106 protein-coding genes and 4 tRNA genes (2 of these 110 only partly in view) are annotated in these 115343 nt (G+C 32.2%); 44 read left to right on the top strand and 66 right to left on the bottom strand.

Annotated elements, in window-relative coordinates:
- From RSE15_RS03565 to RSE15_RS03550, 4 genes are all read right to left on the bottom strand, one after another.
- A protein-coding gene (locus RSE15_RS03565) for a cation:proton antiporter domain-containing protein (protein WP_324069616.1) crosses the window boundary here: on the bottom strand, positions 1–1144 show its 5' portion. Its footprint begins 1091 nt before the window's first position; only the first 1144 of its 2235 coding nucleotides appear in the window; it begins with the start codon at positions 1142–1144; the stop codon falls past the left edge of the window.
- 71 nt (positions 1145–1215) lie between these two features.
- Entirely contained in the window at positions 1216–1995 is a 780-nt protein-coding gene (locus tag RSE15_RS03560; protein ID WP_324069615.1) for a polysaccharide deacetylase family protein, read from the bottom strand.
- 13 nt (positions 1996–2008) lie between these two features.
- Entirely contained in the window at positions 2009–3352 is a 1344-nt protein-coding gene (gene purB, locus RSE15_RS03555) for an adenylosuccinate lyase (RefSeq protein WP_324069614.1), read from the bottom strand.
- Between the two features lie 56 nt (positions 3353–3408).
- Complete coding sequence (locus RSE15_RS03550; protein ID WP_324069613.1) at positions 3409–4116, bottom strand: SIR2 family NAD-dependent protein deacylase; 708 nt, start codon at positions 4114–4116, stop codon at positions 3409–3411.
- A gap of 44 nt (positions 4117–4160) precedes the next feature.
- Here RSE15_RS03550 and RSE15_RS03545 point away from each other — a divergent pair, with 44 nt between their 5' ends.
- Complete coding sequence (locus RSE15_RS03545; RefSeq protein WP_324069612.1) at positions 4161–4838, top strand: TrmH family RNA methyltransferase; 678 nt, start codon at positions 4161–4163, stop codon at positions 4836–4838.
- Here the strand turns inward: RSE15_RS03545 and RSE15_RS03540 are convergent, their stop codons facing one another.
- The 3 genes from RSE15_RS03540 to RSE15_RS03530 all read right to left on the bottom strand — a co-directional run bounded on the left by RSE15_RS03540 (position 4839) and on the right by RSE15_RS03530 (position 8312).
- Complete coding sequence (locus RSE15_RS03540; protein WP_324069611.1) at positions 4839–5612, bottom strand: carboxypeptidase-like regulatory domain-containing protein; 774 nt, start codon at positions 5610–5612, stop codon at positions 4839–4841. It lies immediately after the preceding gene.
- Between the two features lie 86 nt (positions 5613–5698).
- Complete coding sequence (locus RSE15_RS03535) at positions 5699–7600, bottom strand: DEAD/DEAH box helicase (RefSeq protein WP_324069610.1); 1902 nt, start codon at positions 7598–7600, stop codon at positions 5699–5701.
- A 130-nt stretch (positions 7601–7730) separates the two neighbouring features.
- Positions 7731–8312 (bottom strand): non-canonical purine NTP diphosphatase, encoded by a 582-nt coding sequence (locus tag RSE15_RS03530; protein WP_324069609.1) that lies wholly within the window; start codon positions 8310–8312, stop codon positions 7731–7733.
- 247 nt (positions 8313–8559) lie between these two features.
- Here RSE15_RS03530 and RSE15_RS03525 point away from each other — a divergent pair, with 247 nt between their 5' ends.
- Positions 8560–9819: a cysteate-C-fatty acyltransferase gene (locus tag RSE15_RS03525; RefSeq protein ID WP_324069608.1), complete on the top strand. Its 1260-nt coding sequence runs from the start codon at positions 8560–8562 to the stop codon at positions 9817–9819.
- A 48-nt stretch (positions 9820–9867) separates the two neighbouring features.
- Here RSE15_RS03525 and RSE15_RS03520 read toward each other — a convergent pair whose 3' ends face one another.
- Both RSE15_RS03520 and RSE15_RS03515 read right to left on the bottom strand, forming a co-directional pair.
- Positions 9868–10986, bottom strand: a complete 1119-nt coding sequence (locus tag RSE15_RS03520) for a GTP cyclohydrolase (protein ID WP_324069606.1) — start codon at positions 10984–10986, stop codon at positions 9868–9870.
- Position 10987: 1 nt separating this feature from the next.
- Positions 10988–11956, bottom strand: a complete 969-nt coding sequence (locus tag RSE15_RS03515; RefSeq protein ID WP_324069605.1) for a transporter — start codon at positions 11954–11956, stop codon at positions 10988–10990.
- Between the two features lie 107 nt (positions 11957–12063).
- Here RSE15_RS03515 and RSE15_RS03510 point away from each other — a divergent pair, with 107 nt between their 5' ends.
- From RSE15_RS03510 to RSE15_RS03495, 4 genes are all read left to right on the top strand, one after another.
- Complete coding sequence (locus RSE15_RS03510; protein WP_324069604.1) at positions 12064–12318, top strand: DUF4834 domain-containing protein; 255 nt, start codon at positions 12064–12066, stop codon at positions 12316–12318.
- An 83-nt stretch (positions 12319–12401) separates the two neighbouring features.
- Complete coding sequence (locus tag RSE15_RS03505) at positions 12402–14834, top strand: YfhO family protein (protein WP_324069603.1); 2433 nt, start codon at positions 12402–12404, stop codon at positions 14832–14834.
- 113 nt (positions 14835–14947) lie between these two features.
- On the top strand, positions 14948–16243 hold the full coding sequence (locus RSE15_RS03500) for a glycosyltransferase family 4 protein (RefSeq protein ID WP_324069602.1): 1296 nt from the start codon (positions 14948–14950) through the stop codon (positions 16241–16243).
- 18 nt (positions 16244–16261) lie between these two features.
- The gene (locus RSE15_RS03495) at positions 16262–17725 is read left to right on the top strand and encodes an oligosaccharide flippase family protein (protein ID WP_324069601.1); all 1464 of its coding nucleotides are present in this window, start codon (positions 16262–16264) and stop codon (positions 17723–17725) included.
- A 259-nt stretch (positions 17726–17984) separates the two neighbouring features.
- Here the strand turns inward: RSE15_RS03495 and RSE15_RS03490 are convergent, their stop codons facing one another.
- From RSE15_RS03490 to RSE15_RS03480, 3 genes are all read right to left on the bottom strand, one after another.
- Positions 17985–18668: a hypothetical protein gene (locus RSE15_RS03490; protein WP_324069600.1), complete on the bottom strand. Its 684-nt coding sequence runs from the start codon at positions 18666–18668 to the stop codon at positions 17985–17987.
- A gap of 197 nt (positions 18669–18865) precedes the next feature.
- Entirely contained in the window at positions 18866–19189 is a 324-nt protein-coding gene (locus RSE15_RS03485; RefSeq protein ID WP_324069599.1) for a CCC motif membrane protein, read from the bottom strand.
- Positions 19190–19200: 11 nt separating this feature from the next.
- Positions 19201–19491, bottom strand: coding sequence for a DUF2752 domain-containing protein (locus tag RSE15_RS03480; protein ID WP_324069598.1), 291 nt, complete (start codon positions 19489–19491; stop codon positions 19201–19203).
- Positions 19492–19599: 108 nt separating this feature from the next.
- Between RSE15_RS03480 and RSE15_RS03475 the strand changes: the two genes are divergently transcribed.
- Together RSE15_RS03475 and RSE15_RS03470 are read left to right on the top strand one after the other, a co-directional pair.
- Positions 19600–19797 (top strand): hypothetical protein, encoded by a 198-nt coding sequence (locus tag RSE15_RS03475; protein WP_324069597.1) that lies wholly within the window; start codon positions 19600–19602, stop codon positions 19795–19797.
- Entirely contained in the window at positions 19781–20341 is a 561-nt protein-coding gene (locus RSE15_RS03470; RefSeq protein WP_324069596.1) for a DUF8465 domain-containing protein, read from the top strand. The genes RSE15_RS03475 and RSE15_RS03470 overlap by 17 nt, the downstream gene beginning before the upstream one ends.
- A gap of 95 nt (positions 20342–20436) precedes the next feature.
- On the opposite strand, the gene RSE15_RS03465 is transcribed toward RSE15_RS03470, so the two are convergent.
- A complete protein-coding gene (locus RSE15_RS03465; protein WP_324069595.1) occupies positions 20437–20943 on the bottom strand; it encodes a hypothetical protein in 507 nt (168 codons plus the stop codon).
- Between the two features lie 122 nt (positions 20944–21065).
- Between RSE15_RS03465 and RSE15_RS03460 the strand changes: the two genes are divergently transcribed.
- Positions 21066–22187 carry a cysteine desulfurase family protein gene (locus RSE15_RS03460; protein WP_324069594.1) on the top strand — a complete coding sequence of 374 codons (1122 nt, stop codon included), beginning with the start codon at positions 21066–21068 and terminating at the stop codon, positions 22185–22187.
- 150 nt (positions 22188–22337) lie between these two features.
- On the opposite strand, the gene RSE15_RS03455 is transcribed toward RSE15_RS03460, so the two are convergent.
- Entirely contained in the window at positions 22338–22727 is a 390-nt protein-coding gene (locus RSE15_RS03455; protein ID WP_324069593.1) for an SRPBCC family protein, read from the bottom strand.
- 40 nt (positions 22728–22767) lie between these two features.
- The gene (gene pyrE / locus RSE15_RS03450) at positions 22768–23415 is read right to left on the bottom strand and encodes an orotate phosphoribosyltransferase (RefSeq protein WP_324069592.1); all 648 of its coding nucleotides are present in this window, start codon (positions 23413–23415) and stop codon (positions 22768–22770) included.
- A gap of 7 nt (positions 23416–23422) precedes the next feature.
- Here pyrE and RSE15_RS03445 point away from each other — a divergent pair, with 7 nt between their 5' ends.
- A complete protein-coding gene (locus RSE15_RS03445; protein ID WP_324069591.1) occupies positions 23423–24031 on the top strand; it encodes an NUDIX hydrolase in 609 nt (202 codons plus the stop codon).
- A 41-nt stretch (positions 24032–24072) separates the two neighbouring features.
- Here the strand turns inward: RSE15_RS03445 and RSE15_RS03440 are convergent, their stop codons facing one another.
- Positions 24073–25797 (bottom strand): M14 family zinc carboxypeptidase, encoded by a 1725-nt coding sequence (locus tag RSE15_RS03440; RefSeq protein WP_324070396.1) that lies wholly within the window; start codon positions 25795–25797, stop codon positions 24073–24075.
- A 266-nt stretch (positions 25798–26063) separates the two neighbouring features.
- Here RSE15_RS03440 and RSE15_RS03435 point away from each other — a divergent pair, with 266 nt between their 5' ends.
- Both RSE15_RS03435 and RSE15_RS03430 read left to right on the top strand, forming a co-directional pair.
- On the top strand, positions 26064–27461 hold the full coding sequence (locus tag RSE15_RS03435) for a DEAD/DEAH box helicase (protein WP_324069590.1): 1398 nt from the start codon (positions 26064–26066) through the stop codon (positions 27459–27461).
- Positions 27462–27661: 200 nt separating this feature from the next.
- Positions 27662–28231 (top strand): class I SAM-dependent methyltransferase, encoded by a 570-nt coding sequence (locus RSE15_RS03430; protein ID WP_324069589.1) that lies wholly within the window; start codon positions 27662–27664, stop codon positions 28229–28231.
- Between the two features lie 154 nt (positions 28232–28385).
- Here the strand turns inward: RSE15_RS03430 and coaD are convergent, their stop codons facing one another.
- On the bottom strand, positions 28386–28844 hold the full coding sequence (gene coaD, locus RSE15_RS03425) for a pantetheine-phosphate adenylyltransferase (protein WP_324069588.1): 459 nt from the start codon (positions 28842–28844) through the stop codon (positions 28386–28388).
- A 3-nt stretch (positions 28845–28847) separates the two neighbouring features.
- Entirely contained in the window at positions 28848–29822 is a 975-nt protein-coding gene (locus RSE15_RS03420) for a D-alanine--D-alanine ligase (protein WP_324069587.1), read from the bottom strand.
- Positions 29823–30001: 179 nt separating this feature from the next.
- Here RSE15_RS03420 and RSE15_RS03415 point away from each other — a divergent pair, with 179 nt between their 5' ends.
- Positions 30002–30661 carry a PASTA domain-containing protein gene (locus RSE15_RS03415; protein ID WP_324069586.1) on the top strand — a complete coding sequence of 220 codons (660 nt, stop codon included), beginning with the start codon at positions 30002–30004 and terminating at the stop codon, positions 30659–30661.
- The gene (locus RSE15_RS03410) at positions 30648–31685 is read left to right on the top strand and encodes an RluA family pseudouridine synthase (RefSeq protein WP_324069585.1); all 1038 of its coding nucleotides are present in this window, start codon (positions 30648–30650) and stop codon (positions 31683–31685) included. Before RSE15_RS03415 ends, RSE15_RS03410 begins: the two co-directional genes overlap by 14 nt.
- A 30-nt stretch (positions 31686–31715) precedes the next feature.
- Here RSE15_RS03410 and RSE15_RS03405 read toward each other — a convergent pair whose 3' ends face one another.
- Positions 31716–32195 carry a hypothetical protein gene (locus RSE15_RS03405; protein ID WP_324069584.1) on the bottom strand — a complete coding sequence of 160 codons (480 nt, stop codon included), beginning with the start codon at positions 32193–32195 and terminating at the stop codon, positions 31716–31718.
- 52 nt (positions 32196–32247) lie between these two features.
- Positions 32248–33432, bottom strand: coding sequence for a cytochrome-c peroxidase (locus RSE15_RS03400; RefSeq protein ID WP_324069583.1), 1185 nt, complete (start codon positions 33430–33432; stop codon positions 32248–32250).
- Positions 33433–33569: 137 nt separating this feature from the next.
- Between RSE15_RS03400 and fabG the strand changes: the two genes are divergently transcribed.
- Together fabG and RSE15_RS03390 are read left to right on the top strand one after the other, a co-directional pair.
- Positions 33570–34316 (top strand): 3-oxoacyl-[acyl-carrier-protein] reductase, encoded by a 747-nt coding sequence (fabG, locus tag RSE15_RS03395; protein ID WP_324069582.1) that lies wholly within the window; start codon positions 33570–33572, stop codon positions 34314–34316.
- Between the two features lie 32 nt (positions 34317–34348).
- The gene (locus RSE15_RS03390; protein WP_324069581.1) at positions 34349–36376 is read left to right on the top strand and encodes a hypothetical protein; all 2028 of its coding nucleotides are present in this window, start codon (positions 34349–34351) and stop codon (positions 36374–36376) included.
- On the opposite strand, the gene RSE15_RS03385 is transcribed toward RSE15_RS03390, so the two are convergent.
- From RSE15_RS03385 to fahA, 9 genes are all read right to left on the bottom strand, one after another.
- On the bottom strand, positions 36371–37219 hold the full coding sequence (locus RSE15_RS03385; RefSeq protein ID WP_324069580.1) for an aldose 1-epimerase family protein: 849 nt from the start codon (positions 37217–37219) through the stop codon (positions 36371–36373). The genes RSE15_RS03390 and RSE15_RS03385 overlap by 6 nt on opposite strands.
- A 2-nt stretch (positions 37220–37221) precedes the next feature.
- On the bottom strand, positions 37222–38766 hold the full coding sequence (locus RSE15_RS03380; RefSeq protein ID WP_324069579.1) for a hypothetical protein: 1545 nt from the start codon (positions 38764–38766) through the stop codon (positions 37222–37224).
- 12 nt (positions 38767–38778) lie between these two features.
- Positions 38779–39921 (bottom strand): ABC transporter ATP-binding protein, encoded by a 1143-nt coding sequence (locus RSE15_RS03375; protein ID WP_324069578.1) that lies wholly within the window; start codon positions 39919–39921, stop codon positions 38779–38781.
- Between the two features lie 5 nt (positions 39922–39926).
- The gene (locus tag RSE15_RS03370) at positions 39927–40487 is read right to left on the bottom strand and encodes a GNAT family N-acetyltransferase (RefSeq protein ID WP_324069577.1); all 561 of its coding nucleotides are present in this window, start codon (positions 40485–40487) and stop codon (positions 39927–39929) included.
- A gap of 24 nt (positions 40488–40511) precedes the next feature.
- A complete protein-coding gene (locus RSE15_RS03365; protein WP_324069576.1) occupies positions 40512–41120 on the bottom strand; it encodes a DUF2238 domain-containing protein in 609 nt (202 codons plus the stop codon).
- Positions 41121–41125: 5 nt separating this feature from the next.
- A complete protein-coding gene (locus RSE15_RS03360; RefSeq protein ID WP_324069575.1) occupies positions 41126–42370 on the bottom strand; it encodes an MFS transporter in 1245 nt (414 codons plus the stop codon).
- A 143-nt stretch (positions 42371–42513) separates the two neighbouring features.
- Positions 42514–45117, bottom strand: a complete 2604-nt coding sequence (gene clpB / locus RSE15_RS03355; protein ID WP_324069574.1) for an ATP-dependent chaperone ClpB — start codon at positions 45115–45117, stop codon at positions 42514–42516.
- A 315-nt stretch (positions 45118–45432) separates the two neighbouring features.
- The gene (locus tag RSE15_RS03350) at positions 45433–45933 is read right to left on the bottom strand and encodes a hypothetical protein (RefSeq protein ID WP_324069573.1); all 501 of its coding nucleotides are present in this window, start codon (positions 45931–45933) and stop codon (positions 45433–45435) included.
- Positions 45934–46174: 241 nt separating this feature from the next.
- A complete protein-coding gene (fahA, locus tag RSE15_RS03345; protein WP_324069572.1) occupies positions 46175–47461 on the bottom strand; it encodes a fumarylacetoacetase in 1287 nt (428 codons plus the stop codon).
- 112 nt (positions 47462–47573) lie between these two features.
- Between fahA and glyA the strand changes: the two genes are divergently transcribed.
- On the top strand, positions 47574–48848 hold the full coding sequence (gene glyA, locus RSE15_RS03340) for a serine hydroxymethyltransferase (protein ID WP_324069571.1): 1275 nt from the start codon (positions 47574–47576) through the stop codon (positions 48846–48848).
- 197 nt (positions 48849–49045) lie between these two features.
- Here glyA and RSE15_RS03335 read toward each other — a convergent pair whose 3' ends face one another.
- The 4 genes from RSE15_RS03335 to RSE15_RS03320 form a co-directional block, all read right to left on the bottom strand.
- Positions 49046–49771, bottom strand: a complete 726-nt coding sequence (locus tag RSE15_RS03335) for an LOG family protein (RefSeq protein WP_324069570.1) — start codon at positions 49769–49771, stop codon at positions 49046–49048.
- A 90-nt stretch (positions 49772–49861) separates the two neighbouring features.
- Positions 49862–52696: an excinuclease ABC subunit UvrA gene (uvrA, locus tag RSE15_RS03330; protein WP_324069568.1), complete on the bottom strand. Its 2835-nt coding sequence runs from the start codon at positions 52694–52696 to the stop codon at positions 49862–49864.
- An 85-nt stretch (positions 52697–52781) separates the two neighbouring features.
- Positions 52782–54599 carry a chloride channel protein gene (locus RSE15_RS03325; protein ID WP_324069567.1) on the bottom strand — a complete coding sequence of 606 codons (1818 nt, stop codon included), beginning with the start codon at positions 54597–54599 and terminating at the stop codon, positions 52782–52784.
- Between the two features lie 49 nt (positions 54600–54648).
- Positions 54649–55242 carry an acyl carrier protein phosphodiesterase gene (locus RSE15_RS03320; protein ID WP_324069566.1) on the bottom strand — a complete coding sequence of 198 codons (594 nt, stop codon included), beginning with the start codon at positions 55240–55242 and terminating at the stop codon, positions 54649–54651.
- Positions 55243–55344: 102 nt separating this feature from the next.
- On the opposite strand from RSE15_RS03320, the gene glmM reads away from it, so the two are divergent.
- Complete coding sequence (gene glmM / locus RSE15_RS03315; protein WP_324069565.1) at positions 55345–56742, top strand: phosphoglucosamine mutase; 1398 nt, start codon at positions 55345–55347, stop codon at positions 56740–56742.
- Between the two features lie 38 nt (positions 56743–56780).
- Here the strand turns inward: glmM and RSE15_RS03310 are convergent, their stop codons facing one another.
- A complete protein-coding gene (locus RSE15_RS03310) occupies positions 56781–58766 on the bottom strand; it encodes an endonuclease (RefSeq protein ID WP_324069564.1) in 1986 nt (661 codons plus the stop codon).
- A 231-nt stretch (positions 58767–58997) separates the two neighbouring features.
- Here RSE15_RS03310 and RSE15_RS03305 point away from each other — a divergent pair, with 231 nt between their 5' ends.
- The 3 genes from RSE15_RS03305 (at position 58998) to RSE15_RS03295 (ending at position 64894) form a co-directional block, all read left to right on the top strand.
- Entirely contained in the window at positions 58998–61745 is a 2748-nt protein-coding gene (locus RSE15_RS03305) for a gluzincin family metallopeptidase (RefSeq protein ID WP_324069563.1), read from the top strand.
- 183 nt (positions 61746–61928) lie between these two features.
- Positions 61929–64331 (top strand): alpha-ketoacid dehydrogenase subunit alpha/beta, encoded by a 2403-nt coding sequence (locus tag RSE15_RS03300; protein ID WP_324069562.1) that lies wholly within the window; start codon positions 61929–61931, stop codon positions 64329–64331.
- Positions 64331–64894 (top strand): anthranilate synthase component II, encoded by a 564-nt coding sequence (locus RSE15_RS03295; protein ID WP_324069561.1) that lies wholly within the window; start codon positions 64331–64333, stop codon positions 64892–64894. The genes RSE15_RS03300 and RSE15_RS03295 overlap by 1 nt, the downstream gene beginning before the upstream one ends.
- Before the next feature lie 295 nt (positions 64895–65189).
- On the opposite strand, the gene RSE15_RS03290 is transcribed toward RSE15_RS03295, so the two are convergent.
- Together RSE15_RS03290 and RSE15_RS03285 are read right to left on the bottom strand one after the other, a co-directional pair.
- Positions 65190–65750 carry a hypothetical protein gene (locus tag RSE15_RS03290; protein ID WP_324069560.1) on the bottom strand — a complete coding sequence of 187 codons (561 nt, stop codon included), beginning with the start codon at positions 65748–65750 and terminating at the stop codon, positions 65190–65192.
- Positions 65751–65803: 53 nt separating this feature from the next.
- On the bottom strand, positions 65804–66922 hold the full coding sequence (locus RSE15_RS03285; RefSeq protein ID WP_324069558.1) for a ligand-binding sensor domain-containing protein: 1119 nt from the start codon (positions 66920–66922) through the stop codon (positions 65804–65806).
- A gap of 150 nt (positions 66923–67072) precedes the next feature.
- Here RSE15_RS03285 and RSE15_RS03280 point away from each other — a divergent pair, with 150 nt between their 5' ends.
- Positions 67073–67966, top strand: coding sequence for a winged helix-turn-helix domain-containing protein (locus tag RSE15_RS03280; protein ID WP_324069557.1), 894 nt, complete (start codon positions 67073–67075; stop codon positions 67964–67966).
- A gap of 161 nt (positions 67967–68127) precedes the next feature.
- Positions 68128–69150 carry a M28 family metallopeptidase gene (locus RSE15_RS03275; RefSeq protein ID WP_324069556.1) on the top strand — a complete coding sequence of 341 codons (1023 nt, stop codon included), beginning with the start codon at positions 68128–68130 and terminating at the stop codon, positions 69148–69150.
- A 47-nt stretch (positions 69151–69197) separates the two neighbouring features.
- On the opposite strand, the gene RSE15_RS03270 is transcribed toward RSE15_RS03275, so the two are convergent.
- The 7 genes from RSE15_RS03270 to RSE15_RS03240 form a co-directional block, all read right to left on the bottom strand.
- Positions 69198–69641: a sterol desaturase family protein gene (locus RSE15_RS03270; protein ID WP_324069555.1), complete on the bottom strand. Its 444-nt coding sequence runs from the start codon at positions 69639–69641 to the stop codon at positions 69198–69200.
- 78 nt (positions 69642–69719) lie between these two features.
- A complete protein-coding gene (locus tag RSE15_RS03265) occupies positions 69720–70559 on the bottom strand; it encodes a phytoene/squalene synthase family protein (protein WP_324069554.1) in 840 nt (279 codons plus the stop codon).
- A gap of 2 nt (positions 70560–70561) precedes the next feature.
- The gene (locus RSE15_RS03260; RefSeq protein WP_324069553.1) at positions 70562–72022 is read right to left on the bottom strand and encodes a bifunctional phytoene desaturase/3,4-desaturase; all 1461 of its coding nucleotides are present in this window, start codon (positions 72020–72022) and stop codon (positions 70562–70564) included.
- A gap of 56 nt (positions 72023–72078) precedes the next feature.
- Positions 72079–72978 (bottom strand): MerR family transcriptional regulator, encoded by a 900-nt coding sequence (locus RSE15_RS03255; RefSeq protein WP_324069552.1) that lies wholly within the window; start codon positions 72976–72978, stop codon positions 72079–72081.
- 146 nt (positions 72979–73124) lie between these two features.
- Positions 73125–73207, bottom strand: a tRNA-Leu gene (locus RSE15_RS03250).
- A 42-nt stretch (positions 73208–73249) separates the two neighbouring features.
- Positions 73250–73322: transfer RNA gene (locus RSE15_RS03245), tRNA-Lys, on the bottom strand.
- Positions 73323–73351: 29 nt separating this feature from the next.
- Positions 73352–73424 (bottom strand) — tRNA-Lys (locus RSE15_RS03240).
- Between the two features lie 129 nt (positions 73425–73553).
- Here RSE15_RS03240 and RSE15_RS03235 point away from each other — a divergent pair.
- Positions 73554–74069, top strand: a complete 516-nt coding sequence (locus RSE15_RS03235) for a shikimate kinase (RefSeq protein WP_324069551.1) — start codon at positions 73554–73556, stop codon at positions 74067–74069.
- On the opposite strand, the gene RSE15_RS03230 is transcribed toward RSE15_RS03235, so the two are convergent.
- Genes RSE15_RS03230 through RSE15_RS03220 form a run of 3 tightly spaced genes read right to left on the bottom strand, consistent with a single transcriptional unit; the run spans position 74061 to position 75530 of the window.
- Positions 74061–74555, bottom strand: a complete 495-nt coding sequence (locus tag RSE15_RS03230) for a phosphoribosyltransferase family protein (RefSeq protein ID WP_324069550.1) — start codon at positions 74553–74555, stop codon at positions 74061–74063. The genes RSE15_RS03235 and RSE15_RS03230 overlap by 9 nt on opposite strands.
- A 9-nt stretch (positions 74556–74564) precedes the next feature.
- Positions 74565–75131 carry a methyltransferase domain-containing protein gene (locus RSE15_RS03225; RefSeq protein WP_324069549.1) on the bottom strand — a complete coding sequence of 189 codons (567 nt, stop codon included), beginning with the start codon at positions 75129–75131 and terminating at the stop codon, positions 74565–74567.
- Complete coding sequence (locus tag RSE15_RS03220; RefSeq protein ID WP_324069548.1) at positions 75132–75530, bottom strand: RNA-binding S4 domain-containing protein; 399 nt, start codon at positions 75528–75530, stop codon at positions 75132–75134.
- Positions 75531–75611: 81 nt separating this feature from the next.
- On the opposite strand from RSE15_RS03220, the gene RSE15_RS03215 reads away from it, so the two are divergent.
- Positions 75612–76598, top strand: coding sequence for an FKBP-type peptidyl-prolyl cis-trans isomerase (locus tag RSE15_RS03215; protein ID WP_324069547.1), 987 nt, complete (start codon positions 75612–75614; stop codon positions 76596–76598).
- 241 nt (positions 76599–76839) lie between these two features.
- Here RSE15_RS03215 and RSE15_RS03210 read toward each other — a convergent pair whose 3' ends face one another.
- Entirely contained in the window at positions 76840–77550 is a 711-nt protein-coding gene (locus RSE15_RS03210) for a DUF4197 domain-containing protein (protein ID WP_324069546.1), read from the bottom strand.
- A 128-nt stretch (positions 77551–77678) separates the two neighbouring features.
- On the opposite strand from RSE15_RS03210, the gene RSE15_RS03205 reads away from it, so the two are divergent.
- The 3 genes from RSE15_RS03205 to RSE15_RS03195 all read left to right on the top strand — a co-directional run bounded on the left by RSE15_RS03205 (position 77679) and on the right by RSE15_RS03195 (position 82280).
- Positions 77679–81104, top strand: a complete 3426-nt coding sequence (locus RSE15_RS03205) for a methylmalonyl-CoA mutase family protein (RefSeq protein WP_324069545.1) — start codon at positions 77679–77681, stop codon at positions 81102–81104.
- Positions 81105–81240: 136 nt separating this feature from the next.
- Positions 81241–81807 (top strand): transposase, encoded by a 567-nt coding sequence (locus RSE15_RS03200; protein ID WP_324069544.1) that lies wholly within the window; start codon positions 81241–81243, stop codon positions 81805–81807.
- Entirely contained in the window at positions 81804–82280 is a 477-nt protein-coding gene (locus RSE15_RS03195) for a GyrI-like domain-containing protein (RefSeq protein ID WP_324069543.1), read from the top strand. The genes RSE15_RS03200 and RSE15_RS03195 overlap by 4 nt, the downstream gene beginning before the upstream one ends.
- Here the strand turns inward: RSE15_RS03195 and RSE15_RS03190 are convergent.
- Both RSE15_RS03190 and RSE15_RS03185 read right to left on the bottom strand, forming a co-directional pair.
- Complete coding sequence (locus tag RSE15_RS03190; RefSeq protein ID WP_324069542.1) at positions 82277–82648, bottom strand: YchJ family protein; 372 nt, start codon at positions 82646–82648, stop codon at positions 82277–82279. The genes RSE15_RS03195 and RSE15_RS03190 overlap by 4 nt on opposite strands.
- A gap of 3 nt (positions 82649–82651) precedes the next feature.
- On the bottom strand, positions 82652–82792 hold the full coding sequence (locus RSE15_RS03185; protein ID WP_262317556.1) for a hypothetical protein: 141 nt from the start codon (positions 82790–82792) through the stop codon (positions 82652–82654).
- A 107-nt stretch (positions 82793–82899) separates the two neighbouring features.
- Here RSE15_RS03185 and RSE15_RS03180 point away from each other — a divergent pair, with 107 nt between their 5' ends.
- Positions 82900–83418, top strand: coding sequence for a hypothetical protein (locus RSE15_RS03180; protein WP_324069541.1), 519 nt, complete (start codon positions 82900–82902; stop codon positions 83416–83418).
- Positions 83419–83451: 33 nt separating this feature from the next.
- On the opposite strand, the gene RSE15_RS03175 is transcribed toward RSE15_RS03180, so the two are convergent.
- Positions 83452–84015 carry a DUF1543 domain-containing protein gene (locus RSE15_RS03175; RefSeq protein WP_324069540.1) on the bottom strand — a complete coding sequence of 188 codons (564 nt, stop codon included), beginning with the start codon at positions 84013–84015 and terminating at the stop codon, positions 83452–83454.
- A gap of 124 nt (positions 84016–84139) precedes the next feature.
- Here RSE15_RS03175 and RSE15_RS03170 point away from each other — a divergent pair, with 124 nt between their 5' ends.
- Positions 84140–86326, top strand: a complete 2187-nt coding sequence (locus RSE15_RS03170) for a glutamine synthetase III family protein (protein WP_324069539.1) — start codon at positions 84140–84142, stop codon at positions 86324–86326.
- Between the two features lie 91 nt (positions 86327–86417).
- Here the strand turns inward: RSE15_RS03170 and RSE15_RS03165 are convergent.
- Together RSE15_RS03165 and RSE15_RS03160 are read right to left on the bottom strand one after the other, a co-directional pair.
- Positions 86418–86499: transfer RNA gene (locus RSE15_RS03165), tRNA-Tyr, on the bottom strand.
- Between the two features lie 166 nt (positions 86500–86665).
- Positions 86666–87790, bottom strand: coding sequence for a redoxin domain-containing protein (locus RSE15_RS03160; RefSeq protein WP_324069538.1), 1125 nt, complete (start codon positions 87788–87790; stop codon positions 86666–86668).
- Positions 87791–88030: 240 nt separating this feature from the next.
- Between RSE15_RS03160 and rpsA the strand changes: the two genes are divergently transcribed.
- The 5 genes from rpsA to arsB all read left to right on the top strand — a co-directional run bounded on the left by rpsA (position 88031) and on the right by arsB (position 92643).
- On the top strand, positions 88031–89800 hold the full coding sequence (gene rpsA, locus RSE15_RS03155) for a 30S ribosomal protein S1 (RefSeq protein ID WP_324069537.1): 1770 nt from the start codon (positions 88031–88033) through the stop codon (positions 89798–89800).
- Positions 89801–90018: 218 nt separating this feature from the next.
- Positions 90019–90342: an ArsR/SmtB family transcription factor gene (locus RSE15_RS03150; RefSeq protein WP_324069536.1), complete on the top strand. Its 324-nt coding sequence runs from the start codon at positions 90019–90021 to the stop codon at positions 90340–90342.
- Positions 90343–90398: 56 nt separating this feature from the next.
- Positions 90399–90875 carry a DUF6428 family protein gene (locus RSE15_RS03145; RefSeq protein WP_324069535.1) on the top strand — a complete coding sequence of 159 codons (477 nt, stop codon included), beginning with the start codon at positions 90399–90401 and terminating at the stop codon, positions 90873–90875.
- A 120-nt stretch (positions 90876–90995) separates the two neighbouring features.
- On the top strand, positions 90996–91607 hold the full coding sequence (locus RSE15_RS03140; RefSeq protein ID WP_324069534.1) for an arsenate-mycothiol transferase ArsC: 612 nt from the start codon (positions 90996–90998) through the stop codon (positions 91605–91607).
- Positions 91608–91611: 4 nt separating this feature from the next.
- The gene (gene arsB / locus RSE15_RS03135) at positions 91612–92643 is read left to right on the top strand and encodes an ACR3 family arsenite efflux transporter (protein WP_324069533.1); all 1032 of its coding nucleotides are present in this window, start codon (positions 91612–91614) and stop codon (positions 92641–92643) included.
- Positions 92644–92674: 31 nt separating this feature from the next.
- Here arsB and RSE15_RS03130 read toward each other — a convergent pair whose 3' ends face one another.
- From RSE15_RS03130 to RSE15_RS03105, 6 genes are all read right to left on the bottom strand, one after another.
- Positions 92675–94420 carry a T9SS type A sorting domain-containing protein gene (locus tag RSE15_RS03130; RefSeq protein ID WP_324069532.1) on the bottom strand — a complete coding sequence of 582 codons (1746 nt, stop codon included), beginning with the start codon at positions 94418–94420 and terminating at the stop codon, positions 92675–92677.
- A 119-nt stretch (positions 94421–94539) separates the two neighbouring features.
- Entirely contained in the window at positions 94540–94797 is a 258-nt protein-coding gene (locus RSE15_RS03125; protein ID WP_324069531.1) for a DUF6952 family protein, read from the bottom strand.
- Positions 94798–94856: 59 nt separating this feature from the next.
- The gene (locus RSE15_RS03120; protein ID WP_324069530.1) at positions 94857–95165 is read right to left on the bottom strand and encodes a thioredoxin family protein; all 309 of its coding nucleotides are present in this window, start codon (positions 95163–95165) and stop codon (positions 94857–94859) included.
- Positions 95166–95246: 81 nt separating this feature from the next.
- On the bottom strand, positions 95247–95882 hold the full coding sequence (locus tag RSE15_RS03115; protein WP_324069529.1) for a peroxiredoxin: 636 nt from the start codon (positions 95880–95882) through the stop codon (positions 95247–95249).
- 119 nt (positions 95883–96001) lie between these two features.
- Entirely contained in the window at positions 96002–97471 is a 1470-nt protein-coding gene (gene nhaC / locus RSE15_RS03110) for a Na+/H+ antiporter NhaC (RefSeq protein WP_324069528.1), read from the bottom strand.
- Between the two features lie 113 nt (positions 97472–97584).
- Positions 97585–98787 (bottom strand): aminotransferase class I/II-fold pyridoxal phosphate-dependent enzyme, encoded by a 1203-nt coding sequence (locus tag RSE15_RS03105; RefSeq protein WP_324069527.1) that lies wholly within the window; start codon positions 98785–98787, stop codon positions 97585–97587.
- Between the two features lie 180 nt (positions 98788–98967).
- Here RSE15_RS03105 and RSE15_RS03100 point away from each other — a divergent pair, with 180 nt between their 5' ends.
- The 4 genes from RSE15_RS03100 (at position 98968) to RSE15_RS03085 (ending at position 102381) form a co-directional block, all read left to right on the top strand.
- Positions 98968–99420 (top strand): Lrp/AsnC family transcriptional regulator, encoded by a 453-nt coding sequence (locus RSE15_RS03100; RefSeq protein WP_324069526.1) that lies wholly within the window; start codon positions 98968–98970, stop codon positions 99418–99420.
- A 103-nt stretch (positions 99421–99523) separates the two neighbouring features.
- The gene (gene lpdA, locus RSE15_RS03095; RefSeq protein ID WP_324069525.1) at positions 99524–100927 is read left to right on the top strand and encodes a dihydrolipoyl dehydrogenase; all 1404 of its coding nucleotides are present in this window, start codon (positions 99524–99526) and stop codon (positions 100925–100927) included.
- Positions 100928–101080: 153 nt separating this feature from the next.
- Entirely contained in the window at positions 101081–101461 is a 381-nt protein-coding gene (locus RSE15_RS03090; protein ID WP_324069524.1) for a hypothetical protein, read from the top strand.
- An 8-nt stretch (positions 101462–101469) separates the two neighbouring features.
- Positions 101470–102381, top strand: a complete 912-nt coding sequence (locus tag RSE15_RS03085; protein WP_324069523.1) for an IS3 family transposase — start codon at positions 101470–101472, stop codon at positions 102379–102381.
- A gap of 157 nt (positions 102382–102538) precedes the next feature.
- Here RSE15_RS03085 and RSE15_RS03080 read toward each other — a convergent pair whose 3' ends face one another.
- The 4 genes from RSE15_RS03080 to RSE15_RS03065 form a co-directional block, all read right to left on the bottom strand.
- Positions 102539–102907, bottom strand: coding sequence for a hypothetical protein (locus tag RSE15_RS03080; protein WP_324069522.1), 369 nt, complete (start codon positions 102905–102907; stop codon positions 102539–102541).
- A 173-nt stretch (positions 102908–103080) separates the two neighbouring features.
- Entirely contained in the window at positions 103081–103653 is a 573-nt protein-coding gene (locus tag RSE15_RS03075; RefSeq protein ID WP_324069521.1) for a hypothetical protein, read from the bottom strand.
- 30 nt (positions 103654–103683) lie between these two features.
- Positions 103684–104367: an AbiV family abortive infection protein gene (locus tag RSE15_RS03070; RefSeq protein ID WP_103913917.1), complete on the bottom strand. Its 684-nt coding sequence runs from the start codon at positions 104365–104367 to the stop codon at positions 103684–103686.
- Between the two features lie 203 nt (positions 104368–104570).
- The gene (locus RSE15_RS03065) at positions 104571–105464 is read right to left on the bottom strand and encodes a DUF4349 domain-containing protein (protein ID WP_324069520.1); all 894 of its coding nucleotides are present in this window, start codon (positions 105462–105464) and stop codon (positions 104571–104573) included.
- A gap of 184 nt (positions 105465–105648) precedes the next feature.
- Here RSE15_RS03065 and RSE15_RS03060 point away from each other — a divergent pair, with 184 nt between their 5' ends.
- From RSE15_RS03060 to RSE15_RS03040, 5 genes are all read left to right on the top strand, one after another.
- On the top strand, positions 105649–106932 hold the full coding sequence (locus RSE15_RS03060; RefSeq protein WP_324069519.1) for an anthranilate synthase component I family protein: 1284 nt from the start codon (positions 105649–105651) through the stop codon (positions 106930–106932).
- A 43-nt stretch (positions 106933–106975) separates the two neighbouring features.
- Positions 106976–107332: a four helix bundle protein gene (locus RSE15_RS03055; RefSeq protein ID WP_324069518.1), complete on the top strand. Its 357-nt coding sequence runs from the start codon at positions 106976–106978 to the stop codon at positions 107330–107332.
- Between the two features lie 32 nt (positions 107333–107364).
- Entirely contained in the window at positions 107365–108672 is a 1308-nt protein-coding gene (tilS, locus tag RSE15_RS03050) for a tRNA lysidine(34) synthetase TilS (RefSeq protein WP_324069517.1), read from the top strand.
- Positions 108672–110681: a protein-disulfide reductase DsbD family protein gene (locus tag RSE15_RS03045; RefSeq protein ID WP_324069516.1), complete on the top strand. Its 2010-nt coding sequence runs from the start codon at positions 108672–108674 to the stop codon at positions 110679–110681. Before tilS ends, RSE15_RS03045 begins: the two co-directional genes overlap by 1 nt.
- Before the next feature lie 84 nt (positions 110682–110765).
- Entirely contained in the window at positions 110766–112301 is a 1536-nt protein-coding gene (locus tag RSE15_RS03040; RefSeq protein ID WP_324069515.1) for a YifB family Mg chelatase-like AAA ATPase, read from the top strand.
- On the opposite strand, the gene RSE15_RS03035 is transcribed toward RSE15_RS03040, so the two are convergent.
- The 4 genes from RSE15_RS03035 to panB form a co-directional block, all read right to left on the bottom strand.
- Positions 112293–112682 (bottom strand): SET domain-containing protein-lysine N-methyltransferase, encoded by a 390-nt coding sequence (locus RSE15_RS03035; RefSeq protein WP_324069514.1) that lies wholly within the window; start codon positions 112680–112682, stop codon positions 112293–112295. The genes RSE15_RS03040 and RSE15_RS03035 overlap by 9 nt on opposite strands.
- 175 nt (positions 112683–112857) lie before the next feature.
- A complete protein-coding gene (locus RSE15_RS03030; RefSeq protein WP_324069513.1) occupies positions 112858–114210 on the bottom strand; it encodes a hypothetical protein in 1353 nt (450 codons plus the stop codon).
- A gap of 11 nt (positions 114211–114221) precedes the next feature.
- Positions 114222–114917 (bottom strand): RluA family pseudouridine synthase, encoded by a 696-nt coding sequence (locus tag RSE15_RS03025; RefSeq protein ID WP_324069512.1) that lies wholly within the window; start codon positions 114915–114917, stop codon positions 114222–114224.
- Between the two features lie 2 nt (positions 114918–114919).
- Positions 114920–115343: the 3' portion of a 3-methyl-2-oxobutanoate hydroxymethyltransferase gene (gene panB / locus RSE15_RS03020; protein WP_324069511.1), read on the bottom strand. 395 nt of this gene lie beyond the right edge of the window; only the last 424 of its 819 coding nucleotides appear in the window; its start codon lies off the right edge, out of view — the gene reads right to left on this strand; its stop codon occupies positions 114920–114922.

Raw genomic sequence — 115343 nt, 5'->3', positions numbered from 1 at the left:
TTGTAAAGGTGGTGATGGCTGAAACCGCAACTACTATTGGATATAAGAAATCGCTCGTCACATTTAACGTCATTCCTAATGTGGCAATGATGAACGAAAACTCTCCAATTTGCGATAAACTCATTCCGGTTTGTATGGATTGTTTCAACGGTTGTCCCGAAAGTAAAGCGCCAATGGTCGAAGAAAGGGATTGTCCAAGAATCACTACTAAAGTTAGAATTCCAACAGGAAATGCATATTTCATCAACATTTCAGGATCAATTAACATTCCGACCGATACGAAGAAAACCGCACCAAATAAATCTTTTACTGGTTTTACCAAATGTTCAATGTGTTCGGCTTGCGTGGTTTCTGCAATAATCGAACCCATGATAAACGCACCAAGAGCAGGCGAGAAGCCTACATTAGCTGCAAAAAGCACCATCAATAAACACAAAGCCAACGAAACGATTAGTAACATTTCATCGGTTAAAAGGTGTTTTGCTTTTTTAAGTAAAGTTGGAATGAAGAAAATTCCCGCTACAAACCAAATGGTTAAAAAGAAAATTAATTTTAAAACGGATTGAAACAATTCAGTACCCGAAAACTGCTGACTTACAGCAACTGTTGACAATAGAACCATCATTAAAATGGCTAAAATATCTTGAACGATTAACGCTCCAATTACATTTCCGGCGAATTTTTGTGTTTTTACACCTAACTCGTCAAAGGTTTTTAAGATAATTGTAGTGGAAGAAATGGATAAAATTACGCCTAAAAATAAACTGTTCATTTTGCCCCAATCCATCATTTGTCCTACGAAATACCCCAAAGCTACCATAGTGATAATTTGGGTCAACGCTGTGATGGAAGCCGTTCCGCCGACTTTCATTAGTTTTTTAAAACTAAATTCGAGTCCTAAACTAAATAAGAGGAATATGACGCCAATTTCTGCCCAAACTTTTACACTGTTCATGTCTTTCACAGTTGGAAAAAAATCAAATTCACTTCCAGCTAAAAATCCCGCGACCAAATATCCTAAAACCAACGGTTGTTTTAAGATTCTAAAAATGAGTACTGCAATGGCTGCAGTGACTAAAATTAGACCTAAATCGCTAATTAAATTGGGTAAATGAACAGTGGAAGCAGTGAGCAATATGGGCATAGAATTGAATTTTTACTAAAATAGTGAAAAGTGGTCGGTTTTCAAAATTTCAATTCTTTATGCGCTCAATTTTATTGTTTTTTTAACGAATTTAGTTCTTGAAGCGTGTAAAATTTCATTTGGTTTGAAACCACAAATTGACAAATCATTTCTAATGTTTTCAGATCTACTTCATACTCATTTGTAGCTTTATCAACAGGCTTGTGTCCGTAGAAAACCACTATTTTATTATGTTTTTTAGCGTAATTTAAAACTTTAGTAATGTAATTCAGACTAAAATGCTCGTAATTACTGTCGATTCCAATTCCGTTTGCAAGTCGAGTTCCGTTGTAGAAATTAGCGTTATCGGCTACTTTTTTGCCGCCTTTTGCTGTGCCTCTGATGATATTGAAATGTTTTTGTAATTCGTAGTCTAACGTTTGTGTTTTGGCTCCAAAAGGATAAGCAAACGATTTAATTTCGATACCTTCTTTTTTGAATGCTTCGATTAAAGGAAAAATTTCAACTATTAAGTATTGCTGTTTATTATTTTTCTTAGTGAATTCTTTTGCATTGAGATGACGAAATCCGTGACCAGCAATTTCGTGCCCTTTGTTTTGAAGTTCTTTTAGGTTAGAAATATCATTAGCCGAAAGTTTTTCAAAATTACTCACGCAAAATGTGGCTTTCCAATTGTATTTTGTGAGTTGAACATCCGCTTCTTTCCATTCGTTTACGAAGTAATCGTCAAAGGTAATAACGACACCTGCTTTGGAATTTGTGGTTGGGGTTTTGGTAGACGAACAAGAATAAAAGAAAAAACCTATCAGTAAACTAAAGCAAATGAGTTTTATACTGATAGGTTTTGGCATGTTTTAGAAGGAATTAAATCCCCAAATAATTACTCGGTGTAATTTGCATCAATTCAGCTCTAACTTCTTCAGAAACTTTTAAAGTTCCAATGAAATTATGAATTGCTTCTTTGTTGATTAGAGTGTTTGTTCTGGTTAAGTCTTTCAAAACTTCATACGGATTTGGATAACCTTCACGACGTAAAATTGTTTGAATTGCTTCAGCAACCACCGCCCAATTTTTCTCTAAATCTTCTGCAAATTTTTCTTCATTTAATAATAATTTGTTCAAGCCTTTCAGAGTAGCTTCAAATGCGATTAAAGTGTGTCCCATTGGAACCCCAATATTACGTAAAACAGTACTATCAGTTAAATCGCGTTGTAATCTTGAAAGTGGTAATTTTGCGGAAAGATGTTCGAAAATCGCATTGGCAATTCCTAAATTTCCTTCCGAATTTTCAAAATCAATCGGATTAACTTTATGTGGCATCGCCGAAGAACCAATTTCTCCTGCTTTGATTTTTTGTTTGAAATAATCCATTGAAACGTACGTCCAAATATCTCTATCCAAGTCGATTAAAATCGTATTGATGCGTTTTAAAGCATCGAAAAAGGCTGCAAAATGGTCGTAATGTTCAATTTGTGTCGTTGGAAACGAATGGTGTAATCCTAAACTGTTTTCTACAAAATCACTTCCAAATTTTCTCCAATCGGTGTTTGGATAGGCTACTTTGTGTGCGTTGTAATTTCCGGTGGCACCACCAAATTTAGCTGCAAAAGGAACATTGAATAACAAACGCATTTGTTCTTCTAAACGTTCTACAAAAACTAAAATTTCTTTTCCTAAACGAGTAGGAGAGGCTGGTTGTCCGTGGGTTCTAGCTAACATTGGAATGTCTGACCATTCCATTGCTAATTCTTTTAATTTTGCAATCACGCTTACTAAACCAGGTAAATATACATTTTCAAATGCTTCTTTTGTCGAAAGTGGAATTGCTGTATTATTAATATCTTGAGAAGTCAATCCGAAATGAATAAACTCTTTGTAATCTTGTAATCCTAAACCGTCGAATTTCGATTTGATGAAATATTCCACTGCTTTTACATCGTGATTCGTTGTTTTCTCAGTTTCTTTAATCCAAAGTGCATCTTCAGTAGAAAAATTTTTGTAAATAGCTCTTAAAGAATCGTAAATCGATTTGTCAATTTTGGATAATTGAGGTAAATCAGCTTCGCGCAAAGCAATAAAGTATTCAACCTCTACCAAAACACGGTATTTAATTAAGGCTTCTTCAGAAAAATAAGGAGATAATGAAATAGTTTTGCTTCTATAACGACCATCAATTGGCGAAATAGCGTTTAATTCTGTTAATTGCATTTTGTTGTGTGTTGTTTAAAGAAGTGCAAATATAATAAGAAGTTAGAAGTTAGAAGTTAGAAGTCAGAAGTTTTTTGGATTGAATTTACCAATTCCTCTTTTACAATTTTCATTCCTTCAACTGCGGTCAAGGGTAAGACTTTCAGTTCGTTTGGTAAATCATAAATCGTAGCTGGTTTTGGATCAATATAATAAACAGGAACGTTTTGGTTTACATAATTCATTAATCCAGCCGCAGGATATACTTGTAACGAAGTCCCAATAATAATCAAAATATCAGCGGTTTCTACAATATCAATAGCGTGTTCAATCATGGGAACATCTTCACCAAACCAAACAATATGCGGTCTCAATTGATTACCTTCTAAATCAAAATCACCTAAGTTTAAATCGTGTTTCCAATCTAGAACAAAGTTTTCATTAAAAATACTTCTTACTTTTAATAATTCGCCATGCAAATGAACGACTTTATTACTTCCGGCTCTTTCGTGTAAATCGTCAACGTTTTGGGTTATGATATGAATATCGAAATGTTCTTCTAATTCGGCTAAGATTTCGTGTGCTTTATTGGGTTTTACGGTTAAGAGTTGGGCTCTTCTTTTGTTGTAAAAGTCTAAGACTAATTCAGAATTTTTATTCCAACCAATAGGTGAGGCCACTTCCATAATATCGTGACCTTCCCATAAACCATCAGCATCACGGAAGGTTTTGATGCCGCTTTCGGCGCTAATTCCAGCTCCTGTTAGTACTACAATTTTTTTCATAGCCCAATTTTCTTTTTCTTTGTAGTAAATTTAATAAAAAAAACATGAGTTTTTCTAATCATGCGCTTTTAGAATATTTAGAAGGGTTTATTACCGAAAATCGAAAGGAAGGTTTTTTGAGGGTATTGAAGAATAGAACCAAACATTTTACCATTGCAATGGAAGATGTGTATCAATTGCATAATACGAGTGCGGTAATGCGTAGTTGTGAGGTTTTTGGAATTCAAGAATTAAATGTTGTTGAAGAAAAATTCGGAAAACGTATTGATACTGAGATTGCAATGGGCGCTCAAAAATGGGTGGATGTGAATCGCTTCAATTCGGTGCAAAGTTGTATTGATGAAATGAAAAACAAAGGATATCAAATCATTGCTACAACTCCACATAATGATTCCTGTATGTTGCATGAGTTTAATATTTCTAAGCCTTCTGCCTTATTTTTTGGGACAGAACGTAATGGTTTATCAGAAGAAGTAATAAATCAAGCTAATGGATATTTGAAAATTCCGATGGTTGGATATACTGAAAGTTTGAATATTTCGGTTTCAGCAGCGATTATTATTCAAGATATAACAAATCGTTTGCGTCAATCGGATATTAATTGGCAATTAACGGAAGTAGAAGTTTTAGAAAAACGTTTGGATTGGACACGAAAATCGATAAAAGATATTGATTTTATTGAACAAAAGTTTTATGAATTGAAAAAGAATGATTCTGAATAACTATTTATTCTTTTTTAGAATTTTATATTCTTCATAACAAGCACTTATTGCATCCATTATCTGTAAATCATTAGCTGTTTGAATAAAATATTCTGAATAGTTACAGTTTTGAAGAATTAATGGGATATCATCTTTACTTATTTCTAATAAAGCGGCAAGTGTTTCTCGGTCAAATTTGGTAGCTAAAAGATTCCGAACAGTATCATCTTTCTTCATTTCTTTTAGTTTCTTCATTTCTTTCGGTCGTTTACCAAAAATATTGTAAAGAAAATCGGTTGGATTTGATATAGAACCTAGAATTTTAGCAATTGCTCCTGGGTTATAAGTGCCGCTTTCATACCCTGCAGGAAGTCCAGATATACTGTATCGATAAGAATCATCGGCAACCGGAATTAATCGCGTATCGACTTCTACATATCCTGTTAAATTGTATTTAGCCACCACAACTTCGTCTAATACGTAGGCTTTTTCGCTTAAATAAATTTTTGTAGGGTTGTTTCTTATCCAGTCGTTAGTTACTTTTACTTTAACTGTTTCATAACCTAGGTAAGAAAATAATAAGGTGTCGTTTACTTTTGCTTCAATTTCAAATGTACCACTCGGATTACTTATACTACCTTTAACACGAGTTGTATTAATAATGTGGACATTACTCATTGGAAGTTTTGTTTCATTATGAATAACGGTTCCTTTTAGATTCTTTACAAGAGAATCGTTTTGAGAAAAGCTACTATATGAAATTAGTACAAAAAGAAAAACTACAAAATATCTCATCCTTTAATTTATTGATTCAAAAATACGAATCAAAAGGTGATATTTTGTAGTTTTCTATAAATTTTTAAGAAAATTAACGAAAAATGTTAACTTCTTCTTGGTCTTTTTGGTCTTGAAGCATCTCCTGCACTTTCAGAACGTCTTGGCGCTCTGTCTGAAAATCCGCCTTCTCTTCTTGGAGCAGCACTGCTTCTTTCGCCTCTAAAGCCACCTTCTCTTTTAGGAGCTGCACCTCTATCGCTACGGAAACCGCCATCTCTACCACCTTCTCTTCTTGGAGCAGAACCACTTCTTTCGCGGTTAAAGCCACCTTCGCGTCTTCCGCCACCAAAACTTCCGCCAGAACTTCTTCCATTATGATCACGTCTACCGCCACCATCATTTTTAGAAATTTCAACGTTGATTCTACGACCATTCATATTGTAACCGTTTAACACTTCCATTACTTTTTCAGTGTGTTCACCGTCTGTATTAAAGAAAGAGAAACCTTCTTTTACATCTACTTTAAATACGTCATCTCTGCCTAAATCTAAAGTTTCTTTGATAAAGTCTTTCAATTGCATCCAATCGAAATCGTCTCTTGCTCCAATGTTGATGAAATAACGAACTGGATCACCTGCTCTAATTTCTCTTGGTTCAGAACTTCTTTCTCTATCATTTCCTCTTTCACCTGATAAATCACGTTTTGATTTGTAATAGTTGATGAATCTATTGAATTCAACAGAAACCATTTTCTTGATTAACTCTTCTTTAGATAAACCATCTAAGACTTCATTAATAGCTGGTAAATAGTTGTCAATTTCGTGATCAACTTCTGTATCTTTAATTTTGTTTGCTAAGTGTAATAACTGAATTTCGCAGATTTCAATTCCAGATGGGATTGTTTTTTCTACGAATTTTTGTTGGATAATACGCTCAATAGAGTGTATTTTTCTGATTTCACTTTTCGTAATGATTACGATAGAAGTTCCTAATTTTCCAGCTCTACCAGTTCTTCCAGAACGGTGATTGTAGGTTTCGATTTCGTCTGGTAATTGGTAATTTACTACGTGCGTAATATTATCTACGTCTATTCCACGTGCCGCAACATCTGTAGCAACTAACATTTGAATTTGACGACCTCTAAACGATTTCATTACGCCATCACGTTGTGCTTGCGATAAATCTCCGTGTAAAGCTGCTGCGTTGTACCCATCTTCAATAAGTTTTTCGGCAACCGCTTGTGTGTCTCTTTTAGTTCTACAAAACACAACCGAGAAAATATCTGGGTTAGCATCTGCTAAACGTTTTAGAGCTTCGTAACGGTCACGAGCATTCACACAGTAATATTCGTGTGAAACTGTTGCTGAACCTGAGTTTTTGCTTCCCACAGTAATTTCCACTGGAGACGACATAAATTGTTTTGCAATACGCGCTACTTCAGCAGGCATAGTTGCAGAAAATAACCAGGTGTTTTTCTCATCTGGTGTGTCCGATAAAATGGAACAAATGTCTTCGTAGAATCCCATATTTAACATCTCATCTGCCTCGTCTAAGATACAAAAATCGATGTTTTTAATGTTTACAAGACCTCTGTTAATCATGTCTTGCATTCTACCTGGTGTAGCCACAATAATTTGTGCACCACGTTTAACTTCTCTAGCTTGTTCTGTAATGCTTGCACCACCATAAACAGCCACTGTATGTAACCCCTTTATGTACTTTGAGTATAATTTAATCTCGTTGGTGATTTGTAAGCATAACTCACGTGTTGGCGATAAAATTAAAGCCTGAGTGTTTTTGTTCTCAGCGTCAATTTTTTGAATTAGTGGAAAACCAAAAGCTGCGGTTTTTCCTGTACCTGTTTGCGCTAGGGCAACTAAATCTGTGTTTTGTTCCAATAGTACTGGAATCGCTTTTTCTTGCACTTCTGACGGATTCTCAAATCCTAGATCTTTAATCGCCAGCAGTAGCGACTCATTCAATCCTAATTGTTCAAATTTATTCATATATTATTTTAAATTGGGTGCAAAGGTACGCTTTAAAAATCATATAAACTAATTTGTTATATATTGATTTTCAATATTTTAGATAAAAATATATAAATAGAATTGTAATGAATAGGTAATTCCGAAAGTTTTAGACGTTGTTTTTAATAAAATATTCTATCAATTGCTTAACTGCAATTCCTCTGTGACTGATGGTTGATTTTTCTTCCATACTTAATTCAGCAAAAGTTTTATTATATCCGTCAGCTACAAAAATTGGATCATACCCAAATCCGTTAGTTCCAATTTTTTCTTCAATGATTTTTCCGTGAATAATTCCAGAGAATAAGTTTTGCTTCCCTTTTAAATTTAAGGCAATCACTGTTTTAAAATTAGCTTTTCGATTGGTTTTATCTTTTAATTTGAATAAAAGTTTGTCCATGTTATCATTTGCATCTTTTTGTTCACCTGCATAACGAGCCGAATACACTCCAGGAGCTCCGTTTAAAGCTTTCACTTCCAAACCTGTGTCGTCTGCAAAACAATCGTAACCATATTTTTCGGTAACGTAATTGGCTTTTAAAATCGCATTTCCTTCAATTGTAACAGCTGTTTCTGGAATATCTTCAAAACAACCAATCTCTTCCAAACTGACAATTTGAATGGTGTTTGGAACTAAAGCCTGAATTTCTTGAATTTTATTTTTGTTGTTGGATGCAAAAACGAGTTTCATGTGAAGTAATTTAGAAATGTAAAAATACGAAACGTCTAAAAAGTATAAAAGCCGATCTGGAGCGATCGACTTTTACGGTGAACGTGTAACCACATTTCTGTGTCGTTCGCTGCAAATGTAAGCCCATTTATCAAATAAACAAGTGCTTTTCTAATTTATTTTTTTTGCTTCATTTTTACTTCCAAATAAATTATAATAAAAACTTTTTTCTTTATACTTTTGCATCGTTTTTAACACCTATAATATCATGGTAAAAGATTTATTCGAAAGAATTCAAAACAATAAAGGTCCTTTAGGAAAATGGGCTTCACAAGCAGAAGGATATTTTGTATTCCCTAAACTAGAAGGAGAATTAGGACCAAGAATGCAATTTCAAGGAAAAGATATTTTAAACTGGAGTTTAAATGATTATTTAGGATTAGCAAATCATCCAGAAGTTAGAAAAGCTGATACAGAGGCTGCAATGCAATATGGAGCAGCTTACCCAATGGGCGCTCGTATGATGAGTGGTCATACAAAATATCACGAACAATTAGAACAAGAATTGGCAGCTTTCGTAATGAAAGAATCGGCTTATTTATTAAATTTTGGTTACCAAGGAATTATGTCAACCATTGATGCTTTGGTTACTAGAAATGATGTAATTGTTTATGATGTTGATGCTCATGCATGTATTATTGATGGAGTACGCTTACATAGTGGAAAGCGCTTTACTTACAAGCACAACGACATCGAAAGCATGGAGAAAAACTTGCAACGAGCAACAAAATTAGCTACAGAAACTGGTGGAGGAATATTATTCATTACCGAAGGAGTTTTCGGTATGCGTGGTCAACAAGGAAAACTGAAAGAAGTTGTTGAGATGAAAAAGAAATACAATTTCCGTTTATTGGTTGACGATGCCCACGGTTTTGGTACACTTGGTAAAACAGGTGCTGGAGCAGGTGAGGAGCAAGGTTGTCAAGATGGAATTGATGTGTATTTCTCAACTTTCGCAAAATCAATGGCTAATATCGGTGCTTTCGTTGCAGCAGATAAAGATATTATCGATTATTTAAAATATAATTTACGTTCGCAAATGTTTGCAAAAGCGTTGCCGATGATTCAAACAATTGGTTCATTAAAACGTTTGGAGTTATTACGTAATTCATCTGAAATTAAAGATAAATTATGGGTTAATGTAAATGCTTTACAAAATGGATTAAAAGAAAGAGGATTTAATATTGGTGATACGAATACTTGTATTACACCAGTATATTTAGAAGGTTCTATTCCAGAAGCAATGATTATGGTAAATGACTTACGTGAAAACTACGGAATTTTCCTTTCTATTGTAGTATATCCTGTGATTCCTAAAGGAATTATTTTATTAAGAATGATTCCTACAGCTTCTCATACCTTAGAAGATATTGCTGAAACTTTAGCGGCTTTTGAAGCTATTCGTGAGAAATTGGTAAACGGAACGTATGCTAAAATTGCAGAGGCAAGTGTTCAAAATGTAGAATAAAATATTCTTTATAAAATAGAAAAGGGATCCCAATTGGAATCCCTTTTTTTATAGTTCTTTTTTATATGTTCTTCTACGTTTGTTGATTTTTGTATTGAAGTTTTTCCATAAATTATGGATGGCATGATTTTCTTCTAATTCAGGTGTTCTAGTGCATGTATCGATGCCTTTTGCTTGACAAATTTTATAATATTCATCAAAAATTATTGCTGTAACACCTTTACTTTGATATTCAGGAGTAACCCCAATAAGATAAAAAACTACTTCTTTTGAATGTTTTCTAGCTTGAAGCAAATGATAAAATCCGAAAGGGAATAGTTTTCCATTAGCTTTTTTGAGTGCTTGTGAAAATCCTGGCATTACTATAGCAAAAGCTATCATATTATCGTTTTTATCCATTATGAATTTAATAAATTCTGGATTTATAAAACTAATATATTTCTTTTTAAAATATTCTTTTTGAATACTGTTAATAGGTACAAATGATTGTAATTTTGAATACGTTTCATTAAACAAATCAAACATTTTGTCCACATAAGGCATGATGTCTTTTGTCTTTGTAAAGTTTAGACTTCGCAATTCATATCTTTGTTTTACAAGTGAACTAAATTTTGTAAATTGTGTTGGGTCAATATTACTAAATGAGAAAGTACTTTCAATGTATTCCTTTTCTTTTACGAAGCCTAATTGTTCAAAATGCTCTTTGTAATATTGCAAACTATACCAAGTAATCATATTGCCCATTTGGTCAAAACCTTCAGTCAATATACCAACTTTGTCTAAGTTTGAAAAACCAATTGGACCTTCCATGTGATCCATTTGGTGTTTTTTTCCTAGTTCTTCTACTTTTTCCAACAACGCTTTGGTAACTTCAATGTCATCAATCACATCAAACCATCCAAATCGAGTTTTTCTTTTGCCTAATAAATTTACTTCTTCCCAATTTATAATTGCTGCAATTTTGCCAACAATCTTATTGTCTTTATAGGCTAAATAAAAATGGGCTTCTGCAGTTTGAAGGGCTGGATTTTTTGTTTTATCAAAAGTTTCAAGCTCTTCAGCAATAATAGGAGGTATCCAGTACGGGTTGTTTTTATATAATTCGAAAGAAAACATCACGTAATCTTTCATTTCTTTTTTGGTAAGTGCTTCTTTAATTGTTATCATTTTATTCTACGGCATCTTTTCTTTTCTTCGCTTCTTTTTCTCCTTTTTTCTTCATTTTTTTATCTGTTTTGGTTTCAGTTCCTGGTTTTGCAATTTGTACTTCTTCATATTGATCTGCAAAACGCCATGAAAATCCAATTCCAGCATTCAAAATACCTGGAGTATCTTTTATGTTTTTTCCGATTGACGCATCAACCTGCATGTTTTTATCAAACAAAAATGCAGCGCCAAATCGTAATATACCATCACTATAATAGTCGCCCATGTAGCCTTGGTTTTCGATAAATCCAGACCATTGAGCGTTAAATCCTCTGGTAAGAGTTACTACATAATTTACACTAGCAAAATCGGTTCCAATTTTATCATACGATAAGTTAGTTACTAATACCCAGTGGCTTCCAAAATGATTTTGAGCAATTGCAGTCACTTTAGGACTAAAACTTGGTTCTTCTAATCCAACAGGCGCATAATTAAAAGGGTTGTCACCAACATTGAAATTTCCTCCAGCATACATTGAAAAAGCTGGAATAAATTGTCTCCATTTAAAACGATGGTTAGCCTTCCAACTATACAAGTTAGGTTTGTCTTCGTAATTTTTAAATGGATCATAAATTAAATACTTAGCACCTAAAGTCAATTGCTTAAGACCACTTCTGCCTTCTTCATAACTTCCTGAAGTTAAGTTGTCTTTTTGGTATTGAATTTCGCCTATAATTTCTAGTTCTTCTTTCAAAAATCCGTATCTGATTGCTAATTCTCCCACAAAACCTTTAGCTTGATAGTTTAGTGTATTATGGTCTTCTGATACATAAGTAACGCCAGTTTCGGTTTGAATAATTTTTTTACCAACCGCAAAAGCCATCATTGATTTTCCAGGACGATTAGAGTTAATTTCATCTGTAAATTGAGCATAAGAAAATTGACAAATACTTACAAATGTCAATGCAAAAAGTGTATGAAGTGATTTCATGAAAAATGATTTATGTCCAAAAATAGTTATTTTATCATAATTTTAAGAAATAAATTTGAAGTTTTACCGACCAATAACTGTATTTTTGAACTTTAAAATTTTATAGCATGGAAATGGCTTCAATTACAGGAACTGTAAAAGTTATATTTTACATTATTCTGTTTTATTATTTGTTCAAGTTTTTAATGCGAATATTTGCCCCAATTTTAATGCAAAAAGCGGTGAATAAGATGCAGGAAAAAATGCAAGAACAATACAGACAACAACAAGAGCAGCAAAGTAGTGCTTCTCAAGGAAGTACTTCAACTCCTAAGCCTAAAAAAGAAGTAGGTGAGTACATTGATTATGAAGAAATAAAATAATTGAATGCGATTCAATAGCTGTAAGGATATTTTAACAATATCCTTTTTTTAATTACTTTAGCACCCTATTTACAAGTATACTCATGAAGAATATAAAAGCATTTTATCCTCATTTATTAGTTTTAGTAGGATTTATTTTGGTTTCACTAATTTATTTTTATCCCGTTTTACAAGGGAATAGAATCTTTCAATCCGATATTGTTCAATATACCGGAATGGCAAAAGAACAAATTGATTTCAGAAAAGAAACGGGAGAAGAACCCTTTTGGACGAATAGTGCTTTTGGAGGAATGCCAACTTATCAATTAGGAGCTAAATATCCTAACGATGTTATTGGAATGTTAGATGATGCCTTACGCTTTCTTCCTCGCCCTGCGGATTATTTATTTTTATATTTCTTAGCCTTTTATGTTTTATTAATGGTTTTGAAAGTAGATCCTTTAAAAGCTTTCTTCGGAGCTTTAGCCTTTGGATTATCAACTTATTTGATTATCATTTTAGGTGTTGGTCATAATGCTAAAGCACATGCAATTGCTTACATGCCAATGGTAGTTGCTGGAGTTTTGTTGGTTTTTCAAAGAAAATATATCGTTGGCGGATTGCTTACTATGGTTGCAGCAGCGTTAGAAATCAATGCGAATCACTTCCAAATGACCTATTATCTGCTGTTGTTAGTATTGATAATTGCTGTGTATTACATTGTAATAGCAGTAAAGAATAAAGAATTCAAAGAACTTGGAAAAATTATCGGAGTTTTTGCTGTTGCGGGAATTTTTGCATTAGGAGCCAATGCAACTAATTTAATGGCCACTTCCGAGTATGCTAAATTTTCTACTCGTAATAATAGTGAATTAACCTTTAATCCAGACGGTTCGCCAAAAACAGATAGTAATGCAATGTCTTACGATTACATTACCGAATATAGTTATGGGATTGCAGAGAGTTTGAATCTAATTGTTCCAGGACTTTTTGGAGGTTCAAATAATGAAAATATAGGTGTTAAATCAGAAACTTATGAAAACTTTGTGGCGCAGGGTTATCCAGCAGACCAAGTACAAGGATTAGTAGAACACGCACCTGCTTATTGGGGTGACCAACCTATTGTTGCGGCACCAGCCTATATTGGAGTAGTTGTCTTTTTCTTATTCGTAATGGCTTTTTTTGTTGATAAACGAAAAATTAAATATTTATTTCTAGCGGGAGCTATTTTTTCATTGTTGCTTTCTTGGGGTAAGAATTTCAGTTTTTTAACGGATTTCTTTATCAATTATGTACCTTTTTACGATAAATTTAGAGCTGTTTCTTCAATTCAAGTTCTTTTAGAATTGTGTGTGCCCGCTTTAGCGATTGTAGGATTGTATCAATTTTTCAAACAAGACGAAAAAGCAAAATGGAATGCCCTTTGGAAATCTGGAGCCATTACTTTTGGACTTTTGGTAGTGTTATTTTTAATCAAAGGTATGTTCAATTTCTCTGCGGCAAATGATGCGATGTATGCCCAAGCGTATGGGGATGATTTCATCCGTACATTAAAAATTGATAGAGCTGCTTTGTATACTTCCGATGTCTTACGTTCTATGTTGTTTATTGGACTTACTTTTGGTGTTTTATTTTTGTTTGTAAAAAACCTGATGAAAGAAGCTACAGCAATTATTATAGTTGGAGTCTTGATGGTTTTCGACTTGTTTATGGTAGATAAACGTTATGTAAATAACAATCCCGATCAATTCAGAAGTGCAAGAGAAGTAGATATGCCATTTAATCCTACAGAAGCTGACCAAAGAATTTTAGCCGATACTACACATTTCCGTGTTTTTGAAGTAGAAGGCGGAATGAGTAGTGCTAGAACGTCATTTTTTCATAAATCGATTGGTGGATACCATGCGGCGAAACCTAGAAGAATGCAACAATTATTCGACTATCAAATCGCGAAAAATAACGTTCGTGTGTTAAACATGTTAAACGTAAAATACGTCATCCAATCCGATGAAAACGGACAAAAATTAGCGTTACAAAATCCAGCAGCCAATGGAAATGCTTGGTTTGTGGAGAAAGTTAAGTTTGTGAGCTCTGCCAATGAGGAAATGAAAGCGTTGGATAGTTTGGATAATAAAAATGAAGTGGTCATGAATGAAAGAAATTATGTCGACCATTTGAAAGGAACAAAATTTAATGGAGAATTTAAGAAAGATTCTATTTCATCAATAAATTTAGTTTCTTACAAACCAAATCAGTTGAAATACGTTTCAAATAATAGTAAGGAAGGTTTTGCTGTTTTCTCTGAAATGTATTACGAAAATGGTTGGAAAGCTACTGTTGATGGGAATGAAGCGAAAATATTTCAAGTAAACTACGTTTTAAGAGGTTTACAAATTCCAGCAGGAAAACATACTATTGAATTCAAATTTGAACCTCAAGTTGTCAAAACAGGAAGTACCATTGCATTAATCAGTTCAATTGGAATGCTTTTATTAATTGGAGCTGGAGTTTATTTCGAGAGAAAGAAAAAAGTATAATTAGTTAGGAACGCAGATAATAAAGATTTTATCTGTTTACTATGTTAAGTGAAACGCCTTTCTAAAAATCATTAAAGTAGACCTATGTGTCTATGTGTTTTATAAAAATAAAGTTGCAACCAACCAAAAAAATACTCATCATTTCCTATTACTGGCCACCTGCAGGAGGTCCAGGAGTGCAACGTTGGTTGAAATTTGTCAAATATTTACCCGATTTTAACATCGAACCACACGTTTATATTCCTGAAAACCCAACTTATCCTTTAATTGATGAGAAATTAATGAGTGAAGTTTCGGATAAAGCAGTTATTATCAAACAACCAATTTTTGAACCTTACGGATTGGCTTCGATTTTTTCGAAAAATAAGACTAAAAAAATCAGTTCAGGAATTATTCCGAATCAAAAAAAGCAATCGTTTGTAGAAAAAGCAATGCTTTGGATTCGTGGTAATGTTTTTATTCCTGATGCAAGAGTGTTTTGGGTGAAACCTTCGGTTAAGTTTTTGAAACAATATCTTCAAGAACATCAAATCGATACGATAATTACCACAGGTCCGCCTCATAGTTTGCATTTGATAGGCTTACAGTTAAAAAAAGAATTAAAAATCACTTGGTTAGCTGATTTTCGTGATCCTTGGACAACCATTGGCTATCACAAACAGTTGAAATTAAGTTCGTGGGCGGCTAAAAAACATAAAAATTTGGAAAAGGAAGTCATGAATACTTGTGACCGACTTCTAGTAACATCTCCTACTACAAAAACTGAGTTTGAGGCCATTACTTCAAAACCAATAGAGGTGATTACAAATGGTTATGATGTAGAGAAAGTGATTAAAAAACCCTTGGATGAAAAATTCACTTTAGCGCACATTGGTTCCTTTTTATCCGCTAGAAATCCGAGAATTTTGTGGAAAGCACTGAAAGAATTAACGAAAGAAAATCCTGAATTCAAAAAACAGTTCCAATTAAAGCTAATAGGAGCGGTGAGTGCTGAGGTGCTTCAAGCTTTAAAAGAATTTAAATTGGAAAAATATGTGAATCATTTGGGCTATTTACCACATGATGAAGCCATAATCGAACAACGTAGCTCACAAGTTTTGTTACTTATCGAAATTGATTCAGAAGAAACTAAATGTATTATTCCTGGAAAATTATTCGAATATATGGTTTCAGAACGACCAATTATTGCCATTGGACCTGAAAACGCTGATTTTTCTCAAATCATTAAAGAAACAAATACAGGAACGTTCTTCAAATATGACGAATTAGAAGCTTTAAAAGCACAAATTTTGAAGTGTTTCGAGCAATATCAACAAAATAATTTAAAAGTATATCCTGTTGATTTGCAACAATACAGCAGAAAATCATTGACAGAGAAATTAGCCAAACTGCTAATCACTAATCACTAATCACTTTTTACTAAAAACATGGGAATTGTCATCAAACAATCGATTAAGAATACCATTATTACCTACATTGGCTTTGGTATTGGGGCAATTAACACGTTGTTTATGTATGGACAATTTCTAGGCGATACCTTTTATGGCTTAGTCGGATTTATTTTGTCGGCAGCCAATATAATGATGCCTTTGATGGCGTTTGGTGTGCACAATACGTTAGTGAAATTCTATAACGAATACGAAACCGAAGAGAAAAAATCGCAATTTCTAACGTTTGTTTTGGTGTTGCCTTTACTAATAATTCTTCCAATAAGTTTGATAGGTTATTTTGGTTATCATCAAATTGCGGAATTATTATCGCAAAAAAATCCAATTGTATATGATTATGTTTGGCAAATTCCAGTAATTGGGCTTTGTATGGGATATTTTGAGATTTTTTACGCTTGGGTAAAAGTGCATTTACAATCGGTTTATGGGAGTTTTGTGAAAGAAGTTTTGCTTCGTGTGCTAATTTCGATTTTCTTATTTGCAGTTTATTTTGATTTCCTTTCGCCACAGCAATTCGTTTTTGCTTTAATGGGAATTTACTTTTTATCGCTCATTGCTATGTTTTTATACGCAATGAAAGTCAAAACACCGTGTTTCAATTTAGTTTTTCCTGACAATGCAAAAGCAGTTTTAACCTATTGTTTTTTTATTATTTTGTCGGGAAGTGTAGCCAATATGTTATTAGATGTAGATAAATTCATGTTGAATTTTTACATCAATATCGATAATATTGCGTTTTATTCGGTTGCTATTTTTATTGCGACTGTGATTGCTGTGCCAAGTCGTGCGATGCATCAAATTACGTATCCAATTACGGCTAAATTGATGAGTGAAAATAAGCACGATGAACTAAATGAATTGTATAAAAAATCTTCCATTACGCTTCAAGTTATCGGTGGTTTAATTTTAGTTGGGATTTTGGTTAATATAAATGAATTATACAGTGTTTTACCAGCAGGTTATAGCGAAGGAATTGCTGTGGTTTTCTTTATTGGTATTTCTAAATATTTCGATTTGGTTTTAGGAAACAATAATGCAATTATTTTTAACTCAAAATATTATCAAGCAGTCTTATTTTTAGGATTATTTCTAGTTTTTATGACGGTTTCTTTAAATATGATCTTCATTCCGCTTTATGGCTTAAATGGAGCGGCTATAGCAACGTTAATATCAATTACGTTATATAGTTTAGCTAAATTGCTTTTTGTGGTGCTTAAAATGAAGTTATTTCCGTTTACAAAAAATACGATTGTAGCTTTGGTTCTAACAATAGTAAGTTTTGGTTTGTTTTACTATTGGGATTTTAGTTTTCACCCATTTGTAAATATTATCCTGAAATCGATTTTAGTAACTATTTTCTACTTGGGATTGAGCTATTATTTGAAAATCTCTTCCGATATTAATTTTGTGATGAACTCTGTTTTCAAGAGAATATTCAAGTAATACTAGTTCGCAAAGCCTCTAAGACACATTTTTAAACATATAAGTCATTTAAGTTTGTTTCCTATGTTGATTATGTCAAGTGAAACGTCCGAAGCTTCGGACTAAAAATACTCGCAAAGCATAACTATGAATCTATGTATTTAAAAAAGTTTAAAAGTTCAGATAAGTGATTTTTTGACTTTGACTTTGCGATTGAACATAAAAAATCCTGCTTCATCTTCCCAGAATTCACAGGATTTAAAACAAACTAACCAACCAATTATTTATCTTTTTTTACTTCTAAAGTTTCTTTTTTGATTTCTTTTATATCTTCTTCAGACATTTTTGCTTTTGAACCATCTTTTCGGTAGTAATAAAAGTCATCGTCACTTTCATAATCATCATTGTAATCATCCCCGTAACCATAGCCGCCATTTCCACCTGAGTAATGAGTTCCAGGGTTGTAGAAGTAACCGCCGTTAGCGTGGTTGATAAAACCATATACATCTACAATTCGTCCTCTTCTGTCGTACACAATTCGCATGTTACCCACTTTAGTTACAGCAAAACTGTTATAACTCATGTAAATTGTCCCAATACGTTTAACTCTTCCATATGCATCGTAGTTAATATAAACATTTCCTACGCGTCTTACTCTACCAAAATTATCGTGTTCTACTCGAATACCTCTTTCTGAAGTTCCATAGTACATTCCTCTTGGAGCACCACTTGTTCCGTTGACTCTTGGTCTAACCGCAGGTCTTGTGTTGAAATCAAATTCTCCATTTGGAAACAGCATAAACTCAATTCCTCGTTCTTTAAAAATAATAGGTTCGGCATCTCGATAATCGATATAATAACCTCTTCTATCTGTGTTGTCAGAAAAAACAGGGTTTTCTGACGCATAAGCCATACTTCCTACCAGTATGAAGCTGGCTACTACTAAAAGTGTAATTTTTTTCATGATACAAATATTTAAAGATTAAACTAACAACTACATTTTAAAATTTGTTTCTAAAAAGGTTGCTTGATTAGTTGTTTTCAATTGCTGTGCCAAACTCAAAAAAAGAGGTGTGAACGATTTGTTAATGAGTTGTTATTAAACAAAAAAAGAACGCTAACTTATTGATAGCGTTCTTTTTGTATGTTTTAATGTTGGGTTTATTTTCCGTATCTTCGAATAAATTCTTGTTGCATTTGTTCAATACCTTCCATACCTAAAGTAGAGAAAAGAACAACTACATAGATTAAATAGATAGCTCCTAACACAATACCAATAATGCTTAAAATTTTACCAATTTTAAGATTGTTGTAATTTGTATATTGGCTTGGGTTTTCGGCATATAATTTAGTGTCTTTGTTTGCCAAAACTAATCCAACTACTCCAAGGATTATACTAATGATTCCATAGCAACAACACGTTAAAATTGAAAAAATCCCCAGAATAAGTACTGCGGTTGCATTAGGTAATTTTTGATTTTCCATATTTATTTAATTTAATTGGTTAAGTTGTTAAAATACATTTTGATAAAATAGGCTATCAGAATTACAGCTCCATTTAGTATAGCACTTGAAATTACTAATTTAGTATAATTTCTCTTTTTGTCGAATAAGTGAAGGCTCAGTAAAATAAAGAATAAGCCTAAAGTATAAATAGCAGGAAAAATTTTAAAGGCTTCATAAAATTCACCTTCCATCAAAAAAGCAATGGCTCTTTGAGTTCCACAACCTGGACATTCAACTCCAAAAAGTTGTTTGTTCATACAAGGCAACATATGTTCTTCCATAAAACTTTTTGCTGTTAAAATTGCATTACAAGTTTACAAAAAAAAGTTCAAAAACAAATACTAATTTTAAAAAGACTACTTTTGAAAACTTTATTTAAAGAGAAAATTATGAAGCAATTTTTATACATTTTGATGTTTGCCGCAGTCGGAATTTTTGCTATGATTGAGCAATCAAAACCAGCTCCAAATCGATTTATTATGATAGGGGCAATGGCCGTTTTTATGTTTGGATTATTTAGATTGATGAAGAAAATTCCATCTCAAAATAATGGAGAAAACGAAGAAGAAAATGACACAGAAATTTGAAATAGGAGATAAGGTTGCCGTTTTAGACGACGACATTTCAGGGGTAGTAATTAAGGTTCAAAATAATGAAATTTCGGTGGAAACTACCGATAAATTTATGATGACATTTTTTGTCAACGAATTAGTTAAAATAAACAATTCCAATGATTTAAGCGGTTTTTTCTCTAGTCAAAGTTTAGGTTCTGTTTTAAAAGAGAAAGAAGAGCCTAAAAAGCGAAGTTTTGTCAAAGAAAAGCGTTCTCGTAAAGATGAATTTGTCTTAGAAGTTGATTTGCATATTGAAAAATTAGTCCCTTCAAAACGTGGAATGAGCAACTATGATATTCTGACTTTACAAATGGAAACAGCAAAGAGACAACTCGATTTTGCTATCAAAAATCGAATGCCAAAAGTGGTGTTTATTCATGGTGTAGGTGAAGGTGTTTTGAAGGCCGAATTAGACTTTATGTTGGGTCGTAATGATGGTATTTCATTCCAAGATGCGAACTATCAAAAATATGGTTTGGGAGCTACAGAAGTGTACATCAAACAAAATGTGAAGTAACATTTTGGTTTAAAATTTAACTCGAATTTCACTTCGTAAAATAAAAAAAGGACTACTCAAATTTGAATAGTCCTTTCACTTTTAAAAATATTTTTTTACAAATCGGTTTCGTAATTTCCGAAAGTATACTCTGTAAAACTAAATGAATTGGTAGGTCCAGAAAAGTTTACATTTTTAAATTTAATGTTATGCGTGTATCCATTAATTGTTGTTCCGTCAGAAGCGTAGAGTGCATCTGTAATTATTTCGATTGTTCCACCAGTAGCATTCCATTCCTGATTAACTACAGGTGTAGCGGGTGGAATAAGATTGCAAATACTTGTTGAAGTAACAGTTGTAGAATAAATTCTGTAGATAATTTGATTGGTTGAACTTACACTAACAATTCGTGGACTTCCATCAGGAGTTTCAACATTTGCAAAACTAGCTTCTGGAATATTGATTAACAACATTTCATCGCTATTAATTTTAAAAATCAAATTATTATCTGTGCATTCTTGAACGGTTACGGAATCAAAATTGAAAGATTCCAACGTAATATCGCCATCATCACAAGCTTGTAGCATAAAAACTGAGGCTACTAAAACTATAAGTTTTTTCATTTATTCATCGAATTTATGCAACAAAAATAAAGGTTTTAATTTATTATTTTGCTAAAGTTTGTTAATTTCAACACGAATTGAATTTAAGACCTCCAAAATAAAATGATTTGTATCTTTGCCTTATGAGAAAAGTGTATTTAGATAACGCCGCAACCACGCCTATTCATCCAGAAGTTATTACTGCGATGATGAGTGTACTTCAAAATGATTTCGGAAACCCATCTTCAACGCACAGTTTTGGTCGAAGTGCCAAGACTTTGTTAGAATCATCCCGAAAATCCATTGCGAAATTACTAAATGCACAAGCTTCCGAAGTTATTTTTACATCAAGTGCTACTGAAGCCACCAATTGGATTTTGACCAGCGCGGTTAAAGATTTGGGGATAAAACGCATTATTACGACTAAAATCGAGCATCACGCTACGTTGCACACGGTTGAACATTTAGCAAAGGAATTCGGGATTCAAGTGGAATATATCACCATTTTACCAAACGGAAATATCGATTATCAAGATTTGGCTTCAAAATTATTGTCAGAAGTTCCAACATTAGTATCATTAATACACATTAATAACGAAATAGGAACGATTTTAGACATCAAACGTGTTTCAGATTTATGCAAGTATGCGAAAGCGCTTTTTCATTGTGATACGGTGCAATCTGTAGGGAAAACGAATTTAGATGTACAAGAGTTGGGAATCGACTTTTTAGTGGCTTCTGCGCATAAATTTCATGGTCCAAAAGGAATTGGGTTTGCGTATTTGAAAAAGAATTCAATGCTACAACCGATGATTTTTGGCGGCGAACAAGAAAAAGGCATGCGTGCCGGAACAGAAGCCGTACATCAAGTTGTTGGAATGGCAAAAGCGTTAGAATTAGCTTATGAACATTTAGAAAATGACATCAATTTCATTTCCGATTTAAAAAACTACTGCTTTTCGGAATTAAAAAAAGTATTTACAGAGTTGAAAATCAACGGAGAAAATACTTTTTATAACCTTTTGAATGTGCAATTACCATTATCAGAAGAAAAGACATCAATGTTGTTATTTACGTTAGACATGAAAGGAATTGCCGTTTCACGCGGAAGCGCTTGCCAAAGCGGAAGCACCAAACCATCGCACGTTTTAGCCGAATTTTTATCATCAGAAGAAGCTAAAAAACCAAGTTTACGCATTTCATTCAGCCATTTTAATACAAAAGAAGATATTGATTTGCTGGTTGAGGCTTTGAAAACGGTATAAATAAAACTTCTGTCATGCTGAACTCGTTTCAGCATCTCAAAAATATAAGAAAAGATCCTGAAACAAGTTCAGGATGATAATAATCAATAAAAAAACACGAATTACAACAATTAAATCATGTAATTCGTGTTCAATAAGTTATTCAGGAAACTACAATTTCCCCATATTTTGAGCTAATGTCTCAATGAATTTTGTAATAGGTCCTTTGATCATCATTGCCATCATTGGGTTGAAATCACCTTCAAATGCTAATTGTACATCTGTTGTATCGTTTACTTCGGTTAAGTTTGCTGTTAAAGTAAACGGTAATTTACTTGAAGCTCCTCCTAAAACAACTTGTGAGTTTGGAGTTCCACCTTTTTTTACCAATTTAATTTCTGGCATTCCTTTTAATCCGAATTCAAAGCAATTTTCGTCGATTACTTCAAATTTTGCGATATTTTCAGGCATTAATTTCTCGAAATTCTTTACGTCGTTCAAAGCGTTGAATAAATATTCAGCCGATTTTGCTACGTTTACTTTTGGACTTTCTAAGTTCATATGTTTTTTTGTTTATTGTTGATGGTTTATTGTTTGTGATTTAAACTTCCACGTTCCACTCAGCAGGATTAGCGTTCCAAGCACTTAATGTCGCTAATTCGTTTTCTGAAACATATTGTTTGTCAACCGCTTTTTGCAATAAGTTTTCGTAATTACTTAACGTAAAAACATCCAAATTAGCTGCTTCAAAGCGCTCTTTTGAAACTGGAAAACCATACGTAAAAATAGCTGCCATTCCTTTGATGTTTGCGCCTTCGTTGCGTAATGCTTCTACAGCTAATAAACTACTTCCGCCTGTTGAAATTAAATCTTCTACGACTACCACATTTTGTCCTTTTTGCAAGAAACCTTCCACTTGGTTTTGTCTTCCGTGTTTTTTTGGCTCTGGACGAACGTATACAAAAGGCAGTCCCATTGCTTCTGCAACAAGAATTCCAATGCCAATGGCACCCGTTGCAACGCCTGCAATAACGTCGGGTTTACCAAATTTTTCTTCAATATGTTTGGCAAATTCATCACGAATATAGTTTCTAACCGCTGGAAATGAAAGGATTATACGGTTATCACAATAAATCGGAGACTTCCAGCCTGAAGCCCACGTAAAAGGATTTTTAGAATTTAATTTAATTGCGTTTATTTGTAAAAGCAATTCGGCTGTTTGTTGCGCTGTGTTGTTATTAAAAATCATATTGCAAATGTATAAAGTTTTTGTGAACGATAAGCCACTTTTTTTGACAAATGAAGTGCAAAAAGAAACTGATTTCAAACTTTTTTTATTGGAAAGTGTTGATATCAAGAAGTTGATTGTTAAAATTTTTCAGCATAAAATTCAGAAAGCGTTTCTGTATCATCCCGATGAAAAGTTAATTATGAAAACGCTACGTGCGAAATTACCTGTTGAAAAAGCGGGTGGTGGATTGGTTTATAATGCAAATGGAGACGTACTTTTTATTTTTAGAAACGGCAAATGGGATTTGGCAAAAGGCGGTATGGAAAAAAATGAAACCATTGAAGAAACCGCAATTCGAGAAGTGGAAGAAGAAACCGGAGTTACCGGATTAGTCATTACCGATAAATTACAAAAAACCTATCATATTTTTAAACGCAACGGACGCTACAAACTAAAAATTACGCAATGGTTTGAAATGCGAACCAAATACGAAGGCACACCACAAGGCCAAGCAGATGAAGGCATTGAACGAGTAGAATGGGTGAATCCAAAGGATATTAAGTTTTTATTGGAGAACTCGTACGAGAATATTAAGTTGTTGTTTGAGGCGGAGAAATCTAATGTGTCAATTTGATAATTAGACAATGTGCCAATTTAGGCTCATTAACACATTGTCTAATTCAATCTATAAACTGGATACTGCAAATGCGCTTTTTCATAATAAGGCGATTGTCTGTACACCCAATCCAATTGCGCTGCGCCGTTTTCAGTGAAAGCTTTGTCGTTTTGTTTCTTTTGTTCTAATTCGGCTTTGATTTTTGGATTTTTATCTAAGAATTCTTTGGCTAAATCTTCAAAAACATAACTCGAAAAATATTCTTTTTGTTGTAAAATAGGGTCAAAGAAGTTCCAATTGAAATAACTATCCACCGCTTCTGGTTCTAATGTTTCTACTAAATATTTCACACCTGGTTGATTCGTGTAAAACACATAATCACCCATGAAAAATTTCACCTTTTGAGTCGATTTAGACACTTTCGTATTGTAATGTCCGTAATGTCCTTCGTAAGGTGATTTTGAGGTTTGATAACTTTCAATTTTATACGATTCTACTTCAATAATGGTGTCTTTTTGAAGACGATGCGCATTGATATTGTTCAATTTTAAAATATCCAACACTTGCCATTGTGATTGCGGAATAATATACGCTTTTGGAATGTTTATGAATTTCGTAGGTTTATAATTGCCATAAAACGGAATTTTTTTGGTAAACGGTTTGCTTTTATCGTAAAACAATCGGTCTTTTCCTGAAATATCACTTGGCTTGTATCCGCCTTGATAGCCTTTAAAATCAATATATGACACTTTGGTTGAATCTATTGCCCAATCCATCGGATATTCCATTCCAGCTTGATATTCGTTCAATGCGTCTTTTCGCATTTGTTTGATTTTTTGCCAATTCGCATCTGCAAAACCAATCGTGCTGACCATAAATTCGTAAGTAACTTTTACTCGTTCTTTGTAGACTTTCAACATGTGTGTTTCGGGAACAAATCCTAAGGTGTGGAATAAAGTTGAATAACCTGTGGCATATCTTGGTGTATCGGTAAATTGCTCAAAACCTTTATCAGGTGTAGTACTGTGTACATTTACATACGGAACCACATCGATTTTCTTTTTGTTCATGTCTTTAACCACCGAAGGATACAATTCGTTGATGAAATAATTACCTAATTTGTTTCCCAAACGTTCATGTTGGGTCGCAATACAAGTAAATGTATATTGATAATCCGCACCATTAGAAACGTGATTATCTAAGAAAATATCAGGATTTAACTCTGTAAATAACTTTTGAAAACTTCTCGAATTTTTAGTATCCGATTTAATAAAATCGCGATTCAAATCATAATTTCGCCCATTTCCTCTAAAACCATATTCTTCAGGACCGTTTTGATTGGCTCTTGAATGCGAATTTCGATTCAACATCCCACCAACACTATACACTGGAATAGCCGCAATAAAGGTGTTTTTAGCCGTTTTGATTTTTCCCGTGGCTAAATCACGCATTAACATCATGGTAGCGTCAATGCCGTCGGGTTCACCAGCGTGAATGCCGTTGTTGATTAATATTACGGCTTTATTTTTTGTAAAATATTCGTCAAAATCAAATTTTCCTTCGCTTGAAAAAATCACTAAATGCAGAGGTTTTCCGCTATCTGTGGTTCCTTTGTGAATCATTTGGATGTTGGCAAAACGTTCGTCTAATTTTTCATAAAACGCAATACATTCTTCATAAGTAGTAGATTGATTGCCATTGCCACGTTCAAAAGGCGTAGATAAATCGTTTTGTGAAAACACGGAAATCGAAAAGAAAAGCAAACTTATTTTTAAAAAACGCATAGCAGAATTGTATTTGATTTTCAAAAATAAAGTTTTTTACTTGAAACACATAGAAACATAGTTTAATTGTTAGAAGTGGTGAGTCATTTTAACTCTTTTTATAGTTTACATAGTTTATTTTCACCCAAATTTTGGGCTATCCAATTCTTTTTTCCTATGTTTCTATGTGGTTCAAAACTCTTTAATTTTACTTTATTTAATTGTATTGATCGGGTTAATTTAAAAATCGATAGGCATCAATCAACAATCATCACTATCTTTGCCGCATGAGTCAAAATCCGTATTCCAACAATGTACTATTGAATCTTGGTATTCAAAGTTTAAATAAGATGCAAGAAGTAGCGCAACAAGCTATTTTGAATGAAGATAATATTTTATTGCTTTCGCCAACGGGTTCTGGGAAAACCTTAGCTTTTTTATTACCTATTTTTCATTTATTAGAAGAAGACGTAAAAGGTGTGCAATGCTTAATTTTAGTGCCTTCGCGCGAATTAGGTTTGCAAATTGAACAAGTTTGGAAAAAAATGGGTACGCATTACAAAGTCAATACGTGTTATGGTGGCCATTCCATTGATATCGAAATCAATAATTTGAGTAATCCTCCAGCGCTTTTAATTGGAACACCTGGAAGAATTGCAGACCATCTTGATAGAGGAAGTTTTGCTACCGAGAACATTAAAACCTACGTTTTAGACGAGTTTGACAAGTCGTTACAATTGGGTTTTCATGAGGAAATGTCCTATATCATTGGAAAAATTACCAGAGCCAATAAACGTATTTTAGTTTCTGCGACTTCAGGTGTGGAAATTCCGAAATATACCAAAGTAATTGATCCGAAAGTAATTGATTTTATTCCGAACCAAAAACAGAACGATAATTTAGATGTTCGCATTGTATTTTCGAAATCCAAAGATAAAATTGATTCGCTTTTTCAGTTGATTTGCTCTATAAATTCAGAAGCTGCGATTATTTTTTGCAACCATAGAGAAGCGGTAGAACGCATTCATGAAATGTTAATGCAAAAAGGTATTATTTCGACTTATTATCATGGCGGATTAGATCAAGACGAACGTGAACGTGCTTTAATTCAGTTTCGAAATGGAAGTGTTTCCTATTTGATTACAACCGATTTAGGTGCGAGAGGTTTGGATATTCCTGAAATGAAACACGTAATTCATTACCATTTACCCGCAAAAGAAGACGAATTTACCCACAGAAACGGAAGAACCGCACGTATGTTAGCAACCGGAACCGCTTATGTGCTAATTCACGAAACCGAGAAAAAATCTGATTATTTTGATTATGGCAAACGCCGTTTAGATGTTTCCAATGCGAAATCATTACCAAAAGCACCTTTATATCAAACGCTTTACATCAGCGGAGGAAAGAAAAATAAGTTGAATAAAATTGACATTGTAGGTTTCTTTTCGCAAAAAGGAAAATTAGAAAAAGACGATATTGGATTAATTGAAGTAAAAGATTTTATTTCGTTTGTAGCGGTGAAATATCCAAAAGTAAAATCGTTATTGCAAAACATCAAAGAGGAGAAAATGAAAGGGAAAAAGTATAAAATTGAAGTAGCGAGAAAGGTGATTAAGAAGGAGGAAGAAGAGGAAGAAAACCATCCAAAATTTACGTCACGTAAAGAGAATAATAGGAAATAGTACTTTATTTTAATTAAAAAAGAGATGAATTAGTTTTTTGTCATTCCGACGCAAGGAGGAATCACATAACGTAGATTGAATTATGAGATTTCTCCTTAGGTCGAAATGACAATGTATTTATGTAAATTCAGGATAAAATGAATCTAACTTGTCCATTATGTAATTCCACATCAACGCTTTTTTGCGAAAAGTCAAAGCATTTGTTCTATAAATGCACCAATTGCGAAGGTATTTTCAGACCAAAACATACTTTCTTAACCGCTGAAGAAGAGAAAGAACACTACGAAAAACATAACAATGATGTTTATGATGAACGCTATCAAAACTTTGTTTCACCAATCGTAAATGCTATTTTACAAGATTTTTCACCAGAAGCTAAAGGTTTAGATTTTGGTTCAGGAACGGGTCCAGTGATTGCAAAAATGTTGACTGATAAAGGCTATCAAGTTCAGAATTACGATTTATTTTTTGGAAATGAACCATCACTTTTGAACCAAAAATACGATTATGTTTCTTGTTGCGAAGTAATGGAACATTTTCATCATCCGTATCAAGAATTTGAATTATTGAAAAGCTTATTACTTCCGGAAGGAAAATTATACTGTAAAACAGAAGTTTTCAACAACCAAAAGCCTTTTGAAAATTGGTATTACAAAGATGATTTTACCCATGTTTTTATATACCAACCCAACACCTTGGAATGGATAAAAACTGAGTTTCACTTTTCGAATTTAATTATCAAAGAGAAATTGATTGTGTTTGAATGCTAAAATGAATTATCAAAAGTATTTAACCACATAGAAACATAGTTATTAAGACTTTTTTAGATCATAAATGATTTACATAGTCTATGTTTACTTAAGTTAGTAAAACGCCTTTTATAGACTTTAACTAATTTCTATGTTTCTATGTGGTTAAAAAAAATTATTTCTTATCCAAAACCGCTTTAGGAACCAATTGCGAAATGTCGCCACCGTTTCTTAATACATCACGTACAATACTTGAGGAAATAAAAGAAGTTCTAGCAGCTGTTAATAAGAAAACGGTTTCTATTTTAGACATGACACGATTGGTGTGTGCGATGGCTTTTTCAAATTCAAAATCAGCCGGATTTCTTAGTCCGCGTAAGATGAATTCCGCGTTTTCTTTTTTACATAAATCGATTGTTAAACCAGAGTAGGTGATGACTTTTACTTTTGGCTCGTCTTTGAAAGCTTCTTCGATAAAGCGTTTTCTATCTTCTAAGGAAAACATGTATTTTTTTTCGGCATTAACACCAATCGCTACAATCACTTCATCAAATAAAGAAACGCCTCTTTTGATAATATCGTAATGCCCGTTCGTAATGGGGTCAAATGATCCTGGAAATATTGCTTTTTTCATTTTTTACTTCTTTAAAGCCAATTCAATAGCGTTTTCAAATAATTCAGGTAATGAAATTCCTGCTTCTCTAGCTTGTTGTGGTAAAATACTTTCGGTAGTTAAGCCTGGAATCGTATTCATTTCTAACATGTGTGGTTCGTTGTTTACGATAATGAATTCACTTCTCGAAAAACCTTTCATTTTCAATACTTCATAAGCTCTTTTGGCAACCGTTTCGATTTTTACTTTCAATTCATTTGAAATCCTCGCTGGCGTAATCTCTTTAGATTTCCCTAAATATTTCGCTTCGTAATCAAAAAAGTCGTTTTCGGATACGATTTCGGTAATAGGTAAAACGGTAACCGTTCCTTTATAGTTGATTACACCCACCGAAACTTCTGTTCCGTCCAAGAAACTTTCTATGATGATTTCGTCGTCTTCTTTGTAAGCATTTTCAATGGCTGGAAGAAATTCTGCTGCTGTTTTTACTTTCGAAATTCCGAAACTTGAACCTGATTTATTTGGTTTTACAAAACAAGGTAAACCCACTTTAGCTAAAATGGTATCTACGTTAATTTCGTTGCCTAAATTCAAATAGTACGATTCCGCCGTTTTGATTCCGTATGGTTTTAAAACCGACAACATATCACGTTTATTGAATGTTAACGAGGCTTGGTAATAATCGCACGAAGTTTGAGGAATATTCAATAATTCGAAATAGGCTTGCATCAAACCATCTTCGCCCGGTGTTCCGTGAATGGCATTAAAAACCACATCAAAATTGATTTTTGAACCATTAACTGTTACTGAAAAATCGTTTTTATCAATAGGAAATTCGGTATCATTTTCGTCTATATACACCCATTTTTCTTTAAAAATATGAATGCGGTATGGATTAAATTTTGCACGATTAATGTTCTTAAACACTACATTTCCGCTAGTTAACGAAATTTTGTACTCACTAGAGTAACCTCCCATTATAATGGCTACGTTTTTCATTGTAAATTTCAAATTGTTCTACACAAAATTACATTATTTATTGAGATTTTATATTCTTTTATTCGTTTACCATAGAAATATTTTTTCAAATATGCCGTTTTAAAAGTGTGAAGAAATCAAAATGAATTGCTTCGTTATTTCTTTTTGAATTTTATATCTTTGTCAAAATATCATTTTGTATGAGTTTAATTAAATTTTTAACAAGCCGAACTTTTTTTATTCAAGCTTTTTTAGCAATTGCTATTGTTGTGGTTTTCACATTTTTAGTAATACAGTTTTTAGATTTTAGAACCAATCATGGTCAGGAAATTAAAGTGCCTGATTTATCGAAAATGAAATTAGAAATTGCTGAAGAAAAACTAAACGAATTGGATTTAGAAGTATTTTTATTGGATACGGTAGAATTTAATGCCGATTTTCCTCCTTTTACAATTTTAGAGCAAGATCCAAAGGCAGGAAGTTTAGTAAAAGACGGCAGAAAAGTGTATGTGAAATTAAATGCAGGTGAATTTACAGATATTACGATTCCTGAATTTAAAGACAAAACGTTCCGACAAATTTCGGCTACGATAAAATCATTGACTTTAAAAGAAGGTAAAATAACCTATAAACCGCACATTGCTAAAGATATTGTATTGCAAATTTATCAAAACGGAAGAAGACTGAGAGCAGGTGATAAGGTGAAGAAAAATTCAACACTTGATTTTGTGTTAGGCGACGGTAAAGAAGTATTTAATGAAGAAACCTTTAGTTCGGAAGAACCTGCAGATACTTTACCACCAGCAGAAGAAGGCGTTACAGAACCAGTAGAATTTAAAGAAGATAATGGCGGATTATAAGGTTGAAACTGAATTAGAAGACGAATTATACGAACATCATCGATTTGAAGCAAGTAAAGGGCAATCAGCTTTGCGTGTGGATAAATTTTTGATGAACTTAATTGAAAATACCACCCGAAATAAAATACAACAAGCAGCTGAAAATGGTTCTATTTTAGTGAACGATGTTGCTGTAAAATCTAATTATAAAGTAAAAGCAGGTGATATTGTGCGTTTAGTGTTGGCGCATCCAACGTACGAGCAATTGCTAACGCCTGAAAATATTCTGTTGGACATAGTGTATGAAGACGATCAATTATTGGTCATCAACAAACCAGCAGGAATGGTAGTACATCCAGGACACGGAAATTATTCAGGAACTTTAGTAAATGCGTTAGCCTATCATTTTGAGAATTTACCGTTGAATAGTTCGGAACGCCCAGGATTGGTGCATCGAATTGATAAAGATACCACAGGTTTATTGGTTGTAGCTAAAACCGAACATGCGATGGCTTATTTGTCAAAACAATTTGCTGATAAAACTTCGGAACGAGAATATATTGCTTTGGTTTGGGGAAATATTGAAGAAGAGGAAGGAACTGTAGAAGGAAATATTGGTCGTCATGATACCAACCGTATGCGAATGGCGGTTCATGAAAGCGATGAAAAAGGAAAACCAGCGGTAACACATTATAAAGTTTTAGAACGATTTGGATATGTAACTTTAGTTTCTTGTCAGTTAGAAACAGGAAGAACACACCAAATTCGTGTGCATATGAAACACATTGGTCACACGCTTTTTAACGACGAACGTTACGGTGGTGATGCTATTTTAAAGGGAACTACGTTTACCAAATACAAGCAATTTGTAGATAATTGTTTTAAAGTATTACCAAGACAAGCACTTCACGCGAAAACATTAGGGTTTGAACACCCAATAACAAAAGAATTTTTACGTTTTGATACGCCAATTCCACAAGATTTACAGGAATGTATTGAAAAATGGCGTGTGTATTCAAAAGCACAAACATTTACAGAAGAATAAAATAAATCCCACTATTGTGGGATTTATTAGTTAATTTAAAATAATTTCTGAATTTGGAATCTGAAATAATTTTATAAAATAATTTTCTAAACAGTTTAAATTGATTAGATTTTTTTCGGTTGTATGAAAATTACTTTGACCTATTCTTAAAACATAGTTTTCTAATCTATTATTTTTATTAGTTTCTCCTTCACCTTCAAAAATAATATCAGAAACAGTTACTATATATTTTTCGTCTATAATTTCTACAGTAAAATTCAAATTAAAGGATTGTTCAAAATACCAACCACCTCCTTTACAATCACAATTTAAATTTATTCCCTTACCTGAATTATCTTCCTTGTTTACAGAAATTTTGGTATGATTTTTATCAATCAAATTTAAAATATCTGTTGAATTTGTTTTAAATCCTAATTGCCAAGTTACCTCTTTTCTTTCTGCTTTAAAATGATGATTTTGAGCAAAAGATAAAGATGTGATGAGCAATAAGCCGATAAAGTACTTTTTCATGCTTTTTATTTTAGTTTAGCAAATTTATACTTTTTTAAAGGATATTTAGAAATTAATTAAAAGGATTTGACCATTTTTCATTAATATATACATCTGTTCCAGAAAGCGTTTTCAAAAAAGCAATCACAGCATTTACCTCAGTTGCCGTTAAATTTAATTGTTGTCCAACACCACCTGGGGTTAATCTTGGGTCTAAATTGTTATTTCCTGGCGCTAAGTTTATCGTCCCATAATGTCCAATAGCAGTCTGTAAATCTGATATTACTCCAGTATGCATCATTGGTCCGTTTTGAGTTCCATCTGTTCTAACTAAATTCCTTAAAGAAGGAGCTCTTGTATTTCCAGTATCTATTCCAGTTCTTGCAATTGTACCAATAATTCCATTGTTTAGAGTATTTGGATCTATGTCAAACTCAGGAGCTCTATGACAACCAGCACAACCCAAACCTCCAGAAGTTCTTACGCCACTAGTATTAAAAACAGGAGGCGATAAAAATAAATTTTTACCTTGGTTTTCTTGTGCTGTGAAATTTGAGAAAGGTTGTCCGTCATTATTAGCTAATGCTCTTCCTGCATCGTATTTTGAATCAAAAGATTGAATGCTTCTAATAAACTGTGCTAATGCACTTTGAATTTTTACCTCTGTAATTTCTTCTGATCCATAAACAAACTTGAAAAGTTCTTTGTAATACCCAATTCCATTTAATCTAGTAATTAAATTATCAAAGGTCAAATCACCATTTAATCCACTAAAGCCCATTTCTCCATGATCTTTAATAGGCATGGTAGTTTGCGTTTCTAAATTTAAAGCGCGTTCATTCCAAAAGAATTTAGTTTCTGTAGCAAATCTAGAATTAATTAAACGCATCGAATGCCTTCCAGTTGTTCCATTAACACCTGAACTTGCCACATTGGTATCACTAAATGCAAATTCTTGCTTGTGACAACTTGAACACGAAATAGTATTATTGGATGATAAATTTTTATCATAAAATAAAACGCGTCCTAAAGTAGCCCCTTTATCAGTAATTGAATTTCCTTGGGAATTGTTTTTAGTGATATAGGGTGGAACTGTTTGATTCGCATAATTTGCTAAATTATTTAAATCTAAAGACGAGCCAAATTCAGCTTCTACAAACGGATAAGTAGCGATATCTTCGTAATTGTCATCTGAATTGTTACTACAAGAAGTCAATCCGAATATAGTCAATAAACTGACCATAATTTGATTTTTCATATGCTTAGTATTTAAGTTATTATTTCTTTAGACAACATAAAATAAAAAAGGTTTAATGTAAGAGCATGTTTTTTTTATACTTTAAAATATTCCTATATTTGGACTTTATTTTAAATAAACTAACACGAATATTGAACATGAAATTATTAGAAGGAAAAGTTGCCATTATTACAGGTGCAAGCCGTGGAATTGGTAGTGGGATAGCAAAAATTTTTGCAGAACAAGGAGCTAATGTTGCATTTACCTATAGTTCATCTGTAGAATCGGCTTTGGCTTTAGAAAATGAATTAAACGCTTTAGGAATTAAAGCTAAAGGATACAAATCAAACGCTGCCGATTTTAATGAAGCACAAAAATTAATAGATGATGTAATTGCTGAATTTGGAACTATTGATGTGTTAATCAATAATGCGGGAATTACAAAAGATAACTTATTAATGCGTATGTCGGAAGAAGATTTTGACAAAGTAATCGAAATCAACTTAAAGTCAGTTTTTAATATGACTAAGGCTGTTCAAAAAATTATGTTGAAAAACCGTAAAGGTTCTATCGTAAATATGAGTAGTGTAGTAGGAGTAAAAGGAAATGCTGGTCAAGCTAATTATGCTGCTTCTAAAGCTGGTATGAACGGATTTACAAAATCTATTGCCTTAGAATTAGGTTCAAGAAATATTCGTTGCAACGCAATAGCTCCAGGTTTTATTGAAACAGAAATGACTGCTAAATTGAATGAAGATGTAGTAAAAGGCTGGAGAGAAGCTATTCCTTTAAAAAGGGGTGGAACTCCAGAGGATGTAGCAAACGTTTGTGTTTTCTTAGCTTCTGACATGAGTGCTTATGTAACGGGTCAAGTTATTAATGTTGATGGAGGAATGCTGACATAAAAATATAATTACTTTTAACAATTCATAAAAAAATGACGACAACTACCATTTTATTTCTATTATTATCAGTAATTATTGCTGCTGGATTGTCGTTTTATCAATATTTATATAAAGTCAAAAATCAGTCAAAATTGTATTGGTTTTTGGCTTTTTTACGTTTTGTTAGTCTGTTTTCTATCTTTTTATTGCTAATCAACCCAATTATTAGCCGAAAAATCAACGAAATCAAGAAAGCACCTTTGCCTATTGTTGTGGATAATTCCAAATCAATTACCGAATTAAAAGCAATTAAAGAAGCAGCTGAATTATATCTTAAAATTGTTGAAAACAATGCGATTGCCGAAAAATACGATATGCAATTATTTTCATTTGATGATGAATTTAAGTCACTCGAACAATTAGATTTTAAAGGAAATCAATCGCATATTGATGGTGTTGCTAAAAATTTAAAACAGTTATACAGAAACACAAATTATCCTGTAGTTTTATTTACTGATGGAAACCAAACCATGGGAAATGATTATGTGTTCAGCTTTCAGGAAAATACAAGTGTCTTACCCGTTGTTTTAGGGGATACCACTACGGTTTTCGATTTAAAAATCAATCAAATTAACGTTAATAAATACGCGTTTTTAAAGAATAAATTTCCAGTTGAAGTATTCTTGCAATACAATGGCAATCAAACTATTTCAACAACTTTCGCTATTCAGAATGGTAATCAAACCATTTATAAACAAACTGTTAGTTTTTCGAAAGATAAAAGAGCACAGTCTATTTCTATTTTGTTAAATGCAGACAAAGTTGGGATTGCAAAATATAAAGCCTTAATTTCTTCCAATATAAAAGAGAAAAACACGGTTAATAACACCAAAAATTTTGCAGTAGAAGTTATTGATCAACGTAGTGAAATTGCTTTAATTTCCGCAATAAATCATCCAGATTTAGGTGTTTTAAAGCGAAGTATCGAAACTAATCAACAACGCAAAGTTTCCATCCTAAAACCAGATGAAGTAAAGTCATTACAGAATTATAATATTTTGGTTTTATATCAGCCAACCACTTCTTTTAAAGCTATTTTTGAACAAAATAAAGCAGCCCAGATTAACACTTTTGTCATCACAGGAACTGCAACCGATTTTAATTTTTTAAACCAAGTCCAAAGCGATTTGTTATTTAAAATGTCGGCACAAAAAGAAGATTATTTGGCTACTTATGAATCGAACTTTAATTTGTTTTCGCAAGCTAATATTGGTTTTGAAAATTTTCCTCCTTTGGAACATAATTTTGGTGCAATTTCAATAAAAAGTAACGTAAATACCTTACTTTCTGCTAGAATTCGAAATGTACAATTACCAAATCCATTGTTAACTTTTACTGAAAATGGAAGCAAAAGAAATGCTTATTTATTAGGTGAAAACATCTGGAAATGGCGCTTGGAAAACAAATTAAATAAAAAGTCTTTTGAAGATTTTGATTTGTTTACTGATAAAATTATTCAGTTTTTAGTAACAAACGCTTCAAAGAAAAACTTGAATGTATCATACGAAAGTTTTTACAATTCGGGCGAAAATATTGAAATTATAGCCGAATATTTCAATAAAAACTATGAGTTTGACGATAAAGCTCAACTAACAATTCAAGTTATAAATTCTAAAACAAAAGCTGCTAAGAAATACGATTTACTCAAAGCTACAAATTCATTTAAAGTTAATTTAGACGGATTAGAAGCTGGAAATTATACTTTTAAGGTGACTGAAAAACAATCGAATTCAAGTTTTTCTGGATTTTTTGAAGTGTTAGATTTTGAAATTGAAAAGCAATTCGTAAATCCAGATAAGAATAGATTAGAACAATTGGCATCCAATACCAACGGAGCTGTTTTTTATCCAAATCAAATAGAGAAATTAATTCAATCGTTAATTGAAAACGAAAATTACATTCCAACACAAAAAGAAACCATTAAAAAGACTCCACTTATCGATTGGATTTGGTTACTTGTTTTAGTTGTACTTTCTCTAGCTACCGAATGGTTTGTTAGAAAGTATAATGGATTGTTATAAAAGACTTATTATAATTTCTCTTTGAAAAACACCATTTTTTTCTAACAACTGAATACCTTCTTTTTCCATAAAATTTCCATTGTGATTTGAATTATCGGCTAAACCACACCAAGGTTCAATGCACAAAAATGGCGCATTTGGTTTTGTCCAAATCCCTAAATAAGGAAATCCTTTAAAATTAACAGAAAGAAAAGGTTGGTTCTTTTTTAAAAGAGTTAGGTTGTTGGATTTCAAATGTTTAAAAACCAAAGCGTCTTTCTCAAAATACGAATAATCTAAATTAATTTGTCCGTTTTCAGAATGTATTTTTCTGTATGAATTGTTAAACTGTTCATTTTCTAATTCATAGGATACAAATTCTTCTGCTTCATTAAATTGTAAGGAATAATCTGAAAATGAATCTTCAATGGTAAATGCAGGATGTGCTCCAATGGAAAACGGCATAGTTACATTCGATTTATTTTCAACAGAATATTTCATTTTTAATTCATTTCCGTCTAATTCATATTCCAATTGTAATTGAAACTCAAACGGATAATTTTTCAAAGTTTCGGAATTACTTTCTAAGACAAAAACAACAGAATTTTCGGTTTGATTCAGAATTTGAAATTCGAAATTTCTTGCGAAGCCGTGTCGTGGTAATTCATAAGTTTTATCAGCAATGGTGTAAGCATCATTTTTTAATCTTCCTACAATAGGAAATAAAATGGGTGACGTTTTATTCCAATGGGTTTCATCAACCGTCCAAATATAATTTTGGTGCTCTTTTTCTAAACGAATTAATTCGGCACCAAGAGAATCAATTGATGCCGAAATTTTAGTATTTGAAAGTGTAATTATCATAATTAATCTTCTGAAATTCCTTTCCAAGTTCTTATTACTTTGGATAAAAAGAAAAGTGTTAGGATTGATAAAATAAAGTTTAGACAAAACATATGAAATACATGATCTTTCATCCATTCATATTCTGGTGATGTGTAGTTATAATTGTATCTATGTTCACCTCTTAAGTAATGTTCTTGAATTAAGAAATAAATTAATGGAATAATTCCTATGAAAGACCATAAAAATAAATTCAATGCAATTCTACTGAGTTGTAAATTCTTTTTGTTGAAATATATTAAGAAGAAATAAAACATTATCCCTAGAATAGTAAATAAAATTAAATAAGCATACATATCTCCTACGCCTGTAATTGCTGTTAAAATACCGTAAACAATGTTAATAACACCAGTTGTAACAACTGCAATCAACCAACTTTTTCCAGTTGTAACACGAAAAGAAAAAATCAAAATAGACAATCCAAAGGCGCCATATAAAAATCCTAAAATAATTTCAATTTTGAAAAAGGAATCTGTGTGTGCTTCTGAAACCATGTCATATTTGTCTTTTAGTACATCCTGTTGTACAAAATACTTCGAATACTTACGTTCGCCATTGCCAATTTTTGTTGCATAGTCATAATTATTATAGGAATTATCAGTTTCATATTGTTTTAAATAAGGTTGAATGTATAAAAATTCATCAAATTCTGGAGCTTTGTAAACAATTTCAAACCATTTATCCATATTTAAATTAGTGGCTAAATCATGTTCTCTAATCAGGCTTAAGTAATTGTCCATTAATTTTTTAACTTCAGCCTGATTGTCCTGATGTAACCAATTTTGAATTTGAATTTTATTTAACGAATCTTGTTCTCTTGAAATCACAGTGAATTCAAATGTATTACGATTAACTAATGAAAATTGGTTGTATTTTTTTCCGTTAAAGATGATGTGGTTTTTATAAGTGTATCCAGAAACCGCCTCAACTGCTAAACTTTCTTGTTCAGTGGAATATGCCGCAGTATTTGCATCTTCGGGATTATAATTAAGTGTCACTTTATTCCCTAAACTATCAATTAATCCAGAGGCTAATGAATCTATTTGTGTTTCACCAAAACTTCCATCTATAAACATATCGGCGGTAGCAATAGTTTTGCAACGATTGGTTGTTTCTTCAAGCGAATAATAATTTTTTTGATGCAATTGTTTCCCAACAGAAAATGGTATATAGAATGTAATTAATAATGCACTAACAACAAATATTTGCAACCATTCGTAAAACAAACTATATTTTGATTTACTGTAAAACGATTTCAATGAATTGTTTTTAAAATAGTTAATCAGCCATAAAATAATTATAATTATAACAAGCAAAACACCAAATAGTATGCAAGTTACTTCAATATCTAAATTATTTCTGTTCGAAAAATCGATGGTTCCATCTAAATAGCCTAAACCAAAAAAGATGAGGTGGAGTAGTAATCCAATGGCAACCATAGGAACAAATTTGGTGTTCCAAAGCAATGGATATTTTAATAATAATTTTTTCTGTATATCTTTAAACATGATTTTATTTTTTTAGTTCACAAAAAAGCGACGTGTTGAATTTGAAATATTTCGAATATAAGTCATTGGAATCGATTGGTTTATAACCACTTTCAAGAAATCGTTCATTTGAATATTTTCTGGAAAAGTTGCAATAAAAGTTCCACCATTTTGTTCCAAAGAAATTACTTCTAAAGCGGTAAAAGCTTGTTTTAAATCGCTTAAATTCAATGAACTTTCGAATTCGATAATGCAATTTTTTGCTACATCATTTTCGGTATTCAAATTCTTTTGCGAACCACGTTTTAAGAAAACCACTTGATTTGAAGTTTTTTCCACTTCATATAATTGTTGCGAACTCAACACAATGGCAATTGGTCTAAAAGCTGAATTAGCAATATTTCTAAAATCGTCTAAAATGGTTTGTTGTGCTAAAATATCTAAGTTAGCCAAAGGTTCGTCAATCAATAAAATTTTTGGTTTTCGGAGTAACATTCGAGCTAATTCGAAACGCATTTTGTAACCAGAAGACAAATTGTTCCAGTAATGCTTTCTAAATTTTCGCAATCCTAAACGCGTGATGACTAAATCGACTACCAAATTATTTTCTTCTGGCGAATAGCCGTAGCAACTTGCGGTGAATTCTAAATTTTCGTACATAGAACCACGCCAAGTATCAGTTCGTTGTGGAATGTAGACTAATTTTGTTCGCAAATCATACAAATCATCGTATTCAAATTGGTAATTTATGGTTCCAGAAGTTGGATGCAATTCACCACATAAGCTACGAAGTAAAGTAGTTTTTCCGTTTCCATTTTCGCCAACCAAACCAATGATTTCACCTGTTTTAATATCTAAGTTAATCGGACCTAATCCAAAAGAAGCATTGTAAATTTTTTGTAGATTTTTAACTGAAATAATTGTTTGATGATCATGGCATTCTTTTTTATTTAAAAACGCGTAAAGTTCATCTAACAAGGATTTTAAGCGTGTTTTTTTATCGTCGTCTTCTTTTTCATTATGGTCTAACCAATTTAAAAATTCATTGGTTTTAGTGTAAAAATCAATGTTTTCCGTATCTAAAGCAAAATCGATTACTCGTTTTATGGTTTGATTGAAGTAGTTAAATTCGAGAAGTTCTTGCACCTCGCGGAATTGTTTTTCAAATTCGGTCATATATTTTATTTTATAAAATTTCGTTTTAGTAAACCATACATTACGGTATCGGTAAATTCGTTATTATAGTAAAAATCTTCTTTAAAATGAGCTTCTTTTACAAAGCCAACTTTTTGTAAAACACGTTCCGAGGCAACATGTCTTGAATCTACAACTGCAACAATAGAATGAAAATTCAAGGTATTGAAAGCAAAATTTAATAATGTTTTCACCGCTTCGGTAACATACCCTTTTCCCCAATGCTCGGATGTAATCATATAGCCTAACTCAGTTCTAAAATGATCAGGTTGTGTTCTATAAAAGCCCATAATTCCGATGCATTTATCACTTCCTTTTTCGGTTACTGCCCAATTGATATCTAAATTTTCGTCTATTTTGTCGTTAATCATTTTAATGTGCGCCAAAGCACCTTCAATATCTACAACCAAAGGTCTTGGAATAAATTTCATAGTTTCAGGATTCCCTCGAAGCACTATAATTTCAGGAGCATCTTCATGGGTTAATTTTCGAAAACGTAAACGTTCAGATTCAAGTATAGGAAAAGGTGAGAAGTTAAGTTGTAGCATTTTTTTTTTATAATTTGAATCTTGTTATTGAGATTTAATTTGCTTTTGAATTGCTTTGTCGTGTTTCTTACTAAATAAAATTAACATACAAATAGCGCCTATTGTTGCGTATAACATATCTGATTGCGTATCCCAAACGTAGCCTTGCGTTCCTAAAAAAGCATCGCCACCATCTCCAGTGCAAAGTGAAACGCCCCATTCTAACCATTCATAGGCCGCACTAATTGCCAAACAGACAGCAACAATAACGAAGTTAAAGAAACTTTGATTAGCAATTACATTTTTGCGAATAAATAATTCTCGTGTAATCATGGCTGGAATAAAACCTTGTGCAAAATGTCCGACTTTATCATAGTTGTTTCGAGTTTGATGAAACGTTTCTTTTATCCATTCAAACGGAGGTACTTCGGCATAGGTGTAATGTCCGCCAAGGAATAAGATGTAGCAATGAATTAAAATAAAGAAATATGTAAAATTCGTAAATCGAAAATTTTTATAGGTAAAAGCCAAAATCATGAAACCTATAATTGCGGGTAAAACTTCTAAAAACCAAGTAAAATATTCTTTTGGATGAATTCCTGAAATTAGCAATCCAATAAAGAATAATAGAGAATAGAGTTGTATTTTTTTCATTTAATTTATTCGTTAAAGTCTAAATCCTTATTATGTGTTTCAGCAATAGTTAGAGTAGAGTAGATGCCTAGTGCAAAAGCAAAGAAACCTACAATTGAAGCGGCAACAATCACGCCATTATTTACTTTTAATCCGTCAAATGCCAATAACATTACTGGAACTAATCCGCGAACCATATTAGGAATAGTGGTGGTAGCCGTACTTCTAATATTAGTGCCAAATTGCTCAGCTCCAACGGTTACAAACATCGCCCAATAACCCGTTCCTAATCCTAACCAAGCGCAATAAAAGTAATACATGTTTTCTGATTTATTTCCTCTAAAAAGCATTAAACAGGCTCCAATGATAGTGAACAACATCATATAGAAAATCGCTTTTTTGCGTGAATGTAACCAATGAGAGATGAAACCACTAGCAAAATCACCAACCGAGATTCCAACATATGCCCACATTATCGCTTTTCCGGGTTGAATATTGTCAATACCCATTACAGGTGCAAATTGATTGGCCATAACCGCTAAAATTCCAATACAAAACCAAGTTGGTAAACCAATAGCTATACATTTCATATATTTAACAAAACGATTCCAATTGGTAAAAAACGAAAAGAAATTCCCTTTTTTGATCTTATTATCGTGTTTGATATCGTTGTAAATACCTGATTCTGCTACACTGATTCTTAATGCTAAAAGCATTAATCCTAAAGCACCGCCAATATAATAAGCAATTGTCCAATCGCCCGCTAATTCAACTGTTAATTGTGCTACAACGGCTCCAAGTAAGCCAAAACCAGCTACGATGGAAGTTCCAATAGCTCGTAATTGTTTGGGTAATGATTCAGAGACTAAAGTAATTCCGGCTCCGAGTTCACCAGCTAAACCAATTCCAGCAATGAATCTCAACCAAGCATACAACATGGTTTTATCTTCTACTGAAAAGTGAGGTAAATAACCACAAGCAATGTTAGCCAAAGAATACACTAAAATGGAACCAAATAAAACCGAAAGTCTTCCTTTTTTATCACCTAAAATACCCCACAGAATTCCTCCTAAAAGTAAACCTACCATTTGATAATTTAAGATTAGTGTCCCAGCAGTATCGACATCTAAGTTCATATCTTTTAAGCTAGGAACACGAACAATCCCGAAAAGAAGTAAGTCGTAAATATCAACAAAATAGCCTAGAGCAGCTACAATTACAGGAAAAGATAATAAATGTTGTAGTTTTTCTTTCAGAGTAAAGTTTTCCATTTGGTTTCATTTGTTTCAAAAATAGAAAATAATTGGTTAAAAATAGAAAAAGAAACACCGATTCAATTCTAAATCGGTGTTTCCCAAACTAAAACAAACTCATTATTAACCCATGAATTTGAGGGTATTTCTATTAATTGGTTTTACTTAACCAATTCACTTTCATTTCTAAAAACTAATTGTCCATCAAAACTGTCTAACAAAATAATGCTATCAACCGTAACTTTACCAGCCAATATTTCTTTAGAAAGTTGGTTTAAAACTTCGCGTTGAATCACTCGTTTAACAGGTCGTGCGCCATATTGTGGATCAAAACCTTTTTGTGCCAAGTATTCAATAGCTTCTGGTGTCGCATCCATTGTAATTTGTTGATGCGACAACATTTTAATAACGCTTTTCAACTGCAAACCAACAATTTCTTTGATATTTGCATTGGTTAATGGCGTAAACATTACAATTTCGTCAATTCTGTTGATGAATTCTGGTCGAACAATTTGTTTCAACAATCCTAAAACTTCTACTTTCGCAGCTTCGGTTGCAGCATCAATTCCACCTTTAAGATTTTCGAATTTCTCTTGTATAATGGCACTTCCCATATTTGAAGTCATGATGATAATCGTGTTTTTGAAATCTGCAACACGACCTTTGTTATCGGTCAATCGTCCTTCATCTAATACTTGTAACAAGATATTAAACGTATCAGGATGTGCTTTTTCAATTTCATCTAATAATACTACCGAGTAAGGTTTTCTTCTTACCGCTTCGGTTAATTGTCCGCCTTCATCATAACCTACATATCCTGGAGGAGCACCTACTAATCTACTTACCGAATGACGTTCTTGGTATTCGCTCATATCTATTCGAGTCATCGCATTTTCATCATCGAACAAATATTCGGCTAATGCTTTGGCTAATTCGGTTTTACCAACACCTGTAGTTCCTAAGAATAAGAATGAACCAATTGGTTTTTTCATGTCTTGTAAGCCAGCGCGACTTCTACGAACAGCATCGCTCACGGCTTCAATAGCTTCTTCCTGACCCACAACTCTTCGATGTAATTCTTCTTCTAAACGAAGTAATTTTTCTCTTTCTCCCTGCAACATTTTCATTACGGGAATTCCGGTCCATTTGGCAACTACTTCGGCAATATCTTCGCGAGTAACTTCTTCTTTGATTAAGGAAGTTTCTGCTTGGTTTTCGGCTAATTGAATTTGTAAAGTATCTAATCGTTCTTGTGCTTCTTTAATTTTTCCGTAACGAATTTCAGCTACTTTTCCATAATCGCCATTGCGTTCGGCTTGTTCGGCTTCAATTTTGAAATCTTCAATTTCTTGTTTTACGTTTTGAATATTGTCCACAACATCTTTTTCCGATTTCCATTTGGTGAAAATCTCGTTGCGTTCTTCTTTTAAATTGGCTAAATCTAAACCTAAACCTTTCAATTTAGTTTCATCATTCTCACGTTTAATAGCCTCAATTTCGATTTCCAATTGCATGATTTTTCTATCCAAAACATCTAATTCTTCTGGTTTGGAATTGATTTCCATACGCAATTTTGAAGCTGCTTCGTCCATCAAATCAATCGCTTTATCTGGTAAGAAACGATTCGTAATATAACGTTGTGATAATTCGACAGCCGCAATAATAGCATCGTCTTTGATACGTACTTTGTGGTGTGTTTCATATTTCTCTTTGATACCACGCAAAATCGAAATCGCACTTTCTGTATCGGGTTCATCGACCATTACTTTTTGGAAACGTCTTTCTAGTGCTTTGTCTTTTTCGAAATATTTTTGATACTCATCCAAAGTTGTTGCTCCGATGGCACGTAACTCGCCACGAGCTAAAGCAGGTTTTAAGATATTTGCGGCGTCCATTGCACCTTCTCCACCGCCAGCACCAACAAGTGTATGAATTTCATCAATGAAAAGTACGATATCGCCTTCGGCAGAAGTTACTTCTTTAACTACGGCTTTTAGTCGTTCTTCAAATTCACCTTTGTACTTTGCACCTGCAATCAATGCACCCATATCTAATGAATAAACGATTTTATCTTTTAGATTTTCAGGAACATCGCCATCTACAATTCGGTGTGCTAAACCTTCGGCAATGGCTGTTTTACCAACACCAGGTTCACCAACTAACATCGGATTGTTTTTGGTTCGGCGCGTTAAAATTTGTAAAACTCTACGAATTTCTTCATCACGGCCAATAACAGGGTCAAGTTTACCGCTTTTAGCCAGTTCGTTGAGGTTTTTTGCGTATTTATTCAGTGAATTGTACGTTTCTTCTGCCGAAGCCGAAGTTACGCGTTCACCTTTGCGCATTTCGTCGATAGCGGCTTGCAAACCTTTTTCAGTTACACCTCGATCTTTTAAAATTTGCGCGACTTTACTTTTTGATTTGAAAATGGCTAAAATTAAATGTTCGATAGAAACGAATTCATCGTTCATTTTTTTAGCAATGATTTCCGCTTCGTTCATTGCAGTTCCTGCATCGCGAGAGAATTGCATTTCTCCTCCAGATACTTTTGGAAAACTTTGAATGGTGCTGTCCAATACTTTTTTGAAAAGCTCCACATTAACGTTGAGTTTTTTCAAAATGAAGGGAGTTACGTTTTCGTCCACTTCCAAAATTCCTTTAAAAAGGTGTTCGTTTTCTAGCTGTTGTTGCCCAAAACTTTGTGCAATTTGCTGTGCTTGTTGCAAAGCTTCTTGCGATTTGATTGTGAATTTATTGATGTTCATATTCTAATTAATCCTTTTATAGAGTTGTTCGATAGTGATTATTCAATATATGTTCCAATCATTAAAGGATGTCAAAATGTCTTTTTTTTCTGTGTTTTGTAGTTGTTTTAATGACATTTTGACATTTTTTAGGGTTAAAAAAACTTATAAAGTTACAAAAAAAGACAGTTGGTTGTACTACTGTCTTTTGTTAATAAAGTTTTAAAATTATATTTTAGGTAATCTAATATTCAATAAAATTAGTTTGTTTATTTTTTTAAAAAAACTTGATATTTATTTACAATTTTATTAGAACTTTTTAGTCTAAATCAAAATCTATTGACTTGATACTTTTTTTAATTTTTTATTTAAATCTGTTATTGTTTTTTCAATCATTTCGTTATCATTCATGAAATCCTTGTCTTTTGAAGAATAAGGAAATCGTTGATTAAATTCATAAGGATAAACGCCTTCTCTTTTAGCGTAATTGTAAAAAAAATAATATTCCCCCTTTACAACATCTGTTTTTACTGTAATGTCATTTTTTAAAAGTTTTACAGTTGTAATTATTTGAGAGGACTTGGACTTACTGAAAACTGTTATTCTTCCTTGAATTTGTCCTGTGTATACATAATTTTGTTCATAACTTTCAATTCGACTAATCAAATTGGTTCGTTCTTCTCTAATAGCACTATTATATATATGTTCTTTTGTGTTAATTTTTTCTGGACTAATTGTTACACTATCTATATTAATTTCTAAAGTATAATTTGAATTAATAATATCCTTTTCGGAAAATACGAATTTTACATTTTTTGTCTTAGATTTTATATTCATTAAATTTTCTAGAACGCTTTCTTTAATATTTTTATCTACATTACCAGTTAATTTAACAAAAATTTAATTTTTTTCAAGTTTATTTTTTTGGTTAAATACATCGTAACTATCAAATTTCAATTCGTTTTTTGTAAAACTGAATAACAATAATGAAAGTAAGCTAATAAATATTTTTTTCATAATTTAAAAAATTTAGAATAGCCTTCCAAAAAAACAAAAGCTATGCTATAAAATTTTAAAATTATAATTTTAAATCAACCGCTGGTAACAATTTACTCGAAACTTCTCCAAATCCAATTCGTAAGTTATCATTTTGGCAAAATCCTCTAATAATAACAGTATCGTTGTCGTTGATGAATTTACGCTCAGAGCCATCATTCATTTTTAATGGTTTTTGTCCGCCCCAACTCAATTCTAACATAGAACCAAAAGAATCTTCTGTTGGACCTGAAATAGTTCCACTTCCCATCATGTCACCTGAATTTACTCTACATCCATTAATGGTATGATGCGCTAATTGTTGCGCCATTGACCAATACATATATTTAAAATTCGAACGCGAAACTACAGTTTCTACTGCATTTTCTGGATGAATAGCTACTTCTAAATTGATATCAAATGCTTTTGCGCCTTTTTGTTGTAAGTATGGTAGTGGTTCTGGTGATTGCTCAGGTCCTTTTACTCTAAAAGGTTCTAAAGCATCCATTGTTACAATCCATGGTGAAATTGATGAAGCAAAGTTTTTTGCTAAGAAGGGTCCAAGTGGTACATATTCCCATTTTTGAATATCACGCGCACTCCAGTCGTTAAATAAAACCATTCCGAAAATATGTTCTTCGGCTTCTTCAACAGGAATTGGTTCTCCCATTAAATTAGCATCTGTAGTAATAAAAGCAGTTTCTAATTCAAAATCCACTAATTTAGAAGGTCCAAACACAGGACTAGTTTCACCATTTGGCAAGGTTTGTCCATAAGGTCTGTGTACTGGAATTCCAGAAGGAACAATTGTAGAACTTCTTCCATGGTAGCCAACAGGAATATGCAACCAGTTTGGTAATAATGCATTTTCTGGATCACGGAACATTTTACCTACATTAGTAGCGTGCTCTTTTGAACTATAAAAATCGGTATAATCACCAATTTGAACAGGTAAAAGCATTTCAATATCTTCTACTTTAAAAATTACAACTTCCTTATGTGACTTATTATCTCTTAATTTTGGATTGTTCTCATCAAAAAGTTCTGCTAAACGATTACGAACTAATCGCCAAGTTTTCTTTCCGTCAGAAATAAAATCGTTTAAAGTGTCTTGCATGAACATATCGTCTGTTAAATCAATGCCTTCAAAATAACCTAATTGTTGTAAAGCGCCCATATCAATGGCACAATTTCCAATTCGAGTCCCAATAGTTATAACGTCATCTTTTGTAATGAAAACACCAAAAGGAATGTTTTGAATAGGGAAGTCGCTGTTTTTAGGTACAGGAATCCATGATTTTCTGTTAATATCGTTTGCGATAATTGGCATAAATATATTGTTAGTTTGTTGTTGAAAAAATATGAATCAAATATAAAATTATCTATCAATGTAACAAACCTTTTTTGTAATTTTGACCTAATTTTAACGAATATTTATTGCAATGCAACGCGACGAACAAATTTTTGACCTAATTCTTGACGAACAAGATAGACAAATTCACGGAATTGAATTAATTGCTTCTGAAAACTTTGTAAGTGACCAAGTGATGGAAGCTGCTGGTTCATGTTTAACAAATAAATATGCCGAAGGCTATCCTGGTAAGCGTTACTATGGTGGTTGTGAAGTGGTAGATGTTGTTGAACAAATTGCTATTGATAGAGCTAAAGCTTTATTTGGAGCGGAATATGTAAACGTTCAACCACATTCGGGTTCTCAAGCAAATACTGCAGTTTTTGCAGCGTGTTTAAAACCAGGTGATACGATTTTAGGTTTTGATTTATCGCATGGTGGTCATTTAACACATGGTTCTCCAGTTAATTTTTCGGGAAAATTATACAATCCTGTTTTTTACGGAGTAGAAGAGGAGACGGGCGTTTTGAATTATGATAAAATTCAAGAAATAGCTTTAGCCAACAAACCAAAAATGATTATTGCAGGAGCATCTGCTTATTCTCGCGATATGGATTTTGCTCGTTTTAGAGCAATTGCAGATAGCGTTGGTGCTTTGTTATTAGCTGATATTTCACACCCAGCCGGATTAATTGCAAAAGGATTATTAAACGATCCAGTTCCTCATTGTCATATTATAACGACAACCACTCATAAGACTTTAAGAGGTCCTAGAGGTGGAATGATTATGATGGGTAAAGATTTTGAAAATCCATGGGGATTAACAACTCCAAAAGGAGAAATCAGAATGATGTCACATGTATTAGATATGTCGGTTTTTCCTGGAAATCAAGGTGGGCCTTTGATGCATATTATTGCTGCTAAAGCGGTTGCTTTTGGGGAGTGTTTAACAGATGAGTTTTTCCGTTATGCGATGCAAGTAAAGAAAAATGCACAAGCAATGGCAGAAGCTTTCAATAAAAGAGGTTATAAATTAATTTCAGGTGGTACCGATAACCACATGATGTTGATTGATTTAAGAAATAAAGGAATTTCAGGTAAAGATGCCGAAAATGCATTGGTCAAAGCTGAAATTACAGTAAATAAAAATATGGTTCCATTTGATGATAAATCACCATTTGTTACTTCTGGTATCCGTGTAGGTACTCCAGCAATTACAACTCGTGGTTTAGTAGAAGAAGATATGGAAACGGTTGTTGCTTTAATTGATAAAGTGTTAATGAATTATACTGATGAAGCTGTTTTGGAACAAGTGGCAGAAGAAGTAAATGAATTAATGAGCGAAAGAGCAATGTTTGTGTTCTAATATCAAACAAAACAAAAAACTTGTGGATTAAATACCTCTAAAAGCATAGAGAATTTGTCTGTTATAAGTGATTTTGATAGTGAAAAATTAATTCAGATTTTATGTAAAAGCATAATTACACTTTTGTTTTAATAAAATCACCCACAAATAATAAAGAATTATTTGTGGGTGATTTATTATAAAGAACGTATATTTTATTAAAAATTAGGAGATAAGTTGTATTTTTTATAAAAGTTATCTAAGGCTTCCAATACCTCATCTTCTGTGTCAACTACTTTGATTAAGTTCATGTCCTCTGGATTGGCATTTTTCATTTTGTCAATCATAACAGTTTTAATCCAGTCTAATAAACCAGACCAAAATTCAGTTCCAACCAAAATAATTGGGAATTTTCCAATTTTCTTGGTTTGAATCAATGTTACTGCTTCGAACAATTCGTCTAATGTTCCAAAACCACCTGGCATTACAACGAAACCTTGTGAATATTTTACAAACATTACTTTTCTTACGAAGAAGTAATCAAAATTTAAGTTTTTGTCTTTATCAATATAAGGATTATAATGTTGTTCAAAAGGCAATTCGATGTTTAAACCTACCGAAATTCCACCGCCATAATGCGCTCCTTTGTTACCAGCTTCCATGATACCGGGACCACCACCTGTAATTACACCATATCCAGCTTTACTGATTTTGAAAGCAATTTTTTCCGCTAATAAATAGTTTTTATCTTCTGGTTTTGTTCTTGCCGAACCAAAAATAGACACACAAGGTCCTATTCTTCCCATGGATTCATACCCATTTACGAATTCCGACATGATTTTAAAAATTGCCCAAGAATCGTTTGATCGTATTTCGTTCCAAGTTTTTTGCTTGAATTTTTCTTGAATTCTGTGATCTTCGTTTTCGTATTGATCTGCTGCCATAATAATTTTATTTATTTGTTTGTTGAAAAACAAAATATTAAAGTTAATAATAAAGTTTTAGCAGTGTTGTTGTGTGTAGTAATTAGGTTGCTAAGATAATTCTTTTTTCAAAAACTGCGCTGTATAACTTTTTTTATTTTTGACAATTTCTTCGGGAGTTCCTTTTGCTACAACCTCTCCACCACCTTTTCCACCTTCGTAACCAATATCAATTACATAATCGGCTAATTTTACAACATCTAAATTATGCTCAATAATTAAAACCGTATTTCCTTTTTCAACCAACACATTAATTACATCCATCAAAACTCGAATGTCTTCAAAATGCAAACCTGTTGTAGGTTCATCTAAAATATAAAAGGTATTTCCGGTATCTTTTTTTGAAAGTTCTGTGGCTAATTTGATTCGTTGTGCTTCACCTCCTGAAAGTGTTGTACTTTGTTGGCCTAAGTTAATGTAACCTAATCCAACATCTTGAATGGTTTTTACTTTTCGATAGATTTTTGGAATATTTTCAAAGAATTCAACCGTTTCATCTACTGTCATATTCAATACATCAGAAATTGATTTTCCTTTGTAACGAATTTCCAATGTTTCTCTATTGAAACGTTTTCCCATACAGGTTTCGCATTCCACATAAACATCGGGTAAAAAACTCATTTCAATGGTTCTAACACCTGAACCTTCGCAAGTTTCACAACGACCACCTTTTACATTAAAACTAAATCTTCCAGGCTTATAACCTCGAATCATTGCTTCAGGTGTTTGCGTGTATAAACTTCTAATTTCTGAAAAAACATCGGTATACGTCGCTGGATTGGAACGCGGTGTTCTTCCAATCGGACTTTGGTCGATGTCGATAACTTTATCAATATGTTCTAAACCTTCTATTTTCTTATAAGGCTGTGGTTTTTTTACCGCATTAAAAAAATGTGCGTTTAATATCGGATACAAGGTTTCGTTAATCAATGTCGATTTTCCACTTCCCGAAACACCCGTAACGCAAACTAATTTTCCCAATGGAATTTCAATTGAAACATTTTTTAAATTATTTCCTGTTGCACCTGATAATTTAATAGATTTTCCGTTGCCTTCTCTACGCGTTTTTGGCACTTCAATCTTCAATTTACCGTTTAAATATTGTGCGGTAATTGTATCTTTTTTCAATAATTCTTTCGGCGTTCCTTTACTGATGATTTGTCCACCAAAGCGACCTGCTTTTGGACCAATATCAATCACATAATCGGCACGTTCAATCATGTCTTTGTCGTGTTCTACTACGATTACTGAATTACCAATATCACGCAAACTTTCTAAGGATTTAATCAAGCGTTCGTTGTCTCTTTGGTGCAAACCAATACTTGGTTCATCTAAAATATACAAAACACCAACTAGTTGCGAACCAATTTGTGTGGCCAATCGAATACGTTGCGCTTCACCACCAGAAAGTGATTTTGAACTTCTGTTTAATGATAAATAATTCAAACCAACGTCTAACAAAAATTGCAATCTCGCTGTAATTTCCTTTACAACCTCAACAGCAATAACTTTTTGTTTTTCAGATAAATGATTGTCTAAATCTGCAAACCATTCGGATAATTCGGCAATATCCATTTGAACTAATTCGCCGATGTTTTTCCCGTTTAATTTGAAATATAACGATTCTTTTCTCAAACGTGTGCCTTCGCATTCTGGACAATCATTTTCGTCCATAAATTCTTTTGCCCAACGTTTAATGCTTGCCGAATCGGAATTATCATATTGATTTTTAATGAAGTTTGAAATTCCTTCAAAATCTATTTTATAATCTTTGGTAATTCCCATCACCTTTGAAACGACTGAAAATTTTTCGCTTCCACCATACAAAATCATATCCATTGCTTCTTGCGGAATGGTTTCGATAGCATCGGTAATTTTGAAATCATATTTTTGAGCAATAATTTCCAATTGCTTGAAAATCCAAGAACTTTTATATTCGCCCAAAGGAGCAAAACCACCATTTTTAATTGATGATTTTGGATTTGGAATGATTTTTTGTAAGTTGATTTCATTCACAGTTCCTAATCCGTTACAACATGGACAAGCGCCTTTTGGAGAATTGAATGAAAAATTATTTGGTTCCGGATTTGGATACGAAATTCCAGAAGTCGGACACATTAAATTACGACTGTAAAAGCGAACTTCTTGGCTTTCTTGTTCAATCACCATAATTACGTCATCACCATGATACATAGCTGTTTTGATACTTTCTGACAAACGCTTGTCGGTATCTTCTTCCGTATCAATTGCCATTCTATCAATTACAATTTCAATATCATGCGTTTTATAACGATCGACTTTCATGCCGAATTCTAAATCCCGAATCTGGCCATTCACACGAACTTTTAAAAAACCTTGTTTAGCAATTTGCTCAAATAACTCACGATAATGTCCTTTACGAGAACGAACAACAGGCGCTAAAATATTGATGCGTTTACCATTAAAATCTTCTAAAATCAATTGTTTTATTTGTTCATCTGAATACGAAACCATTTTCTCACCTGAATTGTAACTGAAAGCATCAGCTCCTCTAGCATACAACAAACGTAAGAAATCGTATATTTCTGTAATAGTTCCAACGGTTGAACGAGGTGATTTACTTGTAGTTTTTTGTTCAATGGCAATCACAGGCGAAAGTCCGTCGATTTTATCTACATCCGGACGCTCTAATCCGCCCAAAAACTGACGCGCATAAGCAGAAAACGTTTCAATATATCTACGTTGTCCTTCGGCATAAATAGTATCAAAAGCTAATGACGATTTCCCAGACCCCGAAAGACCAGTAATTACTACCAGTTTTTCGCGCGGAATAGATACATCAATATTTTTAAGATTATGGGCTCTAGCGCCAATAATTTCGATAGTTTCCTCAGTTGTGTGTTGCATAATTTTTGGCAAAACGCAAAGATACTGATTTTAGAGTTAAAAAATTGTTTGAAGTAAGAATAAGAATTTCTTAAATAAAGTTAGATTACTCAATAATCATAGATTTTAAACGATGTCTATATTTTTCTAAAATTAATTGTTTGTGCATAAACCCAAGAAAAATTCCGTTTTTCAGCACTGGTAAAACTTTACATTCAGAAGCATCAAATTTATCCATGATGGTTTCAAGGGTTTCATCGTAAATGATTATTTCTTTTGGTTGATGCATAATTTCTTCAACCGCAGTGTATTTTACTTTGAATTGAGAGAAAACAATAGTTCGAATTTCATCCAAATGAATTAATCCCAACAATCTACTTTTATCGTCTAAAACTGGAAAAATATGTTCATCTGATTGTTGGATTTTTTGGACCAATTCTTCCAAATTATTTTGCAAAATAATCGGCTTAAAATCCGTTTGAATTAACTTTGCAACATCAATAGAATTTAGAATATTTGAATCGCGGTTATCTGTAAAAACTTCCCCTTTATCGGCTAAATTTTTAATATCAAACGAATAGGGTTCAAAACGTTTAGAAATTGCAAAACTCACAGAAGACACTATCATTAAGGGGACCATCAAATTGTAACCACCTGTAATTTCGGCAATAAGAAAAATAGCCGTTAGTGGTGCATGAAACAATCCACTCAAAATACCAGCCATACCAACTAAAGTAAAATTACCAATAGGTAATTTAGCAAAACCAATGATATTAAAGAAATAAGCTACGCAAAATCCTAAATAAGAACCCACAAATAATGAAGGCGCAAAATTTCCACCATTTCCGCCAGCGCCTAAAGTTAAACTTGTTGCGTAAACTTTAATCAACATTGTAGCTCCAACAAATAGCAATAAAATCCATTTTGATTCTTGAAAACGTTCGAAAATTGTATTTTGAACCAATCGTTCTGGGTTGCTGTCGGCTAATAATTTAATGCTTTCATACCCTTCACCAAAAAGCGATGGAAACAAAAAAATCAATACACCCAAAATAGTTGCTCCAAAAAGAGCTTTATTAATTATATTTAATTTCAATCTACTGAAATAGTGTTCAATTTTCCTAAAAGTTCTAGCATAATTAATCGAAACTAATCCACTTAAAACCCCTAATAAAATATAATATGGTAAATTATGATAATCGAAAAATTGGACTTTTTTAAACGAAAACAAGATGTCTTCATTCAACATTACTGTTGAAACCAAAGCTCCTGTTGCTGCACTTATCATAATTGGAATAAACGCAGTAATACTAATTTCGGCCAAAACCACTTCGATGGCAAACAAAACTCCAGCAATGGGCGCATTAAAAGCAGCTCCAACACCTGCAGCCACTCCACAGGCTAAAAGCAGCGTTCTATCTTTATAACTTAGTCGATAATTTTGCGCATAATTACTCCCAAAAGCAGCACCCGTAATGGTAATAGGTGATTCTAACCCTGCACTTCCTCCCATCCCCACGGTAAAGGAACTCGTTATAATTTGTGCAAACATTTGTTTTCTAGGCATAATCCCTCGCTTTTTGGCAACGGCATACATAATTTGCGAAGTTCCTTTTTCAATAGAACCATCCAACACTTTTTTGATAATGATTACGGTGATGATGATTCCAATAATAGGCAAAGTACTATTACTAAATGGAAGATGTAAAATATCATCTAACTTTTGGGATGATTTAAAAACCCAGTGCGCAAATGTTTTAAGAATAATTACAGCTAAAGCCGATGAAATTCCAACAAGAACACAAGATAAATAAATAAACTGACGCGGAGTTAAAAGCGATTTCAAAAGAAAAATAAACCGTTCTAAACGTCTGAAAGTTTTATATAAAAACGTTTGTAAGGAAAATGGTTTACTTCTTGGCATTACTTTTTATTTAATTGCGAAATTAAGTTATATAATTAGAAGTTAAAAACTATACTCCATTTAATTCCTTTAATTTATATTGGCAAGAAAGAATTAATTCTTCAAAAAAAAGAAAAAATTCCGATTCAAATTCAAAATAAAAATCTTTCAATTCTACAATAGCCTCCTGCATATTAGCTCTATGTTTGGTTTTATAATCCATTTGAAAAAGAATCATCTCCATGCCTGAAATCGTTGCATAGCTAACAAACCAGTTTCTAGCAATCATATAAGGCATCATGCTAATAATTCTATCGGTAAGAATGTTTCTGTTTGCTTCTAATAATTTATAAAAATCATTAGCATACTTCTCTAATTTTTCGTCTGAATAAATACTCCAATTTTTTGCTAAAAAATGATCATACAATATATCCATTATTACCCCTGAATAATGGCCATATTTCTCATGCAAACGATGCTTGCTTTTTCGATAAATGGGATGCGAATCGGTAAAACTATCAATATGTCGGTGTAATAAAATTCCTTTTTTAATTTCGGTATCAAATTTTTCGTAGTCATTCCCTTTGATACTATCTGCCATAAAGTTGCCTATTTTTAACAAATGGTGATTACCTGATAAATAAACATGTGCTAAATAGTTCATAGTATTCTGAGTTCTTTTCGTAAATATATAAAAAAAAACTTTGTGACATTGTGTCTTTGCGAGATACATCAATTATATTTGTACAACAAAAAAGTAAAACTAATGACATTAATAAAATCAATATCGGGAATTCGTGGCACTATTGGTGGATCGGTTGGTGATAATTTAACTCCAGTTGATGCTGTAAAATTTGCCTCAGCTTATGGTTCTTTTTTAAAAATAAGACACGCTTCTAAAAGTAGCGAACGATTAAAAGTAGTTATCGGTAGAGATGCACGAATTTCAGGACCAATGATACATAATTTAGTAATGAATACGTTGGTTGGACTAGGAATTGATGTTATCGATTTAGGTTTGTCTACAACACCAACAGTGGAAATAGCGGTACCTCTTGAAAAAGCAGATGGTGGAATTATATTAACTGCTTCCCATAATCCTAAACAATGGAATGCACTTAAATTATTAAATGAGAAAGGTGAGTTTTTAAGTGGAAAAGAAGGTGAATTAATCTTAGAAATTGCCGAAAAAGAAGCCTTTGATTTTTCTGATGTTAATAATTTAGGAGAAGTTATTGAGAACAATGCCTACATGGATATTCATATTGATGAAGTACTTGAATTACCTTTAGTGGATGCCGATTTGGTAAAAACAAAGAAATTCAAAGTTGTTGTTGATGGTGTGAATTCTTCCGGCGGAATTATTATCCCAAATTTACTTGAACAAATGGGTGTTGAAGTCGTAAAATTGTATTGCGAACCAAACGGTCATTTTCCCCACAATCCTGAACCTTTAAAAGAACATTTAGGAGATATTTGTAAATTAGTTGTGGAAGAGAAAGCTGATTTTGGAATTGTGGTTGACCCTGATGTGGATAGATTAGCTTTCATTTCAAATGATGGTGAAATGTTTGGTGAAGAATATACTTTAGTAGCTGTTGCCGATTATGTTTTATCTAAAACACCCGGAAATACAGTTTCTAATATGTCATCTTCTCGTGCTTTGAGAGATATTACTGAAAAACACGGTGGAACCTACCAAGCAAGTGCTGTAGGAGAAGTAAATGTGGTAGAATTAATGAAGAAAACCAATGCTATTATTGGTGGTGAAGGAAATGGAGGGATTATTTATCCTTCATCTCACTACGGAAGAGATAGTATGGTGGGTGTAGCTTTGTTTTTAACTTACTTGGCAAATCAAGATAAGACAGTTGCTGAAATTAGAGCTTCTTATCCTCAATACTATATGAGTAAAAACAAGATTGAGTTAACACCTCAAATTGATGTGGATAATGTCTTGGCTACATTGACCGAAAAGTATAAATCAGAAAACATTACAACAATTGACGGGGTAAAAATTGATTTTCCAAAAGAATGGGTTCATTTGAGAAAATCAAATACGGAACCAATAATTAGAATATATACCGAAGCTCCAACGCAAAGCGAAGCTGATGTTTTAGCAGAACGATTTGTTAAAGAACTAAAAGAAATAGCAGGGATTTAAAAAGAGAAAGGTCAGATTTAAAATCTGACCTTTTTTATTTACTTCACAATTATTTTTTTTGTGGTGGATTGGAATCCATTTGATACTTTAACTAAATACATCCCGGCATTTAAATCTATATTTATTCGAATTTCATTTTCAAAATTTTGACTTTGAACCATTTGACCTGTAATTGTATAAATTTCAACCTTTGAATTTCCTTCTAGTCCAGCTACAATTATATAATCGGTTGTTGGGTTAGGATAAACCGCAACGTTATTTTCAATAGGATTTTGAATAGACAAACTTGACGACCATGGCTGGCCAAAATTAACTCCAAAAATATAATCTACTAACAGTGGATAATCAATAAAAGGATTACGATTCATTTGCCATGAATAAATATAGTTGTTACGATTCATTTCAAAATCGTCTCTTGGATCAGAATGGTTCCAAACTAACAAAGTTGCTAAATCACCAATATTTCCAGAGGCTATAGATGTACTTGGTAAATATTCGCTTGGATCGCCATTAACTACATTCAATCCGTCAAAACGAACAGCCATATAAAACAATGCTCTTGCTACATCGCCTCGCCAAGAACCTTGAGTTCCTGAAGGACCTGCATAAACCGTTGCTGAATTTACAGTTCCGTAATTTTTATTATTTCTTGAAGTGTTTTCCTGACCATTCTCTGCTCTTATATGATGCGCATCTGAAACACCGTCTACAAAACTTGCTGCACTTGTAGAATTCCAAACACCAATTCCATCCGCAGTATCACCATTAGCAACCTCAAAACCTCCTCTAGATTGACAAAAAATATGTTCTCTATTCCATTTACCCACTATACTGCTTGTGGTTTGTTGATCTAATTTTGCCATTGGAATCTCTAAATACATATCCCATATTTGATTGGAATTCTCTGGATTTTGATCTGCAGTTCGTATAATATCCCATATATCTGCATAACTATGTAATCGTACCGTGGGTGCTGCAATAATATCTTGAACCGCTTGTTTTAAAGCATTACCTGATAATCCTTCTAACGAATCGTAATAACCTGTTGGGATTGTTGGTGTAACTATATTATAAGTAGGATTTATAGGCGTTCCAAAAGTTTGCACAACATAATCGTTGTCGTAAACTCTAAGAATTAAATTATCATTATTAATAACGTATCCTGTGGGTACACTTTGAATATCAATTAACAACTCTTCATCACCTTCGTCCGTTATATCATCAAACAAGGTACATGTATTTGAAGCGGTTGTTTGTCCTACTGGTATTAAAACAGTTAAGTTTGTATTGGTATAATCATTTACCATGAAATTTCCGTTTACCAACGTAAAATTAAATAGCAAATCTGAACCGGTCACAGGTTGACTCGTTGTAAAAACAAAATCAAAAACATCGCCTTCATTATAATTGGTTTGAGAAGTAGATACTGTGATATAATTCAAAATAATTCCCGAACCATCATTATTCATTCCAGGAGTTGGTGTTTTTACTTCGTATGTCCCATCATTTTTACGTTGAATAGATTGAGTAGTTCCCAAACCGTTCATGTTTTCGTTTGTTGAAACAGTAAGCCCAAAGATTGCCATTAAATTTGTAGCGGTTGCAGTTGCAGTAGAATAGGCTATTGCATTTACTAAGTTAGTTGACGTTGCCAATGTTCCGTCAGGAAAATCTGTTGCATTTGCTTGATATAAAGCAATAACATCGGGTCCGTTTTGAATTTTACCGTTTGGAATAACAAGTGTTGGCGCAGGAGCAACTGCTGTGTTTCCTGATAAAAAAATTCCGTTTATATCAGTAGAATAACCGTCTAAATCTATTGCGTAATAACTTAATGAATTGGTTTCATTGTATAAAACTAATACATAACCATCCAATGAGAAATTTGGTGTAGTAGATTTTAATTCTATAAATTCATTCACATCTGAGCCTGTCATATCAACATCTATTTCGTTAATAACGACCTGAGAATAAATAGAAATTCCTGATAAAAGAAATATAAGGATGAGTATTTTTCTAAACATAACAACTATTTTAATCAAAATTACGAATATAATATTGAAATGACTTCAATTTTATCTAGACAAACTCTATTTAAGTATTAATTAATTTTATTTTTAAATATTATGATTATTTAAAGCAACTTTTTACTTTATTTGTCATCTAACATTAAATAGGTAAATCATTTGAAATTTGTTATCAAAATAGTTTTTTTATTTTTTCCTTTCTATATTTTTTCTCAGCATTCTTCCAAAATGAATGTTAGAATTAATGTTGAAGAAAAAACGCTATTGGTCAATCAAGTTTTAACCTACAACAATACAAGTAATGATACTTTAAAATATATTATTTTGAACGACTGGAATAATGCCTTTTCTTCAAAATCTTCTGCATTAGCAAAACGATTTTCGGATGAATTTATTAGATCTTTTCATTTAGCTACCGAAAAAGAAAGAGGTTTCACAGATGTTAAAAATATCATTGACAGCAATTTCAATCCGCTTCCTTGGAGTCGACCTGATGGGAAAATAGATTTGATTAAAATTGAATTAACACAACCTATATTGCCTTGTTCTAAACAGAGTTTCACTTTTGTATATTCCGTAAAAATTCCTGATTCTAAATTCACAAAATACGGATTCGATAATGATGGCGGAATTACGTTAAAAAATTGGTATTTAAATCCAGCACGATATATACACAAACAATTTACGCAATATAGTAATGAAAACATTGATGATATTCCAAATGCTTTTTCTGATTTTGAAATAGAATTTGAACTACCTACTAACTACTCATTATCTAGTAATTTACAAGAAATAGACACCCTGAACTTATCAAATTCTAAAAAAATTATATTAAAAACTAGTAACAAACCTGAAGCGATACTTACGCTTCAACCCAATAATACTTACCAAAACTATAAAAATGAAATTATTGAAGTAAGTTGTGGACTAGAAGACAATAGAGTTAATGAAATTGACAAAGTAATCATTTTTGACAAAGTTAGTCGTTTTACTGCTGATAAATTAGGCATGCCGCTTTCTTCAAAAATATTGATTACACAAGAAGATTACTCCCGACAACCTTTTTATGGATTAAATCAACTCCCAAGTTTTTTAAGTCCGTTTTCTGATAATTTAATTTTTGAATTGAAATTTTTAAAAACCTATTTGAATAATTATTTAAAAGAAAATTTAAATCTAGACCAACGAAAAGACTATTGGATTTATGATGGCATCCAAATGTTTTTAATGATGCAATATGTTGAGGAATATTATCCTAACTTAAAAATGACAGGAAACATCGCTAACTTAAAAATATTAAAATCTTATCACTTTGTTAATCTAAATTTCAACGAACAATATAGCTATTTACATATGCTAATGGCTCGAAAAAACTTAGACCAAGCCCTTAATGAGCCAAAAAATAGATTGATTAAATTTAACGAACAAATTGCTAATAAATATAGAGCTGGGTTAAGTTTAAAATATTTAGACAGTTATTTAGAAAACGACATTGTTCATAATACCATAAAAGAATTTATTCAGGAAAATCAATATTTTGGCACCAATTCACGTCAGTTTGAAACGGTTTTATTAAAAAATAGTCCAAAAGATATCAATTGGTTTTTTAGAACTATAATTGAAACCAGAGATTTAATCGATTATAAATTTGGAAAAGTTACCAAAACTAATGATTCTATTGCTGTTAATATCATAAATAGAACAAATACAAATATTCCAATTTCTATATATCAATTAAAAGACAATCAAGTAATTAATAAAATTTGGGTTACAAATATTAAAACGGATTCTACAATCGTAATTCCAAGATTAGGAGCCGATAAGCTAACATTAAATTACAATAACGAGGTTCCAGAATACAACTTACGAAATAACTGGAAATCATTAAAAGGATTTTTCTCTAACAATAGGCCATTTAAATTATCATTTTTTAAAGATATAGAAGAACCTCACTACAATCAACTTTTCTTTGTACCTGAAGTAGAATTTAATTTATATGATGGAATATCACCAGGTATAAGATTCAATAATAAATCTATTTTAAACAAACCTTTTACGTTTAGTGCAACACCAATGTATTCTTCAAACACAGGAAAATTTGTTGGAAAAGCAACATTTTTAGTCGAAGATAATATTAGAGATGAAGGAAAATTATATAGAATAAGATACTTATTAAGAGGTAGTTTATTTCATTATGCACAAGATGCTACATACACCGATATTGTCCCAACTATACAGTTTTTATTTAGAGATAAAAATCTTAGGGTTAATAAAAATGAATTTATACAACTAAGACAAGTTTATATCGATAGAGAAAAATCGGCTTTTATTAATAAAAACACTGAAAATTATAACATTTTTAATGCAAAATATGGTAACTTTCAATCTGAAGGCACCAAACATTTTTCAATTTCAAATGATTTACAAATTTCGAGCAAATTTGGGAAAGTAGCTACCGAATTACATTATAGAAAATTGTTTGAAAACAACAGACAAATTAGTTTACGATTTTATGCTGGAGCCTTTATGTTTAATAGCTCAAATTCTGATTTTTTCAGCTTTGGTTTAGATCGACCAAACGATTATATGTTTGATTACAACTTACTAGGAAGAAGTGAAACAACAGGAATTTATAGCCAACAATACGTTTACGGAGAAGGCGGATTTAAATCTAAGTTAGATACAAGATATGCAAATCAATGGATTACAACTGTAAATGGTACTTTTAATATTTGGAATTGGATTCAAATATATGGTGATGCGGGAATGTTAAAAAACAAATATGATAAGGTAAAATTTGTTTATGATTCAGGTTTACACTTCAATTTAGTTCCAGATTATTTTGAATTATTTTTACCTGTATATTCATCAAATGGATTTTCGTTAAACGATGCAAATTATGGCCAACAAATTCGATTCGTTGTAACTTTAAGTCCAAAAACATTAATTTCGCTATTTACTAGAAAATGGCTTTAATAGTTTTTTACCTAATTAAATGATAATTTCGCAACTTATATTCGTTTTTTAATAGATTCATTGCGTTTTTCAAATTAAAACTATTGATAATTTAATAATAATTAAAAAAATATTATTACCCCTATTGTTTTATAACTGGTTTTAATTAAATTTGTTGAATTATCAATTTCGTATAAACAGCTTATGAAAACAGCAACAACACCAGAAGTAGTATCTTTTGAAGATTTCAAAAATGAAGTCATCAACGATTATAAAATTGCTAAAATCAGTAGAGAATGTAGTCTTTTAGGAAGAAAAGAAGTACTTACTGGTAAAGCTAAATTTGGTATTTTTGGTGATGGTAAAGAGGTTCCGCAATTAGCATTAGCAAAAGCATTCCAAAATGGAGACTTTCGTTCTGGATATTACCGTGATCAAACTTTTATGATGGCAATTGGCCATTTAACTATTGAGCAATTTTTTGCTGGATTATATGGACATACCGATATTAATTTTGATCCTATGAGCGCAGGTCGTCAAATGGGTGGTCACTTTGCTACACATTCATTAGACGAAAATGGAAATTGGAACAATTTAACGCAACAAAAGAATTCGAGTTCTGATATTTCTCCTACTGCAGGGCAAATGCCTCGTTTATTAGGATTAGCTCAGGCTTCAAAAATATATAGAAATGTTTCAGGTATCAACCAAACGAACTTCTCCAAAAACGGAAACGAAGTAGCTTGGGGAACAATCGGAAATGCATCAACTTCAGAAGGTTTATTCTTTGAAACCATCAATGCTGCTGGTGTTTTACAAGTACCAATGGTAATGAGCGTTTGGGACGACGAATACGGAATTTCTGTTCATGCACGATACCAAACAACAAAAGAAAACATCTCAGAAATTTTAAAAGGATTTCAACGTGATGAAGATAATAAAGGATACGAAATATTACGTGTTAAGGGTTGGGATTACCCAGCATTAGTGGAAACATATCAAAAAGCATCACAAATTGCACGTGATGAACATGTTCCCGTTTTAGTTCACGTTCAAGAATTAACTCAACCACAAGGGCATTCAACTTCTGGAAGTCACGAACGTTATAAAAACGCTGAACGATTGGCTTGGGAAACCGAGTTTGATTGTTTAGCTAAAATGAAAACTTGGCTAATTGAAAACAATATTGCTACTTCTGAAGAATTAGATGCAATTGACAATCAAGCTAAAAAAGATGTTTTAGAAGGTAAAAAAGTGGCTTGGGCAAACTTTACCGCACCTATCAAAGCAGAACAACAAGAATTAGCTGGTTTATTGAATTCTATCGCTTCACAAAGTGAAAACAAGGTTTTTATTGAGAAAATAGCTAATGATGTTGCTTCAATCAAAGAACCTATTCGAAAAGATATTTTAGTGGCTGCTCGCAAAGCCTTGCGCATGATTATTAGAGAAAACTCTCGTGCCTCATTAGCATCATGGATAGAAAATTATTTGGCAAAAATTCAACCAAAATTTAGTTCGCACTTGTTTTCAGAATCAGAAAAGACGGTGTTAAAAACGAAAGAAGTCGCTCCAACATATGATGCAACTGCTGAAGATGTAGATGCGCGTTTGGTATTAAGAGATAATTTTGATGCCATATTTTCAAAATACCCTGAAGCATTAATTTTTGGTGAAGATGCTGGAAATATTGGTGATGTTAACCAAGGCCTAGAAGGAATGCAAGAAAAATACGGAGAATTACGTGTTGCCGATGTCGGAATTCGCGAAGCTACGATTCTTGGACAAGGAATTGGAATGGCAATGAGAGGATTGCGTCCAATTGCTGAAATTCAATATTTAGATTATTTGTTGTACGCTATTCAAATCATGAGCGATGATTTAGCTACTTTACAATATAGAACAGCGGGTCGTCAAAAAGCACCGTTAATTATCAGAACTCGTGGGCACCGTTTAGAAGGTGTTTGGCATTCAGGTTCTCCAATGGGAATGATTATCAATGCCATTAGAGGAATTCACGTTTTAGTTCCAAGAAATATGACGAAAGCTGCTGGTTTTTATAACACCCTTTTAGAATCTGACGAGCCAGCATTGGTGGTTGAATGTTTAAATGGCTACCGTTTAAAAGAAAAAATGCCAACAAATTTAGGTGAATTCAAAACGCCTATCGGAGTGGTAGAAACTATTAAAAATGGTAGTGACATTACCTTAGTTTCATACGGTTCAACTTTACGCTTGGTAGAACAAGCAGCAAATGAATTAGAATCGGTTGGAATTAGTGCTGAAATCATTGATATTCAATCGTTATTACCTTTCGATATCAATCACGACATTGTGAAATCAGTAGCAAAAACGAATCGTTTATTAGTAATTGACGAAGACGTTCCAGGTGGAGCAAGTGCTTATATTTTACAAGAAATTGTAGAAAACCAAAAAGGATATCAATATTTAGATAGCGCACCGCAAACATTAGCTTCAAAAGCACACAGACCTGCATATGGAACTGATGGTGATTACTTCTCAAAACCTTCAGCAGAAGACATTTTTGAGAAAGTATATGCGATTATGAATGAGGCAAATCCAACAAAATATCCAAATTTGTATTAATGAAAGTCGCTGTCATTGATAATTACGATAGCTTTACTTATAATTTAGTTCATTATTTAGAGGATTTGAAGGTGGAAGTTACTGTATTTAGAAATGACGAATTTGAATTATTAGATTTAGAAAAATTTGAGAAAATACTTTTGTCTCCTGGACCTGGAATTCCTGATGAAGCTGGTTTATTAAAAGAAGTTATCAAAAAATATGCTCCTACAAAAAGTATTTTAGGTATTTGTCTAGGATTACAAGCTATTGGTGAAATCTTTGGTGGAAAATTATCCAATCTAGAAAAGGTATATCATGGCGTTGCAACAAAAATTTTTATAAAAGAAAAAGATTCTATTTTTAATAACTTACCTAATGAATTATATGTTGGAAGATATCATTCTTGGGTAATCTCAAATAAAAACCTTCCAATAGATTTGATTATAACTTCTACTGATGAAAATGATCAAATAATGTCATTGAAACATTCTGTTTATGATGTTAGAGGTGTTCAATTCCATCCTGAAAGCATTTTAACAGTGCATGGAAAACAAATTTTAAAAAATTGGATTGAAAATTAGTTTTAACGAAATAGATTACATTTTTTATAAAATTTAACTTTTATGTAAAAGTAATCGTATAATTACAAAACTAAGATACAACTATGAACTTTCTAAAATATTTTTAGCTATTAAGTTGTTTGAATAAATAATATAAAGAACGCTTTTTCTATTACAAACTCTTGCTACTTTTTTTAGTAATTTTATTTTAATCTATTATTAAAGCACTAAAGAATGTGATATTTTTACATAATATTATTATAATCAATTTTCAGTACAAAAAGCAATACCATTGAAAGGTTAAAACTAATCTATATTAACATCCATCTATCCTTATACTCAATTTTCCATTGGTATTAGAAAGGATAAAAGGTATTTTTTCTAATGTACAACGAGGTTCAATAGTAAATTGGATATACCCACTGACTTCAAAATCATCGTTAGATAATACTTTTAAAGTTTTTTTGTAATTGGTGTTTTCACGAACCCAATTTACAAGACTTCCATGGTTATTGAGTTCTCCTTTTGAAAGGGGTGTTTCAATAATTGCCTCGTCGACTAATATTTTTTCGGGATCAGTAATATTAATGATAAATTTACCTGTAAAGTCTCCTTTTTCATTGGGTGAAATAAAATAAGAGCCATTTTTTAAATTCATTTGTATTGTTAGTGCGTATTCATTTTTAATTACTCTATCTACTCTAATAATTGAAGTGTAAAGTTGATCAACATGTATTACATCATCGTTAAAATGAGTTGGCATCATATTAATGCTATCTAGTTCATTTGTATTAGAGGCGGTTTCTTGAGAATTCACACTTGTGCAACTACAGTTGAACAATAGAATCAATAAAAAATAAATTAAATTGTGGTTCATGATTGAAGATTTTTTTAATTAATAATATAAATAAAAGTAAAATGTTTTTAGTGTTACCAAGGTCCAAATCTGGTAACATTTACAAATGCATTATTTTCTAATCGATATGCCCCTTTAAAACCGACAAACCATAATCGGTTTTGTTGATCTTGGTAAATTTGAAAAGACAATGGTCTAAATTCACCTTCCTTAATTTGAATTTTTTGAAATGTTTCACCATTGTAACTATAAATATCGCGCTTATTTGCAGTAAACCAAATGGTACCGTTTATATCTTCAAAAATATAGCCTACGCCTTCATTTTTACCTAGTAGTTTTTCAGTTAAGTTATAAAATGAATTTCCATCGTATCGAAAAAGTCCATTAGCTGTTGAAACCAAATAATTTCCATTCGAAATTTCTATAATTTGATTTACAAAATTGGAGAGAAGTTTATCTTTTGCTGAAATGTTTATTAACGTCTTTCCATCATAAACATAAGCTCCGCCATTAGTTGCAAACCATATATTCCCTTTACTGTCTACTATAATTGAATGAATCATTTTAGAAGTACTAACTCCCATATTAGGATTTACTTTCCCTTCAGGAATTTCAAACGATGTAAAAACTTGTCCATCAAAAGTAAAAACACCTTGTGTTGTTCCAATCCATAGGGTTCCTTTAGTATCCATTATCATGCTCCAAAGCGCACCAATTGCTTCAATATCTTTCACATAATAATTGGTAAAAAATTCGCCATCATATTTTGCAATCCCATTATTATATCCTATCCAAATATTTCCTGCTTTATCTTCAAGAATAACATGAACTGTTATACCATTACCTTTCAAATCTTTAATCGAAAAATAAACAACACCACTTTTATCCTTACGACAAAGTCCATCTTGTGTACCAAACCAAAAATTTCCTTTACTATCTTGAAGTACTGTACGAACAACACCACTTATTTGGTATCCTTGGCTTTCTTTATCGTGTGGACTGATTTTATACTCGGGTAAAGTTTCAGCTTTCATACTAATACTGTCTTCGTGTATTTTAAATTGTTCAGGCCTAATTTTTAATGGCAATTCATTTTTTTCAACTTGACCCGCACAAGATGAAAATAAAGAAAAACAAAACATTGAAATAGTAATTGTTTTAAAATTGAAGAAAAATAATTTTATTCCTTTCATAATTGGTCTAATTCAGCTTTTAAAATTGTTACAAGAATAAATGTAACCTAGTATTTATTAAATTCAATGTAAAACTAAACTAGTCAAACCTTTCAAATGTAAAAAAAATGCAAAATAAGTGTCAATGCTTTTAAAAAACGGCAAAAATTTATGTTATTTGCATTACTTATGAATCTAAGAAAAATATATTTCTACTGTAGTTTATGCATAGCAGTTTTTGCTTCCATAATGCTTTTATCATCAAATAAAAAGAGTGAACCAGTTCCTGAACTAGTCAAAATTACTTTGCGCGATGTTGGTAACAAATTGTTATTGTCCAATAGAGATAGTACCTCACTTATTTTACCTATTCAAAAAATAGGCGATTCAAAATATCAACTTTCCTTTGAAAAAGCACTTGCTATTCACCCTGATAGTTTAATTGCAATTGTCGCTCGTAGTTTTAAACAAGCAAACCTTCCTGTCGATTACCAAATTGAAGTAAAACAATGTGAAGATTTAGAAGTCGCTTATAGTTTTCTAAAATATGCTAACCAAGGAAAAAGTATCATACCGTGTCGCGGACGTATCATTCCACAAAAATGCTATATAATAGAAGTGCGTTTTTTAGAAAAAATAGTAAATTCACTTAACAAATACTTTTGGTTTTGGATTGTACTCTTATTAGTAAGTCTTATTTTAACTTTTGTGTTCTTTCCTAAGAGAAAAAAAACAAAACCAACTAATTTAATTAACGAAAATAGCATTTTGATTGGTAAATTTCATTTCTACCCAAGCGAAAACAAACTAATGTTAGAAACAAAAGAAATTAGTCTTTCTAAAAAAGAAGTTGAATTGTTAAGCCTATTTGTTGCGAATCAAAATAAAATCATCAAACGAGAGGAACTTTCTAAAAAAGTATGGGAAGATCATGGTGTTTTTGTTGGCAGAAGCTTAGATACCTACATTTCTAAGTTACGTAAAAAACTAATTGAAGATGAAACCCTGAAATTAACGAATATTCACGGGATTGGTTACATCCTTGAGACAAAAGATAAAGAGTAATATTAGCCAGTAACCCGAAATTAAACAATATTATCAGCGATACATTTTAATAAATAATTTTATTACTTATTAGTTTTTTTTCGTTCTTCCCACAATAAAAATTTAAATTTAACAACAAACTATTATATTTGTTATTGAAAAAAAAATTTACACATGCTATTATGAGAAAAATAATGTTATTTGGTGTTGTTTTCACCATGTTTGTTAGCTGTTCATCTGCACAAAAAACCACAAAAAAACAAGCAGACGCCAGTAATTACATAACTACTATTAAAGCTGAAGAACTAAGCAAGCATCTATATATTGTTGCTGGAGATGAAATGCAAGGTAGAAATACTGGAGAACCTGGACAAAAAAAAGCAGGTGAGTATTTGATTAGCGAATACAAAAAAATGGGAATCAGTTTTCCTCCAGGAGCAACTGATTTTTATCAAAAAGTTCCTTCTGAATTCATGAAAAGAGGATTTGCTCCAAAATTGAATGATTCAGAAAATATTTGGGCATTCATTAAAGGTTCTGAAAAACCAGAAGAAATTTTAGTTATTTCTGCACATTACGACCACGTAGGAATGAAAAATGGTGAAATTTATAATGGTGCCGACGATGATGGTTCAGGAACTGTAGCGTTATTAGAAATTGCTCAAGCATTTAAAGAAGCTGAGAAAAAAGGACAAGGACCAAAGCGTTCTATCTTATTTTTACACGTAACAGGTGAAGAACATGGTTTACATGGTTCTAGATACTATTCAGAAAACCCTTTATTTCCATTAGAAAACACTATTGCAGATATCAATATTGATATGATTGGACGTAGAGACACACTTCATCCAGCTACTAACAATTACATTTATGTAATTGGTTCTGATAGATTAAGTAGCGAGTTACATACTATAAATGAAGAAGTTAATACTAAATTTACAAAATTAGAATTAGACTACAAGTATAACGACCGAAACGACCCTGAAAGAATTTATTTCCGTTCTGACCATTATAATTTTGCTAAAAAAGGAATTCCTTCCATTTTCTTTTTTAATGGTATTCATGCAGATTATCACTTACCAAGTGACACTCCTGATAAAATTGAATATGATGCTTTAGCAAAACGTGCCCAACTAGCTTTTGCCCTAGCTTGGGAATTAGCCAATAGAAAAGAAAGAATAAAAGTCGATAAAAACGGGGAATAAGTTCATTATTTTATAAAAACTAAAAAATCCCGCTTCAGCGGGATTTTTTAGTTTTTATAAAATTTAAAAGGAACTATTAACATTCCAAAGCATTCGCCGTGTTCTTTTCCAATATGTTTGTGATGCATTTTATGGGCTCTTCTAACCGCTCTAGCATATTTATTATCTGCATTTCTGAAGATTTTAAAACGTTGGTGTATGAAAATATCATGTACTAAAAAGTAGGTAATTCCATAGGCTAAAATTCCTAAACCTATTGATATTCCTAATTCGAATGAACCAATACTCCACGTATAAAAACAAGTAATACTAACAATGGCATAAAAAATAAAAAAGGCATCATTTCTTTCAAACCAAGAATCATGATCTTTTTTATGGTGGTCTGCATGTAAACTCCATAAAAAGCCATGCATTACATACTTATGTGTAAACCAAGCCATAAATTCCATAATAAAAAAGGTGGTAAAAAAAACTAAAACGTGAATCCACATAATATTTTAAATTTTAATAATTAAATTTATTGAAAGCTATTGAAACGTAATTCAGCATGATAAAAGAACCATCATCCATCAAATAATATTTAATCTATATTTGACGTAGCATCTCGCTAATAATTGTACTTTTTGATAATCAGAAACTCTTATTCTCGTATTTTTAATTTCAAGAGAAGGGGTTTTTTGAAGTTTTTTCAATAACTTTTTATAATATCTATAAGCTGTATACACTCCAAATTTAGCTTCTAACGGAAGATTTTTTATTCCTTCGAATGCAGCTTCAAAATCACTTTCAATATCTGCAATTATTTCTTGTTTTGATTTTTCGTCTAAATGATTCAAATCGGTATTAGGAAAATAAGTTCTACTTAAATCTTCAAAATCTGCTTTTAAATCTCTTAAGAAATTTACTTTTTGAAATGCAGAGCCTAAACGCATCGCTGAATCTTTTAGTTCATTGAATCTTGTTTCGTTTCCATTGACAAAAACTTTCAAACACATTAAACCCACTACATCAGCAGAACCATAAATGTATTCTTGATATTCTTCTGTTGTTTTATATTCGCTTTTGCTTAAATCTAATTTCATACTTTTCATAAAAGCATCAATCATCTCTTGTGGAATATTGTATTTATTCACTGTGTGTTGAAATGAATTTAAAATAGGATTTAAACTTATTTTATGTGAAAGGGCATCTTTTAAATCTTCTTCAAATTTATCAAAAAGAAATGCTTTATCATAATCATGGAACGAATCTACAATTTCGTCTGCAAAACGAACAAAACCATAAATATTATAAATATCTTGTCTAATACTAGGCGCCAGCATTTTTACGGCACTCGAGAAAGAGGTACTATATGCTTTAGTAACTTTTACACTACAATCGTTAGATATTTTGTCAAATAATGCCTTCATGCTTATTGATATTTTTCTATTAAATCTGATACTAATTTTCCTGAGATTAAGGAAGGAGGTACTCCTGGTCCTGGTACAGTTAATTGACCAGTAAAATATAAGTTTTTTACTTTTTTACTTTTCAATTTAGGTCTTAAAAAAGCGGTTTGCAGTAAGGTATTTGCCATACCATACGCATTCCCTTTGTACGAATTATAATCTTTTATAAAATCATTTACACAAAATGATTCCTTAAAGATAATATTATTTTTTACTTTTTGATCAGTTAATTGTTCAAGACGCGTAATTATTTTTTCAAAATACAATTCACGTAATTCGTTAGTATCTTCCAAACCAGGAGCTAAAGGGATTAAAAAGATACCTGCTTCTTTTCCTTCTGGAGCTGATGAAGCATCTGTTTTAGAGGGAAAACTAGCATAAAAAAGCGGATTTTCTGGCCATTTTGGATGGTCATAAATTGCTTCGGCATGCACATCAAAATCCACATCAAAAAATAATGAATGATGTTCTACATTTTCAATTTTTTTGTCAAACCCCACATAAAATAATAGGGAAGAAGGAGCAAATGTTTTATTTTCCCAGTAATTTTCTGAATACTGACGATAATTTTTTTCTAATAATGTTTCAGAATGATGATAATCGGCTCCACTTAATACAATATCTGCAGTAACTATTTTATTATTGACTAATATGCCAGTTGCTTTACCATTGGTTACATCAATTTTTTCAACGTTAGCATTAGTTTCTATTTTGACGCCCAATTCTCTTGCTAATGTTTCCATTGCTAATATTACAGAATACATTCCGTTTTTTGGATGCCAAGTGCCTAAGCCAAAATCGGCATAATTCATGAAGTTATAAAATGATGGTGTGTCACTTGGTTTAGCTCCTAAAAACAAAACGGGAAATTCTAATATTTGAACCAATTTCATGTTTTTGAATCTTTTTCGAACATCTTTTTTAATGTTACTAAAAAATTGATTCACTTTTTTGGCTGTTTCTAGTGTGATTAATTCTAATGGAGATTCACCCGGACGGTAAACTAAATCTTTAATTGCAATATCATAATTACTTTTGGCTTCTGCCATAAATTGTTCTAATTGTTTACCACTTCCTTTTTCGATAGATTCAAAAGTGCTAACAATTTCAGGTAAATTATCTGCAATTGTTACAAAATCTAAATGCCCAAAATACACCTGATAAGCAGGAGATAATTTAATTAACTCATAATAATCAGACGGTTTTTTATTGAAATCAGCAAAAAATCGCTCAAAAACATCTGGCATCCAATACCAAGTTGGGCCAATATCAAAAGTAAAGCCTTCTTTTTTAAGTTGACGTGCTCTTCCTCCTATGGTGCTATTTTTCTCATAGATTGTTACATCATTACCTTGTTTTGCTAAATAGCAAGCCGCAGCCAATGAAGAAAATCCAGAACCGATAATGACAATTTTTTTTTGCACTTGCTGTTTATTTTGTTTAACAAAAATAATAAAAAAGTTAAACGAAACAAAACTTTTTATAAAGTATTTGAAAGTTCTTCTATACTATTAAATATGTGAACGTTATTTGGTATTGTTTTAGATGAAATAAACTGTGTCATTCTTCCTAATAAAAGGAGCTCGTGGTTCGTGTTTTCTAATAATTTAGAATACATGTCAGCTAGATATCCGTTTACTTCATCTTGATTAGGTTCAACAGTTAAATAGCTTACAAAAGTGATTTTTTCAAATGAATTTTTCAAGTCTACTAAACTGTCAGTAGGAATGCTTTCTCCTAGATAAATAGTTTGATAACCGTTTAATAGAATTTCGTAGTTTAAATACATTAATCCTAGTTCGTGTATTTCGTTCAACGGAAGAAATAACACAAAAACTTTATCATTTTTAATAGGTTCTAGTATTTGAACTTTTTCGGTATTAATTAAAAGTTTTTGTTTGATAAGATAGGTGATAAAGTGCTCGTGAGCTGGAGTAATGGTTTCAGTTTGCCATAAAAATCCTAATTCTTGCATTAAGGGTACAAAAACAGTGTAAAAGACTTCTCTAAATGATTTCTCGTTAAGTAATTGATTGTAAGTATTAAAAAATAATGATTGATCAAAATTCATCATTGCCATTTTAAAAGTACTGATGGCGTGATTTTTTGCACTTTTTTCGGAAATAATATCGTTTGCTAACTTGTTAATTTGTTCTTGATTAAGCGTGCCAATTTTTGAGATTTTATACCCGTAATTATGAAGCAAGACAATGTTTAATAACTTTTGAAGATTTTTAATATCATAGGAACGAATGTTGGTATCCGAGCGCATAGGTTCTAAAACATTATAGCGTTTTTCCCAAATACGAATCGTATGTGCTTTTATGCCAGAAAGATTTTCTAAATCTTTGATACTGAAAACATTTTTAACATTGTTCATCTTTTACTTTATTTTGTTCAACAAAAGTAACAAAAAAAGTAAACAAAAACATTTTTAGAATAAAAAAAATGTTTATTCAATATTAAAATAATTTAAACAAAGATTGTTTTGATAGTAAAAGAGGGGAGATTATGTAGTATTTTTTGTGACCATGGAGGGATTTGAACCCTCACGCCCTTGCGAGCACCACCCCCTCAAGATGGCGAGTCTACCGTTTCTCCACATGGCCCTAAAAGAAAAGACGTTGCATTGCAACGTCTTTAGATTATTGTGACCTGGCTGGGGCTCGAACCCAGGACCCCATCATTAAAAGTGATGTGCTCTACCAACTGAGCTACCAAGTCGTAGCTTTCAAGAAAATAGTGTTTTTTTGTGACCTGGCTGGGGCTCGAACCCAGGACCCCATCATTAAAAGTGATGTGCTCTACCAGCTGAGCTACCAAGTCATTTTCTTTTCTTGAATGCGGGTGCAAATATATAAACATTTATTTATTTTCCAATGGGAATTTATTATAAATTTGTCTTTTTTTATAATTAATTTCTTAACCCTTTAATTTATAGAGGATTATTTACATATGAAAGTAGTGTTGTTAGGTTACATGGGATGTGGTAAGTCGGTAATTGGGGATTTTTTAGCAAAAAAGTTACAAGTATCTTTCTATGATTTGGATAAAGAAATTGAAAAAGTAACTCAAAGTTCTATCTCCGAATTGTTTCAAAGTAAAGGTGAAATTTATTTTAGAAAAAAGGAAAATGAAGTCTTGAAAACTTTCCTAAATAAAAAAGAAGACTTTGTTTTGAGTTTAGGAGGCGGTACACCTTGTTATTTTAATAATCATGAATTGTTGCAACAAGATGACGTTTTTTCAATTTACTTGAAGGCTTCTACGGATAATTTAGTAAATCGATTGATAAACGAAAAAGAAAAACGTCCATTGTTGCACAATCAAGATGAAGTTTCATTGAGAGATTTTATCAATAAGCATTTATTTGACCGAAACTTTTATTACCATCAAGCTACTAAAATAATAATTGTAGATAATAAGTCGGTAAAGCAAATTTCAGATGAAATAGAAACTTTATTAACTTAAATAAGCGTACGAATTATTTTCTTCAAAAACTACTTGAATATGTTCTTGTAGCGAAGTTGAAAGCGAAATCCCTTTAAAATCAGCTTTTACAGGATATTTTTTATGGTTTCTGTCTACTAAAACGGCTGTTTTAAATTTACTTAACGGAACTTCTAAAAAGTGTTTAACACCATATATTAATGTAGTTCCAGAGCTTAACACGTCATCAATTAAAACTAACGATTTATTTTGGTAATCTGCTGCTGGTATTGATGTGGTAATATTGTCTTGCGGGTTTTGTTTATTGATTTTAACTTCACAAAGTGTAATTTTTAAATCAGAAATCAAAGTTAATTCAGTGGCTATTTTTTGAGCGAAAATATATCCATTATTTGCAATTCCTGCTAATATTACCTCCTCATCATTAACAAACGTTTCAAAAATTTGGTATGCAATTCGTTTAGTTTTGTGTGCGATTTCTTTGTGAGTTAATATAATATTTTCCATGTGTTGTTGTTATTTGACTTCAAAGATAAAAAAGAGTTCTTTATTTTCTCGTGGCTTTATTGAATTATGTGCGATTTCTAATGTTTTTAAATAAAATGAATTTGAAAACAGGTTTATATATTCTGTTTTTGAACCTCCAAATGGTGGACCTTCATTAGTTAAAGGGAAATCAAATAATAAGCCGGCTAATTTTCCTTTAGGATTTAATAAAGAAGCCATTTTTTTTGCATATTGAGGCCGTATTTCGGGAGGTAAGGCGCAAAAAAATGTTTGTTCAATAATTAAATCGTACGTTGTAGTTAAAGAAAAAAAATCAGCATTTATAAGATTTGAGATGTGCTCAGGTTTTCTTTTTTTGATGTTTTCTAATGGAGTTTTAGCGATATCAACAACAAAAACATTATGAAATCCTTTTTCTATTAAGTAGTCAAATTCGTATCCATTTCCAGCGCCTGGAATTAAAATTTTAAGATTTTTATCTGTCAACTGGTTTATGTACTCTTTTAATGGAGTGGTAATTGTTCCAGCATCCCATCCAGTTTCTCCTTTTAAATAACGTTCTTCCCAGTAATTCATTTATTCTGTTTTATTACTCTCTTCTACATCGTCTGAATCCCATAAATAATCATCAATATCTCTTCGCTCTTTTTTAGTGGGGCGACCTGTACCGTTTGCACGATAATGTTCTTTCGATAATTTTAATAATTCTAAATGTTCAAATGCTTCCGCAGGAGTTTCATCTTTTCTGTACATGTCCACTAATTTAGCTCCTAAACGATTTTGAGGAATGTCAATGACGGTTAATTTATAATTAATTTGGTCTTTACGGAGTGTAATTTTGTCTGTAGGATAGACTTCTCTTGAAGCTTTTGCAACCTGACCATTCACTGTTATATGCCCTTTTTTTAACGCTTCAGTTGCTATACTTCGGGTTTTGTAATAACGTAAACACCATAAAAGTTTATCTATACGCATAATATAAATCAAAAAACCATGTTAATATTTCTGCAAAAATAAATGAAAATTGTATCTTGCGCTCACAAAAAATGCATAATAATGAAGAGTTTGATTAAAATAGTATTGGTTTTAAGTTTATTTACGGGTTTTTATTCATGTCAAAATGAAGATAGTACTTCAGCAACACCTGACAGACCTTATGAAGAAGTTTATTTAGAAGACATTGCAGAGATAGAAGATTTTCTGCATACACATTATGTAACTGTTGATTCAGATTTTAATACAACTTTTACACAAATACCAGATGGAGGTTCTCAAACTCCTATTTGGGATATGCCTGAATTAGATACAATTCAAAGAAAAAGGCATGACATAACTTATACAATTTACTACTTAAATTTAAGAGAAGGTTCTGGAGAAAATATTACTAGAGTTGATTCTTCTTTTGTTTCCTATAAAGGATTCAGCTTTGCAAAAACTACTGTTGATGCGGTGGATACCTACACACAAACGGTTTTTGATAGTAAACAAAATCCAGTATGGTTGTCTTTAGATGAAGTAATTAGAGGTTGGGCTGAAGTAATACCTAAATTTAAAACAGGCACATTTAGTTCTGAAGTAGATGGAACAATTTCTTTTGATAATTTTGGAACAGGAGTAATGTTTCTTCCTTCAGGTTTGGCTTATTTTAGCTCGGGAACTTTAACGATTCCTTCTTATGCGCCATTAGTATTTTCATTTAAATTACATAATTTAAGAAGAAGAGATCATGATAGAGATGGTATTTTGTCGATGCATGAATATGGACCTAATTTTGTTGATGATGCAATTGATACAGACGGTGATGAAAGACCTGATTATATAGATGTTGATGATGATGCTGATGGAGTATTAACGAAAACAGAACGTTCATTTACATATTTGGATGGTACAGAAACTAGAACAGGTTATTATCCATTTAATGGGGCTCTTGTTGATAATCCTTCTACTCCATATGATGATACAAAGGGTATCCCTAGTTGTTCAAATGATTTCATAACAGCTACTAGGTTAAGAAGGCATTTAGATCCTACTTGTAGAAATTAATGTATATTTAAATATTAAAGACCGATGAAAATCGGTCTTTTTTTTATACAAAAAAAACTCCAATTTTCATTGGAGTGATTTTTACTAAACTAACCCTAACTATATGAGAATTCTATTCTTATTACTATGCAAATATCCGATGAATTTTTGAATTATAATATTAAGGTTGTGTTATTCTTATGTTATTGATTATTAAAATTTTAAAGTTTTTTTTGAAAATAAATAAATTTCGTAGAAAGAATTATTTTTGATCTTGTAAAGCAAATACTTTTCTTAATAAATCAGAACTTCTTGAGGCTAAATTAGTTCGAATATCTTTTTCTTCCACTGCAATCATTTTGAAAACTCCTTCCATAGCTTTTTTAGTGTTATAGTCTGTTAAATCGGGATTTACTTTTTTAACTAGCGGAATGCTATTGTACTTAGTGATAATTTCTTTCCAAACTTTATCAGCGCCAACTTTGGTGTACGAATTTTTAATTACGGGATTAAATTTGGTATACAAAGCAGTAGAAGTTGTATTTTGTAAATAAGTTGTGGCCGAACTTTCGTTACCCATTAAAATATTTTTAGCATCAGTAAATGTCATTTGTTTTACAGCATCCACAAAAATAGGTGTCGCTTCTTTAACGGCATCTTCCGCAGCACGATTAATTACTTTTAAACCTTCATCAGCTAATTTACTCATTCCTATTTGACGTAATTTTTTATCGACTGTTTGAAGTTCTTCGGGTAATAATATTTTTACAGCTTCATTTTTAAAAAAACCATCTGTTGCGGTTAATTTTGAAACTTGTTTAGCAATACCATTGTTCAATGCTTCTTTTAATCCATTTCCTATTTCTGCCTGACTCAATACACCGGTTCCTTGTGGTAATTGATCTAAAACTTGTTGCATTTCGGCACAACCAAACAAACCAAATGCTACTAAACTAAGGGCGATTTTTCTCATATTTTTCTGTTTTACTAACTTATTTCCAAAGATAGTGCCATTTTTTGACTGAATTTATTCTAAAATTTGAATGAAATAAAATTATTAAATTCGTAAATTGCACCCTTAAAAACGAATAAAAATTACAGATGGAACTACAAACTCCTTATATTCCTAAAAATAAAGTAAGAATTGTGACCGCAGCGTCACTTTTTGATGGACACGATGCAGCCATTAATATCATGCGTAGAATTATTCAAGCTACGGGTGTTGAAGTTATTCACCTTGGACATGATAGAAGTGTGGAAGAAGTTGTAAACACAGCTATTCAAGAAGATGCTAATGCGATTGCAATGACATCTTACCAAGGAGGTCATAACGAATATTTCAAATATATGTATGATTTGCTTAAAGAAAAAGGAGCAGGTCACATCAAAATATTTGGTGGAGGTGGAGGTGTTATCTTACCTTCTGAAATTTCAGAATTACACGAATACGGTATCGAAAGAATTTATTCGCCAGATGACGGTCGTGCCATGGGATTACAAGGTATGATAAACGATTTAGTGCAACGTTCGGATTATCCAATTGGAGATAAATTAACGGGAGAATTATCGCATATCGAAGATAAAAATCCAACTGCAATTGCACGATTAATTTCTGCAGCTGAGAATTTTCCAGAAATTGCAAAATCAGTTTTTGACCAAATTCACCAAAAGAATGAAACGTCAAAAATCCCAGTTTTAGGAATCACAGGAACGGGTGGTGCCGGAAAATCATCGTTAGTAGATGAATTAGTACGTCGTTTTTTAATCGATTTCCCTGAAAAAACTATTGGATTAATTTCGGTTGACCCATCAAAACGTAAAACGGGAGGTGCTTTGTTAGGCGATAGAATTCGTATGAATGCGATTAATAATTCTCGTGTTTATATGCGTTCGTTGGCTACACGTCAATCTAATTTGGCTTTATCAAAATATGTGGCTGAAGCAATTGAAGTGTTGAAAGCTGCTAAATATGACATCATTATTTTAGAAACATCTGGAATTGGACAATCGGATACCGAAATTTTAGAACATTCTGATGTTTCATTATACGTAATGACACCAGAATTTGGAGCAGCAACACAATTAGAAAAAATCGATATGTTAGATTTTGCTGATTTAGTTGCTTTGAATAAATTTGACAAACGTGGTGCTTTAGATGCCATTCGTGATGTAAAAAAACAATACCAACGCAATCATAATTTATGGGATGTAGATACTGATAAAATGCCAATTTTTGGGACAATCGCCTCGCAATTCAACGACCCAGGAATGAACACGTTGTACAAATCTATCATGGATAAGATTGTAGCCAAAACAGGAGCTGATTTAAAATCGACTTTTGAAATTACACGTGAAATGAGCGAGAAAATTTTCGTAATTCCGCCTCACAGAACACGTTATTTATCTGAAATTGCAGAAAACAATAGAAAATACGACGAAACAGCACTTTCGCAAGTAGAAGTAGCTCAAAAATTATACGGAATTTGCAAAACTATAGAAACCGTTAACGGAAATGTTCCACAAATAGATAAAGCAGGAATTGTTGAAAGTTCTTTGAACATTACTGCTGATAACAAAGATTTTGTTTCGTTATTGACTAAAGAATTCGACCGTGTAAAAATGAATTTGGACCCATACAACTGGGAAATCATTTTAACTTGGGACGAAAAAGTAAACAAATACAAAAATCCTGTTTATAGTTTTAAAGTTCGTGATAAAGAAATCAAAATTGCAACGCATACTGAATCGTTATCACATTCTCAAATTCCAAAAGTTTCTTTGCCAAAATACCAAGCTTGGGGAGATATATTAAAATGGAATTTACAAGAAAATGTTCCAGGTGAATTCCCATTCGCATCAGGATTATATCCGTTCAAACGCGAAGGTGAAGATCCAAGTAGAATGTTCGCAGGAGAAGGAGGACCAGAACGTACCAACAAACGTTTCCATTATGTATCTGCGGGATTACCTGCAAAACGTCTTTCTACAGCTTTTGACTCGGTTACTTTATACGGAAATGATCCACATATTCGTCCTGACATTTATGGAAAAATCGGTAATGCAGGAGTTTCAATCTGTTGCTTAGATGATGCGAAGAAATTATATTCAGGTTTCGATTTAAGTCACCCATTAACTTCCGTTTCGATGACAATTAACGGTCCTGCTCCAATGTTGTTAGGATTCTTCATGAATGCTGCCATCGATCAAAACTGTGAAAAATACATCGTTGAAAATGGTCTACAAGATGAAGTAGAAGCTAAAATCAACGAAATCTATAAGAAAAAAGGCGTAGCTCGTCCAACATACCAAGGTGCTTTACCAGAAGGGAATAATGGTTTAGGGTTGATGCTATTAGGTGTTACAGGTGACCAAGTTTTACCTTTTGATGTATATCAAGATATTAAAATTAAAACGTTAGCACAAGTTCGTGGAACAGTTCAAGCTGATATTTTAAAAGAAGATCAAGCACAAAATACTTGTATTTTCTCTACAGAATTTGCATTGCGTTTGATGGGTGACGTTCAAGAATATTTCATTAAGCAAAACGTTCGTAATTTCTATTCCGTTTCGATTTCGGGATATCATATTGCTGAAGCAGGAGCGAATCCAATTACACAATTAGCCTTCACTTTGGCAAATGGTTTTACTTATGTAGAATACTATTTAAGTAGAGGAATGAACATCAACGATTTCGGTCCGAACTTATCATTCTTCTTCTCAAACGGAATTGATCCAGAATATGCGGTAATCGGTCGTGTAGCACGTAAAATTTGGGCGAAAGCCTTGAAAAATAAATACGGTGCCAACGAAAGAGCACAAATGTTGAAATACCACATTCAAACTTCTGGCCGTTCGTTACACGCGCAAGAAATTGATTTTAATGACATTCGTACGACTTTACAAGCGTTGTATGCAATTTACGACAACTGTAACTCGTTGCATACGAATGCTTACGACGAAGCGATTACGACTCCAACTGAAGAATCAGTGCGTAGAGCAATGGCAATTCAGTTGATTATTAATAAAGAATTAGGTTTAGCGAAAAATGAAAACCCAATTCAAGGTTCGTTCATAATTGAAGAATTAACCGATTTAGTAGAAGATGCTGTTTTACAAGAATTCGACAGAATCACAGAACGTGGAGGAGTTTTAGGTGCAATGGAAACGATGTACCAAAGAAGTAAAATTCAAGAAGAATCATTGTATTACGAAACCTTGAAACACACTGGAGAATTTCCAATTATTGGTGTAAATACGTTCTTGAGTTCAAAAGGTTCGCCAACGGTTATTCCAGCTGAGGTTATTCGTGCAACGGAGGAAGAAAAACAATATCAAATTGATATGTTAACCGATTTGCATAAAACAAGTGCAGAAAAAGTAGTCGAGCACATTAACATTTTACAAGAAGCAGCGATTAAGAACCAAAACATTTTCGAAAAATTAATGGATGCAACTAAGGTTTGTTCGTTAGGGCAAATCACCAATGCGTTATTCGAGGTTGGTGGTCAGTATCGACGCAATATGTAATATTTCGAATGTATATATTTTGTAGAGACAAGGCAATGCCTTGTCTCTTTTTTTTGAATCCATTCAAAAAAAATCAAAATCATTTTCAATTCCCAAAATAATTTCATTATTTCGTAATATTATAACATTCAACGCCATGCAAAATAAATTTCAAAACAAATACCGCATTCCTTCCGCACGTCTACAAACCTGGGATTATGCCAACAATGGTGCCTATTTTATTACCATTTGCACCCAAAATCGAGAACATTTTTTTGGAAATATTAAAAACGGAATTATGCAATTATCCGAAATCGGGAAATTGGCAGCACAATTTTGGTATGAAATACCCAATCATTTTTCAATGGTTGAATTGGGTAATTTTGTGGTGATGCCAAATCATGTTCATGGGATATTGATTATTGACAAAACGAATGATGAACCATTCGTAGAGACAAGGCATTGCCTTGTCTCTAACATCGAAACCAATTCAATTATTGGTTCATCCCGATTTCAAAATCAGGAAAAAAATACCATTTCATCAATCGTAGGTTCATATAAATCCATAGTCACCAAAATGTCACGACAAATCAACCCCAATTTCGGGTGGCAATCCCGATTTCACGATCATATCATTCGTAATTCGGAATCATTTGAAAAAATTCAACATTATATTGAACAAAATCCATCAAAATGGAAAGAAGATACATTTTATAAATTATGAAACCAATCATCAAAACCTTCCCAATAACAAAATTCATCGGAATGAATAGTGTAATTTCCTATTCAGATTACCGAATAGGAGAATTGTGGGGTAATTTTATGCCAAGACGAAATGAAATTCAAAATACAATAGGAACGGATTTATTCAATATTCAAATCAATCCCGATAATTTTGATTTTAATCCGCAAACTGAGTTTGTGAAATGGGCTGTGATTCCTGTAACAGATTTTAAATCTATTCCAGATGGAATGCAACAGTTAATAGTTGAAGAAGGATTGTATGCGGTTTTCAATCATGTGGGAGATGCAGTAAAAGCAAGAGAAACTTTTGGTTATATTTTTGGTGTTTGGTTGCCTAACTCGGAATATCAATTAGATAATCGTCCGCATTTCGAAATATTAGGAGCGAAATATAAAAATAATTCACCCGATTCTGAAGAAGAAATTTGGATTCCTGTTAAAAGAAAAGCTTAAAATTCTCCATCCACATAAAACCATTTTTCGTTTTCTAATTTAAAAGTTGAATGTTCGTAATGTACTTGTGCTTTTAAATTTTCATCTAAATAATACGCTTTGAAGGTAACTGTGTTTTCTGTTGAGGCTAGAACTTCTAGTTTTAACCATTTGTTGGCTTGACTCCAATCTAAAATATCTTTTTTGTTGTGGAATCGTCTTTTTGAAATATGAGTAGTGTTTACCAAGTAATCGGCGGCACCCGTTGCAAAAGCACTATAACGAGAACGCATTAAGGTTTCTGCTGTGGGTGTGTTTTTAATTCCTTTGATATAAGGTTCACAGCAATTTTGAAAGGAAACGTTATTTCCGCAATAGCAACCCGACATAAATTACGATTTAGATTCGTTGAATTTTCGTTGAATTTCTTTTAATTTTTCTGCTCGAGCATTTTTTTTGGCTTTTTCTTTCGATTGCTCTTTGTGTAATTTGTCGTTGTGTGCTTTAATATTTTTTGGATTATTTCTTCCCATTTTTATAGCCTTTATATAGATTTCAAAGATACTAATTTATATCGTATAAAAGTTTGGCACAAGAATTGGTTATATTTACACAAGAAATAATTTAAAATTTAAATATTATGAAGAAAATTACTTTATTGATAGCTTTTATCGGGATGATAGCACTACAAAGTTGTACAGTTAACGAAGAAAATGATAATGTTGATAACGATACTATTGCTGAGGTTTTTGAATTAAGAAACGTTAATTTTAGTTATAATAGTTCAACAGTTGGATACTTTATTTATAGAAGTTTAAATCCTCAAATATACGCTTCTGATAATATTTTAATTTATAGAATGTCTGATTTAATAGATTCAAATACACCAGTTTGGCAATTGATTCCTCGAACAGTATATTTTAGTAATGGAGATGAACTTGATTATGATTATGATTTTAGTAAAGAAGATTTTACTATTTATGCAAATGGGACTTATGATTTATCAGAAACACCAGAATATATTTTTAATCAAACTTTTAGGATTGTAATTATACCAGGATATTTTTCAAGTAGAAGAGCTGTTCAAGTTGATTTTAATGATTATAATGCTGTAATAGAAACTTTTGGTATTAATCCAAATAATATAAAAAATCTTTAAACTAAAAGAGCTATCCGATACGATAGCTCTTTTTTATTCTGAAATTTTATCAATCTTTAAATAACCAATGTGCTTTTCATCTTCTGAAGTCGCATTGGTTTTTGTTATTTTTAAACGGTACTGCAATTTGAATTTTTCCGAAAGAATATCTTCAATGTTGTGAATATCATCTACATCAATGCCATATTTATCATCAATATGCGATTCGGCTCCTTTGAAACCATAATGTTTGTAAAATGTAGTTTGTTTCGCTTTTTTAATCGCTTCGGCTTTTGTTTTCGCAACCACTATTACTTTATAATGATATTCCTCAAATTCACCCTCTTTGTAACCACCTAAATTTAAAAAGAATAATTGTTCTTCTTGTTTTAATGGTGTTTCTATAGATACAACTTCAATTGAAAATCCATCAACAGTTGTAATTTTTTGCCACGCGTCAATATGAATTCTACCATTTGCTTCTGGCCAAAAAGCGTTCATATCTGGAATTAAATCTTTTAAACCTGTTCCTATCCCAAAAAAAATATCGTGTTGTTCGGTAAAACGTCCTTTTGGAGTGCATCCGAGCATTATCATGTATAAATTTATTGTTTTCATAGTGTAAAAGTAATAATTTTTTATATTTAACCCCTAAAAAAATAGGGTATAAATAAATATTTGTTGAAAAATTTATATATTTGCATAACTTTTAATGGGTATAACTTTAAACACACACGAACTTATGTCAACATTTCGTTTTCAAGCTTTAAGAAAAGCAACAGACAGAAAGCCAGTTCACGTAGAAGAATTGGATAGAAAATCAGTTATTTTTGGTAGTAATGTCTTTGGTGACAAAGCTATGAGACAATTTTTAACTCCTGATGCTTATAAAGCCGTTAAAGCAGCGGCTGAAGGTGTTAAAATAGATAGAAAAATTGCAGACTATATTGCACTTGGTATGAAAGAATGGGCTTTGTCTAAAGGTGTGACACATTATACACATTGGTTTCAGCCATTAACAGGTACAACTGCTGAAAAGCACGATGCTTTTTTTGAAATATTCCCTGATGGAAGTGATCCGGTTGAAAAATTTGGAGGAAGTCAATTAGCACAACAAGAGCCAGATGCATCTTCTTTTCCAAATGGGGGAATTCGTAACACTTTTGAAGCGAGAGGTTACACAGCTTGGGATCCAACATCACCAGCATTTATTTTTGGAACAACTTTATGTATTCCAACAGTTTTCGTATCGTATACAGGAGAAGCATTAGATAATAAAACGCCTTTATTAAGAGCGTTACATGCTATCGATTCAGCGGCTATAGACGTAGCAAAATATTTCGATAAAAACGTAAAAAGAGTAACACCAACTTTAGGTTGGGAACAAGAATATTTCTTGGTAGATAGCGCTTTAGCTTCATCAAGACCTGACTTATTAGCAACAGGAAGAACTTTATTAGGACACACTGCAGCTAAAGGGCAACAATTAGACGACCATTATTTTGGTTCAATTCCTACAAGAGTTTTAACTTATATGCGTGACTTAGAAAACGAATGTATGTTATTAGGAATTCCAGTTAAAACACGTCACAATGAAGTAGCTCCTAACCAATTTGAGTTAGCACCTATCTTCGAAGAAACAAATTTAGCTGTAGATCACAATTCATTATTAATGGATGTGATGCAAAAAGTAGGAGAGCGTCACGATTTTAAAGTTTTATTCCACGAAAAACCATTCAAAGGAGTAAATGGTTCTGGAAAACACAACAACTGGTCATTAGCAACTGATACTGGAATCAACTTATTAAGTCCAGGAAAAACGCCAATGAGTAACTTACAATTCTTAACGTTTTTCATCAACACAATTAAAGCGGTTCATGACAACGAAGAATTATTGAGAGCGTCAATAGCTTCTGCAAGTAACGACCACCGTTTAGGAGCTAACGAAGCACCACCAGCAATTATTTCGGTTTTCATCGGACAACAATTGACTAAAGTATTAGCGGAATTAGAAGGAGTTTCTCAAGGGAAATTATCTCCAGAAGAAAAAACAGATTTAAAATTAAACGTAGTAGGAAAATTACCAGACGTTTTATTAGATAATACAGACAGAAACAGAACTTCTCCATTTGCTTTCACAGGAAACAAATTTGAGTTTAGAGCAGTTGGTTCTTCTGCAAATTGTGCGGTTTCTATGACGACTTTAAATACGATTGTAGCTAAACAATTAAAAGATTTCAAAATTGAGGTAGATGCTTTAATTGAGAAAAATGATTTAAAGAAAGACGAAGCGATTTTCAATGTCTTGAGAGAATATATTAAAGGTACAAAAGCTATTTTATTTGAAGGCGACGGTTATAGCGATGCTTGGGAAAAAGAAGCTAAAAAACGTGGTTTAAGCAATCACAAAACAACACCTCAAGCTTTAAAAGCAAAAGTTTCTAAAAAAGCAATTGAATTGTTTAGTGAAATGGGCGTAATGAATCATGTTGAAGTAGAATCACGTTACGAAATTGAATTGGAAGAATATGTGAAAAAAATCCAAATCGAAGGTCGTGTTTTAGGTGATATTGCTCGTAATCATGTGGTTCCAACAGCTATTCGTTACCAAAATGTGTTAATAGAAAACGTAAAAGGATTAAAAGAAATCTTTGGTAAAGACTTTGAAAAAATTGCTAAAGAACAAATTTCGTTAATCAAAGAAATTTCAGAACACATAGAAGGTATCAACACCAAAGTGGGAAAAATGACCGACGAACGTAAAAAAGCAAACGCCTTAACAAGCACAGAAAAAATGGCGGATGCATACTGCGATAAAGTAAAACCTTACTTTGAAGAAATTCGTTACCACGCTGACAAATTAGAATTGTTAGTAGACGACGAACTTTGGACATTAACAAAATACAGAGAATTGTTATTTACCAAGTAATTAGATATAGAAATCCCAATCGAAAGATTGGGATTTTTTTGTCTTATAAATAGCTATATAAAAAAAAAGCACCTCTTTAGAGGTGCTTTTGTGGGGAGAGCAGGATTCGAACCTGCGAAGATGTAATCAGCGGATTTACAGTCCGCCCTCGTTGGCCGCTTGAGTATCTCCCCAAGCCATCATGCTTATTTGACTAAGCGGTTGCAAATATAGAATTGTTTTTTATTCCTGCAAAGTTATTTTCTACTATTTTGCAGACTATTTTATAACTTTCTGTAAATGAAAAACATAAAAAAAATCTTCCGAAGAAGATTTTTTTAAATATAGTTTGTGTAGGAATTATTTAACTCCTAAAAGTTCTTTTACTTTCGCTTTTAAAGCATCACCTCTTAAATCTTTTGCAACAATAGTTCCTTTAGCATCTAAAATAAAAGTAGCTGGAATTGCTTGAACGTTGTATTGTTTAGCAATAGGATCTTCCCAAAATTTAAGATTAGAAACATGTGCCCAAGTTAATTTGTCTTTAGCAATAGCTTCTTTCCATTTAGCAGCGTCTTTGTCTAAAGAAACCCCAATAATATTTAAACCTTGTGCGTGAAATTCATTATATAAAGCAACCACATTAGGATTTTCAGCTCTACAAGGACCACACCAAGAAGCCCAAAAATCAATAATAGTAACTTTTCCTAAAGTTTCTTTTAACGAAACTGTTTTCCCGTCAGGAGTAGGTCCCGAAAATAAAGGTGCTGGTTTACCTATAACAATAGCAGTCATAGCATCTAAAGTAGTTTTAATTTTCTTACCACTTTTAGTAGCAGCTAATCCCTTACTTAAACCATTATAGTACGATTTAACTTCTTCTGGAGTTAAATACTGTCTCATTAAAAAATTCTCTAATAACAATACAGATAAATAAGCATCCGGATTTTCTTTTATAAATTTCTTAGAATAATTATTCATTTCATCCTGAAACTTTTTATATTCTTTTAATAATTTATTAACCGCAACGGTATCGTTGCTCATACGGGCTTTTTGCATAGCAGGACCGTTGCTTTTTTCAAATTTTACAACTTTTTCAGAAATCACTCTGGTTTCAGTATTAAATTGTTGAAACTTATCATTATTTGGAGTTCCGCCTAAAGTAGATTTATGAATCGAATCTTTAACAATATCAACAGTAATATTTCCCTCTTCTAAAATAATAGGTAAATTAATTTCTTCGCCTTCAAATCGAATAAAACCAATGTCAATACCATTTGTAATACCTTGTAGTTCAAACTTTCCGTCAGTAACAACAGCGGTATCTTTAGCGGTAGAACCTGTTTCAGTTTGTATTTCTACAAATACTTTTTTTCCATCTTTAATTCCAGCAGCTTTACCAGAAATTAAAAACTCATTATCTTTAAGATTGTTACATGAAACAACCAAAAGCATAGAAGCAACAATAAATACTATTTTTTTCATTTTATCAATTATATTTCTGCAAATGTATTTAAAATTACTTATTTTAAAAAATATAAATAGTATTCAAACCATAAAAACTAGTGGTAAAGGTTTTGTAAATCAAAAATATAGTTGTAATTTTGCACACCTTTTGGCGAATAGCGTTTCCTTTAGGTATCAATCATTTACGTAAAACACTGCTGTTGTTTTCTAATCGCATCAAGAAACGCAAGAATCACGGCATACAAATTTTTAATCAGCATGTCTGAAATTAACAAAACACAAGAAGAGTTTTTAGCGAATTTTAACTGGCATAACTTCCAAGAAGGAATTGATCCAGTAGATGAAAAAAACTTACAAGAATTTGAAGATCTAGTAACTAAAACATTCATCGCTACAGATCAAGAAGAAGTAGTAGAAGGAGTAGTAGTTAGAATTACAGAAAGAGATGCAATTGTAGACATCAACGCTAAATCTGAAGGTGTTATTTCTTTAAACGAATTCCGTTACAATCCAAACTTAAAAGTTGGTGATAAAGTAGAAGTACTTATCGACGTTCGTGAAGATAAAACAGGTCAATTAGTATTATCTCACAGAAAAGCTAGAACTATCAAAGCATGGGATAGAGTTATTTCTGCTAACGAAACAGGTGAAATCGTGAACGGTTTCGTTAAATGTAGAACTAAAGGTGGTATGATTGTAGATGTTTTCGGAATTGAAGCATTCTTACCAGGATCACAAATTGATGTGAAACCTATCCGTGATTACGATCAATATGTGAACAAAACTATGGAATTCAAAGTAGTTAAAATTAACCACGAATTCAAAAACGTAGTAGTATCTCACAAAGCGCTTATCGAAGCTGATATTGAAGTACAGAAAAAAGAAATTATTGGTCAATTAGAAAAAGGACAAGTATTAGAAGGTGTTGTTAAAAACATTACTTCTTACGGTGTATTTATCGACTTAGGTGGTGTAGATGGATTAATCCATATTACAGACTTATCTTGGTCAAGAATCAATCACCCAAGCGAAGTTCTTGAATTAGATCAAAAATTAAACGTGGTAATCCTTGATTTCGATGATGAGAAAACAAGAATCCAATTAGGTTTAAAACAATTAAACGCTCATCCATGGGATGCTTTAGGAGCTGAATTAAAAGTCGGTGATAAAGTAAAAGGTAAAGTAGTTGTTTTAGCTGATTACGGTGCTTTCATCGAAGTTGCTGAAGGTGTAGAAGGTTTAATCCACGTTTCTGAAATGTCTTGGTCTACTCACTTAAGAAGTGCTCAAGATTTCATGAAAATTGGAGACGAGGTTGAAGCAGTTGTTTTAACTTTAGATAGAGACGAAAGAAAAATGTCTTTAGGTATCAAACAAATGACGCAAGATCCATGGACTGATATCACTGCTAAATACCCAGTAGGTTCTAAACACACTGGAATAGTTAGAAACTTTACTAACTTCGGAATTTTCGTAGAGCTAGAAGAAGGTATCGATGGTTTAGTATACATCTCTGATTTATCTTGGACTAAGAAAATCAAACACCCATCTGAATTTGTAAACGTAGGTGAAAAATTAGACGTAGTTGTATTAGAATTAGACGTTGAAGGTCGTAAATTATCTTTAGGTCACAAACAAACTACTGCTAACCCTTGGGATAAATACGAAGATGCATTCGCTGTTGGAACTATTCACAACGGAACTATTGCTGAAATCGTTGACAAAGGAGCTACTGTAGAATTTGGTGACGATATCGTTGCTTTCATTCCTACACGTCACTTAGAAAAAGAAGACGGTAAAAAATTGAAAAAAGGAGATACTGCTGACTTTAAAGTTATTGAGTTCAATAAAGAATTCAAAAGAGTAGTAGCTTCTCATACAGCTATCTTCAGAGAAGAAGAAGAGAAAAACGTTAAAGCTGCTGTTGAAACTACATCAAATAGTTCAGCACAACAAACATCTACTTTAGGTGATAACAACGACATTCTTGCTGAATTAAAAGCTAAAATGGAAAAAGGAGGTAAATAATCTCTAAATTTCTAAATATTTTAAATCCCGAAAGTAATTTCGGGATTTTTTATTGTGTAGTATATTTGTTTATCGTAATATTGCAATATAATAATTTAATAAGATTATTAAAAACGTCAGTTCGAGTGATTTTATAAAGTAAGAATGCTAATTTTTACTTTATAAAATTGTACCGAGAACCTTTTTTGACAATTATACCAAACAAGTAAATTTTAATTATGGGAGCATCTAAATCAGAATCCTTTTCAGTAGAACAAAACGAAATGGCAACTTTATTCAAAGCCTTGTCACATCCAGCTCGTATAGCTATTGTCGACTATTTGTTAACTGTAGATACCTGTATTTGTGGCGATATCGTAAACGAATTACCGCTAGCACAACCTACAATTTCACAACACTTAAAAGAACTTAAAAACGCCAACATCATCAAAGGAACCATCGAGGGAACCGCTATATGCTATTGCATCAATCCGGATACAATTGATAAAATAGAAAATCACTTTGGTATAATTCGTCATAAGTTAAAAAGCAAATGTTGCTAATTTTCTCTTGTCACCCTGAGCGAAGTCGAAGGGATTTAATCTTAATACTTTAAATTATGAAATTATCAGAAATCAAAAACCAACTAAAAAACCTAACTACAATCGCCTTTCAATTACCAAATGGTGATTTAGTACCCAATCATTTCCATGTAACCGAAGTAGGTAAAATTACTAAACATTTCATCGATTGCGGTGGAGTTGTTCGTTCAGAAGAAGTAGCCAACTTCCAACTTTGGGAAGCAAACGATTACGACCACAGATTACATCCTGAAAAATTAGTGCATATTATCGAATTGTCAGAAGCTAAACTGCAAATTCCAGATTTAGAAATCGAAGTCGAATACCAAATGAAGGAAACTATCGGAAAATTCAGTTTAGATTTCGATGGAACCAACTTCCAATTGAAATCAAAACTAACCGATTGCCTAGCTAAAGACAATTGCGGCATTCCACCAGAAAAGCTAAAAGTTAAAATAGGCGAGTGGAAACCAAAAGAAACGACTTGTTGCACTCCGGATTCAGGTTGTTGTTAATTGTATAGCACAAAGTTTCTTGAAGTTAAACACTGAATTTTACAAAAAATCATCAACTAAAAAAAATACTATGCGAACCTTGCGTAAATCTTTGCGCTCTTTGCGGTTAAAAAAATAAATATGTTAGAAAATTTATCAAAAACTATCGAAATTATCAAGAATATTTCAGTTTCAGAAGAACGAAAAGAAGTTTTAAAACCATTAGCAGATTACATTCAAAACAAAGTCAATAATAATGAAGAGATTCGTTTGAACTTCATTTGTACACACAATTCCAGAAGAAGTCATTTATCGCAAATTTGGGCACAAACTATGGCGTTTCATTTCGGAATCAAGAATGTATATTGCTATTCTGGCGGAACGGAAGCCACAGCCATGTTTCCAAAAGTAGGCGAAACCTTAATAAATCAAGGATTTCAAATTCAGAAGTTAAGCCTAGAACAAAATCCAGTTTATGCAGTAAAATTCGATGACAATCAACATCCAATCATCTGTTTTTCAAAAGCGTATTTCGATGATTTTAATCCGAAAAACAACTTTGGAGCCATCATGACTTGCAATAACGCCGACGAAGGTTGTCCCATGGTTTTTGGTGCAGAAGCTAGATTCCCAATCAAATATGACGATCCAAAAGCATTTGATGTTACGGATCTAATGAACGAAAAATATGCAGAACGTAGTATACAAATTGCCAGCGAAATGCTTTTTGTGTTTTCTCAAATAAAAAAGTAATAAAATGAAAAAACGATTAGGATTTTTAGACCGTTATTTAACCCTTTGGTTTTTCTTAGCGATGTTAATTGGTGTTGCTATTGGATATTTTATTCCCAATTCAGCTGATTTTATCAATTCATTTTCATCTGGAACGACAAATGTTCCGTTGGCAATTGGCTTGATTTTAATGATGTATCCACCCTTAACCAAAATTGATTTTTCAAAAGTGCCGCAAATGTTTGAAAAGCCAAAATTGTTATCGGCTTCGTTTATTATCACTTGGATTGTAGGTCCTTTTTTAATGTTTTTATTGGCGACTTTCTTTTTGAAAGACTATCCAGAATATATGACGGGATTGATTATCATCGGAATTGCGCCTTGTATTGCCATGGTTATCGTTTGGAATGAACTTGCCGAAGGAAACAGAGAATTAACTGCTGGTTTAATCGGAATTAATAGTTTGTTGCAAGTGTTTTTCTTCAGTTTGTATGCTTACTTCTATTTAGAAATCATGTTACCTTTATTTGGAATCAAAGGGTTAGCATTAAATATCACTATTTCAGAAATTGCTCAAACAGTTGGAATCTATTTAGGAATTCCGTTTGCATTAGCAGTTATAAGTCGTTTTGCGATTAAAAGATATTTAGGAGATAAGTTTTTCAATCAAACGTTTATTCCATTTGTTTCTCCAATTACGTTAATAGCACTTTTATTCACGATTGTAGTGATGTTCAGTTTAAAAGGCGAAATGATTGTAGATTTACCAATGGATGTGGTTAGAATTGCTATTCCTTTAGTCATTTTCTTTGCGATTATGTTCTTCTTGATGTTCTTTGTGGCGATGAAAATTGGAGCTAATTATAGAGATACAGTAGCGTTGTCGTTTACCGCTTCAGGAAATAACTTTGAGTTAGCTATTGCTGTTTCCATCGGTGTTTTCGGAATCAATAGCGGACAAGCTTTTGCAGGTGTTATCGGACCTCTAGTGGAAGTTCCCGCTTTGATAATCTTAGTAAATGTCGCTTTTTGGTTGAGAAAGAAATATTTCAAATAAAAAAAATGCTCTTTTAAGAGCGTTTTTTGTTTTATTCTTTAATCACTTTAATGGTTTTCTGTTCCAAATCGTTTTCTAAAACAATTAAGTATATTCCACTTTCTAAACTAGTTAAATCTAAACTATTAGAAGTCGTATTTTCAAATGTATGTGTTTCAATTAATTGACCTAACATACTGTAAATACTAGCTTTTGTTATAGAAATATTTTCTAAATGCAAAATATCTTTAACGGGATTAGGATAAAAAGTAAAAGAAGCAAAACTATTGCCGTTAACACTTAAAGTAGTCGTAATAGTAAATTGATAGGGTGTGGTATAATTAGTGTTTGTTGGGTTAGTACTTGTTAATTTTAAGTAATAGTTACCAGGAGCAAGTGTTCTTGTAAAAATAAGTGTAGCGCCACTATTGTTTTGAGTAGCACCAATATCTATTCCACTTGCATCTAAAATAGTTCCATTCATGGATGAAGTTACAATACTACTTACAGAAACAATTGCGTTAACGTTGTCTACAACACTAAATTTGAAATAATCATTATCGGCAGCTGTTGGATTTTGTACGGTTGTATAGCCAATATAATTTTTATTTGTTGTAATTCCATAAGCTAATTCCTTGAAATTAGGCTCGTCTAAACCTTGCATCATTTGGTATGGATAACCCGGTAATTCAGTATGATTTTCAATGATATCATAACCCGAATTGAAGTAAAATAATTTAGCAGGATAAGTTAATCCAGTTAAATAAGTATTCATATTTGAAGAAGGTTCAGAAACCACGCCATCAGTAGTGATATTACCTCCAAACGCATTGGTTATTCGTCCAATTACACATGAAAAATCAATTAGATTATCTATCGATTTTTGGTTTAAGCCCTGAATGGTTTCTCCTGAAATGCCATTGCAATTAACATCAACATTGTAAAAATCTGGAGAATAGGAGTTGTCATTCATGCTTGTGCTGTTTTGAATTTCAGTGCCTCCAAATAAAAAATGACTTCCTTCGCCACTATAATAGTAAGTGGTTTTTAAATCTCTTATAGCTTCAGAACTTACATCCGTTCCGGTCATAAACGCTAAAACATTATCACTTGCGTTACTTCCGCCATGGGGAGTTCCTAAAGTTAATAACTTAGCTACATGGTGTTGATTATCGGATTGCCAATTATACGCGTTTTGAATGTATTCTCTGGACGCTAAACCACCCATGCTGTGCCCAATCAAAATAACTTTGTCTTTTCCGGTTACTTCCATTACTCTTTGAATGGCTACTTTTACTGCAGCTCCTTGCTTAGCAATTGCTGATTGATTACTCAAAACAGTTGTTCCAACTGCGCCATTTGGGTTTACATTAAAATTTACATAGAAATAGTCTCCATTTTGTACAAACGATTCAAATGCAGCAATATCAGCTCCTGCAGTAGGATAAAAGTTTTTATTGGTTGTGGTATTGTTGTTGTCTGCATTTAAACAGAAATCAAACCGTCCTCCATAGGTAAATGAATATTGTGTATCGTAATAATCGGTAGATGTATTCCAAGTTTCCGAACTAGAATTTAATCCGTGAATAAATAGAATAGGATAAGGTAATTTGCTTTCAAACACCCTACTAGTTGTATTTCTAACAGGGGTTTTTAATGGAAAAATACTGTCGTTTCTGTATTCAAAATACTCGAATTCGGCTTGTCTAGGTTTAAATTCAATCCGATGATTTTGAGAAAATCCAACGGAAGAAATGAATAGTAAAGTAAATGATAAAAAAAAGGTAATTTTATTCATGCACATTATTCTGAGGATAATAATTAGTGCAATATATAAAATATGTGTTAAATTTTCTAAAATAATTTAATTATGACGAAAATTCAATAAAAATAAAAGCTCCAACAGGAGCTTTCTAATTATTTATCTATAGAACCTAAAACACGTTTCATGAAATCGTTCAAGGCTGTTTTTTTGTCTTTGCCATCTTTTATCATTTGGGTTACTTCAAGTGCACCATACATGTTTGAAATTAATTCGGCAATTACATCTAATTCTTCATCTTTTAATGATGAAACTTCACAAAGATTCTCTAGAACTTCAATAGTTTCAACTAAATAATCTTGGTCGTTATCTTCAATAAATTGAGTTAACTGTTTTATAACGGGTAATTTCATATTTGTTTTTGTTTCAAGTTTAAGGTTTCAGGTTGTTTTTACAAACTTGAAACTTATAATTAAACTACTTCTGCAACCAATTCAGCTAAAACTTCAGCTTTATTAGTTTGTGTTTGATTCACTAATGCACCATTTTTAAATGTAGCAAAAGTTGGTAAGTTATCTACTTTAGCTAATTTTCTAGATTCTGGAAACTTTTCAGCATCTACAATTACAAAAGGAATGGTTTCGTTTTGTGAAGCCATCATTTTGAATTTTGGTTTCATGATACGACAATTTCCACACCATGAAGCTGAAAATTGTACCACAACCGTTTCGTTGTTTGCAATTACTTCGGCTAAATTATCTTGTTCTATTTCTGTAAACATAATTTTTAAAATTCAATTTCAATAGCAATATCTAAATTCAATTATTTGAAACTTGATATTGCTATTGATTTTTGTTATTGATTAATGTGAAGCTAAATAAGCAGCAGTTGAATTTCTATCTGCATTCATAGCGTCTTTTCCTTCTTCCCAGTTAGCTGGACAAACTTCACCTTTAGTTTGAACGTGCGTATAAGCGTCAACTAATCTTAAATATTCGTTTACGTTTCTTCCTAATGGCATGTCATTTACACTTTCGTGGAAAATTTTACCTTCTTCGTCAATCAAATAAGTAGCTCTAAAAGTTACATTTGAACCTTCTAATATTTCATCATTAAGATTTTCGTCATAAACCCATTCTGCATCTAAAATATCTAAAGCAGCAGATAAATTTCTAGTAGTGTCTGCTAAAAGTGGATAAGTTACACCTTCAATTCCACCATTATCTTTTGCTGTATTTAACCATGCAAAGTGTACTTCGTTAGTATCACAAGAAGCGCCAATTACCATTGTGTTTCTTTTTTCAAATTCACCCAAAGCAGCTTGAAATGCATGTAATTCTGTTGGACAAACAAATGTAAAATCTTTTGGATACCAAAACAATACTACTTTTTTCTTGTTGTTAACAGCTTCTTCTAATACGTTAATTCTTAAATTATCTCCCATAAAAGAGATAGCATCAACTGTAATGTTTGGGAATTTTTTTCCTACTAATGACATAATGTTATAATTTTAAATTGTTATTTATTTTCTGATACAAATTTACGAATAAAAAAACCACAACTATAGTTAAGTCATGGTTAATTTTTATTTTAATATAGATTTTGTTTATGGTATTTTTATTTCTTTATTTCTGAAACCAATTGTTTGATTTTAATATTGAAAGCCGCAAAAATTAATGTCATGAATGGACTTAAAATATTAAAAAATGCATAAGGTAAATAATCCAGTGTTGAAACACCTAGCGTCCCGGCTTGGTAGGCACCACAAGTGTTCCAAGGTACTAATACGGATGTAACTGTACCAGTATCTTCTAATGTTCTACTTAAGTTTTCTGGTGCTAGTCCTTTGTCTTTATATGCTTTTGCAAACATTTTTCCAGGTACTACAATTGCTAAATATTGATCAGACGCTGTTATGTTTAATGCTAAACAACTTCCAACAGTTGAAGCAAACAAACCAAAAGTTGTATGCGCTAACTTCAATAATGATTCGCTAATTCTTGCTAAAGCTCCAATTGCATCCATAATTCCGCCAAAAACCATCGCACATAAAATTAACCAAATGGTGGGTAACATTTTTGCCATACCGCCAGAAGTAAATAAATCTGCTAATGTTTTACTTTCTGTAGGAACAATTACTTCAGTAGTTATAGCTTGCATTACCCCCTTATAAGCTGATTTGAAAGTTAAACTATCGGCTCCAGTAATTTGAGTAACAATTTCCGGTTGAAAAATAATAGCAAAAATTCCCGCTAATAAAGTCCCAACTAAAAGCGCAACCAATGGTTCCGTTTTTTTAACGATTAATCCGATTACTATAACTGGAACTAAAAACAATAATGGAGTAACATTAAAACTTGCTGTTATTGAGTTTAATAAATCGTTTGTATTTGCCTCACCACTTACTTCTACAGAAAGTCCTAAGACGATAAATAAAATTAAAGTGATTATGTAAGTTGGGATTGTAGTTAATGTCATGTATTTAATATGCGTAAACAAATCGGTTCCCGCCATTGCAGGGGCAAGGTTAGTGGTGTCAGACATGGGGGATAATTTATCTCCGAAATAAGCGCCAGATATTACAGCTCCAGCCACCATTCCTAAATCAAAACCCAATGCACCACCAATACCTATTAATGCAATACCTACAGTTGCAGAAGTTGTCCAAGAACTTCCAGTAGCAATAGAAATTACCGAACAAATGATTAAGGTAGCCGGTAAAAAGATAGCCGGACTTAAAATTTGTAAACCATAATATATCATTGAAGGAATAATTCCACTCACCATCCAAGTTCCAGCAAGGGCACCAACCATTAACAAAATAAGAATGGCACTTGCTGTTGATTTAATATTATTAGCAACTTCGTCTAGCATTTTATGAAAGGGAACTTTGGTAAAATAGCCTACAATTGCAGCGACAGCGCCACCTAATAAGAGAATAAATTGATTACTTCCACCTAGTGCATTATCATCTGGTCCATTATAGGCATAAAGCACATTATAAGCAAGCATTCCGATTAAAGCAAATACAGGAATTAAAGCTTCCCATAGTTTTAGCTCTCTATTTTTTATTATTTTAGTATTCATTGGTCTTTGTTTGAGGTTGCAATATAGAAAAAGGAAAGTATATCGCAAAGTTTAGTTAAAATAAAAATCCAGTTGAATACTCAACTGGATTTTTAAAATATTGATTTTAAGAATTATAAAACACCTAATTCTACCATACATTGTCTCATCATTTGATACGTTCTTTCGATATCGTTATCTAAACCAATTGAAAAACGAATTAAACCATCCGTTAAGCCCATTTCTTTTTGCTCATCTAATGGAATTTCAGATGAAGTTGAAGTTCCAGGCGCACTGAATAATGTTTTGTAAAATCCTAAACTTACAGCTAGATATCCTAAGTTTCTTTGTTGCATTAATTCCATCAAAGCATTTGCCTTATCTAAAGTACCTACATCAATGGTCATCATTCCTCCAAAACCGTATTCAGGATTAATCATGGTTTTGTATATTTCATGACTTGGGTGACTTGCTAGACCTGGGTAAACCGTTTTAATTCCGTCTGCTTCAAATTTATTTGCCAAATACATTGTATTGTGGCTATGTTGTTTCATTCTAATGTGTAAGGTTCTTAAGTTTTTCATCACAGAAGCCGAACGCAAACTATCCATTGTAGGACCTAAAAGCATACTTGCTCCGTCGTTTACATTTTTCAAGCTATTGATGAATTCTTGAGAAGCACAAACTACACCACCAACAGTATCACTACTTCCGTTGATGTATTTTGTTAACGAATGAATCACAATATCAGCACCTAATTTTGCAGGAGCAACTGATAAAGGTGAAAAAGTATTATCAACTACCAATTTAATGTTGTGTTTTTTAGCAATTTTAGCCAAGGAAGCAATATCAGCTACTTCTAATAAAGGATTACTTACGGTTTCGCAATATAAAACTTTGGTATTTGGTGTTATTGCAGCTTCAACGATGTCTAATTTGGTAATGTCAACAAAGGTAGTTTTGATGCCCATTCGTGGAACAAAATTTTTCAAAAATGCATATGTTCCTCCGTAAATAGTTCTACTTGAAACAATATGATCGCCGTTTCCACACAATTGTAAAAGAGTAGGAGTAATAGCACCCATCCCTGAAGCAGCAACATTTGCCGATTGAGTTCCTTCCATAGCAGCTAATGCTTTGTCTAAGTATAAATTACTTGGAGATGAATGACGTGAATATAAATAACATCCTTCTGCATTGCCTTCAAAGGTGTCGAACATGGTTTTTGCCGACAAAAAAGTATATGTTGAACTGTCGGAAATCGATGGATTTACACCTCCAAATTCACCAAAGTATTGTAAGTCTTGAATGTTGTCTGCTGGGTTGAAATTTTCCATATTTTTAATGTTTAGTTGTTTATTTTAAATCAAAAATATAATAGTATAGTTTAATAATCAATAGTAATTATTTAAATTAGATTTTAATTTTAATTTTGTTTCATGTTGTAGTTTTTATTTCCGTTTTTTAATCGTTTTGATTACATTTGCCGATAACAACAACAAACAACAACACAATTAATGGATTCAATTGACAAAAAACTTCTGGGATTACTTCAAGAAGACACAAAAAAAACAACAAAAGAACTTTCGATGGTTTTGAATCTTTCAGTAACAGCGGTTTATGAAAGAATAAAAAAATTAGAACGAGAAGGCGTAATTAGTAAATATGTAGCAATTCTTGATCGTAACAAAGTAGAAAAAGCATTTGTGGTATTTTGTCACATTAAATTAATTCAGCATACTAAAGATTTTTTAACAACTTTTGAAAGCGAAGTTGTAAAATTAGATGAAGTTTTAGAGTGTTTTCACGTAAGTGGTGATTATGATTACATCTTAAAAGTACATGTAAAAGATATGGACGAATATAGAGAGTTTATGGTTACCAAGCTAACAGGATTAAACCACATTGGTAGTACACATAGTTCGTTTATGATTGGTGAAGTTAAAAACACTACTGCTTTTACTTTATAAGAATCAGCTATAATAATTTACCAAAAAAGTAACAAATAATTAATTCAAAAAGCGTTACTTTTGTATCCGAATTTAAGTCAAACAACAAACTTTATATAAAATCATGAGTCAATTTGATGTAACCATTATAGGTTCTGGACCTGGAGGATATGTTTCGGCGATCCGTTGTGCCCAATTAGGTTTTAAAACTGCTATTATTGAAAAATATTCAACGCTTGGAGGAACTTGTTTAAACGTAGGATGTATTCCTTCTAAAGCATTATTAGCTTCTTCGCATCATTATGAAGAATTACAACATTTTGCAGACCACGGAATTGAAGTTTCGGGTGATGTAAAAGTGAATTTGGAAAAAATGATTGCTCGTAAACAAGCGGTGGTAGATCAAACTTCAGGTGGTGTAAAATTCTTAATGGATAAAAACAACATCACCGTTTTTAATGGAGTAGGTTCGTTTGAAAGCGCTACTTCTGTAAAAGTGACTAAAGAAGATGGTTCTTCGGAAATCATCGAATCAAAAAATATTATTATTGCTACAGGTTCTAAACCATCTAGCTTACCATTTATCAAATTAGATAAAGAAAGAATCATCACTTCTACTGAAGCTTTGAAACTGAAAGAAGTTCCAAAACACTTAGTAATTATTGGTGGTGGTGTTATCGGAATCGAATTAGGTCAAGTATATTTACGTTTAGGAGCGCAAGTTTCTGTAGTAGAATTTATGGACAGAATTATTCCAGGAATGGACGCAGCTTTGTCAAAAGAATTGACTAAAGTGTTGAAAAAACAAGGCATGAAATTCTACACGTCTCACAAAGTTCAATCAGTAGAAAGAGCTGGAGATGTTGTAACGGTAAAAGCAGAAAATGCTAAAGGAGAAATCATCACATTAGAAGGTGATTATTCATTAGTTTCTGTAGGTCGTCGTCCTTATACAGATGGATTAAATGCGGATAAAGCAGGAGTAAAAGTTACCGAAAGAGGTCAAATCGAAGTAAACGATCATTTACAAACTTCGGCTTCAAATGTTTATGCAATTGGTGATGTAGTTCGTGGCGCTATGTTAGCACACAAAGCGGAAGAAGAAGGAGTAATGGTAGCTGAAATTTTAGCAGGTCAAAAACCACATATCGATTATAATTTAATTCCTGGTGTAGTGTACACTTGGCCAGAAGTTGCCGCTGTTGGTAAAACAGAAGAGCAATTGAAAGCGGAAGGTGTAGCTTATAAAGCAGGAAGTTTCCCATTCAAAGCATTAGGAAGAGCAAGAGCAGGTGGCGACACTGACGGATTTGTAAAAATCTTAGCCGATGCAAAAACAGATGAAGTTTTAGGAGTTCACATGATTGGAGCAAGATGTGCTGATTTAATTGCAGAAGCTGTTACAGCAATGGAATTTAGAGCAAGTGCAGAAGATATTTCAAGAATGTCTCACGCACACCCAACGTTTGCAGAAGCTATCAAAGAAGCAGCATTAGCAGCAACAGATAACAGAGCATTACACGTGTAAATAGAAAAGTTATTATATCAAAAATCCCAAACTCAATTGAGTTTGGGATTTTTTTTGTTGGCACGGATTGCAAATCCGCGCTATCGGGTTGTCTGTAATGCCTTAATAAAAAATGTCTTGTCCTGAAATAGGTTTACACAAAAGTGTAAAAATATGGAAAGATATTCAAAAGAATTTTCGACAAAATGGCAATCTAAATATTCCGAGGAATTTAAAAGATTTGTATGTAATGAATATTTAAGTGGTTTATTAACCAAAAGAAAGGTTGAATTAAAATATGATTTGGGTAATTCTCGACTAACTTATTGGTTAAGAGAAAGAGGATATGATAATATAAAATCAAGAATTGTATCTTTACCAGACATGAAATCAGTTAAAAATGTTATTAAAGAAATAGACTCTCAAAAGTCGATTACAGAGATAGAAAAAGAACTTCAAGAGGCAAAACTTTTAGCTGAGACTTATCGTAAAATAATAGAAATTGCTGAAAAAGAGTTTAAAATTAATATCGTAAAAAAGTCCAATACCAAGTAATTCAGGAGATGAAAAACCATTATCCCAAGATTGGTTTAGGCAAGTTTTGCCGATTACTTGGTGTAACACGACAAGCATATTATCAACACTTTTGGCATCAAGAACAATATGTTTTTGAAGATGAATTAGTTATATCTGAAGTGCTAAAAATAAGAAATAATCATCGTCATATAGGAGGGAGAAAGTTATACGAATTACTTCAACCCTTTCTATTAGAACACCAAATAAAAATGGGTAGAGATAGATTATTCGATGTTTTATCTGCAAATTATCTTTTAGTAAAGCGTAGAAAAAAACAAACAATTACTACCAATTCTTATCATCGATTTAAAAAGTATCCAAATTTGATACGTAATTTAATTCCTACTAAACTAAATCAATTATGGGTTAGCGATATAACTTATTGGAAAATAGCAACAGGATTTGTTTATATCAGCTTCATAACAGATGCTTATTCAAGAAAAATCATTGGTTCACATGTGGCACAGACAATGGAAGCTGTTGAAACAATGGAAGCGTTGAAAATGGCAATCTCTGGTCTAAGAAAGGTACCAGATTGCCATTTTCAACTCACGCACCATTCAGATAGAGGAATTCAATATTGTAGCGATAAATATGTAAAACTTCTAGAAAATAATAACATAAGAATTAGTATGACAGAAAACGGAGATCCATTAGAAAATGCAATTGCAGAAAGAGTTAATGGCATAATAAAAGAAGAATATTTAAATGATTATCAAATAGATAATCTTAAACAAGCTAAAGAATTATTGAAAACAGTTGTTGAATTGTATAATAATGAAAGACCTCATATGAGCATAGGAAATCTTACTCCAAATCAAGTACATCAAAATAATTTAAAAACAGAAAAATTATGGAAGAATTATTATATAAAAAGTCCTATTATTGTAAACCAATAACAGGACTAAAAATGAGTTGTAAATCTATTTTAGGATTAAGTGTAAATATGTAAACTTATTTTAGGACGAGACAAAATTCTCCCGAACGCTCTGTCGAAAAGTGTTTTAGATATGTTCTTGGAACGTAATGTTGTCTTTTTACTTCAATTGTTGACATTTATTTTAACCTTTTTAAATAAATTACGGAACCTTTCCCATCACCACCTATGGAACATTTAAGGGTATTTTCATCAATAATTGAATAGGTATTATAGGTCACCCAATTTGTTGAAACCATTTTCTCTGTAGTTTTAATTGTATTGTTTACTACTTGAATTTTTAAAATTTCCTTTTCTTCTCCATTACTACTATCCCACTTAACAATTTGAAGAACATTGTCTTTGTCTTTAAAGATAATAGTTCTTGTCATTGAACCATCTGTAGTCCAATAACCAATAAAGCTTTTGTTTAAATCATTTTGACTGAATGCAAGTGAGCTTGTTATACAAAGTATAGCTGTTACTAATAAGAAATTAATTTTATTCATAATATTACGTTTTGTTTTTTTTTAATATAGTTGGTAACGTTCCCGCGCTTTGCGCTGTTGCGAGCTTCGGAACGAATTATTTTCTGTTAAAGATAATATTTCTTGCGAAAGAAAAATGTCCGGCTTGCACAAAATTCGCAATAGCGCAAAACGTGTGTTGGCAGTAGTTGTTTTTATATATTCCGCTTTATCATTCTAACATAATAAGCTGAAAACATTTTGGCTCTATACCAAATCAAGAAAATTAATATTAGCTTCCAAAATTCAAAACGCCAGAGATAAATGTCGAAAACAATGCTAATGAATATAATTAGGACGATACCTTTAAATAAGTCGCTCATTACTTGATAATATTCTGCTTTCTCATATTTATTTTCTGTAATTAACTTATCACAAGTTTTTAGAAATGTTTCATTTGTTATTTCTTCTTTATTTCGAATTCCTATATTTCGGTAACCAAAAAACAAGAAATTGTAAAACTTCCAGTATTTGTTTTTTAATGGCTTTTCTTTTGGAAAAAAACGCAGTAAAATACCATTGAAAATCACATCATCTAAACTCATCAAAATATGTCCAATTAGATATGAAATAGGAATTAATAATAAAACGGTTAAATCCGAATAGTCTTTTGAATCCTTAATGATAGAACCAATTTCAAAAGGATAATATAAATAAGTAAAAAATAAAACTATTAATCCTAAAAGTGTATAAACGAGAATATCTCTTAAAGTAAATTTTTCTGTCATATTCTGATTTTTATGCTGTTGTTGATTTCTTTATTCGGGATTAAATAACATTTCAATTTTTTTCAAAGCTCTATTGTATTCTTCATTTTCACCTTTCATTTCTTTTAAAGTATCTAAAACATCTTGTTGATACATTTCGGTTGATATAGTTCTATACGCATAATCTGAAATTGCATTTCTGAAATTTTCATTCGGATTTTCTGCAAACCAATCTTTAATATAAAACGCAGCATTAAATAAGCCCGATAGACTTGTAACTCTTCTTATACATTCTTCATCTGAAATTTCATTTTCAGGTTTATGAATTTTCCGATTACCTTTATCAATATCAACATAAAAACTTGCTTCTTTTTCTTTTGAAAAATTTCCCCTAACCGAAGGAAATTCTAAAGCTTCGTCTTCATTCTCATATTCTAACTCAAGCCTTAATAGACAGAAGAATTCATAGAAAAATGCTCTATGAGCTTTTATATCGTGATTTCTCCATTCTTTCCAGAAATCTTTCCAATCACCAAGATTCTGCGCTTTGGAATAATATGCTAAACAACTAAAAGATTTTCCTAACTCTTCTAAAGATAATTCGGCTAATCCTAAACTTGGATATTTATTTTTTTCAAGTTCAAACAAAATTTTTCTTGAGCATTCATACATGTAAAATGCATTATCAATTGAACTGTTGAATAATTCTAAGAGTTCTTCTTTTTTTAGATTCATGTTTAATAGATGAGCGTTTTACAATTACTGCCAACTAGTATATATGTATGACAAAATCATACAAAGCAACCCAATTTTGGGTGTATATATCTGACAAACGTCAGTTTTATCTTTTTTCAAAAATAATAAAAAAATCTAATACAATATTAGTTGCAATACAATATTATAAACAATAAACCACCGGTTTCCCGATGGTTTATTTCTTACTTTTTTAAAAACTTCTTATATCCAAAGGACCCTAGAAACCCAATTAAAACAAATGGCCAAAGCACTACAACAAACGAAATAATGTTTTCTAACATAAACCAACCCGTTTTTACACTGTCCCAAATTTGTAACCCAATATTTGGTCGGTAAGCGTTGATGCTTTTTTCATTAACCACCATTTCTTGTTTGATGCTTTCGTCTTGGTAAATGTTTAGTGTTAAAGTGCTAAAATTCACTTGGTCTTGTAATGATAAATTCTGCAATTTTGAAGCGTCATTTTGCTCTTTTTTAGCATCTAAAGTTTCTTCGGCTTTTACCACTTGATTTAATTTCTTTCCTTTTGAATCAATTGCATTTTCCAAACGCTTTTCTGAAGAATTACTTCTTTTTTGCGCTAATTCATTGGATAACATTTGTAAGGAAACATCATCGGCTTTGATAATGCGATAATCTAAAAAATGAATTTGTTTCGCTATGGTTTTAATCACGGTATCCATTTTCGTATTCGGAACACGAATCGTGATGTTATTGTCTACTTTATATTTGGTTGTTACTAAAGTACTATCCTGACTCACTTTTGTTCGGTCTTCGTTGTGAATATTACTTTGTAGGTTGGTGTACGTTACAAATCCTCCAAATTTCGTAGTTGCATCTTCAATAGCATAAGTTGATTTGGCAACATTCTTGACTTTAAATTTTACATCGGCCGTTCGTACAAATTTACGATTGCTGTTTTTGTTTTCAACGGCTGCCGAGGAGGAAACAACGCTTGTGCTATCGGTTGCAACATTTTCTGAATAATCTGATGTTTCTTCAGCTACACTTTCTTTACAGGCGAATACTAAACCAAGCGCTAGTAAAGTCAATACGATTTTGGTGTTTTTGTTCATAAAAATTCATTTTTAAAGTTATTGATTAATTGTTTTTAATACGAGTAGTTATAGAATCAATAGAAATGAATTTTTAATTGGTTAGTTATAGAGGCAAGAATAAAAACCGTGCCAAATTTTAACATTTGAACCATTTTTCAACAACTATTTTTTTGTTGTACTTTTACGAAGTAAATTTTCCAATTTGAGAACAGTAATTACAAAAGATATTTCGCAGCTTCCTGACTTTAAAAACCAACTTTTGCATTGGTCTAACCAACACAGAGAAGTTGTTTTTTTAGATTCGAATCAGTATCATCAAAAGTATTCGAGTTACGATGCAGTTTTGGCGGTAGATGCTTTTACTTCGATTAAAACCGATTACGAAAATGCGTTTCAACATTTGTATCAGTACCAAAGTCAAACGAAAGATTGGTTGTTTGGTTACTTATCCTACGATTTAAAAAATGATACCGAAACTTTACATTCCAATAACTTTGATGGATTAGCATTTCCCGATTTGTTTTTCTTCCAACCTAAAAAGTTGTTTCTAATCAAAGAAAATCAAGTCGAAATTCAATATTTACGAATGTGCGATGACGAAATAGAAACTGATTTCGAAGAAATCATTTCAACAAAATTCATCACCCATCATCCATCATCCATCAGTATAAAACAACGAATCCCAAAAGAAAACTACCTTTCCAAAGTTTCTAAAATGCTCGAACACATTCACCGTGGCGACATTTATGAAGCCAATTTCTGTATGGAATTTTACGCCGAAAATACTGAAATTGAACCTTTGGAAATCTATCAAAAACTAAATGCAATTTCCGAACCACCATTTGCGGTGTACTTCAAAAATAATTTTCAGTATTTACTTTCCGCTTCACCAGAACGTTATTTGCGAAAAGAAGGAAATAAAGTTATTTCCCAGCCGATCAAAGGAACAGCCAAAAGAAGTTTCGATTTAGAACAAGACGAACAATTAAAATCTGATTTAACTCAAAACGAAAAAGAGCGTTCAGAAAACATTATGATTGTAGATTTAGTTCGAAACGATTTATCGCATACTGCCACAAAAGGAAGCGTTCAAGTGGAAGAATTGTGTCAGATTTATACGTTTAAGCAAGTTCATCAAATGATTTCGACAATTGTTTCAGAAGTAGAAAATACCACTTCACCTATCGAAATTCTAAGAACAACTTTTCCAATGGGAAGCATGACTGGTGCACCCAAAATTTCGGCTATGCAAATCATTGAAGAATTAGAAGAAACCAAACGAGGATTATACAGTGGAGCAGTAGGTTATTTCACTCCAAATGGCGATTTCGATTTCAATGTCGTAATTCGAAGTATTTTGTATAATTTGGAAAATCAATATTTATCATTTTCTGTTGGAAGTGCTATTACTTCTCAAGCCATACCAGAAATGGAATACGAAGAATGTTTATTGAAGGCAAAAGCGATGTTTGAGGTTTTAAGATAGGGAAAAGTAAAAAGGGATTAGGGAAGAGTAAAAAGCAATAAATATGAAAAGTTATAGAGATTTAATAGTTTGGCAAAAATCGATGAGTTGGATTACATTAGTTTATTCTCTAACATCAAAAATTCCTGAAAGTGAAAAATTTGGATTGATTTCTCAAATTAGGAGAAGTTCAGTTTCTATTCCTTCAAATATTGCTGAAGGTTATGGAAGAAATTACAAAAAAGATTATTCAAGATTTTTACAAATTGCGAGAGGTTCTTTATTTGAATGTCAAACCCAAATAGAAATTGCAATTAATCTAAAATTTATTTCTGAAGAAGATTGTAAAGAAATTAATGAATTGTCAATAGAAATTGAAAAAATGCTAAATTCGCTAATTAATAAATTGGCAGATAACTAATCCCTAATCCCTTTTTACTAATTACTTTATTAATGCTTACAAAATTCCAACATCATATCGAACAAAATTTCGCCCAACTAAAAGACAAGAAATTGCTTTTAGCAGTTAGTGGTGGTGTTGATAGTATGGTTTTATTGGATTTATTTTACAAGTTGAAGTTTGACATTTGCATAGCGCATTGTAATTTTCAATTGCGTGGAAAAGAGAGCGATGCAGATGAATTGTTAGTTAGAGAAATGTGTCAAGATGGATATATTCCTTATTTTATAAATTCGTTTGATACGCTCGAATTTGCTAAAGAAAATAAACTTTCTATTCAATTAGCCGCTCGAAAGTTACGTTATGATTGGTTTCAAGAACTTTTATCGGAAAATAAATTAGATTACTTGGTTACTGCGCATCATTTAGATGATAATGTAGAAACGTTTTTAATCAATTTTACTAGAGGAACTGGTTTGGAAGGTATAACAGGAATTCCAGTGCAAAACGAGAACATCATTCGACCATTATTACCTTTTTCAAGAGACGAAATTGAGAATTATGCCATAGATAATAAAATCCAATGGCGAGAAGATTCGAGTAATGCTTCAGACAAGTATTTTAGAAATAAATTACGTCACAATATTGTTCCCACTTTAAAAGAATTGAATACAGGATTTTTAGATTCGTTTCAAAATACCTTACATCATTTGCAACAAGCAGAATCTTTGGTGAACGATGCTTCTAAATTGGTGTTTGAAAAAGTAGTAAAAGAGAAGGGAAATCAATTAGAGATTCATTTGAATTCATTGCTTGAATTCCAAAATTACAAAGCGTATTTGTACCAATGGTTGAAAGCATTCGGATTTTCAGCTTGGAATGATATTTATGATTTGGTCGAAGCACAATCAGGAAAACAAGTGTTTTCTGAAACACATGTATTATTGAAAGATCGAGAGAAATTACTCCTTTCCGAAAGAAATTTAATAAATAAATCGGAAGTTTTTATCATTGAATCGATAGAAAGCAAAGTTAATATTCCCTTAAAACTTATCTTTTCAAGGTTTTCAGGAGATAAACATGTGAATGCAAATTGTATATTTGTAGACAAGGATAAAATTAATTTTCCACTTACAATTAGAAAATGGCAAGAAGGCGATTATTTTTATCCTGCTGGAATGAATGGAAAAAAGAAATTGAGTAAATATTTCAAAGACGAAAAATATTCGCTTTTAGATAAAGAAAATCAATGGTTATTGTGTTCGGAAGACCAAATTATTTGGGTAATCGGAAAACGAGCAGACCAACGTTTTATTGCAACAGAAACAACACAACAAAATATAAAAATAGAATCAGCCTAATGAAAAAATTAGTTTTAGTATTCACCTTATTATTTTCCTTTTTGGGATATTCTCAAATTTTTAATCCAGTAAAATGGTCCTCTAAAGTTGAGCAAAAATCAGACAATGAATTTGTTTTAGTGATGGATGTGATAATAGAAGACGAATGGCATTTGTATTCGCAATTCACGCCAGACGGAGGTTCGCAACCAACCGCTTTTACGTTTAAAGAATCGAAAGGAAATTATCAATTGGTTGGAAAAACCAAGGAAAGTCCTTATAAAAAAGTGTTTAATGATATTTTTGAAGTAGACGAATATTATTTCGCTAAAAAAGCTACTTTCAAACAAACGATTAAAGTTACTAATCCCAAATTAAAAACGATAAAAGTATATGTAGAATACCAAGTTTGTAAGGAACAATGTATTCAAGGCGATAACACTTTCACGTTTACTTTGCCAGAAATTAAAAAAGCTGCGGTGGAAACTGCAAGCGATGTAGTTACAGCAGATTCTTCTTCAGTTGCTTTAGATTCTTCCTCAGTTGAAAGTTCTGAAGTAGAGAAAAATATAAAAGAAATTGCTCCGACTTCAGCTCCTAAAGAAGAGAAAAAAGGATTATGGGCTATTTTCTTTTTAGCTTTCTTCGGAGGTTTTGCTGCTTTGTTAACACCTTGTGTGTTTCCAATGATTCCAATGACGGTAAGTTTCTTTACCAAACAAAGTAAAACAAAAGCAGAAGGAAAGAAAAATGCCATTTTATATGGAGTTTCGATAATTCTTATTTATGTAATCCTAGGTTCATTGGTAACAGGAATATTTGGTGCAGATTCATTAAATGCGCTTTCAACGAATGTTTGGTTTAACCTAATTTTCTTTGGATTATTAGTGTTTTTTGCGACTTCATTTTTAGGAGCATTCGAAATTGTTTTACCTAACTCTTGGGCAAATAAAGTGGATCAACAAGCCGATAGAGGAGGTTTCGTAGGAATCTTATTTATGGCGTTAGCATTAGCAATTGTTTCTTTTTCTTGTACGGGTCCAATTGTTGGTACTTTATTAGTTGAAGCGGCTTCAAAAGGAGGTTTAGCTCCAATCATTGGAATGTTAGGATTTTCATCAGCATTAGCTTTGCCTTTTATGTTATTTGCGATGTTCCCGGGTTGGATGAATTCGTTGCCAAAATCAGGTGGTTGGTTAAATACCGTTAAAGTTTCATTAGGTTTCTTGGAATTAGCTTTAGCATTTAAATTTTTATCTAATGCCGATTTGGTAGTACAAGCACATTTATTAGAAAGAGAAGTGTTCTTAGCTATTTGGATTGCTATTTTTGGAACTTGGGCAGTCTACCTTTTTGGAAAATTAACATTACCACATGATAGTCCGTTAGTTCATTTATCTATTGGACGTTTATTTATGGCAGTTTTTGTCACAATATTTACAATTTATTTAATTCCAGGATTATGGGGTGCGCCTTTGAAAATTATTTCAGGATTTCCACCGCCAATGACTTACAGCGAAAGTCCAAATGGAATAGGAACTTCTGGTGGAACTTCAACAGCAGCTATAGATTTACCAGAACACGCACATTCAGGTCCGCATGGAATTATTGCTTTTCATGATTATGAAGACGGTTTAGCTTATGCGAATAAAGTTGGGAAACCAATTTTATTAGATTTCACTGGTCACGCTTGTGTGAATTGTAGAAAAATGGAAGATTTTGTTTGGTCAAAACCAGAAATTTTGTCTCTTTTAAAAGATAAAGTAGTTTTAGTTTCACTTTATGTGGATGATAAACGTGAATTACCTAAAGATGAGCAATATGTATCTAAAGAAACTGGTAAAGAGATTATAACCATTGGAAACAAATGGAGCGATTATCAAATTACACGATATAAAAATAACGCACAACCATATTACATTATCCTAGACAGTGATGGAAAGGATATTACTCAGCAAATTGGTTATACGCCAGACGCAGCTGTTTATAAAAAATGGCTAGAAGACGGCATATCAAAATTCAAAAAATAAATCAAATCCCGAGTAATCGGGATTTTTTATTTCAAAAACTTTTCTATATTTGCATCTATATAAGCCAATTAAATAGTATAAGCCATGTTAGTAAAAGTATTCGGTAGCGCCGTTTTTGGCGTTGAAGCCACCACCATTACGGTTGAAGTAAATATTGATAAAGGAATCGGCTACCACTTGGTAGGTCTTCCAGATTCCGCTATAAAAGAGAGTAGTTATCGCATAGCTGCCGTACTAAAAAACAACGGGTATCAATTGCCCGGAAAAAAAATCACCATCAACATGGCTCCGGCCGATTTACGTAAAGAAGGTTCTGCGTATGACCTTACTTTAGCAGTTGGTATTTTAGCAGCATCTTCACAAATTAAGTCAGAAGATATTCACAACTATGTCATTATGGGTGAATTATCACTCGATGGCGGTTTGCAACCCATAAAAGGAGCTTTGTCAATAGCAATTAAAGCCAAAGAAGAAGGTTTTAAAGGGTTAATTTTGCCTTTTCAAAATGTGAAAGAAGCCGCAATTGTTGCCGGACTCGATGTGTATGGAGTAGAAAATGTGTTGCAAGTCATTAATTTTTTCGAAGGAAAATCAGACTTGATTCCCACTACTATTGACACCAAAGAAGAATTTAATAAAACCTTAGATTTCCCAGAACACGATTTTTCCGACGTTAAAGGTCAGGAAGGAATTAAACGCTGTATGGAAATTGCTGCTGCAGGCGGACATAATATAATTTTAATTGGTCCTCCAGGTTCAGGAAAAACAATGTTAGCCAAACGTTTGCCTAGTATTTTGCCACCAATGACGATGCGTGAAGCTTTAGAAACCACCAAAATTCATTCCGTAGCAGGAAAGACCAAAGATGTCGGTTTAATGGCGCAACGCCCTTTTAGAAGTCCGCATCATACGGCATCGAGCGTAAGCTTAGTTGGTGGCGGAAGTTATCCACAACCAGGTGAAATTTCGTTAGCACACAATGGTGTTTTATTTTTAGATGAATTACCCGAATTTAAACGAGAGGTTTTAGAAGTCATGCGTCAGCCCTTAGAAGATAGGGAAGTAACAATTTCAAGAGCTAAATTTACCATTACCTATCCATCATCGTTTATGTTGGTGGCAAGTATGAATCCAAGTCCGGGCGGTTATTTTAATGATCCGAATGCACCTGTGAGTTCTTCACCAATGGAAATGCAACGGTATTTAAGTAAAATTTCTGGACCTTTATTAGATCGAATTGATATTCATATTGAAGTAACGCCCGTTCCGTTTGAAAAATTAACCGAAACTCGAAAAGCAGAAAGTAGTACTGAAATTAGAAAAAGAGTTACCAAAGCAAGAGAAATACAATCACACCGATTTGAAAACAATGAATACATACATTACAATGCGCAAATGAGTAGTAAACTAATACGCGAATTTTGTATTTTGGATGAGGTTTCCTTACAATTGCTAAAAACAGCTATGGAACGATTGAATTTGTCTGCAAGAGCGTATGATAGAATTTTAAAAGTTGCAAGAACTATAGCCGATTTAGAAGCTTCAGAGGCAATTCAATCGCATCATATTGCGGAAGCGATTCAATACAGAAGTTTGGATAGGGAAGGATGGTTAGGATAAATTTTTACCATGTTTTTTCCAATATTTTGCACCATAGCTACAAAAAATTTCACCACCTGATTTAATTTTTTTTGTAGCTATGAGGCAAACATTATCTTCATCATCTAAAGTTATTTTGGAATTGTTTTTGAATTCTAATTTTGAAAAAGCTTCAGCATCATTTGCATATTTAGCGAAACATTCAGAATGCATAGCATCTAAAATGCTTCCATCTAACATGTTCATAAAATATTTGTCGTTTCCTAATTGTGCTCTTTTTTCAGCTTCAATTTCCGTTAGAATTTCACCTTTAAAAAAGGAAATTATTTCATCTTTGTATATATCAATAGCAGAAAACAAACCTTTTCCAGCATTTGTTATTTGAGAATCTTGAATGTACAAATAATCAGACTCAAGTGCTTCAATTGAATTCGGTAATTTTTTCAGATGGAAATTGTTAGAGTTAAATATTTAAATGAATTGCCTAAAATTAGCATTCGACTTTTTTGTATAAAATGGTCTAATAGTTGAAATTACAAATCAAATTCTACATTTTGTAAACAGATTTTACAAATGTTTAAAATCCGAAACGAACCCCTAAATAGAAATCGGCTTGTTTCCCATCACTTGCCAATGCAGAAATAGCACTGTTAGATCCAATAAAGAAACCAGCTAATCTAAATCCTATACCACTTGTAAATCCTGAAATTTCATTAGCAGCAAGAGGTGCATAGGCTTCAAACCAACCTGATGAAAATCTAGGAATTAAGGAATATGAGTTTTGAGTTGTTGTAATATCACTTTCAGTATCATCTGAAATTTTTTGATTAATTGTTCCTGTAACAAACCATTTTTTGTGAAGACGTAAATCTGCATATGCATTAATTACGGTAGGTAACTTAATTTTTACATCAGCACTGCTAGAAGTTGTTTGTAAAATACCAGCATTAGCAGGATCATTTAATATGGCTTCAATTTCTTCCATACTTTGTACGTTTTCAAACTGATTTATGTCTAAACTTTCAATTCCATCTATATTCAAGGAATAATTTTTACTTAAATTATTGTCAGATTTAAACGTCATGGCTCCTAAGTTTTTTATAGAAAGTCCAGTATTTAATTTATAACTGTTAGCATCATTTTCATCCTTTAATCTATAGTTAAATCCTAAGTCAAAGGCATATCCATTGATTCCTTGTGAGAAAAATTCATTATAATTACCTTGGTCAGAGAAGTCATTTGCTAAAACTCCAGCATAAGAGATGTTAATGTTTGCACTTGCATTAATTAAAGAAATATCACCAAAATTATTTACCAAAGTTCCGTTTAAATTAGAAGCAGAAAAGTTAGCATACGCACCTGGAAATAATAATCTTATATTAGTACCAACGTTGATTTTATGTTTAGGAGAATCCATAAGATTTCTTGCAATATTAAAACTTAACTCACCCCAAGTAGTAGCATTTAAACGTTGATTTTCGTTTGAAGATAGATTTGTTTGTGTAAACAAATTGCTTAAACCACCATTGCTAATTGCTTCTCCCAATTCATTATCAACATTTACTGCATTTGCTTTTAAATAAGCAGAAGAATTTAAACCAAAACCCCATTTTCCTTTTTTGAAGGCAAAGGAAGGACCAAAAAATTGTGTATCTAGTCGTAAGTTTACGGGGTCGTTACCTTCAAATAATTTATCTTCAATATTATCGTCACTAGTTAAGTCGCTTATTGATAACTTATTATTAGCCATTGCCACAGAGAAGTTAAAAACATTTACTTCATATTTTGTAGTCATATTTGCTAATTCCGCAGGGTTATTTGCAGCACTTAATAATCCACCTCTTTTAGAAGTAGAAATTCCACTAAAATGTTCTTGAGAAAAAACCGATATCGAAGCAATTAACGAAAATGATAGAATAATTTTTTTCATGGTATGTAAATTTAAAGTGAGTTCCAAATACTATCGTTAGGGGTTGATGCTTTAAATATAATAATTTCTTTTGAAACTGGATGTGTTAAAACTAATTTTTTAGCATGAAGATGAATTCCTCCATCGGGATTACTTCTATCGAAGCCATATTTTAAATCGCCTTTTATTGGGCAACCTATGGCTTGTAATTGCGCTCTGATTTGATGATGTCTACCCGTGTGTAAATCAATTTCTAACACAAAATAATGGTCTAATTTTTTTATGATTTGATAGCTTAAACTAGCTTTTTTACTCTCGGGAACTTCTTTTAAATGGGCTTTTGAGGTATTGTTTTTAGTATTACGCTTTAAAAAATGTACTAAAGTATCCTTTTCTTTAGGAGGCATTTTTTTAACAACTGCCAAATATGTTTTTTGAGTTTCTCTATTTTTAAAAGTTTCATTCAAACGTGTTAAGGCTTTAGAAGTTTTAGCAAAAACCACAATTCCGGTAGTTGGTCTATCTAAACGATGGACAACACCTAGAAAAACATCTCCTGGTTTGTTGTATTTTTCTTTGATGTATTCTTTAACAACTTCTGAAAGTGGTTTATCCCCCGTTTTATCACCTTGAACAATATCGCCAACACGTTTATTGACAACTATGATGTGGTTGTCTTCGTGAATAATTTGTAGGTTGTTTTTAGTGGAAATTTCTTTCGTAGACACAATTAATATTGTTCGTTTGAATTGGGAAAATCTTCTGATTTTACATCGGTTACATATTGACCAATTGCTTTTGTCATTTGATCATATAAGTCTAAATATCTACGTAGAAATCTTGGACTAAATTCATTGTTCATCCCTAACATATCGTGAATAACTAATACTTGTCCGTCAACACCGCTGCCCGCACCAATGCCAATTACAGGAATTGAAATGCTTTTTGCTACTTGTTCTGCTAATGCAGCTGGAATTTTTTCTAAAACAAGAGCAAAACAGCCTAGTTTTTCTAACAATTTGGCATCTTCTAATAATTTTTCGGCTTCTGCATCTTCTTTGGCTCTAACGGTATATGTACCAAATTTGTATATAGATTGTGGCGTTAATCCTAAGTGTCCCATTACAGGAATTCCAGCATTTAATATTTTTTTA

Source organism: Flavobacterium sp. (assembly GCF_035195345.1).
GTDB lineage: Bacteria > Bacteroidota > Bacteroidia > Flavobacteriales > Flavobacteriaceae > Flavobacterium.
Note: the sequence above shows the minus strand (reverse complement) of the source record. Positions and strands in the feature narration are given on the sequence as shown.

Bases quoted from the DNA above. Each gene is read 5' to 3' on its own strand.
- RSE15_RS03045 (WP_324069516.1), top strand. From the start codon at position 108,672: ATGAAAAAATTAGTTTTAGTATTCACCTTATTATTTTCCTTTTTGGGA.
- RSE15_RS03070 (WP_103913917.1), bottom strand. From the start codon at position 104,367: ATGAATCTAAAAAAAGAAGAACTCTTAGAATTATTCAACAGTTCAATT.
- pyrE (WP_324069592.1), bottom strand. From the start codon at position 23,415: ATGATTTTTAATAACAACACAGCGCAACAAACAGCCGAATTGCTTTTA.
- RSE15_RS03090 (WP_324069524.1), top strand. From the start codon at position 101,081: ATGGAAAGATATTCAAAAGAATTTTCGACAAAATGGCAATCTAAATAT.
- fabG (WP_324069582.1), top strand. From the start codon at position 33,570: ATGAAATTATTAGAAGGAAAAGTTGCCATTATTACAGGTGCAAGCCGT.
- RSE15_RS03230 (WP_324069550.1), bottom strand. From the start codon at position 74,555: ATGGAAAATATTATATTAACTCACAAAGAAATCGCACACAAAACTAAA.
- RSE15_RS03365 (WP_324069576.1), bottom strand. From the start codon at position 41,120: ATGAAAAAAATACAACTCTATTCTCTATTATTCTTTATTGGATTGCTA.
- RSE15_RS03510 (WP_324069604.1), top strand. From the start codon at position 12,064: ATGGAAATGGCTTCAATTACAGGAACTGTAAAAGTTATATTTTACATT.
- RSE15_RS03545 (WP_324069612.1), top strand. From the start codon at position 4,161: ATGAGTTTTTCTAATCATGCGCTTTTAGAATATTTAGAAGGGTTTATT.
- rpsA (WP_324069537.1), top strand. From the start codon at position 88,031: ATGTCTGAAATTAACAAAACACAAGAAGAGTTTTTAGCGAATTTTAAC.
- RSE15_RS03205 (WP_324069545.1), top strand. From the start codon at position 77,679: ATGGAACTACAAACTCCTTATATTCCTAAAAATAAAGTAAGAATTGTG.
- RSE15_RS03505 (WP_324069603.1), top strand. From the start codon at position 12,402: ATGAAGAATATAAAAGCATTTTATCCTCATTTATTAGTTTTAGTAGGA.
- RSE15_RS03115 (WP_324069529.1), bottom strand. From the start codon at position 95,882: ATGTCATTAGTAGGAAAAAAATTCCCAAACATTACAGTTGATGCTATC.
- RSE15_RS03480 (WP_324069598.1), bottom strand. From the start codon at position 19,491: ATGGAAGAACATATGTTGCCTTGTATGAACAAACAACTTTTTGGAGTT.
- RSE15_RS03490 (WP_324069600.1), bottom strand. From the start codon at position 18,668: ATGAAAAAAATTACACTTTTAGTAGTAGCCAGCTTCATACTGGTAGGA.
- RSE15_RS03100 (WP_324069526.1), top strand. From the start codon at position 98,968: ATGGATTCAATTGACAAAAAACTTCTGGGATTACTTCAAGAAGACACA.
- RSE15_RS03145 (WP_324069535.1), top strand. From the start codon at position 90,399: ATGAAATTATCAGAAATCAAAAACCAACTAAAAAACCTAACTACAATC.
- RSE15_RS03380 (WP_324069579.1), bottom strand. From the start codon at position 38,766: ATGTTTAAAGATATACAGAAAAAATTATTATTAAAATATCCATTGCTT.
- RSE15_RS03335 (WP_324069570.1), bottom strand. From the start codon at position 49,771: ATGGCAGCAGATCAATACGAAAACGAAGATCACAGAATTCAAGAAAAA.
- RSE15_RS03410 (WP_324069585.1), top strand. From the start codon at position 30,648: ATGGCGGATTATAAGGTTGAAACTGAATTAGAAGACGAATTATACGAA.
- RSE15_RS03520 (WP_324069606.1), bottom strand. From the start codon at position 10,986: ATGATAACAATTAAAGAAGCACTTACCAAAAAAGAAATGAAAGATTAC.
- RSE15_RS03030 (WP_324069513.1), bottom strand. From the start codon at position 114,210: ATGAAAAAAATTATTCTATCATTTTCGTTAATTGCTTCGATATCGGTT.
- RSE15_RS03055 (WP_324069518.1), top strand. From the start codon at position 106,976: ATGAAAAGTTATAGAGATTTAATAGTTTGGCAAAAATCGATGAGTTGG.
- purB (WP_324069614.1), bottom strand. From the start codon at position 3,352: ATGCAATTAACAGAATTAAACGCTATTTCGCCAATTGATGGTCGTTAT.
- RSE15_RS03400 (WP_324069583.1), bottom strand. From the start codon at position 33,432: ATGAAAAATCAAATTATGGTCAGTTTATTGACTATATTCGGATTGACT.
- RSE15_RS03215 (WP_324069547.1), top strand. From the start codon at position 75,612: ATGAAGAGTTTGATTAAAATAGTATTGGTTTTAAGTTTATTTACGGGT.
- RSE15_RS03405 (WP_324069584.1), bottom strand. From the start codon at position 32,195: ATGAAAAAGTACTTTATCGGCTTATTGCTCATCACATCTTTATCTTTT.
- RSE15_RS03150 (WP_324069536.1), top strand. From the start codon at position 90,019: ATGGGAGCATCTAAATCAGAATCCTTTTCAGTAGAACAAAACGAAATG.
- RSE15_RS03460 (WP_324069594.1), top strand. From the start codon at position 21,066: ATGAGAAAAGTGTATTTAGATAACGCCGCAACCACGCCTATTCATCCA.
- RSE15_RS03125 (WP_324069531.1), bottom strand. From the start codon at position 94,797: ATGAAATTACCCGTTATAAAACAGTTAACTCAATTTATTGAAGATAAC.
- RSE15_RS03530 (WP_324069609.1), bottom strand. From the start codon at position 8,312: ATGAAACTCGTTTTTGCATCCAACAACAAAAATAAAATTCAAGAAATT.
- RSE15_RS03415 (WP_324069586.1), top strand. From the start codon at position 30,002: ATGAGTTTAATTAAATTTTTAACAAGCCGAACTTTTTTTATTCAAGCT.
- RSE15_RS03065 (WP_324069520.1), bottom strand. From the start codon at position 105,464: ATGAACAAAAACACCAAAATCGTATTGACTTTACTAGCGCTTGGTTTA.
- RSE15_RS03445 (WP_324069591.1), top strand. From the start codon at position 23,423: ATGTATAAAGTTTTTGTGAACGATAAGCCACTTTTTTTGACAAATGAA.
- RSE15_RS03455 (WP_324069593.1), bottom strand. From the start codon at position 22,727: ATGAACTTAGAAAGTCCAAAAGTAAACGTAGCAAAATCGGCTGAATAT.
- RSE15_RS03560 (WP_324069615.1), bottom strand. From the start codon at position 1,995: ATGCCAAAACCTATCAGTATAAAACTCATTTGCTTTAGTTTACTGATA.
- RSE15_RS03105 (WP_324069527.1), bottom strand. From the start codon at position 98,787: ATGGAAAATTTCAACCCAGCAGACAACATTCAAGACTTACAATACTTT.
- coaD (WP_324069588.1), bottom strand. From the start codon at position 28,844: ATGAAAAAAGCAATATTTCCAGGATCATTTGACCCCATTACGAACGGG.
- RSE15_RS03495 (WP_324069601.1), top strand. From the start codon at position 16,262: ATGGGAATTGTCATCAAACAATCGATTAAGAATACCATTATTACCTAC.
- RSE15_RS03515 (WP_324069605.1), bottom strand. From the start codon at position 11,956: ATGAAATCACTTCATACACTTTTTGCATTGACATTTGTAAGTATTTGT.
- tilS (WP_324069517.1), top strand. From the start codon at position 107,365: ATGCTTACAAAATTCCAACATCATATCGAACAAAATTTCGCCCAACTA.
- uvrA (WP_324069568.1), bottom strand. From the start codon at position 52,696: ATGCAACACACAACTGAGGAAACTATCGAAATTATTGGCGCTAGAGCC.
- RSE15_RS03130 (WP_324069532.1), bottom strand. From the start codon at position 94,420: ATGAATAAAATTACCTTTTTTTTATCATTTACTTTACTATTCATTTCT.
- clpB (WP_324069574.1), bottom strand. From the start codon at position 45,117: ATGAACATCAATAAATTCACAATCAAATCGCAAGAAGCTTTGCAACAA.
- RSE15_RS03220 (WP_324069548.1), bottom strand. From the start codon at position 75,530: ATGCGTATAGATAAACTTTTATGGTGTTTACGTTATTACAAAACCCGA.
- RSE15_RS03170 (WP_324069539.1), top strand. From the start codon at position 84,140: ATGTCAACATTTCGTTTTCAAGCTTTAAGAAAAGCAACAGACAGAAAG.
- RSE15_RS03270 (WP_324069555.1), bottom strand. From the start codon at position 69,641: ATGTGGATTCACGTTTTAGTTTTTTTTACCACCTTTTTTATTATGGAA.
- RSE15_RS03160 (WP_324069538.1), bottom strand. From the start codon at position 87,790: ATGAAAAAAATAGTATTTATTGTTGCTTCTATGCTTTTGGTTGTTTCA.
- RSE15_RS03535 (WP_324069610.1), bottom strand. From the start codon at position 7,600: ATGAATAAATTTGAACAATTAGGATTGAATGAGTCGCTACTGCTGGCG.
- RSE15_RS03255 (WP_324069552.1), bottom strand. From the start codon at position 72,978: ATGAACAATGTTAAAAATGTTTTCAGTATCAAAGATTTAGAAAATCTT.
- fahA (WP_324069572.1), bottom strand. From the start codon at position 47,461: ATGCCAATTATCGCAAACGATATTAACAGAAAATCATGGATTCCTGTA.
- RSE15_RS03420 (WP_324069587.1), bottom strand. From the start codon at position 29,822: ATGAAAAACGTAGCCATTATAATGGGAGGTTACTCTAGTGAGTACAAA.
- RSE15_RS03185 (WP_262317556.1), bottom strand. From the start codon at position 82,792: ATGGGAAGAAATAATCCAAAAAATATTAAAGCACACAACGACAAATTA.
- RSE15_RS03370 (WP_324069577.1), bottom strand. From the start codon at position 40,487: ATGCTACAACTTAACTTCTCACCTTTTCCTATACTTGAATCTGAACGT.
- RSE15_RS03385 (WP_324069580.1), bottom strand. From the start codon at position 37,219: ATGATAATTACACTTTCAAATACTAAAATTTCGGCATCAATTGATTCT.
- RSE15_RS03275 (WP_324069556.1), top strand. From the start codon at position 68,128: ATGAGAAAAATAATGTTATTTGGTGTTGTTTTCACCATGTTTGTTAGC.
- arsB (WP_324069533.1), top strand. From the start codon at position 91,612: ATGAAAAAACGATTAGGATTTTTAGACCGTTATTTAACCCTTTGGTTT.
- RSE15_RS03465 (WP_324069595.1), bottom strand. From the start codon at position 20,943: ATGAAAAAACTTATAGTTTTAGTAGCCTCAGTTTTTATGCTACAAGCT.
- RSE15_RS03375 (WP_324069578.1), bottom strand. From the start codon at position 39,921: ATGACCGAATTTGAAAAACAATTCCGCGAGGTGCAAGAACTTCTCGAA.
- glyA (WP_324069571.1), top strand. From the start codon at position 47,574: ATGCAACGCGACGAACAAATTTTTGACCTAATTCTTGACGAACAAGAT.
- RSE15_RS03320 (WP_324069566.1), bottom strand. From the start codon at position 55,242: ATGAACTATTTAGCACATGTTTATTTATCAGGTAATCACCATTTGTTA.
- RSE15_RS03485 (WP_324069599.1), bottom strand. From the start codon at position 19,189: ATGGAAAATCAAAAATTACCTAATGCAACCGCAGTACTTATTCTGGGG.
- lpdA (WP_324069525.1), top strand. From the start codon at position 99,524: ATGAGTCAATTTGATGTAACCATTATAGGTTCTGGACCTGGAGGATAT.
- RSE15_RS03190 (WP_324069542.1), bottom strand. From the start codon at position 82,648: ATGTCGGGTTGCTATTGCGGAAATAACGTTTCCTTTCAAAATTGCTGT.
- RSE15_RS03525 (WP_324069608.1), top strand. From the start codon at position 8,560: ATGGTAAAAGATTTATTCGAAAGAATTCAAAACAATAAAGGTCCTTTA.
- RSE15_RS03180 (WP_324069541.1), top strand. From the start codon at position 82,900: ATGAAGAAAATTACTTTATTGATAGCTTTTATCGGGATGATAGCACTA.
- RSE15_RS03295 (WP_324069561.1), top strand. From the start codon at position 64,331: ATGAAAGTCGCTGTCATTGATAATTACGATAGCTTTACTTATAATTTA.
- RSE15_RS03080 (WP_324069522.1), bottom strand. From the start codon at position 102,907: ATGAATAAAATTAATTTCTTATTAGTAACAGCTATACTTTGTATAACA.
- RSE15_RS03285 (WP_324069558.1), bottom strand. From the start codon at position 66,922: ATGAAAGGAATAAAATTATTTTTCTTCAATTTTAAAACAATTACTATT.
- RSE15_RS03290 (WP_324069560.1), bottom strand. From the start codon at position 65,750: ATGAACCACAATTTAATTTATTTTTTATTGATTCTATTGTTCAACTGT.
- RSE15_RS03225 (WP_324069549.1), bottom strand. From the start codon at position 75,131: ATGAATTACTGGGAAGAACGTTATTTAAAAGGAGAAACTGGATGGGAT.
- RSE15_RS03325 (WP_324069567.1), bottom strand. From the start codon at position 54,599: ATGCCAAGAAGTAAACCATTTTCCTTACAAACGTTTTTATATAAAACT.
- RSE15_RS03195 (WP_324069543.1), top strand. From the start codon at position 81,804: ATGAAACCAATCATCAAAACCTTCCCAATAACAAAATTCATCGGAATG.
- nhaC (WP_324069528.1), bottom strand. From the start codon at position 97,471: ATGAATACTAAAATAATAAAAAATAGAGAGCTAAAACTATGGGAAGCT.
- RSE15_RS03305 (WP_324069563.1), top strand. From the start codon at position 58,998: ATGAATGTTAGAATTAATGTTGAAGAAAAAACGCTATTGGTCAATCAA.
- RSE15_RS03210 (WP_324069546.1), bottom strand. From the start codon at position 77,550: ATGAGAAAAATCGCCCTTAGTTTAGTAGCATTTGGTTTGTTTGGTTGT.
- RSE15_RS03435 (WP_324069590.1), top strand. From the start codon at position 26,064: ATGAGTCAAAATCCGTATTCCAACAATGTACTATTGAATCTTGGTATT.
- RSE15_RS03280 (WP_324069557.1), top strand. From the start codon at position 67,073: ATGTTATTTGCATTACTTATGAATCTAAGAAAAATATATTTCTACTGT.
- RSE15_RS03120 (WP_324069530.1), bottom strand. From the start codon at position 95,165: ATGTTTACAGAAATAGAACAAGATAATTTAGCCGAAGTAATTGCAAAC.
- RSE15_RS03310 (WP_324069564.1), bottom strand. From the start codon at position 58,766: ATGTTTAGAAAAATACTCATCCTTATATTTCTTTTATCAGGAATTTCT.
- RSE15_RS03300 (WP_324069562.1), top strand. From the start codon at position 61,929: ATGAAAACAGCAACAACACCAGAAGTAGTATCTTTTGAAGATTTCAAA.
- RSE15_RS03140 (WP_324069534.1), top strand. From the start codon at position 90,996: ATGTTAGAAAATTTATCAAAAACTATCGAAATTATCAAGAATATTTCA.
- RSE15_RS03350 (WP_324069573.1), bottom strand. From the start codon at position 45,933: ATGAATATAAAATCTAAGACAAAAAATGTAAAATTCGTATTTTCCGAA.
- RSE15_RS03075 (WP_324069521.1), bottom strand. From the start codon at position 103,653: ATGACAGAAAAATTTACTTTAAGAGATATTCTCGTTTATACACTTTTA.
- RSE15_RS03390 (WP_324069581.1), top strand. From the start codon at position 34,349: ATGACGACAACTACCATTTTATTTCTATTATTATCAGTAATTATTGCT.
- RSE15_RS03550 (WP_324069613.1), bottom strand. From the start codon at position 4,116: ATGAAAAAAATTGTAGTACTAACAGGAGCTGGAATTAGCGCCGAAAGC.
- RSE15_RS03040 (WP_324069515.1), top strand. From the start codon at position 110,766: ATGTTAGTAAAAGTATTCGGTAGCGCCGTTTTTGGCGTTGAAGCCACC.
- RSE15_RS03360 (WP_324069575.1), bottom strand. From the start codon at position 42,370: ATGGAAAACTTTACTCTGAAAGAAAAACTACAACATTTATTATCTTTT.
- RSE15_RS03540 (WP_324069611.1), bottom strand. From the start codon at position 5,612: ATGAGATATTTTGTAGTTTTTCTTTTTGTACTAATTTCATATAGTAGC.
- RSE15_RS03200 (WP_324069544.1), top strand. From the start codon at position 81,241: ATGCAAAATAAATTTCAAAACAAATACCGCATTCCTTCCGCACGTCTA.
- RSE15_RS03175 (WP_324069540.1), bottom strand. From the start codon at position 84,015: ATGAAAACAATAAATTTATACATGATAATGCTCGGATGCACTCCAAAA.
- RSE15_RS03440 (WP_324070396.1), bottom strand. From the start codon at position 25,797: ATGCGTTTTTTAAAAATAAGTTTGCTTTTCTTTTCGATTTCCGTGTTT.
- RSE15_RS03265 (WP_324069554.1), bottom strand. From the start codon at position 70,559: ATGAAGGCATTATTTGACAAAATATCTAACGATTGTAGTGTAAAAGTT.
- glmM (WP_324069565.1), top strand. From the start codon at position 55,345: ATGACATTAATAAAATCAATATCGGGAATTCGTGGCACTATTGGTGGA.
- RSE15_RS03235 (WP_324069551.1), top strand. From the start codon at position 73,554: ATGAAAGTAGTGTTGTTAGGTTACATGGGATGTGGTAAGTCGGTAATT.
- RSE15_RS03475 (WP_324069597.1), top strand. From the start codon at position 19,600: ATGAAGCAATTTTTATACATTTTGATGTTTGCCGCAGTCGGAATTTTT.
- RSE15_RS03470 (WP_324069596.1), top strand. From the start codon at position 19,781: ATGACACAGAAATTTGAAATAGGAGATAAGGTTGCCGTTTTAGACGAC.
- RSE15_RS03085 (WP_324069523.1), top strand. From the start codon at position 101,470: ATGAAAAACCATTATCCCAAGATTGGTTTAGGCAAGTTTTGCCGATTA.